Origin of the sequence: Paraburkholderia sp. Tr-20389 (genome assembly GCF_017104565.1) — a bacterium.
In the GTDB taxonomy this organism is placed as follows: Bacteria; Pseudomonadota; Gammaproteobacteria; order Burkholderiales; family Burkholderiaceae; genus Paraburkholderia.
Map to the genome: position 1 here is coordinate 685,022 of NZ_JAAGPD010000001.1, position 115,343 is coordinate 800,364.

Below are 115,343 nucleotides of genomic sequence, written 5' to 3' on the forward strand. Positions count from 1 at the left end.
AGACACGCAGCACTTCGAATGCGCTGCCGGTGCGCGTCTCGCGACGCGACGTGCTTTCACTTTCCATAAGGATGGTCGACGGGCGTAAGGTCCGATGCGCTTCAGGCGAAGCGCATCACTCTAACGCAAATGACTTGCGGCGCGATGGTTCGACATTCGCAGCAGCGCGCTGCCGTTGCCCGACGCATGCAGACGTAGGCGGGGCGATGCCCGCCTCGTCGCAACATGCTTACTTGAGATCGACGGACACGAAGCTGCGCGCGTGATTGCGCTGGATCAGCAACGCCGCCTTCTTGCCCGCCTTCGCCGCGAGCGATGCGAGTTCGTCCTGCGACGCGACCAGCGTCCCGTTCAGCGACAGCACCACATCGCCCGGCTTGATGCCGGCATTGCCTCCCGTTCCCGATACGTCGTCGACCATCAGGCCTTGCGGGAGTCCCGTCGTGCGCCGTTCGTCGTCCGTCAGCGGGTGCATGCTGAGACCGAGATGATCGAGTGCGCCGTCATCCGTTGCGGCCGCTGTCTCGGACTTCGCGGAAGCCGTCGCGCCGATCATCACCGTGATCTGCTTGCGATTGCGAATCAGCTTGACGGGAACCTTGGCCCCCTCCTGCACGTCGAGATCCTGATCGGCGAGATCGGCGGCGTGTTCGATCGGCTTGTCCGCGACCTGCATGATCACGTCGCCCGCTTTCAGTTTGCCCGCCGCTGCGGGACTGCCGGGATCGACGGCAATCACCAGCGCGCCCGCCGCACGCGGCAGCCCGAACGCGCCCGCGAGACCGGGATCGACGTCCTGCACCTGCATGCCGAACGCGCCGCGCGCTTCCTTGTCTTGCGTCTGCAACTGTGCACGCACCTTGTTCGCCATGTTGATCGGGATAGCGAAGGTCAGGCTCTGAAAGCGATCGCCGTCGGCATAGACCTGCACGTGAATGCCGACCACTTCGCCCGCCCGGTTGAACACCGGTCCGCCCGAATTGTCCGGGTTCAATGCGCCGTTGGTCTGGAAGAACGGGAACTTCGTGCCGTCGGCCAGCGTGCGCGACGTCGCGCTGACGATACCCGCTGTCACCGTGTTCTGATAGCTGTCCGGCGAGCCGATGGTCAGCACCTGCTCGCCGACGCGCACACGCGTCGAATCGCCGAGCTTGACGACAGGCAGCTTCGTCGCCTCGATCTGGATCACCGCGACGTCGCTTTGCGCATCGACGGCCACCACTTTCGCCTTGAACTCGCGCCGGTCCGTCAGGCGTACGGTCACGTCGTCCGATCCGTCGACGACATGCGCCGTCGTCAGTATCAGGCCATTCGGGCTGACGATGAAACCCGAGCCCACACCCGAGATCGCGCGCGGCGCACTGGCCTGGCCGTCTTGCGCTTGCGGCATCGCCTGCCGGAAGAACGCGAACAGCGGGTCATCGCCGTCGATGGTTTCGGAACTCGTGCCCGACGCGGGCGCCGGTGCAGCCGGCACCGCGGAGGCCGCCAGCGGCTTCTCCGGCAAGATCGCGCGGATGTTCACGACGGCCGGTCCATAGCGCTCGACGATCGACGGGAAGTCCATCGTCGCGTTCGCATTCTCAGACGCCGCGTGCTTTTCTTTCGCCGGTGCGGATGCGGATGTTGGCGCGGATGCAGCGCCGGCACTCGCCGCGTTCGTGGTGGAGTAAGCGGCGAGACATGCCGCTGTCACGGCAGTGCAAAGCCAGATGTGGGATATGGACGAGTGAAGCACAGCGCACCTCCGTGGCGTTCGTGATGCCAAGCACTGTGAGGAAATTATTTCGCGCGCTGCCACCGGCGACTGTGACGTAGCACACCGAAGAATTCGAAAAGAAAGGGAACCCGGACAGCCGGCGCGAAACACGAAGCCACACACTCCTTCCGCACGCGCGGATGAAGCGATCGACCCTTTATGCTTGTCGGATTGGATCGAAGTCGAGGTGTGTTTCGGCAGCATGTTTGCCCGCGATGGACAATCAGGGACGCGAACGGTTCGCTCGCACGCGGGCCGCGCGACGGCCTGGCCGACGCGATCAACACTGTGCTCTCCCTTGCTTCATTTATAGAGAGCCTGCGAAGAAATTGCAGCGAGTACAAATCCTGGCATGTGCCGTTCTTATGTGTCAGTTTCAGGTCGATGCGTCCCGCGTTGTCGCGATGCAATATGCGCCGTGGCGCTTTTCGAGCCGCGTCACAACAGATTCCCCCGGACGCGGCACAATAAGATCTATTCGCCGCGCCCGCGGCGCCAACCGTCATTGCGAGGTCGAGCATGGAGACGAAACTGACCGCCCACCTGCCCACCGTCGACGTCGAAATCACGCGCCGCAAACTGCCTGAAAGGCATGCGGAAAGCGTGACGATCCACATTACGGCGGTGCCTTCCCTCGAGGCCGCCGCGCGATGGTTCGTGCAACCGGATCTGTTTGCGCTGGCGTCGCCGCTGTCGATGTTCTCGATGTGGTCGATGTGGCTGCGCGCGTGGCAACCGTGGCTGCCGTCCGCCGTTGCAGCCGTTCACGCTGCTCAGGAACCGGAGAAGCGGCTGACGGAAAACAGGGATGCCGCATCGCATGACTGAATGACGCTTTAGTCGCGGCTTCCGCATGAGGAGGATCGAACATGCGCGCAATGGTTTTCGACGGTTCGGGCCCGGTGCTCGCCGAGCGCGAGTTGACGCTGCGCACGCCGGCGCCGGGCGAAGTGCTGATCGACGTGCTGGCGTGCGGCGTGTGCCGGACCGACCTGCATGTAGTGGATGGCGAGTTGACCGAGCCCAAGCGCCCGGTGATTCCCGGGCACGAGATCGTCGGACGGGTCGCGGCGCGTGCGGCGGATGTGACGGCGTTCGATATCGGCGAGCGCGTGGGCGTACCGTGGCTCGGTCACACCTGTGGCGTCTGCGCGTACTGCGCGAGCGGCCGCGAGAACCTGTGCGATGCGCCCGGCTTCACGGGCTATACCATCGACGGCGGCTACGCCGAACAGGTGATCGCCGATCATCGCTATTGCCTGCATCTGCCCGAACGTTACGACGACGCCCAAGCCGCGCCGCTGCTGTGCGCGGGTCTCATCGGCTATCGCACGCTGAGCATGGCGGGCGACGCGAAGCGCGTGGGCATCTACGGTTTCGGCGCGGCAGCGCATATCGTCGCGCAGGTCGCGCGTCATCAGGGCCGTGCGGTGTATGCGTTCACGCGTCCCGGCGACGATACCGCGCAACAACTCGCGCGCAGGCTCGGCGCGACGTGGGCAGGCGGCAGCGACGAAGCGCCGCCCGAACCGCTCGATGCCGCGCTGATCTTCGCGCCCGTCGGCGCACTCGTGCCCGCCGCATTGCAGGCCGTCGTCAAGGGCGGCGTGGTGGTGTGCGGCGGCATTCACATGAGCGACATCCCGGCGTTTCCGTATGCGTTTCTGTGGGGCGAGCGCCGCGTGGTCTCGGTCGCCAATCTCACGCGCGCCGACGGCGACGCGTTCATGAAGATCGCCGGCGACATGCAGCTCGATATCGAGGTGACGCGCTATCCGCTCGCCGACGCCAATCGTGCGCTGGATGATTTGCGCTGCGGACGGGTGTCGGGGGCTGCGGTGCTGATGTGCGACAACGAGGGCGCTTCTTAGAAAATCGAGCGGCCCGTTTGGGTGGTCAACCACTCCAGCGCCAGCACGCCAGCCAGCGAATTGCCGTTGCTGTCCAAGCCCGGCGACCACACGCATACAGCCATCTCGCCCGGCAACAGCGCGACGATGCCGCCGCCCACGCCGCTCTTCGCGGGCAAGCCAACGCGATAGACGAAGTCGCCCGCTGCATCGTAGGTGCCGCATGTGAGCATCAGTGCCGACAGACGCTTGGCGGAACTCGAATCGAGAATGCGCTCGCCCGTCGACGGCACGACGCCGCCGTTGCTCAAATACAGCGCGGCTTGTGCAAGCTCGACGCAGCTCATCGAAATCGCGCACTGCCGGCAATAGGCATCGACCACGACTTCGGGCGGCATCTCCATGTTGCCGAAGCTCGCCATGAAATGCGCCATCGCGCGATTGCGATGCGCGTGCTGCAATTCGGATTGCGCGACGCGCATATCGTAGTCGATCGACGGCACGCCGGTGACGCGCCGCATGAATTCGACGAGCGCGGTCTCCGCCTTTACGAAGCGGCGGCTCAGTACATCGGTGACGATGAGCGCGCCTGCATTGATGAACGGATTGCGTGGCTTGCCCTGCTCGGCTTCGAGTTGCACGAGCGAATTGAACGCGTTGCCCGACGGCTCGCGGCCGACGCGTTGCCACAAGTCGTCGCCGAGCAGCTTGAACGCCATCGTGCAGGCGAACAGCTTGGAAATGCTCTGAATCGAAAAACGCGTGTCGGCCTGCCCCACACGAAAGACGTCGCCCGACGTCGTGACCACGGCCATGCCGAAGCTGTTCGCGGGCACTGTCGCGAGTTCGGGGATGTAATCGGCGACGCGCCCCTTGTCGAGCCAGGGCTGCAAGTCGGTGTGAATCTGTTCGAGGATGCGGGAATAGTCCATCGAGGCGTTCGAGCGATGACGGTAGGTGAATGGATACGGTACGCGCTTCGATGGCTCGACAAACGCAAAGCGGATCACGATGTGCGTGATCCGCTTTCACGATGATGCGAGAACAGCGTCGGCCCGGAGCGCGAGCGCTATTCTGCACTGAAAATATTTCAGCTAGTGCGCCGACATCCACTCGTCGGCTTGCGAGCCGCTCGTCGCGTGGCCAGACGCCTTGTCGCCGTGGACTGGATCGCGCTCGTCGAGATAAGCCGAGCGATAACCCGTATGCACGCCCCAATAGTAGAAGATCAGCGAGAACACGATCACGACCAGCATGTCCCAGCCGTACGGCAGCACGCCCATGCCGCCGAACTGCTTGCTGCCGATCAGCGACAGGATCGCCATCACGGGCAGATACGCCACCAGCCACCACGCCGCCTTCAGATCCTGATTGAAGCCCGAGAAGCCCGACTTCGCCTGGAAGTAGAAGAACACCGGCAGCGCGACGATCATCAGCAGGATGATCTCGCCCGTCAGCGGCCACTTCGCCCAGTACAGGATCAGCGACGCGCACACGAACGCGAACGGTGCGATCAGGCTCATGCCCGGAATGTGCAGCGGACGCTCGATGTCGGTCGCCGCGCGGCGCAGTGCCATCAGGCTGATCGGGCCCGTCAGGTACGAGATCACCGTCGCCACCGAAATCACCGCCGCCAGCGAACTCCAGCCGCGGAAGAAGAACAGGAAGATGAACGATACCAGCAGGTTGAACCACATCGCCGGACGCGGCACGCCGTACAGCGGATGCACGCTGCCGAAGATCTTCGGCATCGTGTTGTTGCGCTCCATCGCGTAGATCATGCGCGTGGTCGTCGCCATGTAGGTCGTGCCCGTGCCGCTCGGGCTCACGAACGCATCGACGTACAGCAGGATCGCGAGCCAGTTCAGGTTCAGCGCGATTGCCAGTTCCGCGAACGGCGACTTGAAGTTGAACTGGCTCCAGCCCTTCATCACATCGGCCGGGTTCACTGAGCCGATGTACGCGACCTGCAGCAGCACGTAGATCACCAGCGCCAGCAGGATCGAGCCGATCACCGCGAACGGCACGCTCTTCGCCGGATTGCGCGCTTCGCCCGCGAGGTTGATCGGACTCTGGAAACCGTTGAACGCGAACACGATGCCGCTCGTCGCCACCGCCGTCAGCACCGCCGACCAGCCGTACGGCGCGAACGTCCCCGTGCCGCCAAAGCTGTCGCCGAGGTTTTCCTTGTGAAAGCCGCTCATCATCAGGCCGAGAATCGTCAGGCCGGGAATGATGAACTTGAAGATCGTAATGGCGGTATTGGCGCGCGCGAACACCTTCACGCCCCAGTAGTTCAGCATGAAGTAGATCACCACCAGCACCGCCGACAGCAGCAGACCAGGCGTGGTCAACGAACCATCGATGAACAGGTTATGCGCCCATTCATACGGCCACGTGCTCATGTACTGGATCGACGCTTCGGCTTCGATCGGAATCACCGATACGATCGCGATCCAGTTGGCCCACGCGCTGATGAAGCCCACCAACGCGCCATGAGAGTAACGCGCATAACGCACCATGCCGCCCGACTCGGGGAACATCGCGCCGAGTTCGGCGTACGTCAGCGCGATCGCGAGAATCACCACCGCGCCGATCACCCACGCGCACAGCGCCGCAGGGCCTGCAATCTTGGCCGCCTTCCAGGCGCCGAACAGCCAGCCGGACCCGATGATCGAGCCGAGCCCCGTCAGCATCAGCGCGAACGGGTCGATGTGCCGTTGAATAGAACTTTTCAATTGTCTTCCTCATATCTCAGGTGCACGGCTTCGCGCTGCCACCTTGCGCTGGCATCGGCGAATTCCGGCTTTCCTTGTTATTCGATAGCGAAGTGCGACCGCTGCCGCACGCTACGCCGCGAGAGGTATCGTCGACGGTTCTGGTGCCGTCGAGCGAGTGCGGGATGGTCGCGAAACGGCCCGGCGGCGTCCAATGCCAATTGCGCATGAGGGTCATGCGCAAAAAACATAACGTAGAAAGAACGCTGATGCGACGGGGCGTTAGCGCTAGTGGGCAGTGACACCCGTCAACATCCGGGCACGCCAGGAGAATGCGCACAGCATATTGAGACTGACGACACGCATACAAACGCTATCAAAGGGCTTTCGGCGTAACGCCTCAACCGCCCAGCGCGATGATCGCCATGGTCAGCAGGACACCCAGCGCCGTCATCGACAGCCCCGCTCGCATGCTGCCGACGCCCGAGAAGCGGCCAAGCGCAAAGCCCGCGCCGAACAGCATCACGAGCGTCAGCACGCGCGAAACGATGAGCGCCGTCTTGACATCGCTGAGCACGACGAACGGCAGCGCAACCGGAAAAGTGGAGATCACGACGATGAGGAAAATGCCCAGCGCGCCGATGAAGTCGGCGCGCACGAAACGCACACGGGCATGCAATATCGGAGTCGCTACGATCCGCGCGCGAATCGCTTCGAGCTCCGAATCGGCGACGAGCGTTTTCAGCGCTTTAGGCAAGGCATCGCGCAACGCCTGCACGGCGACGGCGGGATTTTTCTCGCGCTGCACGGTCATCGCGAGCGTCACACGCCGGTCGCGATTCGTCAACGTGCGCACCAGGAACATCACGGCATCGGCGAGTCCCCATGCGAGATTACAGCCCAGCGCGGAATACAGCATCTTGCGGCCCGCGTCTTCGCCTGCCGTGACGGCCGATACTGCGCCGACGAACGTCAACGCCATAAACAGTCCGAAGCACAACTCGGATACACGGTCGACGGTATCCAGCACCGGCTCGCGCGTCGCGCGCTCGTCCCCTGCCGCCTGCGTTGTGGTGTCCATTGCGCCTCCTTCTGCATCGACGGCCCTCGCCCCTTTCGAATGGTAGCGGGAGCAGCCGGGGTGCGATATTGGACCAAAGGCGCACGGCGCTCCCTGCGTCGAGCGGCAATACATCACGCTCAGCGCGATCCGTGAAAGCGTCCGTCGACGTGCGACAGCAGCTTGCGCGACAGGCGTGTCGCGCGTCCCTGGATCAGGCGGTCGGAGAGACGCGATAACCCATACGACGCAACCAACGCGGTCAGCACGGTCATGACGTAAAGCACCAGCGACACGTCGCGATCCGTTTGCCGGAAGGTGCCTTCGAAGAAATGGAACGTCGCGTACACACAAATGAAGTGCCACAGATAGATGCCGTAGCTCTCGCGCCCCAACGCCGACGCGCACTGCCGGACGACAAGCGTCGCGCGCGACTGCATCATGCGGCGCACGGCATCGGTTTGCGAACAGACGAAAAGCAGGAACGCAACGGCCGCACATGCGGCAAAGATCGGCGCAAACGCGTGCGACTTCGCGAGCCACACGCCGAGCGCCGCCGTGGCGAATGCGAACGCGACGGCCAATGCAAAGTACGTCCATGCGCCGCGCTTCGTCACGTTCGATGTACCGAGCAGATGCGAACGGAATCCATACCACGCCCACATGCCGACGATAAAGCACGGTCCCTGCACGGGCGGCCAGAAGTAGCTGAACGAGTTGTTGCGGACCTGACAGTCGAGCGTGCCGTTGCAATCGCCGATCGACAGCGTCGCGACGGAGAGCGCCAGCAGCACCAGCGTCGCCAGCATGAGCCGCACGCGATTCATCGCGGCAAAGAACAGCAGCGGTGCGATCAGATAGAACAGCATCTCCACGCCGATCGACCATCCGCCCGGCACGACGTTGTTGATCGCCGTCGGCGACAGCGCATGCAGGAACAGCACGTTGAGCAGGATGTCGACGGGACCGTGCGCGCCGAGCACCCACGCGCGCTCGAAGCCCGAATGCATGGCGCCGTAGCTGATCGCGCCGTAGACGGCAATCGCCGCGTAATACAGCGGAGCGATGCGAAAGAAGCGTTTGATATAGAAACGCAACGTGACGTGCCGCGCATCCGTACAACGCTCGTGATCGATTTCGAGCGTCATGAAGATCGTGATCGCGCTGATCACGAAGAACAGCTGCACGCCGTATTGGCCCATGCGGGCCATCAGCGTGACAGCATGCGGCAGATTGGGAAACTGAAACGACAGGTGTACTGCGACTACCCCGACGATCGCGAGCGCCCGACCTGCGTCGAGCGCGGCAACGCGTCCTTTATCCATCGACTGTCCTCCTCGCGTTCGTGAGTGCGCCTGGCAAGGCCGCGAGGTCCGTGGACAAATCGTGCTAAGCGGAAGTTCCTGTTTTTTTAGCGCGTGTCGCGTTGTGCGTCGAATACGCCGCTTTATGCCGCTGCCGGTTGTTCCGCGAGATGCAGCGCTTCGCGGCTCGTCTTGTGTTCGTCGATCAGGCGATAGACCGTCTCGCCCGGCACCGTCTCCGATTCGAGCAACTGGTTCGCGATTGCGCGCAGCACGGGCGCGTTATCGTGCAGCAGCGAATAGCACGCGTCGTTCAGATCCTTGAGCAGGATGTTCGCGTGTTCGATCGCCCCTTTCATCTGCAGGCCCGCATATTGCGCGGGCAGCGCCGCGAGACTGAAGAGATTGCCGTCGGCGTTGAAACCGAACTTCGACACCATGTCGAGACTGATGCGCGATGCTTCCTGCAAGTCCTGCGCGGCACCGCTAGACGCTTCCGAGAACATCAGCAGTTCGGCATTGCGCCCGCCCAGCAGCACCTGGATTTCATTGCGCATTTCAGTTTCGCGGTACAGGTGCTTGTCCTGCGTCTTCGTGATCAGCGCGACGCCCAATGCGCCGCCGCGCGGCAGAATCGTTACTTCTTCGAGGATGCCCGTGCCGAGCAAAGCCGCCACGAGTCCGTGCCCTGCTTCGTGAACGGCGATACGTGTGCGCTCGTCTTCGGTGAGCGCGCGTTCCGCGCCATTCACGTCGCCGATGCGCGCGATCTTGATTGCTTCGACGAAATGCCTTGCCGCGACTGTGTTGTCGCCGGCCTTGCGCGCGACGAGCCCCGCCTGGTTCACGACCATCGACAATGTCGCCGGCGACAAGCCCGTGGTCAGCCGCGCGAGCTGAGTGAAGTCGATGTCGTCGGCCTTCGACGTCAGCTTCGCGGCATAGAAGCGGATGATCTCCGCGCGATCTTCGAGATCGGGCAGACGCACTGCCACCGTGCGATCGAAACGGCCCGGACGGCGCAATGCCTCGTCGAGGTTGTCGGGGTGATTCGTCGCCGCCACGATGATCACGCCTTCGTTCGATGCGAAGCCGTCCATCTCCGCGAGCAACTGGTTGATGATGCGGTTGCTCTCGGCTTCGACGGGTCCGCCGCCCGTATCCGTGCGTTTCGCAAGACCGTCGGCTTCGTCGATGAAAATCACGGTGGGCGCATTCTTGCGCGCAAGTTCGAACAGATGCTTGACCTTCTGAATACCGACGCCGTAGTACTTCGCGCTGAAATAGCTGCCCGTGATCGAAATGAAGTTCGCGCCGCATTCGCCGGCGAGTGCCTGCGCGAGACGCGTCTTGCCCACGCCCGGGCCGCCCGTCATCAGGATGCCGCATGGCGCGCGCACGCCCATGCCCGTGAACTGCTTCGGATTGGTCAGATAGGCCTGAATGTCGGACAGTGCGGCTTTCGCTTCGCCTGCGCCGATCACGTCTTCGAACGAAAGCGCCGGCGTCTTTTCGAGCAGCCGCGCGCCGCCCGTCATTTCGCGGCGCATGAACCACACGAGCCCGCCGATCAGCAGCAGCGGCAGCAGCACGCTGATCGCGTCGCGTGCCTTGTCGAACGCGTCGATCCAGCGTGCGGAGCCCGTATGAATATTGGCGTCAGGCAAAAAGACCAGTTGATACGGAGACTTCGCGTCCGCTTTCATCTCGCCCAGCAGCAGCGCATTGGAAAAGGCCGAGTTGTGATCGGTGACGTAGTACTTCGCGCCGTCGCCCGTCGACACGAGAATCGCATTCGGACTCACGCCGATGGCCGTCACGTTGCGCTCGCGAATATCGCGCAGCATCTCCGATGCGTCGCGCTCCTGATGTGTCCACGCCGACGCGTCCTTGCGCATGTCGCTTGCGACGCCCGTCAGAACCGGCGCGCTTTGCACGGTACGCTGCTGATCGTGGCGCAAATGCAGGAAAGTCACGAGCGCCACGAACGCCGTTGCAGTCACGCCAAGCATCACATAGCGGCCGTAACGGGACCAGAACGTATTCTTTGCCGGTTTCATCTGTTGATTCCTAAAACGGGCCGTAACGCGGCCTTTTCGCGTATTCGCGCGAACAATAAAACGGAGTGCACCGCGCACGGTGCGCGTGACGAGACGGAGTGGAAAGTGGCCGGACTACCCGAGGCGCAGCCGCGAGCGAGGAAGGGACCAGCTATTTAGTGCAATGATGTCGGTAAAAAAGACACGCGCATGCGTCCCTCTTTCAACCTCAGAGTACTTAACGCATTATGCCCAGGCTTATCCCATTTCCAAAACAGTAGAAAAGGGCTTATTTAAGGGCTGATTCGCGCGATCGAATCGATCTGCCTGAATAGAAGGGGCTTTGCGGTCGATGTCCCGCATTCGTGTCCAAATGGGAAAACACTTTTTATCTTCGCGAAGGCCGCGAAGGATTTTCGCGCGGACGTTGCATCCGCGCTAACGGCAAGCTATAGCCAACTACGGCCAGCTGCACGAAACGGCGAGGCGGACTGCCCTTCCGCCTCGCCTGCGCGCCGCGTCAGCGCCGCACGACACCCATCAGCAGCGTCACGATGAAGATGACGAGGAACAGGAAGAACAGGATCTTCGCAATGCTGGCCGCGCCTGCTGCGATCCCGCCGAAGCCAAATACAGCAGCTATGAGCGCAATGACAAAGAAAACCAAAGCGTAATAAAGCATGATCTGACCTCCGTTGCTCGAGTTGTGGTCCCGGCTGCACGCGCGGCGACGTTCAACCACCGGAGCAAACACCGTACCTATCGCGAGGCAACGAAGGCGTCCATGTCTGACGATACGACCTGGACGTGTACTCCAAAACCTACGCAATGGCCGCGACGGCAGCGCGCAAACCCAGCAGATAGCTGTTCACGCCAAACCCGCAAATCTGGCCCTTCACGATTTCCGCGAAAACGGATTGGTGACGAAACGGCTCACGCGCATGGATGTTCGACATATGAATCTCCACGACAGGTACGGTCAGAATCGCGAGTGCATCGCGAATCCCGTAGCTGTAATGGGTCCATGCGCCCGCGTTGATCAGCACGGCGTCCGTCTTGTCGGTGAACGCCTGATGAATCCGCAGACACATGTCGCCTTCGTGATTGGTCTGATAGCTCTCGACCTCGACATTCAGTTCGCGCCCGAGCGCCTGCAATTCGCTGTCGATCTCTTCGAGCGTCACCGTGCCGTATTGCACGGGGTCGCGCTTGCCGAACATGTTGTGATTGATCCCGTGAAGCATCAGTACTTTTTTCATGTCACCTCCTCGTTATTTGCAATCAGGCTGCCGCGTGCAGCCTCGTATCGATGATCGCGCCCGTGCGCGCCGATTCCGCGATCGCCTCGGTGATGCGCAGGTTTTGCAAGCCGTCGCGCACGGTGACGAGCGGCTGCGCGCTGCCCGCTATCACATCGCAGAAGTGTTCGAGTTGCCGTTCGAGCGGATCCGCGCGCTCGACGCTCGCCACAGAAGTCTCGAACGGCTTCCACCACGAACGGTCCTCTTTGCGCGCATAGGTTTTCAGGCGCATCGTCGGCACCGACAGCGAACCCATGTCGCCCGCGATCACATAGCAGTCTTCGTCATCATAGGATGCGTAGCTTGTGTTCTCCTGCGACGTCTGCTCCCAGCTGCGCGGCGAGGCAGCCGTATCCGACAGCAGGAACGTGCCGAGCGCACCGCTTTCGAAGCGCAGATTGATCGCGACGGTATCCTCGACGGCGAACTGGCGCGCTGCGTTCGACGCAAACGCCTGCACCGCGACGATCTCGCCGCACAGCGAACGCAGATTGCCGATCTCGTGAATCAGGTTGAGCAGGATCGGACCGCCGCCCGCTTCGCGCCGCCACGGTGCGGCGTCGAAGTAGTCGTCTGGCTTGAAGAAGACGGCGCTGCCCATCACGCCGACGATCCTGCCGATCCGCCCTTGCTGGATGATCTCGCGCGCCGTCGCGAGAATCGGACTGTGCGCGCGATGATGGCCGACCAGCAGCGGCACGCCCGCCGCGTCGGCAGCGGCACACAGGCGCTCGCCTTCGTCGAGCGTATGGGCGACGGGCTTCTCGATCAGCGCGGGCACCCGCGCGTCGATGCATTGCAACGCCTGTTCTGCGTGGAGCTGATTCGGCGTCGCGAGCACCACGCCGTCGGGACGGCCTTTCTCCATCAGCTCGCCGAGCGTGTGAAACAGCGGCACGTCGGCGCTTTGCGCAACCTCTTGCGCGGCTGGGCCGGGATCGACGATCGCACTCAGACGGCAGCGCGGATTCTGCTGGATCAGTTCGATATGGCGCCGGCCGATAAGCCCGGCGCCCGCGACGGCAAGCTGGATTCGTCTCATGATTTCGCGTTGTATGGCCGCCCAGGGATTGGACGGCTTCGTGAATTGAGACTAGATTACTCGTGCCGATCACAAACATAATCCGACCAGATGGAAAATCATAATGCGCTTTTAGCCACGAATGACGGCTTCCTGCGCGACCTGCAGTTGTTCTGCACCGTGGCGCGCCGCGCGAGCTTCGTCACCGCATCGGCGGAAATGGGTATCTCGCCTTCGCATGTCAGCAAGCGCATCGCGCTGCTCGAAAAGAGCCTCGGTGTGAAGCTCTTCATGCGAACCACGCGCCGCGTCAGCGTGACGAGCGACGGCGAAGCCGCCTTCCAGTGGGCGCAAAAGATCCTCGACGACGTACAAGGCATGTCCGACGCTTTCTCCGGCCTGAAGAGCGATCCGCGCGGCATCCTGCGCATCAGCACGAGTCTGCGACTGGGCCGCGAACATGTGTCGCCGATTCTTTCGCTGCTGCGCAAGCGCTACACGGGCCTGGAAATCTGGCTCGAACTGCTCGACCGCCGCGTCGATCTCGTCGGCGAGGGATTCGATATCGACATTCGGGTCGGCAATATTCAGGAGCCGCATCTGATCGCACACAAGATCGTCGACAGCGTGCGGATCCTGTGCGCATCGCCCGAGTATCTGAGGCGCGCAGGCACGCCGCGCACGCTCGCCGATCTCGCGCAGCACGACTGCCTGCTGTTTCGCGAGCGCGACCAGCGCTTCGGCGCGTGGCGCCTGTCGGGACCGGACGGCGAGAAGTCGGTCAAGGTGACGGGCCCCGTCGCGTCGAATCACAGCGACATCGTCCAGCAATGGGCGCTCGATGGTTACGGCATCATCATGGTGTCGGTGTGGGACGTCGCGTCGAGTCTCGAATCGGGCGCGCTCGTGCGCGTGCTGCCGCAACATCACCAGCCCGCCGACGTGTGGGCCGTGACGTCCGCGCGCGCGTCATCGTCCGCGAAGCTTCGTGTATGCGTGGAGTTTCTGAAGGAGCATTTGACGCGCGGGCCGTACGCGTTGAAAACGCGCGGCGTGGGCGGGCTATGAAGCGGACCGGCGCGAACGGGCATCTCCGCCCGTTCGCGCCGTTTGACGTTGCAGCGTCCGCGCTACTCGTGCGCGCCGAGCGGTTTCAATTCACCGACGCTCTCTTCTTCGATCTGCTGGTTCACGCCCGCCTTCATCCGCGCTCGCCGCGACCACATTGCGGTGAGGATCGGCACGAGAATCGCGGTGACGAGACATGCCGTCGCGACCATCGCCGTCGCGGCGGGAACCATCGGCTTGAAGCGCGGAATCATCTCGCCGATGATCGACGGATTGGCGACCGCCGCACCCGCCGTCGACGATGCCGCAAGACCCGCCGCCCCATTGCCGCCCGCGATGAACTTGTCGGCGAGAATCAGCGGAATGCCCGTGATGACGATCACAGCAAGGCCGAGCAGCACGCCCGGAATGCCGCTCTTGACGATCACGTTCAGATCGATGCCGTTGCCGAGCGCGAAGCCGAAGAACGGAATCAGCGGCACCACGCAACGGCCGAACAGTTCGCGCAGCGCGCTATCCAGATTGCCGAGCGTAAAGCCGATCAGGAACGGCAGCACCGCGCCGACGAACAGACGCGGCTCGAAGAACGCAACGCCCGTCGCGCCGAGAATGATCATGCTGACGAGCGGCCCCGATTCGATCGACATCAGCACGAACGCGCCCGCCTCTTCTTTCGTCCCGTATTGCTGCATGACAGCGGCATACAGACCGCCGTTGGTCATGTCCATCGAGGTCGTGATCGCCAGCACGGAAAGCCCTGCGAACAGCCCCGTCTTGATCCCGTCGATGGGCAGCAGCGACGACGCGACGATCGTGGCGAGCCACGCCACCAGCATCTTCGTGACGAGCAGCGTGCCCGACTTGCGCAGCACGGTGCCCGTCGCGCGCAGGTCGATGGTCGCGCCCATGCAGAAGAACCAGACAGCGAGAATCGGCACGGTGCCCGTGATGAGGCCGTTCGTGAATGATCCAAAGTACTTGCCTGCGCCAGGCGCGAACGAATGCACGCAGGCGCCGAGCAACAGCGGTATCAGCATGAGACCGCCCGGTACGCGGTCGATTGCCTTCTTCAGTTTCATGTCTCCTCCATACGACGCCAGGCCGGTGATGGGAACGGCGAACTGTCCGGTATGAGTCCGGCTTCGTCCGCCCGTTCGCGGACTATAGCATCGGTAAAGGAACGTTGTTCCGTTTTTGTTCGCATGGAGATTAATCGTTTACCCTGCTTTTGCAAGCCACCTCCCGCTATGTGGCCATTTGGCGATTTTCCTATTTCGGACCATCGTTCCGATCATGCTAGACTGCGCGCACAGCCAACCCGGACGCCGCATCCAGATGCCGTCCCGCAGCGGAGGAGACATGGAAGTCAGACAGAGCATCAACAGCGAATACGCGAAAACGCTCGACACAGCCGGACTCAGGAAGGAGTTCCTGGTCGAGAAGGTGTTCCAGCCCGACGCGCTCGCGCTCACGTATAGCCATATCGACCGGATCATCGTCGGCGGCGCGTTTCCGCAGACGCGCGCCGTCGAAGTGCCCAGCGCGCTCGGCAAGTCGATCGGCGTCAGCTATCTGCTCGAACGGCGCGAGCTGGGTGCGATCAACATCGGCGGCGACGGTTGGGTCGAAGCGGACGGCAAGCGCTTCGTCGTGCGCAACGAGGAAGCCATCTATGTCGGCAAGGGCACGCAGTCGCTCACATTCGGCAGCGACGATCCCGCGCGGCCCGCGAAGTTCTATCTGAACTGCGCGCCTGCCCAGGCGACGTACCCGACGCGCACCATCACGCTCGCCGAAGCGTCGCCGCAGACGCTCGGCGATCCCGCCACGAGCAATCGCCGCACGATCTACAAGTTCATCGTTCCGGAAGTGCTGCCCACCTGCCAGCTGTCGATGGGCATGACCAAGCTCGAGCCCGGCAGCCTCTGGAACACGATGCCCTGCCACACGCACGAGCGGCGCATGGAGGTGTATTTCTATTTCAACGTCGCCGACGATGCCGCCGTCTTCCACATGCTCGGCGAGCCGCAGGAGACGCGTCACATCCTCGTGCACAACGAACAGGCCGTGATCTCGCCGAGCTGGTCGATCCATTCGGGCGTCGGCACGCGCGCCTATACGTTCATCTGGGGCATGGTCGGCGAGAATCAGGTGTTCGGCGACATGGACCATCTCGCCGTGCGCGAGCTGCGCTGAGGCACTTCATCGAGAGGAATCGCGCATGACTTCGCAACCGACGCATCCCTTCGACCTCACCGGCAAGGTCGCGCTCGTCACGGGCAGCAACACGGGCCTCGGCGCAGGCATGGCGTGCGCGCTGGCCGCCGCGGGCTGCGATATCGTCGGCGTGAGCCGTTCGGACGACAGCGACACGGCGCAGCGCGTGCGGGCGCTCGGCCGCCGCTATGCCGGCGTGAGCGCCGACCTGTCGAACATCGCGCCCGTCGACGACATCGTGCGCGCCACGCTCGAAGCCTGTGGGCGCATCGACGTGCTGGTGAACAACGCCGGCATCATCCGCCGCGCGGATGCGCTGTCGTTCAGCGAAGACGACTGGGACGACGTGATGAACGTGAACCTCAAGAGCGCGTTCTTTCTCGCGCAGGCGGTCGCGCGCCACTTCGTCGAGCATGAGAAGCGCGGCAAGATCATCAACGTCGCGTCGATGCTCTCGTTCCAGGGCGGCATTCGCGTCGCGTCGTACACGTCGTCGAAGAGCGGCATGCTCGGGCTCACGCGCCTGCTCGCGAACGAATGGGCTGCGCGCGGCATCAACGTGAATGCCATCGCGCCGGGCTACATGGCGACCTCGAACACGGCGGCGCTGCGCGAAGACGAGCAGCGCAACGGCGAAATTCTCGCGCGCATTCCGGCGGCACGCTGGGGCACGCCCGACGATCTCGCGGGGCCGGTGGTGTTTCTCGCGTCGTCCGCTTCGGACTATGTGCACGGCCATACGCTCGCCGTCGACGGCGGCTGGCTCGCGCGATGATGTGAATTGCAGGGCGCTCGCGGTATATTTCGCCGATTGGCAACATCGTTGTGGAAAGACGGCGCGGGACAACCGGCGCGAAAACTTTATGGCAGCTATCGACAAACCCAAGACCACGGCATCGCGCAAGCGGGCCGCCTCCCCGCTGATGTCCGACGCGGACGCCGCCGATAAAGGCGAGTCGCTTTCATCCGTCGCGCGCGTGTTCGCGATTCTCGGCGCGATCGGCGACAGCGGGCAGATCGGCATCAGCGAACTGTCGCAGCGACTCTCGCTGTCGAAGACGACCGTGCATCGCATGCTGCAAACGCTCAAGGCGCTCGGCTACGTGACGCAGGAAGTGGAGACCGAGCGCTACCGGCTCACCGTGCGTCTGTTCGAACTCGGTGCGAAGGCACTGGAGAGCGTCGACCTCGTGCGCGAGGCCGACATCGAAATGCGCCGGATCGGCAACGCGACGCGCGAAGCCGTGCACCTCGGCACCTTCGACGAAGACGCGATCATCTACATTCACAAGATCGACGCCGACTACGGGTTGCGGATGCAGTCGCGCATCGGGCGGCGCAATCCGCTGCACAGCACGGCGATCGGCAAGGTGCTGCTCGCGTGGATGGAGCCCGCCGAAGCACGCGAAGTGCTCTCGCATATCGAGTTGCGCAAATCGACGGCGAAAACGCTGTCGTCCGCCGAGGCCGTGATGAGCATCCTGCCGCAAGTCCGCGCGCAGGGTTATGGCGAAGACATCGAAGAACAGGAGGAAGGCTTGCGTTGCCTCGCCGTGCCCGTCTTCGACCGGTTCGGCCGCGTGATCGCCGGCCTCTCCGTGTCTTTCCCGACGATGCGCTGCGGCGCGGACACGAAGCTGCACTACGTCGCGCTGCTCAAGGACGCGGGTGCCGCCCTGTCGGCCAGGCTGGGTTATCGCGCGCCCGCACCGGAAGCCGCCGAAGTCACGCATCCAGGCTGAAGCGCGGTTTGCGGACGGCGCTCGACGCACTGTGGCCGACCGTCATTTTTCTGCCTCAATCCTTACCGAAATGAACTGCGCTCGCCGGCCCGAACCGGCGAGCATGCCGTTCGCATCGACACCGCGTTTTTCCTCATAGGTAATCTCGCGCGCAATGTGCGTTACATCGCATCCGGCGCGGACGAATACTGGCAAGTTCATTCACATCATGTTGATCGTGCGGACGCAGCGGGACGCGTCCGGTGCCTGGGGCCGCCCCTGGTACATGCACGCGTGCAGCATGGGTGTCGGGAGATTCCGGCGGGTGGCTGGTCGTCATGCGACCGGCACCGGGCTTCCGTACAGAGAGTTGTGTTTGCCGTGTATGACCACCTGCGAGGTAACAACCATGAGAATCAGCGCATTGCTCGGGTCTGCGGCGTTGACCGTGACCTTGAGTCCAGCCCTTTCGCCGGCTACGGCGTGGGCTGACGGGCCGCGGTCAGCCTATGACAGCGGCGGCGTCAGCGAGGCTTCGCTCGATCCGGGCGAAGAGCAGATGACCGCCGATGAAGAGAACAAGGCACGCCTGAAGGATTTGAGCGAGGCCTATCACAGTGGCTACACCGCTCGTGCGAAGGAGGATGCCGAAACGTATGCGTCGTTGCGCGACCAGTTGAAGCGCACGAAGACATCGGTACAGCAACCGCCGCCTTTGCCTGCGGGCGAGCCGGGCGACGACGGTGCCCAGGTGCGGCGGGTGAGCCAGCCGCGGGTTGCCCAGCAGCCATTGCAGGCGGCGTATGAAGATGACGATGCGGCGCCTGTGCAGTATGCGCCTGCTCCTGCGGCCAGGCCTCGTTATCGGGCTGCGCCTGCGCCTGCGATGTATACGCAAGCGCCTGTTTATGACGGGCCGTCGCCGGAAGAGATGGAGACCGTTGTGTTTCAGCCTTATCAGGCGCCGCCGCCCATGCCGATGCCCATGCCCGTGCCCGTGCAATACGTGCAGTCGTATCAGCCTGTATATGTCAGCCCTCCGCCTGTCGTGCCCGTTCAATATGCTTCGGCGTATCCGGTTTATCGGCCGTATGGATGGCGGGGATACGGGTGGAGGTAGGGTCGCCGCTCTGCGGGTTTGCCAATTCTTCGCTGGCATCCGCGTGATGTTCTCTTGCTTCATGCGTTGCCCCTGTGCGGGGCGGCAATTTTGCCTGCGGCGCGGCGTTGCCGGTTTGGTTTTTTGCTTTTGCTTTTGCTTTCGCCTTTGCTTTTGCTTTCGCTGGCATCCGCGCTTCGTCTCTGGTCCGCTTGCGTTGCCCCTGTGCGGGGCGGCACCTACTTTTCTTTGCAGCGGCAAAGAAAAGTAGGCAAAAGAAAGCCGCTCACACCGCCAATCCTTCTCCCTGCCTGCGGGCCCCCAACGGGTCCCGCACTCCATACGGCAACACCCGTTTTAACGCGCGTTGCCAGCGCCTCGAACAGGCGCATCACCCACTCCAGTCACCCGTAGCGCAGCCAGCGGCAGCGAACGGTTTGCGCCGCCCAGGTGGCAAACTGTGTGTAGCTTGGCGCGCCGTACGCGTCGGCGCTCTTACGACACCGATCCCGCTTTTCAGTCCGAAGTGGTGCACTTCCGTCGCGATGGCCTACACACAGTTTGCCACCTGGGCGGCCGTGGACGTCTGGTAACGCGGTCCGCGTCGCGGGAGTGTGAAGCGGGTGATGCGTGAGTTAGCACGCTGGCAACGCGCGCAAACAAGCGCGTTGCCGCGTGGAGCGTAAGAACTGTTGGGGGCCCGCAGGCAAGAACTAGCATTCGCGGTGTTAGCCCGCTTTCTTTGCTTACTTTCTTTGCGGCGGCAAAGAAAGTAAGTGCCGCCCCGCACAGGGGCAACACTAGCAAACCAGAAGCAAACCGCGGATGCCGGCGAGAGACCAAACCCAAACCCGAACCCGAACCCGAACCCACCCCCAACTCCAAAACCCAAAAACCCAAAACCCGGCAAAGCCCGCGCCTCGAAGGCAAAACTCAAAACCCAAACTTCGCCTCAACCCCAACATAATCAGCATTCTTCGCGCCGAGAGCGCGAACAGAATCTCCGACTTGAAAGTGCACAGCTTCAACTGCCAGCGCGACATTAGCGCTAACACTCCAATCAGCGCGAACCTGCGCATACATCCCCGTCCACCGCGTGCCCTTCCCCGCCGTGCCGGGCACCACAGCCGATCCCTGCCCATAGATGGCATCAGCCGTGGTCGCACGCCACTGAAACCCAACCGCAGTCAGCAACGAAACCTTCGGCGTCACCTTGAAGGTAATCGACGGCTTGACGTGAATCAGATTGCTATACCCCGTGTAACCCGCCAGAGTGAAATAGTAGCCATTGGGAAACAGCGGATTAAAAGTCCCAACCCGCCCATCGCCAGGATGGCGATCCCCCGACGCGCCATCCACTTGCAGCCCGATGCGCGGCGTGCCCGGCATCGTCGCCAGCGTATAGCCGCCCAGCATGCCAAACGCCCACGCACCGATCGTGTCCTTGCCCACGTGACCGGTCTGCAGCATCGTTTCAGCGTCCCAATCGAAAGGCAAGACCTTGCCCGCATAACGCACGTCGAACACATCGCGATGCTCCGTGCCCGAAGCATCGAGAAAGCGCGCGTTGTCGCGGTTGTAGCGCGACCAGTACGCGGACAGATCGCCCGGCCCTGTGTTCGCGCGCTCCACACGCACGCCGCTGAACGTCAGATGACGGTTGGACACATCGTCAAATGTCGTCGCGTCACGGTACTGCACCGGCTGCGTCATGTAGCCGATGAAACGCCACTTGCCGATTTCATAATCGGCCCACAGCGCATCGAATGCCTGCCGCACGTTCGGGCCGTCGCGAACGGAGACGAAGCGCTGCAAGTCGAACGCCATCTCCTGACGCCCGACGCGCGCCTTGAACGTGCCGCCGCCCACGCCATAGACGAATGCAACGAACGCCTGCTCGATATCGAGCGGATTCTTGTCGACGGGCGACACGGAATCCTTGCCGAACGGTCGCGCATCCTCGAGCTGGAAAAACGCCTGCACGTGCTGGCCAACACGCGCATCGGCATGCACCTCCGCGCGCTGGATCACGTAGCTGTCCGGCCGCGCGCTGCCGAGGCCGAACAGCGGCGTGTTGTTCAACTCGAAGCGCTCGCGCAGATTCGCGCCAAGCGACAGATACGTCGACGGATCGCCGCCGAGCGGAATGTACTTGAGCGCATCGAACGGCTTGCGCGGCACGCACGGCAGCGCGAGCACCGACCAGTCCTCCTGCCATCGGTTGAACGACAGCGGCGACGGCCGCGTCGCCGTACAGGCCGACGCATTCGCGGCAGGTGCGGATGCGGAAGCATCGGCGGCGAGCGCGTTCGCGCCCTCCACCAGGCCGCATGCGGCAAGCGACGCGCAGGCCGCCACCCTCGTTGCGCGCTTCATCGCGCCCTTCCCCGGCCGTCGCATCGTCACTTCTTCACTTCGTGGATCTCGGCGACATAGCCGCCGGGAAACTCGACCATCGCGGTGCGCCCTTCCACCGTGCGGTTCGCGGGCGACAGCACCTTCACGCCGACGCCTTGCGCCTTCGTGAGCGTCGCGTCGAGATCGGCGACCTGATAGCCCGTCGTCTCGCGGCCGAACGGATACGGCAGCTTGCCGTCCGTCACGAACACGAGCATGTTGCCGAAACCGGACGCGATCCGCACGCGCCGGATCGTCTCGCCGGGGCGACCGATTTCCGCGCCATCGGCATGACGGTCGTCGGACGCGACCTTGCCGTGCGAGAAGCGCACGAAGCGCTTGATGAAGTTGTCGGCCGCTTGCGGCGACACGTACACGCGATTGTCCGGCACCGTTTCGAGCGGGCCGTACGACGGCGCCTTCGTGTGCCAGTACAGCTGCATATAAAGACCGCCCGGCCACTGGATGACGGCATCCTTGCCGATCGGGTCGTCGAAGGTATCGACGATCACGTCCGCGCCCGCCGCGCGCGCAGCACGCACTGCCTTGTCGATATCCGTGACGAGATAGCCGGTGCGCTCGCTGCCGAACGGATACGGAACGGGCGTCTGGAACGCGAACACCGACAGCATGCCCACAGGCGTCTGCACGTATTGCGACGCTGTCTTGCTCGGCGTCGGCGTGACCGTGAACACGGCACGCTGCGAAGCCTTGCCGCCGAAGGTCGCGACGAAGCTGTCGACGAATGCGTCGATGTCCTGGCTCGACACATACACGTGCGTCGTGTCGTACTGCGGTCCGACGGACACGACGGGCGAGGTCTTGCCCGCGTTCTGATGGTCGGCTTCAGCGAATGCGGGCGTGCCCGCCAGCGTCACGCCGAGCGCCGCGATCGACACGACCACGGCACGCAACAATCGATACATCTTGACGGTACTCATGAAAACACTCCTTGCAGGTAATGGATGCGGCGCGATCAGGTTCGGGATGAGCTTCCCGATGGTGAAGCGCCCGTGTGTCTCGACAGCACCGCGAGCACGCATAGCGCGGCGAGCGGCAGCAGCAGCGCCCAGAACGACGCGAGCAGATAGCCCGCCGCGCCCGCACCCGCGCCGATCGCGAATCCGGCGACGGGCGGCAACGTGCGCACGAGGCGCGTGCGCGCCGCGTGCCGTGCTTTCGCGTCGCCGGGTGAAAACAGCAGATCGAAGGCGTCGATCACGGCCTGCGTGACGTTGCCCGTCATCACCGTGTTCGCGACGACGGAGCGCGCAGTCAGACGGCCATGCGCGTTCTGCACGCCCATCGCCGCCGCGCCGAGCAGGCCGCAGGCAATCGTCAGCGGCGCGTCGGCGTCGGCGATCGGCACGGCCAGCACGCCCGCCACCATGAAGCCCGCGAGTAACACCGCCTGCATCGCATACAGCGCGCAGGCACGCACGCCATGTCCTCGCGCGAGCAGATGGTTGTCGAGCACGCGGGCCAGCACGATCCCCGCGACGAACGCGGGAAAGGCCAGCCACTTGATCAACAGCCCCTTCCCTGCACCCGCCAGGCCCGAGCCGATCAGGATGAAGTTGCCCGTCACGTGCGCGGTAAACAGGCCGAACAACGCGACGAAGCCCAGCGTATCGACGTAGCCCGCAATCGTCGCGAGCCATGCGTCCTCGCCCGGCACATGATCGGGTTGCGCCGCGACCCGCGCGTCCGCGCCCGCGCTCACTTGTCCTTGCTGCATGACGAAGCTTGCGTGTTGCTGGTGACGGCCGGCGCGCTTTGCGTCTGCGCATCGGGCGTGCGGATCTGCGCCTGCACGAACGGAATCGCATGCTCGCCGATCACGATGCCGAGCAGGCCCGCCAGCGCGATCAGCGGCGGCGCGGGCGACTGCACGCGCACGAGGTAATACAGCAGGCCGACCACGAGGCCCGCGCCCAACGAAATCAGATAGGACATGGCTCACTCCTCGCGCGCCGCATCGATTCGCGAGCGCGCTTTGCTTCGGTTTTCATGGCTTCGCTGTGCGTCCCATTGCTTGCCCGATATCGACGATGCCGCGCTAGTCGCGCCACGGCGAGCCGAGGATCAGTCCGCAAAAGTTCGTCCGGCAGAAGTTGGGATCGACGCGTTCCAGCACATCGGCGCTCATCGTGCCGAACGTCGACATGGGGCGATGCATGACGCCCCGTCCGATCGCTTCGATCATGCGTTCCTTGAATCGGATGCCGCGCGGCCACGCGGCGACGATCTGGTCGCGCTCCGCCTGGGACCACGCGTCGAGGTTGTCGGCGAACAGATCCGCGCGAACAGCCGACGCCAGCACGCGTGTGAGCGGCGACATGTACGCGGGCAGTCCGGGCGTCGTGTGCAGCGCGATCGCGCACCATACGTCGTCGAGCACGCCGGACGACGCGCCATCGCGCTGCATGAACGCACGCGCCGCATCGGCGCCGTCGATCTCGTAGCGCAGATTCGAATGCGCATACGCCGCGCTCAAACCCATGTTCGTGTACATGGCCGCGACGTATAGCGTCTCGGGCTCGCATGCGACGCGTTCCTGCCGCGCCGCCAGCGCGGCGAACACGAATACGCGCGACGCATGCGCAGTCACGACATCGGGTAGCGACGCGTGCGCGGCTTCCGCTGCGGCAATCGCCAGCGGCGTCTGCGGAATGCCGATGCCGGCCACTTCGACGCGTCGTGCCGTGCGCGCGTTCAGCATGATCGTTCCCGCTGCCCGGACGCATGCGGCCGCAGCGCAATGCGGTAACGCCCCGCGCCGCCGATCGCGAGCGTCCCGAACATGATGAGCAGCATCCACGCGAATTGCCCCTGATCGAGCGTCCATTCGCGATGCACGAGGCCCAGCGCGACGATGCTGACCAGCATGATCGGCACCGCGGCGAGCCGCGTCGCGATGCCGGCGATCATCAGCAGCGGACAGACGACCTCCGCGAAGATCGCGAACGCGAGCGTCAGCGTCTTGCCGAGATGCAGCGGATCTTCGATCGCACCGAGCTGGCTCGTGTAATGGAGCGCCTTCGGCAATCCATGCACGAGCAGCACGAGCACGCTTGCAGTCACGCGCAGAAACAGCAGCGCGGCGTCGGGGGCGGAAAAGCGGTTCATCGCGTGCAGATGCCTCAGAACGCGAAGCAGCTGCAACCAAGCGCGCCCCAGAACGAGTTCGCGTCGCTCGCGGGTACGTTGCTGCGCCACGCCCACGCATGCGCATGACGATGCACGCCGCACAGGTTCACGCACGCGTCGTTGCACGACTGCGCGAGCGGCGCGGCGGCGGGACGGTAGCGCGCATAGCCGCCGAATTCCGCAACGGGAGACCAGGTCGGGCTCACGGGCAGCGCGGGCGGAGCGAAGGTTTCAAACTCGTCGACGGCATAGACGATGCGGCCGTTCACCACCGTCATCACCGACGTCAGATGCTTGATCGCTTCTTCGTCGACCGTGAAGAAGTCGTCGGACAGTACGGCGAAATCGGCGAGTTGCCCCGGCACCAGCGCACCCTTGCGCGTGTCGTCGTTCGAGAACCATGCGCTGCCGACGGTATATCGGCGCAGCGCCTCCATGCGATCGAGCCGGTCCTGCGCGGCATACATCGGCGTGCCGCCCACGGTGCGTCCCGACACCAGCCAGTACAGCGACACGAACGGATTGAAGCTCGCCACACGCGTCGCGTCGGTGCCCGCGCCGACGGGCAGTCCCGCCGCGAGCATCTGCCGCACGGGCGGCGTGCGCGCCGCGGCTTCCGCGCCATAACGCGCGATGAAGTATTCGCCCTGATACGCCATCCGGTGCTGGATCGCGATGCCGCCGCCGAGCGCGGCAATGCGCTCGATATTGCGTTGGGAAATGGTTTCGCAATGGTCGAAGAACCAGCGCAGCCCATTGAATGGCGTGTCGATGTCGACGCGCTCGAACACATTGAGAAAGCGTTCGATCGATTCGTCGTAAGTCGCGTGCAGCCGGAACGGCCAGCGGTTTTGCACGAGCAGGCGCACGACGGCTTCGAGTTCGCTTTCCATCGCGTCGGGCAGATCGGGGCGCGGCTCCAGGAAATCTTCGAAGTCCGCTGCGGAGAACACGAGCATTTCGCCCGCGCCGTTCACCTTGAGGAAGTCGTCGCCGTCGCCGGGCTTCGTGACCTTGACCCACTTCGCGAAGTCTTCGATTTCCTTCTTCGCGTTCTGCGTGAACAGGTTGTACGCGATGCGCACCGTCAGTTCATTGCGCTTCGCGAGCTCCATGATGACCGCGTAGTCGTCGGGATACGCCTGATAGCCGCCGCCCGCGTCGATCGCACTCGTCACGCCGAGCCGGTTGAGTTCGCGCATGAACTGACGCGACGAATTCATCTGGTCTTCGAGCGGCAGCTTCGGGCCTTTGGCAAGCGTCGCGTACAGCAGGCCCGCGTTCGGGCGCGCGATCAGCATGCCCGTCGGATTGCCGCGGCGGTCGCGCTGGATTTCGCCGCCCGGCGGATTCGGCGTGTCACGGTCATAGCCGACGGCACGCAGCGCCGCCGCGTTCAGCAGCGCGCTATCGTAAAGATGCAGGATGAAGACGGGCGTGTCGGGCGCGATCGCGTTGATCTCTTCGAGGGTCGGGCCGCGCTTCTCCGCAAACTGGAATTCGTTCCATCCGCCGACCACGCGCACCCATTGCGGCGCCGGCGTGCGCGCGACCTGCGCGCGCAGCATCTCGAGCGCATCGTGCAGCGACGGCACGCCGTCCCAGCGCAGTTCGAGATTGAAGTTGAGACCGCCGCGAATCACGTGAAGATGCGAGTCGTTGAGACCCGGAATGACCGTGCGGCCCTTCAGGTCGATGCGGCGTGTGGCATCGTTCGCCCATTGCATCATGTCGTGATCGTTGCCGCTCGCGACGATCTCGCCTTTGGACACGGCCAGCGCCGTCACGAACGAACGCTTGTCGTCCTGCGTCGCTATCTTGCCGTTGTAGATCACCAGGTCCGCAATGCGGGCGGGCTGAATGGGTGCGGTCATCGTCGCTCTCCGTCAAACGTAGTCAGGCCGGGGTCAAACGTTCCCCGACGCGCGACGCCATGAACGCCGCGCGTGAGGCACTACTGGAAGTGCTAAAGGCTTTCAGCCCCGATCAGCCCGCCTCGCTCGCGTGCTCGCCGAGGATCTGCTTCGCGTAGCGCACGCCGATGCCGTACGCGCTGTGCGCCTTGAAGATGTCCATGCAGCCTTCGTACGTTTCGCCGCGCGCCCAGTCGCGTTGCAGTTCGCACATGAACTGCAGCGAGTTCATCGGCACGGCGCCCGCCTGCACGATGCGCTGCACGGCGCGCTCATGCGCTTCTTCCGTGATATCGCCGCATGCGTCCGTCGGCACGTAGATCTCGAAGCCTTCCTTGAGCATCTGAATGGTCGGGAAGGTCACGCACACTTCCGTCCACAGACCGGCGATCACGATCTTCTTGCGGCCCGTGGCCAGGATCGCTTCGCGGAAGCCCTTGTCTTCCCATGAGTTCATCGACGTGCGGTCGATCGGCTTGAGTTCCGGAAACACCGCCTGCACTTCGGGCAGCAGATGGCCGCTGAACGAGTCGGCGGCGATCGTCGTCAGAACGGTCGGCACCTTGAAGAGCTTCGCGCTCTTCGCGAGGATCTGGACGTTGTGCAGAACGTTGGTACGCTCGTGCGAGTGCGTGCCGAAGAACATCTGCGGCTGATGGTCGATAAGCGCGAGCGCGCACGTGTCGGGCGTCAACAGTTCATAGGCCATGAGTAGCTCCATTTCGCAAAGATGCGAGAGACCCGCACGGTTGCCTGGCAGCAACCGCGCTAGCGTCCGGTTAGTAGTCGGATAAGTCGACGTTGCATCGGCGATGCGGATGCGAACGGCTTCGTCGCGCAGCTCAGGCGCGAGTTTCACAATGCCGCTTGGGCACTACGACCTGGGAGAAGATTAGTGACGGGCGGACTTAAAGTCCTGATGACGGCCTTAATCGTTATTAAAGGCGCTTGATTAAGCCTGTGTGATCAGGCGCGAGACTGAATGGCGACGACGTGCAGCGGTGCACGCGTGTTCGACGCATTGCGCGTCGTTGCTCGCCCGGCGCCATTGCGCTGCCCGCATTCGAGCGAAGCCGCGAACCAGCGTTGCGCCTCGTCATGACGGCCGAGCGCGCGCAGCACGTCGCCCTTGATGCGGCACAACTCGGCGTTGTACCAGCGCTCGCCGTTGTCGTCGGCATGATGCAGCGCCTGTTCGATCGTATCGAGCGCGTCTCTTGCGCGCGCTTCGTTCGTCATCGCGACGGCGAGCTGGCCCAGCAACGGCGAGAGCTGCGCAAGATAAGCCGTTGCGCGCAGCATGTCGATCGATACGGCGAGCCGCTCGACGGCGGCGCTTCCCGTTTCCATCAGCGTCATGAGCCATGCTTCATAGCACGCGCAACACGCACTCCAGATCGTGAAGCCGAAGCGCGTGGACAGTTCATGCAGCACGTCGATGCCATGCCGCGCCGCCGCGCGATCGTTGTTCAGCAGCGCAATCGGCACCAGCGCTTCGACGAGCACATAGCAGGTGACCATTTCATGGTCATACTCGACAGCCGAATCGAAGCAGCGCGCGGCGAGATCGTAGGCATCGTCGCGTTGTCCCTGCACCCAAAGCACGCGCGCGAGCGTCGCCCGCGCGACGATGCCGTGATCGACGCGGAAGCCCGTCATGTGCCAGCGGCTCAGCGGCTTCGCTTCGTAGGCCGAGATCATCCGTTCGAGCAATTCGCGGGCGCGGCACTGGTCGCCCGTATAGTGCAACGCGATGCCTTCGACGCGATCCGCGAGAACGGCGAGCGTCGCATGGCTGCCGCTGCGCGCGAGATCGCCGAAACGGCGCGCCAGCATCAGCGCATCTCGCGCGCGTCCGGCGTATTGATGCCAGTTCCACACGCCCCAGCGCGCGCGTGATGCATAGTCGGGCTGACCGGCCCGCACTGCTTCATTCAGCACGAGCGTCCAGGCTTCGCGCGTTTCCGTCAGCGGACCTTCTGCATAAACGAGGGCCGCCGCCAGCGCCGACACCAGCCTCAGGCGCGTCTCGACACCGACGGTCGTGTCGTCCTCCTCCCGCTCCGCAATGAGCCGCAGTGCAGCGCGCGCACGGCTGCAACACTCGTCGACGAGCGAGAGGTCGTAGAGATAAGGCACGGTGACGGCGGCAAGCGCAATGCCCGTCGCGTGATCGCCGCGTGAGCCGAGCGTCCAGTCGAGCGCCGTGCGCACGTTGCCGAGTTCGCGCGTGAACTCGCCGAGCCATTCGACGACGGGCCGTTCGGCCCAACGCTTCTGGGCCGTTTCGAGCAGTTCGAGAAACAGCGTCGCGTGCGCGGCGGCGGCACGCGTGCGCTCGCCGTTGTCGTCGAGTTGCTGCTGCGCATACGCACGCGTCGTTTCCAGCAAACGATAGCGATAGGACGAGCCCTCGAAGTCCGTCGTCAGCAGCGAACGCGATACGAGGCCGCTCACGGCGTCGAGTGCTTCCATGCGCGCGAGCCCGGCGTGCCCTGCCATCGCACACGCGGCATCGAGCGTGAAGCCGTTGACGAAAGTACCGAGCCAGCGCAGCAGCTTCTGCTCGTCCTGGCCGAGCAGCCGGTAGCTCCAGTCGAGCGTCGCCTTGAGCGTCTGATGGCGCGGCAATGCCGTGCGCCGCCCGCCCGTGAGAATGCGGAAACGGTCGTCGAGATGTTCGGCCAGCAGGCCGATGCCGAGCACGGCGGCGCGCGACGCCGCCAGTTCGAGCGCGAGCGGAATGCCGTCGAGGCGGCGGCACACTTCGCCCGTCAAGTAAATGGTGCTGTCGTCGAGCGAAAACTGCGCGCCGTCTGCCTGCGCGCGTGCCAGAAAGAAGCGCACGGCGTCCGTGCGCAGCACGCCGGCGCCCGGTTCGTTCGCCGTCGGCACGGACAGCGGCGGCACCTGATACACGATCTCGTCGCGTACGCGCAGCGCCTCGCGGCTCGTCGCCAGCACGCGCATGCGGCTGCCCGCGCCCGTCAGCGCCTCGGCCATCGCCGCGACGATCTCCAGCACCTGCTCGCAGTTGTCGAGCACCACCAGCGCGTCGCGCTCGCGCCATTCCGCGGCGATCTGCGCGAGCGCCGTGCGGCTCGCCGACAGACGGCTGCCCATCGCGAAGGCGAGTGCATCGAGCGCCGACTGCGCGTCATACACGGCGGCGAGCGGCACGAACACCACGCCATCGGCGAAATCCTGCTGGACGGCATGCGCGACTTCGACGGCAAGGCGCGTCTTGCCGATGCCGCCCGTGCCCACGAGCGTCACGGTCTGATGTTCGCGCAACGCGCTTTTCACACCGTCGAGCGCGTCCCGGCGGCCGATCAGTTCCGGCACGCGTACAGGCAGCGGCCGGCGCACGGGCCGGGCGGCCGGGCTGTTGACGGGCAGGCCGGCGTCCGCACTTTCAGCCGATGGTTCGCTTGCCGGTGCTGCGTGCGCGCCGGTGTCCGCCTGCAAGATCAGACGGTAGCCGCGTCCCGGTACGGTAGCGATGCGCTCGCGCTCGTCGCCGAACGCACGGCGCAGCGCGGAGATATGAACCTGAAGATTGTTCTTTTCGACGACCGTGGTCGGCCAGACGGCGCGCATGATCTCTTCTTTCGATACGACATCGCCATCGGCGGCAATCAGCAGCGCGAGAATGTCGAATGCGCGGCTGCCGATCGGCACCTTCCGCCCATCGAGACGCACGTCGCGATGATCGAGTGAAACCTCGAGTTGACCGATCCGGATCGTCGTCATCTGATGGGGTGATGTTGAATACTGTGGAGCTTGCAACGGCCGTTGCGCAAACCTGCAAGGCTCACACTATACGATGCCAGGTCGACATGGGCTGTGAAGCGTGACAGCCATGATGGGTGTGAGCGGATAAAGAAACGCGAAACAGTGTACAACGAACAAAAGCCGCCCTGCATGGCGCGCGGGCGGCTTTCGATACAGCGCATCGCAGCTCGCGCCGCAACGCTTCGGGTGCTTAGACCTTCAGGAACGACAGCAGATCGGCGTTGACCTGTTCGACATGCGTGCTGCACATGCCGTGCGGCGCGCCTGCATAGACCTTCAGCGTCGCGTTCTTCACTAGCTTCGAGGCGAGCTTCGCCGAGTCGTCGATCGGCACGATCTGGTCGTCGTCGCCGTGCAGGAACAGCGTCGGCACGTCGATCTTCTTCAGGTCGTCCGTATAGTCGACTTCGGAGAACTGTTTGATGCACTCGTACTGGCCTTTGATCGAGCCTTCCATGCCCTGGCGCCAGAAGTCCTGGATCAGCCCTTGCGAAACCTTGGCGTTCGGGCGGTTGAAGCCATAGAACGGCGTCGCGAGATCCAGATAGAACTGCGAGCGGTTGGCGGCGACGCCTGCCCGGATACCATCGAATACGGACATCGCCAGGCCGCCGGGGTTGGCTTGCGTCTTCAGCATCAGCGGCGGCACCGCGCCGATCAGCACCGCTTTCGCGACGCGCTTCGAACCATGACGGCCGATGTAATGCGCGACTTCGCCGCCACCCGTCGAATGGCCGACCAGCATCGCGTTCTTCACGTCGAGGGCGTCGAGCACGGCGGCCAGGTCGTCCGCATAGGTGTCCATGTCGTTGCCGCCCGACGACTGACCCGAGCGGCCATGTCCGCGGCGATCGTGCGCGATCACGCGATAGCCCTGGTTCACGAGGAACAGCATCTGCGGATCCCACGCATCGGCGCTCAGCGGCCAGCCGTGCGAGAAGACGACGGGCGTGCCCGTGCCCCAGTCCTTGAAGAAAATCTCCGTGCCGTCCTTCGCCTTCACGAAGCTGCCACCTTGGTGATGTACGCGCTGCGCGTGACCGCCCGTGGTCGCGCTGCTGGCCGTGCCCGCTGCATTGGCCGCGAGGCTCGACATGGCCGCCACGGCCCCCGCCATCGTCGCCCCTGCCGACAGCAGCCTGCGCCGCGATTCCGATGGTGCGGCCGTGTAGCTCTGCGTGCTCATATGTTGTTCTCCGTCGTTGCATCGCATCGCGCAGGCTTGCGCGGCGATGGTGTTGTCGATGACCGGACACAGCCGGCAAGCCGGCTTGTCACGAGTGACGGAGCTTAACGATGTGTAACGCCAAAGTCCTTGCGTGCGGCTTAAACGTCCTTAAACGCAGACAGGCGGTCCGCCGGGCACAATGACGTTAAGGAATTTTCAGGCGAGGCTAGACAGTCGAAGCGATCAAACTAGACGCGCTTCACATGTCGCCGGCCATGACGGGCTGTCCGCTATCCGCATCGAGATCGTGCGACTGGCGTGCCGCGCGTGCGTCGTGCAGCAGTTGCGCGAACCGGCGGATATCGGGCGCGTTCGATTGCACGTCGAGACGCGTGCCCATGTCGGCAAGCAACGACGAAGCGCGTGCCGTCTCGCCCCGTTCGAGCAGATGATCCACGAAGTTCAGCACCGCGCGCAGTTCGAGCATCGGCGCATGCTGCTCTCTCGCCGTCTGCATCGCGTCGAGCAGATGGCGCCGCCCGTCCGTTTCGAACTCGTCGGCCATCGACGCGCGGCCGCTCGACTGGATCGCCCGCGCATGCTCCAGTGCCGTCACGCCCTGCACGCGCTGCAACTCCGCGATGAAGAAATGCTCGCCATGCGCGTGGCAGTGCTCCAGCGCCTCGTCGAGCCGGGTCCGCGCCTCGGCGATGCGCCCCGTGCGCGTCAGCGCCTCCGCGCAGATCGCGATCGTCGGCGTCAATACGCGCCGGAAGCCGCACGACATCAAACGTTGCAGCGCCGGTTCGAGCTTCGCGAGACCGGCCTGCGGATGTCCCTGAAGAATATCGAGGTGACCCGCGTGACACTCGGCATACGCTTGCCAGATTTCGAAGCGGTTCAATGCGACCTGCGATTGCAGCACAGCGAGATAGCGCGATGCCGTTTCGAGTTGGCCGCATTGCAGCGCGATGGGCACGGCGGCCACCGCCAGCACGTGACTGAGCGACGGCTCCAGCATGTCGGGCCGAATCGAATTGACGATCTTCTCGACGAGCTGCATCGCCTGCTCGGGATGCCCCTGCATCCACACGATCCGCGCGAGCGTGCCGTTGCCGAAGTTGAACGGATCGACGGGAAGGTCGACGCAATCCGTCGCGGCCGCGCCGAGTTCCGTCAGCCCAGCGATGGCCCGCTCCAGCCGCGCCCGCGCCTGCTCCTGCTCGCCGAAGCAATGCAGCGAGACGGCGATCATCTCGGCGCCGAGTATCTGCTGCCACGGCGTGCCGCAACGCTCCGCAAACGCCTGGAAGCGCGTCGCGAAGCGGAACGACGCGTGTATGTCCGAACACGCGAGCGTCGAATTCCATGCACCCCATAGCGCACGCGCCTCGAAGGCCTCGTCGCGTGCCTCGCGCGCGAGCACCAGCACGCGTTTCCACAATGGGGCCGCCTCGTGTATCGCGCCGCCCGCATGCAACAGCGTCGATGCATACGCGGAACACAAGCGCATTTCGCAGAGCGTGTCCACGGAACCGGGCGGCAGTGCGTCGAGCGCTGCCAGCGCGCGTCCCGAACGCTCATGACATTCGTGCAGCAGCGCGCCCTGCATCAGGGTGCCCACGAGCGAGCCCGCCAGCGCGACGCCAAGCGCCGCATTGCCGCCCGGCGAGAACGCCCATTCGAAAGCGGCACGCGCGTCGTCGAGCGCGAGGCGTGGCTCGGCGGCGGGAAGTCCCTGCGCGGTATCGCCGACAGGCATCTTGCCGTGCTCGATCCGCTCTTGCAGGTACTGCATGTGCCGCGACGCGATGCGCTGCAGTTCGCCTTCGTCGCGCAGCTTTTCCATCGCATAGGCGCGCGTCGATTCCGTCAGCCGGTATTGCGCGATCGCGCCGTAGAACTCGACGGACAACAGCGACTTGGTGGCCAGTTCGCTCAGGCTGGAGATAACGGCCGCGATGGGCATGTCGGGCTCGGTGGCGACGGTGCAGACGGCGTCGAACGTGAACGCGCCCGCGAAGAAGCCGAGCCGCCGGAACAGCATCCGCGAAGTCGCGTCGAGCAACGCGTAGCTCCAGTCGAAGGTCGCGCGCAGCGTCTGATGGCGCGGCAGCGCCGAGCGCAGGCCGCCCGTCAGCAGATTCAGGCGATCGTCGAGGCGCGACGCCACGCCTTCGACGCCGAGCGTCGCCACGCGCGCGGCCGCGAGTTCGATCGCAAGCGGAAGGCCTTCGAGCCGCCGGCAGATTTCGCCGATGAGTCGTATGGCATCTTCGTCTGCCTCGCATTCGGGCGCGACCGACTTCGCCCGGTTCAGAAACAGTTCGACGGCCGAATGCGCGAGGATCGCGCTGATAGAGGCGTGGTTCGCGGAATCGATCGCGGGCACCGCGAGCGGCTCGACGCGAAACACCGACTCTGCCCAGATATGCAAGGGCTCACGGCTCGTCACCAGCACGCGAAGCGCATGGGCGCGCGCGGTGAGCGCTTCGACGAGCGTCGCGATCACGTCGATCACGTGCTCGGCATTGTCGAGTACGAGCACGCACGGCGCCGCAGCAAGCACGTCGGCGAGGCGCTCCTGCGTCAGATATTCGTCGGAGGCGTCGATCCGCAATGCGCCCGCGAGCGTCTTCAGCACGGCCTCGCGCGTCGACGCCCTCGCCAGTTCGACGAAGCACACCGGCTCGCCGAAGCGGTCGCGCATCTCCCGCGCGACATGAACGGCGAGACATGTCTTGCCGATGCCGCCCGCGCCGATCAGCGTGACGACGGAGGCCTGTCCCAAACGGTCGACGATCTGCGCGACTTCTATGTGACGGCCGACCAGCGTCACCGGGCAGGCAGGCAGTCCGCCGCTCGACGGCGTGCCGCTCTGGCGCTCCGCCGCGCGCGCGTGACGGCTCTCCGACACGAGCATATAGCCGCGTCCCGGCACGGTCTTGATGAGTTCGCGGTCCGCGCCGAACAGCTTGCGCAGCGCCGCGATATGCACCTGAAGCCGGTTCTCTTCGACGATGGAACCCGGCCACACGGCATCCATGATCGCGTCCTTCGACACGATGCCGCCGTCCGCGCGATACAGCACTTCGAGAATGTCGAAAGCACGGGCGCCGATCCGCACCGGTCGGCCCTGCTGACGAATCTCTCGCTGTTCGAAGTTGACGAGCAATGTGCCGATCTGAATCATGGCCTCTCCAGCAAACGCTGTTCGCGAATTCGATGGACCGATGGTGTGCACCTGGTTGAAGGTCGGGGATCGGGCGTGCGTGTCGTCGCCGCGAGCGTGTTCATTGGCTGCGCGTATTGCGCCGTCACGCGGCCCACTAATTGGGCTGTGTCGACAGGGCAAATGGGCGGGTTAAAACAGAAATATCTGAAAGAGATTGTAAACAGGCCGTCACCAAGTGTCTTGAATAATAGTGACCTGATTAGACATTGTGAGGACTTTTTTGCCGTTCTGAGGCCGGCTTCACATCTTGCGCATTGCGTCCGGGTAACATCCGCAAGCAGGCAAATTCAGCCAAAATAGCCGCCCGCTCAAAGCACGGGAATCGTCCCGGCATATGGACATATAAGCCGGCAAACACACTTTGATTAATTTGGCCATGTTTTTCTTCAGTGTAAACTGGCGCCGATTATGTTTCACTGGCAATGCATGAATCGAGGAAATGCCCATGTCGACTTGCGCCCATCCTGCAGCAGCCGCGCCGCCCAAGCCAAAGGACACCCTTGGATGCGTGTCGAGCAAATTGCGCAAGGACATCGAACTGGATATCGGCGACATACGCTTCTATCGCAAATGCATGGACGATGCGCATCTGGATCGCGTCGCGATGCCCGCCTGCGATCGGGGTTTTCTGGTCGGCATTTCGCTGAACAGCGGGCATCGACGGAATATCTTTAACGGCGAGCGCACTGTCACTAAACGGTTCGAATCGGATTCGATTTATATCCGCGATTTCTCAGAAGATTATCGCGCGGATCTATATGGGAATTTCGACTTCGTACTGGTCGAATTATCGCGTGCATTCTTCACACGGCTGAGCGACGAAACGGGCGGTCACGGCATCAGCGGGCTCACGTGCGCGCTCGAACAGAAAGATCCCGTGCTCGGCCACCTCGCGCGTGCGCTCGATGGTCACCTCGCCCACTACAGCGCAAACGGCTCGCTGTTCGTCGAGCAGATGAGCGTCGTCGTCGGCACGCACCTCGCGCAGCGCTACGGCAATCTGCGCAAGACGAGTCCGCGCGCGAAAGGCGCGCTGTCGCACGCGCATGAGGCGCGCGCGAAGGAACTGCTGATCGAGCGCTCACGCAACGGCGCATCCATCGCCGACGTCGCGAGCGAATGCAATCTGTCGCGCGGCTATTTCATCCGCGCCTTCACGCGCGCCACGGGGCGCACGCCGCATCAGTGGCTGCTCGAACAACGGGTGATGGAGGCACGGCAACTGATCGGCGCCACCGACATGACGTTGACCGAAATCGCGAGCTTCTGCGGCTTCGCGGATCAAAGCCATCTGAGCCGCGTGTTCCTGAAAGCGGTCGGCATGTCGCCGGGCGCATGGCGGCGCGCGGCGGGACGTTAGACGCGCGCGTCGCGACGGTGTGTTGCTGTTCGAATGCAACGTGACGATGCAGGTCATCCCCGCGTGGGGTGTGCGAAACGGCCTCGCATCGATTGCCGAATCGCACGCTCATGCCTGCGTCCGGCAAACGGCAAACAATGGATTCATGTATTGCGCCAACACGCGCGCGACTGCATGCTATCGGCGACGATCCATTGAACGCTTCACACGACGCCATTCATGAACCTCTCTTTCGAAGTCCTCCAGGCACTCGACGCGATCGATCGCACGGGCACGTTCGCCGCCGCTGCGGAAGAACTGCACAAAGTCCCGTCGTCGTTGACGTATCTCGTGCAGAAGCTGGAGGTCGATCTGGGCGTCAAGCTGTTCGAGCGCAGCGGGCGCCGCGCGAAGCTCACGCATGCGGGCCGTGTGATCGTCGAGGAAGGGCGGCGCCTGCTCGAAGCCGCTCGCGAACTCGAACAGAAAGCGAAGCGCATCGAGCACGGCTGGGAGTCGGAGTTGCGCGTGGCCGTCGACGAGATCATTCCATTCGATCTGATCTGGCCTCACGTCACCGACTTCTACAAGCTCAATCTCGGCACGCGGCTGCTGTTGTCGAAAGAAACGCTCGGCGGAACATGGGATGCGTTGATCACGCGGCGCGCGGATCTTGTCGTGGGCGCAGCGGGCGATCCGCCGCCCATCGCCAATCTCGTCGCGAAGCCGATCGGCTCGCTGAAACATGCGTTCGTGGTCGCACCCGGCCATCCGCTGGCGTCGGCTGCCGAACCATTGACGATCGACACCGTCGCGCGTCATCGCGCGGTCGCGATCAGCGATACGTCGCGCAAGCTCGCGCCGCGCACGATCGCACTCGCCGCCAATCAGGAAGTGCTCACCGTGCCGACGCTCGACGCGAAGCTCGCCGCGCAGATCAAGGGCCTGGGCGTGGGGACGGTGCCCGAGTGTATCGCGGCGGGACCGATCAATCGCGGCCAGTTGGTACGCAAGGAAGTCTGCGGCATGCGCGACGTCACGCAGTTCTTTCTTGCATGGCGCGACGACGAAGCAGGCAAGGCGCTACGCTGGTGGGTCGATCAACTCGACCGGCACGATCTCATCGACGATGTCGCGCAACGTCTCGCGGTCATGGGGTGAGCGCTGCGCTCAACGCTTCATGCGTACTTGCTCGACGGCATGAAGCTCAAAAGCCGCGTCGACGCATCGGCACGCCGGCGCTCGCCTGATGCGCCGACCGGCTTCTGCACCAACCCTTTCGCTTGCAACAGCAATTGCCCTGCGTCCTTGAAGTCGTCGAAGTCGTCGAAGTCGCGGCCTTCGCACACATTCGCACATGCCGAATGCAGCAGTTGCGCAGCGCGCGCCTCGAATGTCTCGTCGCCCGACTCCAGCACCTCTTTCCAGATCGCATGTGTCTCGGCATTGGGCCCGTGTACGAGCACAAGCGACGCGCCGAGCGCCGCAAGTAGACGCACCCGCGCGCGCATGCGCGTCGACGCGCAATCTGAGTCGTGCGTGGCCGGCAACGCAGCGAGCGAGCGCCGCGCCCACACGCAGCACTCGTCGATCAGCGACAGCTCATGGAACAGAAAGACGGCATTGACAGGCAACGTGTCGCGCAACGCCTCGTCGCCATCATCGGACAACACCCACGCAAGCGCAGCGCGCACCTCGTCGAGCAGCGCCGGCATCCGGCTGCGCCAGCTTTCGCCAGCCGTCTTTCCCGCTGAGCCGCCATCAATCAGCCCCGACAGATAGCGCGCGTGATTCAGCGCGACCATGCGCCGTTCGCCGTTGTCGTCGAGCTTTTGCAGCGCGTACATACGCGTCGTCTCCAGCAGGCGGAACGCAGCATGGCCCGGCTCCGTGCTTGCAACCACCAGCGACTTCTCGACCAGCGACGCCATCGCGACGACCACATCGAGTTCGCGCAACACGCTGTCCGCTGCAACGGCAATCGCGGCTTCGAGCGGAAAGCGGTCGGCGAACAGACCGACACGGCGCAGCGTCTTGCGCTCGGCTTCGTCGAGCAGCGCATGACTCCAGTCGAGCGTCGCCTTGAGCGTCTGATGGCGCGGCAGCGCGGTGCGCGTGCCGCCCGTCAACATGCCGAAGCGGTCGTCGAGATGGGCAGCAAGCGTATCGATGCCGAGCACCGCCGCGCGCGCGGCCGCGAGTTCGATCGCAAGCGGAATGCCGTCGAGCCGCCGGCACACCATGCCCGTCACGTGGATGCTCGGCTCGTCGGCGGCGAAGCGCGCGTCGATCGCCCGCGCGCGCATCAGGAACAGGCTGACGGCGCTGCTGCGCAATACCTGCGGCGTGTCGTCGTTCGGCTCGGGCACGTCGAGTGCGGGAACCCAGTACAAGGTCTCGGATGGAATGCGCAACGGTTCACGGCTCGTCGACAGCACGCGCAACTGCGGACACGCGCTCAACAGATGGTGTGAAAGGTGCGCAGCGGCGTCGACCACATGCTCGCAGCTATCGAGCACGATCAGCATGCGCCGGCCGCCGATCGCTTCGACGAGGCGTTCGCGTGTCGAGTCACAGCCATCGGGATGCACGCCGATCACGGATGCGAGCATCGCCAGCACGCCGCACCTGTCCGACGCCGCGCTCAGCGAAACGAAATGAACACCGCCGGGCGCATGATCCATCAGGCGGCGCGCGACCTCGATCGCGACGCGTGTCTTGCCGATGCCGCCCGAGCCGAGCAGCGTCACGTGACTCGCTTTGCCGAGCGCATCGCACACGTGAGCGATCTCTTCATCGCGTCCGACCAGCGCAGAGCTGAATGCAGGCAGGTTGTGCGGCACGGCCGTTCGCCGCTCGACATTCGCGGTCTTTTCGTCGGCACGCTGTACGGTCGCCGCGCCGCGCACGAGCCGGTAACCACGACCCGGAATGGTCTTGATCAGGTCGCGGCTGTCGCCGAGCAGCTTGCGCAGCGCCGACATGTGCACCTGAAGATTGTTGTCGCCGACCACCGTTTCGGGCCACACGCGCTCCAGAATCGCGTCCTTCGACACCAGCCCGCCTTGCGCCTCGATCATCAATTCGAGTATGTCGAAGGCACGATTACCGATGCGCACCGTCTTGCCGTCGACACGCGCTTCACGGCGCGCAAGATCGATGTCGAGCGGTCCAATGCGGATCATGAGCGGATAGCGCAGGCATGCGCGCGCCACGCTTCACGGCGCGCGCCGCTGATTACGATTGGACAGGTACCGCTGGTCGAGCAGGACACGATGCGTAGCATGCGGCATACCGGTTGATGTGCTTGGCAGTCTAGAACGGCTCGGCTCGCGCATGGGTGGAAAAATCCGAACGATCCGTTCGAAAATTTTGAAGTCGGTGCGCGGGCATCCAGCAACACAGCGCGTCTGCGTAAGCGAGCACATCCGTCACGTGCGATCGTCATCGTCGCGGCGCGGCGTCGTAGTTGACGGGCACCCACTGATACGTCGCGCCGTCTTTGCGGATATGCCCGACACCCGGAAACGCGACATGCGCGGCGGCGACGAGATCGCGCCGTCCGGCAACGAGATCCAGCATGTCGCGCCGTGCGCGCTTCGCGTCGGCGGCGTCGCTGTCGTATTCGACGGAGGCCTGCGGGTGCTGCAACTGGATCGCCGCCACGTGCACGATGTCGCCCCACACGACGAGCCGTTGCGACGCGCTCTCGACGACATACGCACTGTGCCCCGGCGTATGACCGGGTACGACGAGCGCGCGTATGCCCGGCTCGATCGTCACATCGTTGCCGCTGAACGGCTTGAAGCGCCCTGCCGCGACATACGGCGCAACCGATGCGCTCGCACTGTCGAAGAAGCTGCCGAGAAAGGCGGGCGCCTTCGACCTGTTCGCGGGATTGAGCCAGTAGTCGGCTTCGGCCTGGCTGGTTCTAACGACGGCGTTCGGAAACGTCATCGCACCATTCGTCACGATGCCGCCCACGTGATCCTTGTGCAGATGCGTGAGCAGCACTTCATCGACGTCTTCGGGACGGTAACCCGACGCGCGCAGATTTGCGATCACCTTGCCGCAGCAATCGCCGTACAGCACGCCTGCGCCGGCATCGATCAACACGAGCTTCGATCCCGTGTTGATCAGGAACGCGTTGATCGACCCCTGCACGGGCGCTTGCAGGAACTCGCGGTCGAGATCGCGCTGGATATCCGCTTTCGACACGCCTTGCACGACGGTATCGATCGGGAACGGATGCGTGCCATCGGAAAGCGCCGTCACTTCCAGATCGCCTGCCGTCATCCGGTAGAAGCCGGGCGCTTGCGTGCCGGCCATCGGCGCGGCAGCGAATGCATCGACTGGCAAAGCCGCCGCACCGCACATGCACGACACGAACAGACACGCGCGCAGCCATGCTGCGCGCCATGCGTGAAGACTCTTCATGGGTTCTCTCTCACTCGCTTCGACATGCGCCGAAGCATAGCGAGTCCCACGCACAGCGGCGGCTAATTGTTCTTAAATGTTCTGTGCCGCCGTGTTGTATTGCGCGAGATACGCATGAATCTGACTGACGACGGCCGCGCCGTCGCCCACCGCGGACGCCACGCGTTTCGTCGATTCGGAGCGCACGTCACCCACCGCGAACATGCCGGGCAGACTCGTTTCGAGCGGATAGTGAATGCCGATATCGACGTGTGTCTGCGTGCGCCGCGCAAAGCCCGTCACGACAAAGCCGCGGCTATCGAGTTCGACGCCGCTCGACGCGAGCCAGTCTGTCTTCGGATCCGCGCCGATGAAGAGAAACAGATGGCGCGTTTCGATGATCTCGTCGTCCTCGCCTTCGCGCCGCACGTGAACGTGTGTCAGCCCGGCTTCATCTCCTTCGAGCGTCTTCAACGTGCAGCGCGTGCACACGGATACGTTGGGCAGCGAGCCGATCCGGTCGATCAGATACTTCGACATGCTCGCGTTCAGGTCCGCGCCGCGAATCAGCACGCGGATGCTGCGCGCGAAGTTGGCGAGAAACACGGTCGCTTGCCCCGCCGAATTACCGCCGCCCATCAGCACGATGTCCTGGCCTTTGACGAGCTTGGCCTCGATGGGCGACGCCCAGTAGTAGGTGCCGCGTCCTTCGTAACGGTCGAAGTCCGCGACGACGGGTTTCCGGTATGCCGCGCCGCTCGCGACGACGAGCGTGCGCGCGCTGACCTGCTGGCCGTCCATCAGCGTCAGCGCATAGGCGCCGTCCTGCGTATCGACGTTCATCACCTTGCCGGGTATCGCCAGATGCGCGCCGAACTTCAGCGCCTGCTGGAACGCGCGCGCCGCGAGCGCCTGGCCCGAGATGCCCGTCGGAAAGCCCAGATAGTTTTCGATGCGCGAACTCGCGCCTGCCTGGCCGCCCGGCGCACGCTGATCGAACACGGCAACCGACAGACCCTCCGTGGCCGCATAGACGGCGGCAGCGAGTCCCGCAGGCCCGGCACCGACGATCGCCACGTCGTAGATGTGCGAGCGTTCGAAGGTCGGCACGAGACCGAGGCATGACGCGAGCTGCGCTTCGTCGGGTGCGCGCAGCACGGAGCCGTTCGGGCAGAACACGAGCGGGAAGTCGTCAGGGCCCGTCGTGATGTCCGACAGCAGCGTCGCGGCTTCGACGTCATGGCGTGCGTCGATCACCATCGCGGGATATGCATTGCGGCGCAGAAAACCCTGCAATCTGACCAGCCGCGCATCGTCGCCGTTGCCGACGATGATCGGCCCCAGTCCCTGTTCGATCAGACCCAGCCGGCGAAGAATCAGCGCGCGCATGATGTGCTCGCCGAGTTGCGCATCGGCGACGATCAACGCACGCAATTTTTCCGGCGAGACCACGAGCGTTTCGCAATCGGTCAACGCAACGCCGTCGATCAGCGCGGGCTTGCCCGACAGTTGCGCCATCTCGGCCATGAAATGCCCGTCGTCGTGTTCTGTCACGAGCGTCGAGCGGCCGAAGCTGTCGCGCGAAAAGATCCGTACGCGCCCATGCAGCAGCACGAACAGCCCCAGCGCAATGCGGCCTGTTTCGAAGATCAGCGCGCCCGCCTTGAACGACATCGGCTGCGCGAAGCGGCGCAGGCTGCCGATTTCCGCAGCGGACAGCCGCGGAAACATCTGATGCTGGCGATACTCCAGCGACGAATAGGGCATCGCCAGGTCCGGCGCGGCCGCATCGGGCGAGGTAGAGAGAAGTGCCGGGGTATTCATCGATCAACCTTGACTGAATGTTCTGATGTGGCGGGCATCCGCCTAGTTCGGCCACTCCGATCCCAGCACCAGCCCGCAGAAATTGAGGCGCCGGTAGTCCGGATCCCATCGGTCGAGCACGTCCGCGTTGACGGTGCCGAAAGTCGTCTCGGGACGATGCTCCATGCCGCGCGCGTACGCTTCGATCAGCTTCGTCTTGAAGCCGCGTTCGCGCGGAAACGCCTGCACGATGGCGTCGCGCTGTTGCGAAGTGAACTCGAAATAGCGTGTGCCTCGTATGTCCATCTGCACGCCCGCGCTGACGAGCAACACGAGCGCGGACATGTGGTCGGGAATGCCCGGCGTGGTATGCAGCGCAATCGCGTTCCAGACATCTTCCGCCGCGAATTCGTCGACGCCACGTCCGAGCAGGAACTCGCGGGCTTCGTTCGCGCTATCGACCTCGAACCGGTTCGGCGAACGGCTGTAGCGCATGTGCAAGCCGACGTTGTGGAATAGCGTGCCGACATAGAGCAGGTCCGGATCGAATTCGAGCGCCTCCCTGACGCCCGTCAGAGCAGCGAACAGAAATGCACGCAGCGCGTGATGCAACAGCAGTTCGGATTCGATGCCGCGAACGTGATCGAATGCGGCCCGGGCCAGCGCGGTCTCGGGTATGTCGACGCCGGCAATATTCCTGTTCATCCAGTCTCCTCCGCGCCGGACGATGCCCCGGCCATATGCTCCCGTGCAGCCGGCTCTTCCGACGCATCGTGCAGCGTAGCAATACGGGGTAGAGAATACTTTGTCGGATCATTAAAAAACCTTAATACGTACGGTGAATTTACGTGCTTCACGTTCAGACGGGGCTCGCTTTTCCGGTTCGACATGCGCTGCCTATGCGCTCGACATCGCGCGGCGCGCGCGACGAAACAGATCGCGCTTTCACTAAACACGTTGCTGCATGCGATGCGCGCGCGGGCACATCGCGCGCGGCTCCCGGCTTTAAATTTTCTGAAACGCGCGCCGTCCGGGCGGTCACGCTTTGCGGCCCCCGTCGACAGGAAAAGATGCAGCGCGTGAACCCATCCACCTATACCAACGTATGAAGTGTTGACTACCTGGATTAAGCGGGCGTCCCAACGTACGATGGTCCATTCGTTCGCCTCGTTCTATCTTTCTCTCAAGCGGTGAAGCGTCATATTCCGCACCAGAGAAAACAGATCGGACAGCACGAGGTGAACGGTTTCATGGACAAGATCTTGAGCATGCGCATCTTCTCGCGCGCCGTATCGTCGCTCGAAGACCATCTGCAGGCGAGACTCCTGCAACGGACGACGCGCAAGATATCGCTGACGGAACCCGGCGAGCGCTACTACCAGAAGTGCAAGAAGATTCTCGCGGACCTCGAAGATGCCGAGGCCGAAGCGGGCGCAGGCGTCGCGGCATTGCCCGTGCACTGCGTGACCGACGACATCCGCGACGGCAGGCCGGTGCAGTTGTTTCCCGAATCGCGCCTTCAAAATACGGGCGTATTTGCCGTTTATTCAAGCAGGCATCACATCGACGCGAAGATCAGGACGTTTATCGAGTTTCTGACTTCGCACCTGAGAGCCGCGCTCGACAGCCGTCTTTTCAACGAGCACTCCAATCAGACCTTCGGTTGTCTCGCGCGCGTAGTGGAGAATGCATGATGCGCACCATCGCCTTTCCCCGTTTCCGGGCTACCTATGTGATCGCAGCGTGCAGCGTCGCGCTGGCAGCGACCGGTGCATACCAGGCGCCGGGACTGATGCAGGCCATTCTCGTGGTCGGTGCGAACGCGCAATTGCCGCTGGAACGGCTCGCCGCGCAGGCCGATGCAAAGGCACCTGTTGCGGACGCCACTGTTTCTTCGACGGCATGGAAAGAACATGTGGCGCCCCAGGCGAGGCCTGCGGTACAAAAGCGCGATGAGTCCGGCCAGTCGATGCGCAACCGCCATGGCCGTCACGAAACGCACGGCTATGAGCGCGGCGTGACGGACTACAAATACTGGACGTAGATCGAACCGCACGCGCCTGCGTGGCGCTCGCCGTATCTTCGCCGATACGCTCCGTTACCTCGCTGGATCCGGCATCTCTGCGCTACGGCCGCGCGCACTCTCACCCGCCGCCGCTTCCCGATCGATCCCGCTTGTCTTTACCCGGTTTTTCGTCATCGGATTCGATGCGCGTCGTGCCGCCTTGCGCCGGTGCGTCACTCGCAGGAAACGAGTCTTCGATTGCCTCGTCCACGCGATGCTCCGGCTTCTCGCTAGTCGGGTTCTGTTCCTTCTTCGTGCTGGACATGTTCGCCTCCACTTCCAATGGTCGAAGTAGTTTCGCCTGAGCAAAGCACGTTCCCCGCTTTGCAGCGCCGCGGAATCCCGTCTAAATGGCGACGCCAGGCTACACGTCCATCAGCACGCGCGGCCCCACGCCGCGCGAAAGCGGCACGCACATTCACAGGATCGCCGCGTCGCGCAGCACGCGAGCGAGGATCATCGCGTCCGCATTGACGGGCGCGGGGCGCGGATTCGGCTTGTACACGGCGTCGCCGGGATGGATAGCCTGCCCGCTCATCGCGCAGAAGCCCGACATGCGAGCACGCGCCATGCGCCAGACCTGGTCGCCGAAACAGCCGCGCGTCGAATCGCGCCACGCGATCGTAGCCGTCGACGGCGTCGGCCGGTCAATCAGCGTCACCGCGGCGCCGAAGCGTCCATCGGCGCAATGTGTCTTGCGACGCGACTGCGCGCGCCCTTCCACGTCAGCCATCAGGCGGGAAGGCGTGTTCAGCAGGCCGATGGTCTGCGTCCACGGATCCATCGCGTTTGCGTTTGCCAGCATGTGGAAACTCCTTTGGAAAGCGATCGGTTCAGGCATTGCTTCTGGATTGTCGGAGGAACGGCGCCGCTCAGCGTGCGCCGCCGGCCTTCTCTTTCCAGCGGTGCGGCGTCTCGCCGACGAACCTCTTGAAGACCGTCGTGAAGTGCGCCTGCGAACGGAATCCGCAACCAAGCGCGACATCCATCACGTTGTGCTTCGACGTCACGAGCAGATGCTGTGCGTGCTCGACACGGCGGCGCAGCAGATATTCATGCGGACGCAGAGCCGTTGCACGGCGGAATTGCGCGGCGAAATGCATGCGCGTGAGACCCGCGCTCGATGCGATCTCGGCAAGGCCGATGGGTTCGGCGAGATGCGCATCGACGAATTCGATCACGCGGTTCATGCGCCACTGCGGCAGCGGCGCGGCTTCGCGCGCACGCCGCGCCGCACCGGCAAAATGACGGGCGACGACGCGCGACACGATGGCGAGGCTCACGCTGTCGGTGAAGATCTTGCCGAGCGCGGCGTCGTTGCTCTGCGAAACGGCCAGCGCCTGACCGAGTCGTTCAAGCACCGGGTCGCGGATCAGTTCGGGATCGTCGAGCACGATGTCGCCGTCGCGCGTGTGCTGGAACAGATCCTCGTAGCACTCGCCGAGCACCTGTTGCGAAACGAACAGATGCAGCACATCGGCGGACGATGCGAACACCGCTTTGGTCGGCACGCCGGGCGCCGTCACCTGCACCGCACCGGCAGTCAGGCGGCCATGCACGAGCCGGCGGCCGGCGTGATCGAATGTGAGCGCCGCGCACTTCAGATTCAGCCCGATGCAGTGATCGGCGACGCTGCCTTCGTTCGCCACCGCGAGAGGTGCGTTGCCCGCGTGTGTCCAGCGCGCGACGACGACGTTGCCGCCACGCGCCGCCATATCGAAAGCCGAGGCGTTCATGCGCCGCCAATGCTCTTCCGCGACGATGGAAGGCGCCGGGCACCGGGAGACGACATCGGCGAGGTGAGCGGGTAGATCGAGCATAGTGGAGGTCATCGCAGGTCCATCCGATTCAGTGATGTGATTGCGGCCCGAAACAGCGGCGCCGCGATGAATCAAAGTTAATCGCACGGAACCGGCGCGCCTAGCCGTACATACGGTTGCTCACACAGTCGAATGGTTGAATCAACCTATATGAAGGTTTAATAGACGTGCAGCCCGACGCATGCGGACGCGGACGCCTTCACGATGCGCGCGAACGCGTGCGTCCTGTCGCCGCACTCGCGCGAGAACCGAACAGAAACAAGGGAGAAAAGAAGCAGGAAGAGACCCGAAACGAACGCTTTGCCGCGTTCGCTACGCACTCGGGAAGGAAGAGACGGGACAGCGATCGCCAGCCCGCCAGGGAGCCTCAGGGACCGCGGTGCGTGCGCGGCGACGTGCCGGAATCGAGCGACTTCACGCCGAGCGCTTCCGCCTTCAGAACGAAATCGGCGAGCGAACGGGACTCCATCTTTTTCATCGCCTGGCCGCGATGGATCTTCACGGTGATCTCGCTGAGGTTCATCTCGGCGGCGATCTGCTTGTTCATCAGGCCGCTTGCGACAAAGGCCATCACCTCGCGCTCGCGCGGCGTCAGCGACTCGTACATGCGCCGCAGCTCCGACACCGAACGTTCGGACTTCCTGCGCGCTTCGTCTTTCGCGAGCGCACTGGCGACGGCGTCGAGCATGTCCTGATCGCGGAACGGCTTGGCGAGGAAGTCCATCGCGCCCGCCTTCATCGCCTTCACGGACATCGCGATGTCGCCGTGCGCCGTCATGAAGATGATGGGCACGCGCACGTCGCCCGCCGCGATCTGCTCCTGCACGGCGAGACCGCTCTGGCCTTTGAGGCGTACGTCGAGAATCAGGCAGCTCGGCATATCGGGCTTGTCGAACGACAGGAACTCCTGCGCGGATGCGAACGTCTCGACCCGCAAGCCCACCGAGCGCAGCAGCATCGAGACGGCCGCGCGCATCGAATCGTCGTCGTCGACGACATAGACGATCGACGGATTCGCGTCGTTCATTTCATCACTGCTCATCGCACGTTCCTTTATCGATCGGCAACACGAATTGCATCGTCGCGCCCCGCCCTTCTTCGGACTCGGCCCAGATACGCCCGCCATGCGCCTCGACGATGGACCGGCAGATGGACAGACCCATGCCCATCCCATCTGCCTTCGTCGTGAAGAACGCGTTGAACAGCCGCCCGACACTCTCCCCGCTGATACCCGTTCCCGAATCTTCGACGGCGACCTGCCCGTAATGCCCGTCCACGCGGCGCGTGCCGATCCGCATATGCCGCGCGCGCCCCGTCACGCCCGCCATTGCCTGCACGCCATTCATCACGAGATTGATGACGACCTGCTGCAACTGCACGCGATCGCCGCACACGAACAGCGGCGGCTCCGCGTAGCTCGCTTCCAGTTCGACCCTTGCGGCATCGAGTTCGCGCCGCACGAGCTCGATCGATTCTCTCACGATACCGTTCAGGTCGAGCACCGCCTGGCTCGGGTCGCGCTTCTGCGCCATCGCGCGAATCTGCCTGATCACGTCGCTCGCGCGCTTCGCGTCGCGCACCATTTGACTGATCGATTGGCCCACTTCGCCGAGATCGGGCTTCGCGCGATTCAGCCAGCGCGTAGCGGCATCGCCCGCCGTGACGATCGCAGCGAGCGGTTGCGTGACTTCGTGCGCGATCGACGCGGCCAGTTCGCCGAGCATCGTCACGCGCGTCACGTGCGCGAGTTCCGCCGTCGAGCGGTCGAGCGCGTCCTGCGCGAGCTGCCGCTCCGTCACGTCCATCAGCGCGCCCACGTATTCGATGTTCGCCGACTGCGGCACGGCCAGATGCGCGACGTAGTGCACGTACTTGATGCGGCCATCGGGCATCTGCAGCCTGTGCTCGACGTCGACATAAGGCGCGCCCGACAGACCCGCAGCGTAGGCATCGCGCACGCGCGCGAGATCGTCGGGATGCGTGCGCGCGAGAATCAGCTGCATGGCGGGCATGTAATCGGGCGAATATTCGAAGATCCGGTAGACCTCGTCGGACCACCACATGTCGCCTGCCGGCAGCCGCGTCGCGATACTGCCCGTGCGGCTCAGACGCTGCGCGTCGGACAGGAAAGCCTCGCTGCGCTCCAGCGCCTGCTCGGCCTGCTTGCGCTCTTCGATGTCGGTATTCACGCCGTACCAGCGCAGGATGCGGCCGTCCTGATCGCGCAGCGGCTCGGCGCCGATATGCATCCATCGGTACGCGCCATTGCTCTGGCGAATCCGCGCCACGTTCTCGAACGGCTTGCCCGTTGCGATCGCGCCGCGCCACGCCGCGTGCATCGCGGACCAGTCGTCGGGATGCACGATCGATGTCCACACTTCGCCGCTATTACCAGCGAGCGTGATGCCGAGTTCGTTCCAGCGCCGGTTGATGTAGCTCAGCTCGCCGTCGCGCGACGAACTCCAGACCATGCCCGGAATCGCGTCGATGGTCGCGCGCAGTTCTTCCTGCTGCCTCAGCAACTCGGCTTCCATGCGCTTGCGCACCGTGATGTCGTTGTTGGTGGCGAGCACCGCGCGCGGCCTGCCCTTGTCGTCGCGCCATAGTGCGAAGCGGCTCGACACGATGACCGAACTGCCGTCGCTGCGCACGCGCTCCAGTTCGCCTTCCCAGCGCCCTTTGCGCACCACTTCGTCGCGCAGTGCGTCGATGGGAATGGACGACGAGGTGCGGGTCAGTTCGTGAATGCGCTGGCCGATCGCCTGGTTCGCAGTCCAGCCGTACAGTTCTTCCGCGCCCTGATTCCAGAACGTGATGCGGTCGCTCATGTCGTAGGCGACGATCGCGTCGTGCGTCAGGTTGAGCAGCTGGATCTGCTCCTGCAGCCGTGCCGTGTTCGCCTGATTGCGCAGCGCGAGAAAGGACGTCGTACCGATTGCGAGCAGACTCACGACGCAGCGCGCGATCGAGCCGCCCGAGTAGTTCACGTCGTGCGACATCATGAACGCGACGAGCGTCAGCACGACGCAGGTGCAGGCAGTGGCGATTGCGGCCTGGCGCGAGCCCGTCGACGCAACCAGCAGCACCACGACCACGTACAGCACGGCAATGGCGATATCGAGCGGTGTCAGCGCGTCGATCACGAAGACGGTCACGCCGACGACGACGGCAAGCGCAAAGAGAATGCGCGCGTCGCGAGGCGACGTCATGCCTGCGCCCTGACGGAACATCATGAGGCTCCGTGCATGCGATGTGTCGCATGGCTGTGGGGCGGACGGCACATCTTCGGCATAGGCATTCCTCGCGAGCGTTTGTCTGCGGGCGGCGCAACCCCGATTCGCGCCGCTGCATGCGCCGCCCGACAGTCGGACATCCAGGAAGCCGGCCCATTTCGATCCGGATTGCAGTGTATCCGAACGCCTCGAAATCCTCTGACATGGGGTCGCGGCGCGGCGACGCGCGCCCGCCTCCGCGTCTGCCTCATTCGCCGCCGGCTCTGCCGGGCCCTATCTTCGCGAGACAGCGCGATACCTCGCCGCCGTCGACGGGCTTGGTCAGCACGCACATCGCGCCCAGGTCGAGCGCCTGGCGGCGCACCGCGTCGGATGCGAAAGCGGAGATGAAAATGATGGGCTGCGTGACGCCCATTTCCAGCAAGTGACGATACATGTCGAGACCGCTCATGCCGGGCATCTGCACATCGGAGATGATGCAGGCCACATTGCTCGCGATGCCGGATGCGAGAAACGCCTCGGCCGATGCATAGAGCCGGACATCCCAATCCAGCGAACGAACGAGGCTCGACATCGCGATACGGACGGATTCGTCGTCGTCGATGACTGAAGCGATCGGGTGGTTGTGCAAGCGTCTTTCCTCGGCCGTTAGTTGACAACGGCACGCTGCTGCGTAATGCCGTTCATGGTGAGTTCATCTTATGGGAACAGGGCCGCCGCGAGAATCATATGTAGGTATAGTTCTGCCAGCCTTGTGGGTTGCGAGCCCCGCCCCGTCTGGCTGTGCGGCCTGCGTTCGGGCTCGCCCGCTTCATTCGCCGTGCATTTCCGGCGCTGCGCGTGCCTTACGTAAACTGATGCGTGGACGGGTAGAGGCGATCGGCCGGAATGGCCGCGCCGTGCAGTCGCGGCGGGGCAAAACATCGACCACTTTCCGTGCGCGCGACGTGAGCGGCATCGCTTCGATTACGACGAAAGTGTGACAGCGCTTAAGCATCTCTTCATGTTTCAGCGCCTATGATCCAAACCGGTTCCCGTGCACCCCCTCGTAACCACGAGAACCCATTTAGCCGACGAGAACGTCGGCTTTTTTTCGTCCCGGCCTGAACGCAGCCGGATCGAAAACCTAAGCGAAGCCGCCGTTGTGCAACGGATTGCGCTCGGCGGGCACGGCCCCCGTCAGCACATCCATCACATAGTCTTTCACCAGTGCGCGCACGTCGCCCGACGTGTTGCCGAACTCGGCGCCCACCAGGGTTTCCCCGCCCTTCGTGCGGCGGTTGCGCGCGATGCAGTTGAGCGGTGCCGTGCGCACGCGGCCCGCACGCGAGAGCGGCAACGACAGCTTGAAATGTTCTCCGGGCGCGAGCGAATTCGAGTTCACGAGCAGGCCGACGCCGGCCGCGCTCAGATCGACAGCACGGACTTCCGTACCCGCCATCGGCCGGTCGTTTCTCGACAGGTGCGCCGTCACGTCGATGCCGATACGCACGTGCCGACGCAGCGCACGCGAGCGGACTTCCGTTGGATAGCGCAGATACAGCACGTCGAACGGCGTCGCATGACGGCCGATGACTTCCGATTCGAACGCATGCCGGTAGCGTCCCGCGATGAATTGGCCTTCGACGGCCTCGCCTGGCGCGAACGCGGGATCGACATCCTTGCCCGCGAGCAGCAGGCTGACATCGTCGAGCACGCCGACGAAGCGCGTGCGCGAAGAGATGGCCGGACCGCTGGCCAGTGTGATCACGAAGTCTTCGGGGGTGCAGCCCGCCTGGGGAAATGGGCCGACGAATGTCTGCTCGTCGTGATCGCGCCGCGTGCGAGCGGCGGGTGCAGCCGCGCCGTCTTCCTGCGCAGGCAGCGTGTCGCTGCGGCGTTCGCCGGGAAGCAGATGCCTGAACGGTCCTAACGCAAAGAGTCGCTCGCATTGCTCCGCGCTCTGAACGATGTGCCCGCGGCCCATCAGCAGCTTGCCGTCCGCCGTATAGACGGAAAACGGCAGCGGAACTCCGATCGTGACTTCCCGTTGCGACAGCGGCACCAACGGCATGACTCGTTCTCTCCTCTCAGTAGCTTCTTTGGCTTTTTTACTGCATCGCGATTGCGCGGATGCATACAACCGGCAAGTATGCACGACGCCGCGCCTATGACCAACTGGCAAACGTTTGTCTGCGTCGATTGTTTCCACAGAAGAAAAAGCGCCGGATCGCACGCGATGCCAGGATCGCAACACTTCCTTTCCCGCCGCTCAAGAATTTTCGCGGCAGGGCGTCCCTATAATGACCACCATCGGCCACGACGGGTGCCCGGCTTTTGCCTCGGCGCGTTTCGCGTGCTATCACTGCGTAGCGCCCCTGCGTCGCGAAAGCCGCGCCCAAAACACTGCACAGGAAGACTCGACATGACTACCCAGGCACTTACCGCCGGCATCGATCACGTTGGACTGAGCGTTCGCGATCTGAACCTGACACGCGATTTCTTCGTGGAATGCCTGCACTGGACCCAGGTCGGCGAAAGGCCGGAGTACCCCGCTGCCTTCGTATCGGATGGGCACGTGATGGTGACGTTGTGGCAAATCACGAATCAGGACAGGCGCGTCGAGTTCGATCGCAAGAGCAACGTCGGCTTGCATCACCTTGCGTTGCGCGTCGGCAGCGAAGCAGCACTCGACGAAATTTTCAGGCGCGTTTCGCAGTGGCCCGGCGTGAAGGTCGAGTTTGCGCCCGAGAATCTGGGCCCGGGACCCAAGCGTCACACGATGATCTATGAACCTGGCGGCATCCGGCTCGAGTTCGATTTCGATCCGCGCTTGCAAGCGGCCGGCTAAGACGACTATTCCATTACCGCCAGACAAGCCCGTGATGACCGGCTATCACCGCGGGTGATACCCCTATCAAAACAAACCGCGCGTTCTCCTCGTGATCTGTTGCTAGAGTGGTGCCAGTGCAGTTCAGCGGCAACGGAGCAGAGGTTGAACATGGACCAGCTTTATATGTTGAAGGCGTTCGTCTCGGCGGCGCAGCATCAGAGTTTCAGCAAGGCGGCTGCCTCGCTGGGCGTGACGACGGGTTCCATTTCAAAGGCGATTGCGAAGCTGGAAGCATCCATCCAGACGCGCGTGCTTCATCGCACCACACGCTCCGTCACGCTGACGGAAGAGGCGCAATCCTACTACCTGAGCTGCTGCCGGCTGCTCGAAGAACTCGAAGAAGCGAATCGCCGCATCATGCGCGAACGTGAGGTGGACAGCGGCAAGCTGCGTCTCGTGATTCATCCGATGCTCGTCAGCGATACGTTCTCGCAGTTTCTGTCGAGCTATCGCGAGGTTGCGCCGAATGTGAACCTCGTCGTGTCCGTGCACGAGGGCGCCGTCAATCTCTACGACGGACAGTTCGACATGGCGATGCTGCCGCCGCATCAGGTCGAACAGTCGGCCGTGATTCGCAGAACCTTGTTCAGGTCGTCGCGTTCGCTCGTCGCGTCCGCCGACTATCTCGCGCAGCGCGGCATACCCCGGCGCGCCGCTGATCTGTCCGAGCACTTCCTGCTGCTGCCGACGCAATCACGCCAGCGCAACACGAACTACGTGCAGATGAGCGAAAACGGCGCACCCGTTCAGGTGATTCCGATGTCGTCGATGGATGGCAATGACGTGTTGCTGCGCGCAGCGGCACTCGCGGGCGCCGGCATCGCGGAGTTACCCGAAGCGATTGCGCGTGAAGATGTGGCGATGGGCAAGCTGGTTCCCGTATTGCCCAACTGTTCGATCTCGGACAGCGAAGTCGAAGTTTGTCTGTTCTATTCGCATCGGGAATTGCTGCCCGCGCGCTTCAGGACATTCGTCGACTTTTGCACAGAGTTCTTTCGCCTCAACGGCGCACGGCGCCGCATGCCGTTTCTCCATGCCGAGCAGCGGGCCGCTTGAGCAGCTAATCTAGGCAGCCGCCATCACGGGGCCAAGCTGCGAACGGGTGACTTCGACGAAAGCCTGCATCGCGCTTGAAACATACGCGTCGTGACGACGGATGAACAGCGTGGCCACCTGCGCCTTCTCGGGCGGCAACCCATGAAGCGCGACGATCCCCTGCTCGGCCGCGTTGGCAACTACACCGCGCGGCAATAACGTCACGCCGATCCCCGCCGCGACGCACGCGATGATCGCATCGAGCGAGCCGAATTCGAGTGGCGTGGCCGTGACGATGCCCTTCTCCGCAAGCAGCGCTTCGAGCCGCTGACGGTACGAACAACCCAGTCTGAACACGATCGTCTTGAGGTCGGGCGACGCGGGCAGCGCATCGATCGAGCGCACGTTGCGCGACGTCACGAGCACCAGTTCTTCCTGGAAGATCATCTCGGCATGCAGATCGGGATGATCGACGGGGCCGGCAACAAATGCACCGTCGAGCCGGCACGCGGCGACGTCTTCCGTGAGACTGCAACTCGTGCCCGTGGTCAGCGACAGGCGCACATCCGGATAGATCCCTGCGAAGTTGCTGAGGATGGGCGACAGGCGCAGCGCCGCCGTCGTTTCGAGCGTGCCCAGCGCGAGCGCGCCTGCGGGCGGGCCATCGTCGAGCGCGGCGAGTCGCGCATCCGCGAGCAGCTTGGCGATACGCGCAGCGTACGGCAGCATCCGTTGACCCGCGGGCGTCAGACTCACGCCGCGCACGTGCCGTTGAAACAGCGCGACACCGATCTCGCGTTCGAGAGAGCGGATTCGTGCTGTCACGTTGGACTGAACGGTGTGAAGTTCGACAGCCGCCCGGTTCATGCTGCCATGACGGGCCACTGCCTCGAAGACCTTGAGGTCGGCGACATCCATGCTGGGTACCTCGATGAATTCCCTAAGGCCTTTGCGCGGCCTACGGGTCGACGCTCATCGTACACCAAAGACGTAGCGCTCACCGGCGCAATGCACACGCATCATGCGCGTGCATTGCGCGCTAGCCGAAGCTTGCTCAAGGACGTGCGTAGACGGAATCCAGTCCAACGACTTCGCGTGCTTTCGCACGCGCGCCCGATGCCGATTTCGCCCCGTCCGCTTCACCATAGGCAGAGTTCGCCGCGAACTTCTGCGCACTGATACGCGCTTCGGCTTCCTGCAGATTCTTCGGATATTGCGTGGCATCGACAGCGGCGTTGTAGCCGGCCTGTTGCAGTTCGACCAGTTGCGCGCGAACCTCGGCGCGAGTCAAAGGCTGGTTCGACTGCGCAAACGAAGCGATGGGAAGCGCGAAAAGTGCAGCGACGATGATCGACTGGAGTTTCATGGTTTCTATCTCACGAGAGTGGGTTGACTCACAGAGATCGCTGCTGCGCAGTGCGCGCGGTCAGCAGCGATCTCCAACGTTGAGATATTTGAACCTGTGAAAGTATCTGGCCTGCTTCCCTATGCATACGTTTTGCAGCTTTATGTATCGGCGTGCATCGCGAATACATCGGGATACAAAGCCAGCGCTATTTCACTGCGCCTTGCGGCGCTTCTGCTGCTCGCTGCTCGCGGTGATCAGCGTGCACTGAAGGGGATGCGCGAGTTCTGCGGCAAATCCGCCCGCAAGAAAGAACAAGATTGCCAATAGACGTTTCATGATGCTCTCCGGCTTCGAATAACGCCTTCGTTATAGCGCACGGCACAGGTTCATTTGTGTCCCAATGTATCGGAGCGCACGCCTGATACAAGACGATTCAAATGCGCGACATGACGACACAGCGCAGATACGCGCGATCGTTTCAATACGTCCATGTCTTCCACCTAAAGGACGCCGACATGTTCTCCCGAATCAAGACCTCGATCACCGTCGCCGCAGTGGCCGCCCTCGCCGCGCTCGGCGCAGTGGTCGCCACCAGCGGCGCCTCGACTGCCGTTCCCATCGAGAAGAATCACGCTGCGCCGGAATTCACGGGCATCGATCAATGGCTCAACTCGCCGCCGTTGACCATGCAGCAGTTGCGCGGCAAGGTCGTGCTGGTGGACTTCTGGACATACACCTGCATCAACTGCGTCCATACGCTGCCGCATGTCGAGAAGCTGTATCAGAAGTACAAGGATCAGGGACTGGTCGTGGTGGGTGTGCACACGCCCGAATATGCGTTCGAACGCGAAACGAAGAAGGTCAGCGCCGCCATTGCCGAATACGGCCTGCATTACCCGGTCGCGCAGGACAACAGCTACGCGACATGGAACGCGTACGGCAATCAATACTGGCCCGCGGTCTATCTCATCGACAAGCAGGGACACGTCGTCTATAGCCACTTCGGCGAAGGCGATTACGACCAGATCGATGCCGCCGTGCGCGAGCAACTCGCGCGCCCCGGTCAGGCGGGTTGACGACAGGCGTGGCCGGTCAGCCGGTTGAGGCACGTCGAGGCTCCAGACGTCGAAGCGCGCCTTCGTCTGCAAGAAAACGCGAGCTTTGCAACACTATGCGGTCTGTGCGTCAAGCGATTGGGCGCGCAGACGGCGTGGCGAAAGCAGGCGCACTGCTTGCGGACTGACCCGGCAGCGGCGGCAAAAGTGTCGGCGTTCGGCACGTCTCGACAGGTAAAAGCTTCCACCACGGCGGCATTCTGACGGACGCCCCATTCCTCAACTACGATCGAGGGGAGCAAGATGCCGATAGTCACTATCAGGTCACGCGCGAAGGCACGACGCCGGGCGCGGACTGCGTGAGCGCCGAAGAAAAAGCGCAGTTGATCAACGGCGTGAGCCAGTTGTTGCTCGACGTGCTGCACAAGCCTCTGGAATCCACCTTCGTCGTGATCGAGGAGGTGCCCACGGAGAATTGGGGTTGGGGCGGTCTGCCCGCCCTGGAGTATCGAAAGCTCAAAGCATCGAAACAGGCCTGACCCGCAGTCTTCCAACAACACGCAGGACTTCATCGAAGGAGTTTGCCATGTCGCTCGAAAAGGCCCTTTACACCGCGCACGCAACCGCAACGGGTGGCCGCGACGGACGCGCCACCGTGCCGGACGCCGGCCTCGATTTCAAGCTCACGACGCCGAAGGAACTCGGCGGAAAAGGCGGAGAAGGCGCCAACCCGGAACAACTGTTCGCGGCCGGTTATAGCGCGTGCTTTATCGGTGCGATGAAATTCGTTGCCGCACGGGACAAGATCGCGATGCCCGCCGATGCGTCGATCGACAGCAGCGTCGGGATCGGAACGATTCCGAATGGCTTCGGCATCGAAGTTGCGATGAAGATTTCATTGCCTGGTATGGACCGTGATGCTGCGCAGGATCTGATCAACAAGGCTCACATCGTGTGCCCGTACTCGAACGCGACACGCAACAACATCGACGTGACACTGACGCTGGTTTGAGCCCGCGCTTTAGCGCATGAATGCCGGCTGCAATGCTGTATTGCGGCCGGCAATATCTTTTTGCCCAATCGATTCAATCGAGCAGGCCATTCACGACAGCGGGACTATGCGAGTCCATCCAGTCGTATGAATCGCTGAAATGCGCCCACGCCCAGTTACGCGGCACAGCGGCCTCTTGTGCTTGCTCGCTCGATACCGCTTCGACGCGGACGCGCACGCCTGCGCCGCTATGGTCGTCGATATTCCGGAAGTTCAAAGATTCGCGCTTCATTGCCTGATCCTCAGTAGAGCCTGCCACGACGTCGAGCCTCAAACGTCGGCCTTTGATGTCAGACTACGCGCACTCACGCGATCGACAAACCGGGCTGCATAGAATTCACAGTTTTCAAATCGGGAATAATCCGGAGATCGAGCCGAATCGATTCGATGCACAAACGCTTGATTTAACTTCGGACCAATCCGCCAAAACACAAAAACGCAGCCCCTGTAAAAGGGCTGCGTTTCTCTCAGTTTATTGCGCGTGACTTACTTCGCAGTGGGCATCGCGAACTCGGCGCCCTTCTCGATGCTCTCCGACCAGCGCTGCATGATCGACTTCTGCTTCGTATAGAAGCGCACGCCCTCTTCGCCGTATGCATGCGTGTCGCCGAACAGGCTGCGCTTCCAGCCGCCGAAACCGTGCCATGCCATCGGCACGGGGATCGGCACGTTGATGCCGACCATGCCGACCTCGATGCGGCGGCCGAACTCGCGTGCGATGTGACCATCGCTCGTGAAGCACGCGACGCCGTTGCCGAACTCATGCGCATTGATCAGTTCGACGGATTCCGTAAAGTCCTTCACACGCACGCACGCGAGCACCGGACCGAAGATTTCTTCCTTGTAGATGCGCATGTCGGGGGTGACGTTGTCGAACAGCGTGCCGCCCGTGAAGAAACCGTCTTCATGACCCGGTACCGTCAGACCGCGACCGTCGACCACCAGCGTCGCGCCTTCCTTCACACCTTCGGCGATATAGCCTTCGATCCGCTCCAGCGCCTGGCGCGTGACGATCGGGCCCATTTCGGCATCGGCCTCCATGCCGTTCTTCACGATCAGCGTGCGGGCACGCTCGGCGAGCATCGGCATGATCTTGTCGGCCACGTCGCCGACCAGCAGCGCGACGGAAATCGCCATGCAGCGCTCGCCGGCCGAGCCGTATGCGGCGCCGATCAGCGCGTCGACGGCCTTGTCGAGATCGGCGTCGGGCATCACCACCATATGGTTCTTCGCGCCGCCCAGCGCTTGCACGCGCTTGCCGTGCTTCGCGCCCGTTTCGTAGATGTAGTTTGCAATCGGCGTCGAGCCGACGAAGCTCACCGCCTTGACGTCCGGGTGCGTGAGCAGTGCATCCACGACGACCTTGTCGCCCTGCACGACGTTGAAGATGCCATCGGGCAGCCCGGCTTCTTTCAACAACCCGGCCATGAACAGCGCGGCCGACGGATCGCGCTCGCTCGGCTTCAGAATGAACGCGTTACCCGTCGCGATTGCAACCGGGAACATCCAGCACGGCACCATGCACGGGAAGTTGAACGGCGTGATACCCGCGACGACGCCCAGCGGCTGACGCATCGTCCAGTTGTCGATACCCGTCGACACCTGTTCCGTGTAATCGCCCTTCAGCAGTTGCGGAATGCCGCATGCAAATTCGATCACGTCGATACCGCGCGACACTTCGCCCTGTGCGTCCGAGAACACCTTGCCATGCTCGGCCGTGATGATGGCGGCCAGTTCGTCGCGATGACGGTTCATCAGTTCGAGGAAGCGCAGCATGACGCGCGCGCGCCGGATGGGCGGCGTATCGGCCCACTTCGGAAACGCAGCCTTCGCGCTGGCGACGGCCGCTTCGACATCGGCGGTTTCGCCGAGCAGCAGCTTGCGGGCTCGCGCGCCCGTGGCGGGGTTGAAAACGGCCTGGCTACGGCTTCCCGTGCCGCTGACGCGCTGGCCGTGAATGAAATGACCCACGTCTGCGCTGTCGGTATAGGCTTGCATGTCGGCTCCTCCTTCGTGATTGGCGTTGATTGAAGTGTAGAAAGGCGCGGACACGCTGGAAAGAGGCTAACATTGAAATCAATGTTTGCCATCGTGAACAATGAGTGTATGGAAACGCAAAATATCGAAGATCTGTGGACGCATCTGCACTGGCTCACGATGCTCGCCGAACAGGGCACCTACACGGCGGCGGCCGCGCGCCTCGGCGTCAGCAAGGCGGCGATGAGCCAGCGCATTTCCGAGCTGGAGCGCGCGGCGGGCATTTCGCTGGTGCAGCGCACCACGCGCAGCGTGCGCCTGACGGAAGCCGGCCAGCAGCTCGTCGACGCCACGCGCGGTCAATATGCGCAGATTGCGGCGAGCTTCGCGCAGGTGCGCGAACTGTCGGGCGTGCCGCGCGGACAGGTGCGCGTGACCGCACCCGTTGCATTCGCGCGGCAGCAACTGGTGCCGAAGCTGCCCGAGTTTCTGTCGGCAAACCCGGCCGTCCGCGTGCAGCTCGAAGTGTCGGACAGGCTCGTGTCGCTCGCCACGGAAGGCTTCGACCTCGCGATACGCCACAGCGCGGAGCCGCCCGATACGCACGTCGCGTGGAAGCTGTGCGACACGCATTCCGTGATCGTCGCGACGCGTGCCTACCTGCGTAAGCGCGGCACGCCGAAGTCGCCGGACGACCTCACCTCGCACGATTGCCTGTTCTATCCGCGCTCGATGGGCGAGCCGATGTGGTCGTTCGAGCGCAAGTCGGCGCGCAAGAACGCCGCGCGGCCCATCACGTTGCCCGTGAAAGGCCCGTTTTGTGCCAACAACAGCGAGACGCTGCGCGACGCCGCACTCGAAAGCCTGGGCATCGCGCTGGTGCCGGACTTCACCGCGCAGGCCGCCGTGCAGGCGGGCAAGCTGGTGGTCGTGTTGCCCGACTGGCGCGTGACGGGTGCGTTCGCCGAGCAGCTGTATATCGTGCGGCCTTACGCGTCACATGTGCCGCGCGCGGTCGGCCTGTTCGTCGGCTATCTGCGCGAGCGTTTCGCGCAAGGTTTCCCCGTCTGAGCTAGACGCCAACGCCATCCGCATAGCGGGAGATCAGCAACTTCACGCGCTCTTCGGCGACCTCCGATGCGGGCGTGTAGACCACGAGGCTGAGATCCGGCCGCCCGTGCACCGCGAACGCCGAATATTCCAGCTCGATCAGCCCAAGCAGCGGATGCACGATCGTCTTCGTGCCTTCGTCGTTGGCGCGCACGTCATTGGCGCGCCACATCGCATCGAATTCGGGGCTCAGCTGACTGAGTTCATCGACGAAAGCCTGAATGGTCTTCGCCGCGCCGCTGCGTGCCGCATCGGCGCGAAACGCCGCGACCACGAAGCGCGCGACGCTCTCCCAATCCGGCTGCGCGGCGCGCACATGAGCATCGAGGAAGATCAGACGCAGGATGTTGCGCTCGCGGGGCGCAAGCGCCGCGTAGTCCGTCAGCACCGCTTGCGCCGCTCGATTCCACGCGACGATATCCCATGTGGAAGTTCTCACCAGCGCGGGACTGAACTCCATCGCATCGAGCACGCGCTGCATGCGCGGCGTCACGCCGTTGGGCGCCTGATAACGAACCTCCGGCGGACGCCCGAGGCCGATCAGAAACAGATGCTCGCGCTCGACGTCCGTCAGCATCAACGCACGCGCGATGCGGTCGAGCACGTTAGCCGACGGCGCACCGCCGCGCCCCTGTTCGAGCCACGTGTACCACGTCGCGCTGACGTTCGCGCGCTGCGCAACCTCTTCGCGCCGCAAACCCGGCGTGCGCCGGCGCGTCACGGGCAGCCCCAGCGCCGCCGGATCGAGCTTCGTGCGGCGGTCTCTGAGGTACATCCCGAGCAGATTGTCGTTTGCGTCCATGCTCATCCTGTTAGTCCGTATACCTGTAAGACGTCACTACTTCACCCCGATAAGCGATGCACCGATAGTAACGCTTCATCGATACAGGAGGATTTCATCATGCGTGTGTTCGTGACGGGTGCAACGGGATTCGTCGGCTCGGCGGTGGTCAACGAACTGGTCGCCGCGGGGCATCAGGTGCTGGGACTCGCCCGCACCGATGCCGGTGCGCAAGCGCTCGCCGCAACGGGCGCGCAGGTGCAGCGCGGTACGCTCGAAGACCTCGACGGCCTCGAGCGCGGCGCAGCGGAAGCGGACGCCGTCGTTCACACCGCGTTCAACCACGACTTCTCGAAGTTCGTCGACAACTGCGAAACCGACCGGCGCGCCATCGAAGCGCTCGGCGCCGTGCTCGCCGGCTCCGGACGTCAGTTGCTCGTAACGTCGGGCCTGGCGCTGAACGCGTCGGGCCCGCTCGCGACCGAGGACGACAATGCCGTGCCCCCATCGGCGGCCTATCCGCGTCTTTCGGAGGCGACGGCCGTTTCACTGGCGCAGCGCGGCGTACGGGTGTCGGTGGTGCGCCTGCCGCCCTCCGTGCATGGCGACGGTGACCATGCATTCGTGCCGCTTCTGATCGCACTCGCACGCGAAAAAGGCGTGTCGGCGTATATCGGCGAAGGGCTCAACCGCTGGCCCGCCGTGCATCGGCTCGATGCAGCGAGCGTCTATCGGCTGGCGCTGGAACGCGGCAACGGTCCCGCGCGCTATCACGCCGTCGCCGATGAAGGCGTGCCGTTCAAGGAGATCGCCGAAGTGATCGGGCGCCGCCTGAATGTGCCCGTGGTCTCGTTGTCCGCCGATGAAGCAGCGGCACACTTCGGCTGGTTCGCGGTCTTTGCGGGGATGGGCGTGCCGTCGTCGAGCGAGAAAACGCGCGCGCTGCTGGACTGGCAACCGAAGCAGGCCGGCCTGATCGCCGATATCGACCATCCGCGCTACTTCCAGGTGTAATTCATTCGCCGACAAAGAAACGATATGGGCCGTCACGGCCCATATCGCCCACTCAATGCATCGTGGGAAAAGTGCCGGCGGTGGAGACGCCTGCAAAAACGAGTTTGCTGAAACGATCGCGGCTTATCGGTACCGTCCCGCCAGCGCCGAAACCTGATCGATGTTCTGCGGCGTGATGAAGCCCGGCCCCGAACTGATGTTGCGCGCTTCGTAGACAGGTTTCAGCCCGTAGTCCTGCAGCCGTTTGATGAACTTCGCGTCCTTCTCCAGTTCGTTGCGGGCCTGCACGACATCCGTGTTGTGATTCCGATGCATGATCGCGAGCATCGCGACGGGGATATAACCCTGCAGATAAGGCTGCTGGTCGGTGCAGAACTTGATCGTGCCGTCCTTGATGCCCTTCGCGACATCCGTGTCGATATCGAACGTCGCGAACCAGATCTTGCCCGCCAGTCCCGCCTTCTTGACGGCGCGTAGGGTCGGGTCGGCAGATGTCGGACCGAGCGTGAGCACGGCCTGCGTGTTCGGATGCGAGCGCAGATACGCGCTGACCTTCGATTCGATATCCGTTGGATCCGTCCCTGCGTCGAGCACCGAAGTCTTCATGTCAGCGCCGATCGCTTCGGCGAAGCCACGGCAACGCTCGAACGACAGCGGGTTGGTCGCGTAATGGTTCACGCACAGAAACGTCCTGATGCCGTCGGCCTTCGCGCGCAACCCCGCTTCCTTGCCCGCCAGATATTCAGGCTGCCCGACGTGCAGCAACGCGCCGAGATCCGCGCTCTGCTTTTCCGTGCCCGTGTTGGCGGTGACGAACGGAATGCTCTTTGCCTTCAGACGCGAGATCGAGCCTTTGAGCAGATCGTAATCGGCGATGGTCGTCACCACGCCGTCGTAGTTGCGCGCCGCAGCCTGATTCACGAGCTGAACCATGTCGGCGATATCGCCGCTCGGCGGATTGCGATAGTCGGTCTGCACGTTGAAATCTTCATCGGCCTGCTTGATGCCGTTTTTCACCGTGTTCCACCAAGCGTCCGAATCGGGCGCATGCGTGATGAAATCGAAGTGCGCGACGGGCCCGGCATGCGCGGCCGCGCACAACCCAATGCCCAGCACCGCTGCGGCGACACAGATCGCTTTCCTTGCCTTGCTGACGGATAATCTCATCGTTGTCTCCATGATGTTGTGATGTGCCGATGCCGCGCGTCGGCGGAATGCTTCGATCAGTCGGCGGCGAGACCGATGAACACGTTGCCGTCTTCCGTCTTCACGGGATGCGTGACGAGGTTCACGCACACGGGCGCGCCCTTCGCTGCACCCGTGGGGATATGAAAGCGCCCCATGTGCATCGGGCATTCGATCACCTCGCCGAACACGAATCCGTCGGCGAGCCGCGCCGTTTCGTGCGTGCAGAGACCCGCTGTCGCGTAGAAGCCGGTGGCCGTGTGATAGACGGCGTACAGCTTGCCTTCGTGCTCGAACTCCATGACGTCCTCTTCGTCGATGTCGTCGCATGCACAGACCTGATGCCATTGCAGAATGTTCATCGTGTGCTCCTGTGTGTTCGTGTGTATTCCGTTCAGGTTCAGCGTGGCTGGGCGACGAGCCGTTCGTCGCCGGATTGGGGCGTATTCGTTTCGAGTGTCTTGCCCGGCACGCGCGGCGTAATCATGAAACCGGGGTCGTGCCGCTGCATGCGCAGGAAGTGCAGAATCTCGCCCCACGCACTGAAGAGTCCGTCGTAAGCAGGCGGCAAATCCGCTTCGATCGCGCGGCGCAACTTCGGCAGCGCATGGAACGGCACGTTCGGAAACATGTGATGCTCGACGTGATAGTTCATGTTCCAGTAGAGCAATTGGAGAACGGGGTTCAGCCGGATGGTGCGCGTCGAGAAGCGATGGTCGAGTTCGTTTTCGCGCAGACCCGTGTGCTGCGTGATGGCCAGCAGCTCATGCAGCCACGCGCCATAAGCACGCGGCAACAGAAGGAACACGACGGGCAGCCAGCTATGCGCGGCGATCGACCACGCAATCACGGCGACATAGAGCGCGAGCACGATCCGCGAGTTTCGGCACATCGCGCGATATTCCGTCGGCGGCACGACGGCCTTCGCACTGCTCGACACGATGCCGAGGCTGTGCAGCACGATATTGCCGAGATGATGAATGCCGTGCGAAACGCGCAGAAAGTCCGTCGCGAGCTTCAGATAGTTCGGCGGCCGCTTGACGGCGATTTCGACATCGGCGGGCACAGTCGCCGTCAGATGCGTGTACGTGTGATGTTGCGCATGCGACCAGCGGCTATAGATCTGCTCGCGCCACGTCATGAAGCAGATCAGCCAGTGCACCGACGCGTTCAGCCACTCGCTGCGAAACGGCGTGCGATGGCGCAGTTCGTGTTCCATCGCCTCGGCGAAGGCATAGATCGTCCCGTACAGCAGGAATGCGGGCACGCACCACCACGTGCCGAGCGACAGCCAGGCCAGCACGCCGCTGCCCGCGACCAGCGCCAGAAAGCCGCCGAGGTAGAGGAGCGCATCGCGGTCGTTGCGCCGCGTGAGCTCCTTGAGCACCTTGCGATCGAGCGGGCATCTGTACCAGTCGTCCATCGTGATCGGCTTCGAGTTGTCTTGCTGGTCGGACATGCGGGGCTCCCAGTGCGCGCCTGGCGTTTGACCGGCTGTCGGTCCGCCGGGGCATTGATCATCGGTGAGTCGATTAAAGACTCATTATGAGCACACGTCAAAGTCATTTTTGCCTCATATTGAGCTACCAAGGGTAATCCATGAACCGCCCCAGCACGTTTCTCCGGTGTCTGCACAAACGCCTCAATATGAGGCAAAATCGAGTCCATGCAACATCTCGACCCGCAGCGCCAGGAGCCACGATGAAAAGCAAGCCGACGCTCAAGCAACTCATGGAGATCACGCAGCTGAGCCGCGCGACGATCGACCGTGCGCTCAACGACCGGCCCGGCGTGCATCCGCGCACGCGCCGCGCGGTCGAAGCCGCGCTGAAGCAACTGGGCACGGGTTCCGCGGCGAAAGCGGCCGGCCGCGCAACGCAGAACGCGTTCGAATTCCGCCTGCTCGCCCAGGCGGGCGACGCCTTCACCGACGAACTGATGCGCACGGCGGATGCGCTCTCAACGGAGTTCGACGCGCGCGGCGTGCGGCTCGAAGTGGTGCGATGCGTGGGCGCATCGGATGACGAAGTCGCGGCCCGTGTCCGCCAGGCGACGGCTGAAGTGGACGGCATCGGCATCATCTGCACGAATACGCCGACGACGTCGTCGGCCTTGCGCGAATGCAAGGCGGCGGGCAAGTCGGTCGTCACGCTGATCACCGACGTCGACGCCGACGCGCGTCACACCTACGTCGGCGTGAACAACCGCGCGGCCGGGCAAGCGGCCGCCTTTCTGATCGGACGTCATCTGCAGGCGCATCCCTCGCCCGATGTCGCGGTGATCGTGGCGACGTTTTCGTACACCTGTCACGAAGATCGCGAGATCGGCTTCCGTTCGCTATTGCGGCAGCGCTTTCCACATGTGAACCTGGTCGAGGTGATCAAGGGCGCGGACTCGGGCGCCGCGACTTACGAAGCGACCACGCATTTCCTGAAGGCGCATGGCAAGCTCGACGGCATCTACAACGTCGCGGGCGGCAATGAAGGGCTGGCGGCCGCGTTGCGCGAGCACGATCTCACGGGGCGCACGCTCTATGTGACGCACGAGGTCAACCGCATCACCGAACCGCTGCTGCGCTCCGACGCGATCGACTATCTGCTGACGCAGGACATGCCTTTGATGCTGCGCACCGTTGTCGATCATCTGAAGGCCGCACGCGAAGGCTCTCCCGTGCCTTCGCAGGCCATCATTCCGATCGAAACGTATTCGCGCTATTCGCTGTATTGAACCTGAACGGCATGCATTTTTTATAACTGCCGCTATCCGATGCACAGCGCGCCCTCCTCGCTGCCGAAGCCAAACTACAGCGCGACGACACGCGATACTTGACTCTGGCAACGACACGCGATGCTCGATCCGAATAGCGCTATATCGCGCGCTTGAGCGCCCGCCGCGCAAGCGTGTATAACCGTTGAAACAGCGCTTCGCATCTCTATGCATGCTGCATGGGAATGCCGCATGCGAGCACTCACGATGTTTCCCACGCACGCGCCACCGACGTCGAACGGAGCTTGCCCCACGATGAATGCCAGCCAGGACAGACAGATCGATACGACCGACACCGCCGCCCTGCTCAATCGCGAGCGCTCGACGAATGCGCGTTTGAGAAAGCTGATTGACGCGCATTCCAGAATCGCCGCCGCGAAGCTGGATCTCGACCGCTTCCTGTCGCTCGTCACCGACGCGCTGCTCGAACTGGTGCCCGCCGCGCATGCGTCCGTGGTCGAATGGGTCGATGGCGAGGACATGGTATATCGCGCGTGCAGCGGCACCATCGCGCATCATGTCGGCTTGCGCCTCAAGCGCGACGGCAGTCTGTCGGGACTGTGCTCGGTTGAAAAGCATCTGCTGTACAGCGTCGATACGGCGAACGATACGCGCGTCGATGCGGCCGCATGCAGGCGCGTGGGCGCGACGTCGATGATCGTCGCCCCGCTGCTCTATCAGTCCGAAGTGGCAGGCGTGGTGAAGCTGATGGCGGGCAGCCCCGGCGCATTTTCGAACGAGGACATCGAGACGCTCGAACGCATCACGTCGCTCGTCGCGTCGGGCATGGCGCATCAGCGCGTGTTCGCGGAGAACCGCGCGCTGATCGAGCAGAACACCATCACCATCGCGCGGCTGCGCACCGAGATCAGCCTGCGCGAAGCTGCGGACAGCAAGCTCGAAGCGTCGCTGCGCCGCCGCCGTCTGGTGCTCGACACGACGCACGATGCGTTCGTGTGCACCGACGCGGACGGCATCATCATCGAATGGAACGATGCCGCGACGCGCACCTTCGGCTACGCGCGCGATGCCGTGATGGGACGGCCGATGCTGGACGTGTTGGTCCCCGCGCGCTGCAAGGCGCGCTATGCCGAACTCGACGTGTTCAGGATCACGCCGGAACCGAACGCCGATGTGCCCTCCAACCGCAGCCGCACGGAACTGATCGCGCAGCGCATCGACGGCAACGAGTTTCCTGCGGAACTGTCCGTGTGCCCCGTGCACTTCGACGGACACATCGAACTCGCCTACTTCATACGCGACGTGACCGAGCGCTTCAGCGCACGAGAACTCGACAAGCGCTTTCGCGTGCTCGTCGACGCGATCAAGGACTATGCGATCACGATGCTCGACCCGCACGGCCACATCACCACGTGGAGCGCGGGATCGACCCAGGTGATGGGCTACGCGCCAGACGAAGTGCTCGGCCAGTCGGCCGCGCTCTTCTACACGCCTGAAGACGTCGCAGTGGGCAGGCCGAAACGCGATCTCGAACTCGCCGCGCGCGAAGGCCGCATCGAAACGGAAGAGTGGCGCGTGCGCAAGAACGGCACGATCTTCTGGGCGAACATCATCACGACCGCGCTGCGCGATCCGAACGGCGCGCTGCAGGGCTTTGCGAAGATCACGCGCGACATGTCGCGGCGCCGGCGTCTCGAAGAACTCGAAGCATCGAGCCAGCGCATGAGCCAGTTCCTCGCGCTGCTCGGACACGAACTGCGCAATCCGCTCGCACCGCTGCGCAACGCCGTCAGCATGCTGCAGCTGAAGTCCGCCGATCACGATACCTTCGTGCCCGAGCATGAGCTGATCGACCGGCAACTGTCGCATCTCACGCGGCTCGTCGACGATCTGCTCGACGCCGGACGCGTGACGCTCGGGCGCGTGCAGATCGAGCCGAAGCCCGTGTCGATGCAGGCCATCGCGCAACTGAGCATCGAAGGCAGCGCGCCGCTTCTGGCGGCGCGCGATCAGACGCTCGACGTGGTGATGCCCGACACGCCGATGTATATCGAAGGCGATCTCACGCGCATGGTGCAGGTCGTGCAGAATCTGCTGAACAACGCGTCGAAATTCAGTCCGCCGGGCGCATCGATCGGCTTGCAGGTGTTTCGTTCAGGGCGGCTGCTGGCGATACGCATCCACGATACAGGGCGCGGCATCGACCCCGATGCGATCGACGCGATCTTCAACCTGTTCGTGCAGGAAACGCCGACGGAAGAACAGGCCGACAAGAGCGGGCTCGGGATCGGGCTGACGCTCGCACGCGCAATCGTCGATCTGCATGGCGGCCACATCGACGCGCATAGCGAAGGACGCGGCAAAGGCAGCGTGTTCACCGTGTGGCTGCCGGAATGCAGCCACGCGATCGCCGACGAAGGCCCGCACGACGAAGCGCCCGCGCCCGCGCAGCCTGTCGATCTGAAAGTGATGGTCGTCGACGACAACATCGATTCCGCCGACAGCATGGCGACGCTCGTGCAGGTGCTCGGCCACGAAGCGCACGCTGTGTACGACGGGGCGGCCGCGATCGAACTCGCTCACACGTTGCAGCCGCATCTCGTGTTGCTCGATCTGTCGATGCCGAAGATGACAGGCTTCGACGCGTTGCCGCATATCCGCAAGGCGCTCGCGGCGCCGGGCGCCGTGATCGCCGCGATGACCGGGCTCGGCACCAGCGAAGACCGCGCGCGGACGGAAGCCGCGGGGTTCGACCTGCACTTGACCAAGCCCGTCGACCTGCCCGATCTGGAAGGCGTGTTGCAGATCGCCGTCGCACACGTGCGCGACTAGCCGTACGCGGGCGCCCTCGCCGCTCGCTTACCGATTCTTCCGAACGCTCAAGAAGCGCACTCCACGGACGTTACCGAAGACAGTACTTTCAAGCGAGGATCGAACGTGGAAACAGTCAACCCTGAACTCATTGCGCGGCTCGTGAGGATCAACCCTGTCGTCATCGTCAACGGCGAGACGTCGCGCTCGCTGCGCTATCACGGCAAGCGCAATGTGCGCGCGCTGATGGGCTTTCTCGGCATGTATCGCGACATGCGCGCGCTCGTCTACAGCCATTCGGCAAGCGGCCGTCAGATGTGGCTCGACGTGCAGACCGGCCGCGAGTCGCAATTGCCCGTGCTGCTGCCTAACTGACTGACGGCGTGACTGACGGCGGCGAAGCTGCCGCCAGTCCCATTGCTGGTTCTGCTCAGCTCGCGGCACCGGGTTCCCGCGCTGAACATCCGCGCAGAGCGCCTGCCGTCTGCATCTGCCCAACCCGCCGTAACGCTATGCTGACGAAGATGAGGGCGCTAGCCGCCATCTCGACCCGCCCGAACCGCTCGCCGGCAACCCAGCCAATCAACAGTGCGACGACAGGCGCAAGATAGTTCGCCGGCGGCAGGAAACGGCGAACGTAGATGTATGAAAGGCCCAGGATCATCGAGCTTGCGACCAGCCAGCAGTCACCGGCCAGATCGATCGTGCCGTCCGCCGCTGCCCACGGGCGAGCAATCAGAACGATTCCGGCGAAGCCGACGGCAACACCCACAATACGTCTAACCAGGGAAGTTACTGAGTTAGACGGCTCGAACGGCGACGAAATCCGGCGCCGGCCAGCCTGCTGGCGACGCATAACTTAATGTAATAGCGCCACGAAAATAAAGCGCATTGACGCTGTTTTCCACGCCACCAATACTCAAGCCACAACACAGGCGGGCGTATCGTGCGAAGGCACTATCAGAAGAACGAGCCAGGCAACGGCGTCCCGACTTCAGGTTGAATCCGCGATTATGACAATGCACGTTGCGCAGTTTCGCGCGGCTTCGCAGCCGGGTAGGCGCAAGGCGTTTCAAGAGATTTGATTCCATGAACTCGGTAGAAAGAATGTTCGACCCTGCGCCGGAAGCCGAAGACAGACTGTCCAACGTCAGCACCTGGGAAAGCGGCGGCCGGCTCTGGCCGAGCAGCGAGCAGCAGAGCTTGACGTGTTGCCGCGTCGTCGACGAAACGCACGACGTCAAGACGTTTGAATTCCGCGTGGGCGACGGCTCGCCAGTCCGCTTCGAACCCGGTCAATTCATGACCGTGCAGGCGGATGTGCAAGGTCAAGCTGTCGAGCGCTGCTACACCATTTCTTCGCCCCCGACGCGCCCGTTTCTGCTGTCCATCACCGTCAAACGTGTGCCGGGCGGCACCATGTCCAACTGGCTTCACGACAACATGAAGGTCGGAGCCGGGTTGCGCGCGTATGGTCCGTCGGGCAGCTTTACAGCGACGGCGGCTCCCGCGAAGAAATCGCTCTACCTGTCCGCGGGTTCAGGCGTGACGCCGCTGATGTCGATGACACGTGCAAGCATCGACCTCGGCCTCGATCGCGACATCGTGTTCGTTCACAGCGCGAGAACGCCCGCCGATATCGTCTTCCGCAAAGAACTGGAGCGGCTCACGCAACTTTCACCGCGCCTTCGCACATTCTTCCTTTGCGAAGGCATCGGCGATGAAGAAGGCTGGCCCGCGCCCACAGGTCGACTCAGTCTCGAACTCCTGTCCGGATGGGTGCCTGACTATATCGAACGCGAAGTATTCACATGCGGCCCCGCCGGCTACATGAGCGCAGTGCGCGCACTGCTTCATCAAGGTGGACATGCGCCCGATCGTTATCACCAGGAAAGCTTCGACTTCGCCGCCGGCTCGGTGCCGGAGGCGCCCGCTGCACCGGAGAACGCCGCCACTCAGGAGACCTTCACCGTGAAGCTCTCGCGCTCTTCGAAGACGTTCACGATGAACGCCTCGGAGACTGTGCTCTCGGCAGCCAGAAAAGCCGGCGTCGCGATCCCGTCGTCTTGCAGCCAGGGCATTTGCGGAACCTGCAAGACCAAAGTGCTTGAAGGCACCGTCGACATGAATCACAAAGGCGGCATCCGGGAGAGAGAGGTTCAGAAGGGACTTCGCCTGCTCTGCTGCAGCCGGCCGACATCGGACCTTGTGCTGGAACTCTGAAACGCAGGCGCGGCTTCCGGTCAACCGGACCGCGATGGAACGCATGCTCCGGCGCCAACTTGCGCCCGAGCATGCCAGCCCGTTTCACTTCGTAGAACCCCACACAACAACGCCCCGGAGCGATAGAAATGGCCGACGTACAGCTGTTTGATGCAGATTGCGCAGTCGAGCTTGGTGGAAGAGAACGGATCGTGCGGGACGTGAGGGCGTATCGACTCGCTTGTGTGCAAGAGCAACTGCGCAAACACAAATGTCCCGCAATTCTGCTGTATGACCCGGTGAACATCCGCTATGCGACCGACACCTCGAACATGCAGGTCTGGGCCGGCCGCAATCCTGCGCGATATGTGATGGTTTTCGCCGACGGTCGTATCGTCGCGTGGGAGTTCCACAGCAGCGAACACGTATGGGACGGATTGAATCTCGACGTCGAACTTCGTGGCGCCGTCAGTTGGACTTTCTTCAATGCCGGCCATGAAGCCGAGCGGCGCGCTGAAACATGGGGCGCGGAGATCGTCGACGTGTTCCGCCAGCATGCGCCCGGCGATCGCCTGCTGGCGGTCGACCGGCTCGACCCGTTCGGTACGGCGTACCTGGAAAAGCACGGCATCGCGTTGCTGGACGGACAGGCCTTGATGGAGACCGCTCGGCTCATCAAGTCGTCCGGTGAACTCGTGTTGATCGGCGAGTCGTTGCGCACGGCCGAAAAAGGCATCGAGCGCATGCGGCGCGAACTGCGTCCTGGCGTGACCGAGAACGACATCTGGGCCAACCTGCATTACGAAAACATCCGCAACGGCGGCGAGTGGATCGAAACGCGGCTGCTCGCGTCTGGAGACCGGACGAATCCGTGGATGCACGAATGCTCTTCACGCGTGCTGCAAGACGGCGACCTGCTGGCATTCGATACCGACATGGTCGGGCCCAACGGCTATTGTTCGGACATCTCGCGCACATGGCTCGTCGGTGACGGCCGCCCGTCGGATGAGCAGCGCAAGCTGTACGAGCTGGCCTACTCGCAGGTCCATTTCAACATGGACCTCCTGCGTCCCGGCATGACGTTCCGCGAGTTCTCGGAAAAGGCATGGAAGATCCCGGAACCGTTCATCAAAAACAGATACTGCTGCCTGGCTCACGGCATCGGCATGGTCGACGAATATCCGTCCATCGCGCACCAGGTCGATTGGGGCAGCGCAGGTTACGACGGCATGTTCGAAGCGGGCATGACCGTGTGCGTCGAAAGCTACATCGGCGCAGAGGGCGGCACGCAGGGCGTCAAGCTCGAGCAACAGGTCGTTCTCACGGAGAGCGGTTGTGTGTCGCTGACAGATTGTAGTTTCGAATCCGACTGGCTGTGAGTGACAGCGCGAAAGATCACCTTCCAGTCTTTGCATAACATCAGGAGACAGCATGTCAGGCAATCGTGGAGTGGTTTATGTGGCCCCCGGGAAAGTCGAAGTGCGCAGCATCGCCTTTCCCGAACTGGTCGACCCGTCGGGTCGCAAAGCGAATCACGGCGTCATCCTTAGAGTGGTCGCGACGAACATTTGCGGCTCCGACCAGCACATGGTGCGCGGCCGAACGACGGCGCCGGCCGGACTCGTCCTCGGTCACGAAATCACCGGCGAAGTAATCGAAGTCGGCTCGGACGTCCTCACGCTGAAGAAAGGCGACCTCGTGTCGGTTCCGTTCAACGTGGCGTGCGGCCGGTGCCCCATGTGCAAGGCGCAAAACACCGGCGTCTGTCTCAACGTGAATCCCGCGCGTGCAGGCGGCGCCTATGGCTATGTCGACATGGGCGGCTGGATCGGCGGTCAGGCCGAGTACGTGATGGTGCCGTACGCGGACTTCAATCTGTTGAAGTTTCCGGATCGCGACCGCGCGATGGAGAAGATACGCGATCTCACCTGTCTGTCGGACATTCTGCCGACCGGCTATCACGGTGCCGTCACTGCGGGAGTCGGGCCCGGTTCGACCGTCTATGTCGCTGGCGCAGGTCCCGTCGGCCTGGCGGCTGCGGCATCCGCGAGACTGCTCGGGGCGGCCGTCACCATTGTCGGCGACCTGAATCCGGTGCGGCTCGAGCATGCTCGTCGGGTCGGATTCGAAACGGTCGATCTCTCAGAAGATGCCTCGCTCGCCGAACAGATTGCCGATCTGCTCGGCGAAGCGGAAGTGGACTGCGCGATCGACTGTGTCGGCTTCGAAGCGCGCGGTCATGGTCACTCCGGTTCGCAGGTCGAGGCCCCGGCCACCGTCCTGAACTCGCTGATGGAAATCACGCGGGCCGCCGGCAAGATCGGCATTCCGGGCCTCTATGTGACCGACGACCCCGGCGCGACCGATGCCGCCGCAAAGCACGGCAGCCTCTCAGTGCGCTTCGGCCTTGGCTGGGCGAAGTCGCACTCGTTCTTCACCGGTCAAACGCCCGTGATGAAATACAACAAGAATCTGATGCAGGCTATTCTGTGGGACCGGCTGAACATCGCCGAAGTCGTCAACGTAACCGTCATCGAACTCAACCAGGCGCCCAGCGGCTACGCGGAATTCGATTCGGGCGTACCCAAGAAGTTTGTCATCGATCCGCACGGCAGTCTGAAAGCGGCGGCCTGACACAAGTTGCCGTAGCGACGAGAAAAGTTGCTTGCGTGTCTCCGAGGTGAGCTTTGCGGCCGGTCGAAAGACCGGCTTCTTTTTAGAGCGCACGACATGACTAATCGCCCCGAACACATTCAGACCTTCATTCGAATCACGGAGAGTCTCTTCCAGTCCGAAAAGCTCCCTTCAACTGGGAGGCAGGTCGCGTCCCGAGTCTTCGAGCGGCTTCGTACCCCGTCGGATGACGGCAAGCGACACAGCGCCCGCTATCCCGCATGCGACTGGATCGACGCGGCGCTGGCACCCGTCCTGGACGAGCCGACTCAAATCGGCGCAGCCGCACGTGCAATCAAATCGCTCGAGCCGGTCTTGGGGTGGTCGCGCCGGACGTCTGGCTTACACGGCAGTGAAAACTATGTCGAGGGACACGTGCACGGCATGATTTGCGGGCCAGGCGGCGCGGAAAGCCGCTACGACGTGCAACTCGGATTCTCGGTGATGGTTCCCAACGTCAGATACCCGGACCATAGCCATCCGCCGGAAGAGGCGTACGTGCTATTCACTGCCGGGGAGTTCCGTCAGAAAGACGGCGACTGGTTCGACCCTGGCATTGGCGGCGGCATACACAATCCGCCCGGCAGCCCGCACGCGATGCGATCCGGCCCGGCGCCTTTCCTCGCCATCTGGTGCCTTCTGGTTTGAGCGAGACGCGCGGCAAACCCGGCGCTAAACCGAAGCGAACACCACAGCGCCCTTGTTGCCGACCTGAGTGAACGTTCGCACGAACCGGTAGGCGCCGCCGTTGACAGTCAGTTCGTTGAATCCGGACTGCGTCGACGCCAGAATGGCATCGGCGAGTTCATTCTGAATCGAGCCACATTTTTTCAGCTCGTCGTCCGACGCGCTGACGTCCCCGAGATACAGAGAACTGGTCCCGCTCTGACTTCTGACCATCACGAGATGTCCGCCTTTATCCAAGGCGAGTTCCAGGTATTCCGACAAAGTCGCCATCGCTTCGATGTTCGACACGGCACGGCGTTCAGACGTTGAGCCCATGTAGCCCCCGATAATTTTTCCCACTGACAGCCATCGTACGCCAGATGGCTGCCCGCCACACCTGTGAGATGTCCGTGCGTTCGAACGAAAACGATTAACTTCATAAACGCAAATCCGACCACCCACGGCACGCATATCCGGCATACATAGGCGAAAACACGTACTAGCCAAGCAGCCTCAAACCTTCTATTCTTAGAAAAACGTTTTCCAAACGTGACGGAAACATGCAAGCGCGCCGCCAGCCGGGCGCGACGCATCCCCGCCCCGGCGCTCGTCGCCGGCCATGAAAAGACCGCGGCGCGACGAGCGATGCCGCGAACGGAGACTTACATGCAATCTGCCGTCGTCGGCGTCGTACGCGCCGCCAGCCGCTTCCGCTGGACCGTCTGTGCGCTGCTTTTCTTCGCGACCGTCATCAACTACATGGACCGGCAGATCCTCGGTCTGCTCGCGCCGCTGCTCCAGCATGAGATCGGCTGGACGCAGGTGCAGTACGGCCGCATCGTGATCGCGTTCTCCGCGTTCTATGCAATCGGCCTGCTGTGCTTCGGACGCATCGTCGACTGGCTCGGCACGCGGATTTCATACGCGGGCGCGATGCTCATCTGGAGCATCGCCGCGATGCTGCACGCGGCCGTCGGCTCGGTGATGGGCTTCGCGGCCGTGCGCGCGCTGCTCGGCATCGGCGAAGGCGGCAACTTCCCCGCTGCCATCAAGACCACGGCCGAATGGTTCCCGCGCCGCGAGCGCGCGCTCGCGACGGGCATCTTCAACTCCGGCGCCAACATCGGCGCGGTGTTCGCACCCGCGATCATTCCGGCGATTGCCGTGATGTACGGGTGGCGCGCGGCGTTCGTCATCATCGGCGCGATCGGCATCGTGTGGCTGGCCGTGTGGCTCGCGGTCTATCGCCCCGCTGACCGCAGCGCGCAAGACGAAGCGTTCGACGAACCGCGCGACGAAGTCGAAGCGCTCGACGCCCGCCACGCCAACGCCCGCGCGCCGGGCTGGGGCGAACTGATCAAGAAGCGCGAGACGTGGGCGTTCCTGATCGGCAAGTTTCTGACCGACCCGGTCTGGTGGTTCTACCTGTTCTGGCTGCCGAAGTGGCTCAACGAATCGCGCGGCATGGACATGCAGCACATCGGCTTGCCGCTCGTCATCATCTACGCGATCACGACGGTCGGCAGCATCGGCGGCGGCTGGATTTCGTCGACGCTGCTGCGCAAGGGCTGGACCGTGAACGCTGCGCGCAAGACAGCGATGCTGATCTGCGCGTGCTGCGTGCTGCCCATCGCGTTCGTGTCGCAAGCGGAAAACCTGTGGGTCGCCGTCGGCATCGTCGGCCTTGCAGCGGCTGCGCACCAGGGCTGGTCGGCGAATCTGTTCACCACGGCATCCGACCTCTTCCCGCGCCGCGCACTCGGCGCTGTAGTGGGCATCGGCGGGATGGCGGGCTCGATCGGCGGCGTGCTGTTCTCCGAAGTGATCGGCCAGGTGCTGCAACGCACGGGACACTACTGGGTGCTGTTCGCGATCGGCGCACTCGCCTATCTGCTCGCGCTCGCGATCATGCACGTGCTGACGCCGCGCATGGCGCCCGCGAAGCTCGATGCGTAATCAGGCATCGCGCGCCGCCTCGCGCGGCGCGCTCTCCGAAGTACAGAGCATGAGCGAGGCTTCAGCCGCAGGCAGCCGTCGATTCGCGCACGATCAGCCGCGGCTCGAACATCGAATGCTCGGCCTCGCCGTGGCCCGCCAGTGCGTCGATGAGCTTCTGCATCGCCAGTTCGCCCATCTTCTCGCTCTGGATATCGACGGTAGTCAAGGCAGGCGCGGCGTACTCGCCATACGGCACGTTGTCGACGCCCGTCACGGAAACGTCGCGCGGCAGCTTGAAGCCGAGCGATGCCGCTTCTTTCATGAAGCCGAGCGCGATCAGGTCGTTGTAGCAGATCACCGCCTGCGGCCGCTGCGGCCCGAGCATCACGCGCGAACAGGCCTGCTCGCCGGCTTGCGCGGTCGGCGCGTGGGCATCGTGCACGTCGAGCGCGAGGCCCACTTCGTCGAGACATTCGCGCACGCCGCGAATACGCTCGTCGTTGATGCGCGCCTGGCCGAAGCCGAGATAAGCGATATGCCGGTGTCCGAGATTCAGCAGATGACGCGCGAGCATGTACGTCGCGAGCCGGTTGTCGATGCCGACGCTCGGAATCGGCAGGCCCGGACTGCGCCGCAACAGCACGAGCGGCTTGTTGAGGTCGAGCATCCACTGCGATTCTTCGTCGGGCATGCGCGAGCTGATGATGAGGCCGTCGACGCGCTGCGCGAGCGCCTCGATCAGCGAACGCTCGCGCGCCTGGTTCTCTTCCGTATCGACGAGCAGCAGCGTGTAGTCGTGCTGAAGTGCAACGCGATTCGCGCCCTTCACGACGTTCGTGAAGTGCGGATTGCTGATGTCGAGAATCGCCAGCCCGATGGTGCGCGTGCGGCCCGTGATCATCGAGCGCGCGAGCGGGTTCGAACGATAGCCGAGCCGCTCGATCGCCTCCTTGAGCCGCGCTTCGACGGCAGGAGAAAAGCGCTGCGCGCCGTTGATGTATTTGGACACCGTGGCGACGGACACGCCCGCCGCGACGGCCACGTCGCGAATCGTCGGGGAAACTTTTTTCATCCGGAGGGTAACGTTTTCGTTTGCCTTGCACGATTGTCGCAGAAAATGCGTCGAGCGAAAGCATTGCAATAGTACGAGACCGCTTTACCAGTCGAATTGAACCCCGGCAATTGACGCGTTCCCCGCCTCACCTTTATAGTTGGAAAACGTTTTCCTGAATTTATCGAAGGATCATCCATGAACGAGACATCTTCCGTGCCGCGCAAGCCGTTCCGCCGTCTTCTGCTGACGGGCGCGGGCGGCAATCTGGGCCGCCAGCTGCGCGACGCGCTGGCCGCATGGGCCGACATCGTGCGCGTGAGCGACATCGTCGCCGTGAGCGCGGCGGCTGCGCACGAAGAAGCAAGCGTCGTCGATCTGGCGGACCGCGAGGCCGTGATGCACATGGTCGAAGGCGTGGACGCGATCGTGCATCTGGGCGGCATTTCGATCGACGCACCGTTCGACGATCTGATCGAAGCGAACATTCGCGGCACGTACAACCTGTACGAAGCCGCGCGCAAGCATGGCGTGAAGCGCGTCGTGTTCGCCAGCTCGAATCACGCGATCGGCTTTCATCCCGTCACGGAAGTGCTCGACACGGATGCGCCCCAGCGTCCCGACAGCCTGTACGGGGTGACGAAGTGCTTCGGCGAGTCGCTGTCGCGCTACTACTTCGATCGCTTCGGCATCGAGACGGTGTGTCTGCGAATTGGTTCGTCGTTCGAAGAACCGAAGAATCCGCGCATGCTCGTCACGTATCTGAGCTATCGCGACTTCATCGAACTGGTGCGCTGCTCGCTGTTCACGAACCGTGTCGGCCATGCTGTGGTTTATGGCGCGTCGGACAATCCCGTCAAGTGGTGGGACAACACGAAAGCGGGCTTTCTCGGCTTCCGTCCGCGCGACAGCTCGGTGCAGTTCGCGGAACGCTTCCCCGTCACCGCGCCGACGCCCGAATACGATGATCCGGCGCAACGCTTCCAGGGCGGCGCATTCGTGCTCGGCGAACCGATGGAACGCAAGGCCTGAAGCACTTTCGGGCAGATAGAGGGTGCCGCGCAAGGCGGCATTCGGCAGTCAAATGGGCGCGCGGTGCAGGCACGGATCTGCATCGCGCGTCAACCTCGGATCGGCTGGTCTGATTTATTTTTCGCAGCCGCAATGCATTGCAGGTGAAGTTTCGCAGCGTGTACCATGTCACCAGGGCAAAACCCTTGGAGGATGATCATGGACAGGCATGCAGTGCATTACAGGCGCCACGTCATCATCCCACTTGCGTCCGTGGGCGCTCGCGGATACGCGGCCAGCGTGTTCGTCACCGGCCCGAGCGGGCGGCGTAAAGCCTTTGGCATCCTCGGTTACTTTTCTTCCGAGGAAGAGGCGATCGAGTACGCGACGTCATGCGCAAAAGCCCGCATCGAGGGCAATCTGATGCCGGGTTTGCCGCGCAAGCTCAGTGCGATGCGGCACTGGTTCCTGCGCCACGGCATCCGCCGTCAAAACGGGTTGTCCGCAGCCAATCCCTGGGATTGATCGGACAATTTATCGTGCAATTAGCGCGTCATTTTTGACGCGCGTTCTCGACACGCAAACTAAACCGAAGCGTCCGACAATCAGAGAAGCTTCGACACGCCGCGTTGCATATGCATGGCACGCGTGGCGTTCATCGCCGCCCTGGCCCGCGTCGGGGACTCGATTCTCTGGCTGTCGTCCGCCTGTTTTCCACCTTTCAGGCCTGCCAATTGCTGGTTTTTGTCTGAATAAAAGACGCGAGCAATCGCTTAAACTGGCCGGCTCACGTCATTCGAAACACTGTCAGTACGTATGATGACCACCCGAAAGATATTGATGATTCTCGCCGGGCTCGTGCTCGGCGCGGCATTGACCACCTACCTCATGGTGCTTCAGGCGGATCGCCGCGCAACGGCCGAAGCCACAGCAGGCATGGATGAGACCGCGAGCCCTTCCGCCGCCGATTCGCGCGTCAGCGAAAATCATGTGACGGAAGGCAGCATCGGCTCGTCAACGCCGCCGCGCCCGCCCACGAAGAATGCAGCCGTCGCGCCGCAGCCGGTCATGCCTGCGCCCGTTCCGGCACCTGCACCGATGGCTGCCGCACCGGCAGCGCCCGCTCCGGCACCTGCGCCGAGCACCGCTATTACGGAGCAGGCACAACCGCAGCCGCAACCAGCGCCCGCGCCGTCGGCGGCCGTCGCTTCCGTGAACGTACCCAACGCAGCCACTCCGAAGGTCGTGCCGGCGCTGCGCGCGCAGCGTGGCCGCGACAACCTGGATCGCCGCTACTCGTCTCAGGGCGCGACACCGGAAACGGAAGAACTCGTGCGCCAGTCGTCCAAGCTCGATCCCTTGCTTCCGCCGCCCGCTTCGGCCGCGCCACCTAGCCTCAACAGCGCGAACATGGATCAGCACAACACGTATCGCGGTTCGTACCACTCCGGCGCTACGCAGACGGATCAGCTCGTGCACGATTCGGCCAAGCTCGATCCTTCGCTGCCGCCGCCCGATATGGCCGCAGTACGCGCCGCGACGGAGAAGCAGCAACGCAGCACGACGAAGCCCGTTACGAATACGAACACGAATCCCGTTGCCGCCGCGCTGACCGACCAGCTCGTGCGCGACTCGGCCAAGCTCGATCCGTCGCTTCCGCCGCCGAAGTAACCGGCTTCAAAACGGCAGCGCAGAAAGCCGTCGATTTCAAATCACAACAGCGCCGTTGCATTCGCAGCGGCGCTGTTGTTTTTTGTTTCGTCAGATCAATGACGATTCGTCTCCTTCACACCCTCATCAAACCGGAAAGTCAGTGGATTGCGACAACGCTTTCCACGTCTCCGTTTCCGTCGTCACGAACGCGTTCTTTTCGGCAATCGCCTTCAACGTGTCGGTGCCGAGCGGCAAACGCAGCGGCGGCGTTTGCGCATCGACGAGCGTCACCATCGCCGTCGCGAGCTTGTCCGGATCGCCCGGCTGGTTGTGGTTCATGCCGACCGCAAAGCGGCGCACCTTGCCCGACGTATCGTCGTAGTCGTCGATGATTTCCTTGCCGACGACCAGCGACGACGCATCCAGGAAGTCCGTGCGGAAATAGCCCGGTTCGACGACGGTCGCGTGAATGCCGAGCGGCTTCAACTCCGCGTGCAGCGATTCCGTGATGCCTTCGACGGCGAACTTCGTCGAGCTGTACACGCCGAAGCCCGCACCCGCGCGGTAACCGCCGATCGACGACATGTTGATCACATGCCCCGAGCGCTGCTTGCGCATGACGGGCAACACGGCGCGCGTCACATTCAGCAGACCAAAGACGTTGGTGTCGTACATGCGGCGCACGTCGGCATCGCTCGATTCCTCGACGGCCGCCAGCAGACCGAACCCCGCGTTGTTGATCAGCACATCGATCCGGCCGAACTTCTCGACAGCAGCTTCGACGGCCGCTTTCGCTTGCGCCTCGTCGGTCACGTCGAGCGCGACGGGCAACAAAGCAGGCGACTCGCCCAGCCGCTCGACGATCGCGGCTGCGTTGCGGCCCGCGGCGACGACGGCGTTGCCGTCGGCCAGCGCCGCCTTCGCGATCAGCGCGCCCAGACCGCGCGATGCGCCCGTGATGAACCAGACGCGCTTGAACTGCTGTTTCGTGACGTTGCTCATTTGCTGCTCCTACGTTCGTGGTGAAAGTGAAACGAAGAATAGGACGTCCGATTCGCATAAACTAGCCATCTATTACTGGAGTGATAATCAACTTTAATTTGCTAATCGGAGAACGCAGATGAACGAGGTCCGCGCCATCTCGATCTTTGTCCGCGCGGCGACGCTCGGCAATCTGCGCAAGGCCGCCGTCGATCAGGGCATTTCCCCGCAGGCCGCCAGCCATGCGGTGATGCAGCTCGAAAAGTCGCTCGGGGTGCGCCTGTTTCACCGGACCACGCGCAAGCTGAGCCTGACGGAAGAAGGCGAGCGCCTGCTGCAAAGCGTGGAGCCCGCGCTGGCGACGCTGTCGTCGGCTATCGACGACGCTCGTCGCGCGAAAGACGAAGTCGCCGGCCCATTGCGCGTGAGCGCGCCGATGGCGCTCGGACGCGCCGTGCTGTGGCCGGCCGTTCTCGAATTCGCGGCGCTTTATCCCGACGTGCAGCTAGACGTGCGTTTCGACGATCACTTCACAGATCTCGTCAGCGACCGCGCGGACGTGGGTTTTCGCGGCGGTTCACCGCCTTCGGGCGGCGCAATTGCGCGGCGGCTGCTGCCCATTCAATTGATCGTGTGCGCGTCGCCCTCTTATATCGAACGACACGGCAAACCGATGTCCGTCGACGAACTCGACGCGCATCGCTGCACCGGCTATCGACGCGCGAACACAGGCAAGCTGGCGCCGTGGGAATTTCTGATCGGCAATGAAATCGTCTATCGCGACGTGGCGGCGACGCTGTGTGCGAACGATATCGATGCGGAGACGGCGGCCGTGCTGGCGGGTTTGGCGATTGGTCAACTCGGAAGTTTTTCGGCCGTCGAGCACATACGCAGCGGCCGGCTCGTGCCGTTGCTCACGCAACACGTGACGCAGCGCGAATCGATCTACATCTACTACCGACATCGCACCGAGCAGCCGCTGCGTGTGCGGACCTTCATCGACTTCATGATCGAGCGGCTCGCGGATAACCGGAACTACTTTCTCGATTCCGCCGAACTGCGCGCGTAGGGCAAAAACAGTCGCGCGCTTCCACGCAGACGGCGGGAAGCGCGCGACACGTTACGGCTCAGCCCATGCGCCTCACTGCGTCTTGCTACGCGGCTTCAGCTTGCCCTGATAACGCAGGATCGGACGAACCGTCTCGACCTGCGGCGCGACCAGCAACTGACGACGCGCCATTGCACTCACAGGCGGCGTGATCGAGCCGATCGTCGTGGCACGCGACGGATCGGCGAGGCCCGAATTCACGAGCATCTTCGCTTCCATCTGCAGGTTGGTCAGCAGCACGGGATCCGTCAACGCGCTGCTTTGCGCGAGCAACTGACTCCACGCGTTGTCGCCGTAGTTCGTCACGTAGTAGTCGAGTCCGCTCGGGTCCGCGACGACGGCCGAGCAGCCGTTGACCCGCACCTGCGTCTGCGTGTCCGACAGCGCGACCGTCTTGCGCCGCGCGAGACCTTCGCCGTATGCGAGTGTCAACGGAATCGTCCATTGAATGCCCGGATACAGGTTCTGGTTCGGATACGGCGACTGCTTGAGCGTGACGACCGTCTGGTTGCTGGTCAGATCGCACTGCGTATCGAGCGACACGAGCGGCACGCCCGTTTGCCGCACGAAGCTGTCGCCGATCGCGACCATCGGCTCGCCGCTCACTTTCGCGAGTTCGTCCCACAGACGCTTCGGCGTCGAATTGCCGAGCGCGTAGTCGGCCAGATATGACTGCAGACCCTTGCGCATCACGCCGTCGCCGAGATAGTTCTCGAGCATCTTCAGCACGATGCCGCCCTTGTCGTACGTGAACGGGCTGGCGCTCAACACGAAGTCGTTCGACGCCCAGTCGTTGAAGTTCGGCTGCACCGGGAACGAGGTGTTTCGCAGATCGCGCGACATCACCGCGTACTTGGTCTTCACTTCGTCGACCCAGCTGAAGCGATCGGGGAAGAACAGGATCTTCGTTCTGTTCTCGAAGTACGTCGCAAACGATTCGTTCATCCACACGTCGTCCCACCAGTCGAGCGTCACGAGATCGCCGAACCACTGGTGCGCGGCTTCATGCGTGAGCACCGTCACGCCATAGTCGGACATCGACGTGCCGGGCGGCGGAAGGATGTCGTCGGCGAATTCGAGAATGGCGCCCCAGTTCTCCATCCCACCGAAGTTCAGATCCTTCTGCTCCTTGAACGCGTCGTTGGCGGCGATCGTGTCGAACTTCGTCAGCGGCAGCGGGATGCCCGTGTAGCGATAGTAGTAATCGAGCGCCTGCTTGGTCTGCTGCATCGCGGGCACGGCCCAGTCGCGCATGCCGGGCGGCGTGAAGATCCGCAGATGCAGATTCTTGCCGTCCTTCAGCGGACTCACGAAGTCGTCTTCAAGCGTATCGAACATGCCGCCGCCAAAGAACAGCAGATACTGCGGCATCGGCGGCGTCTTCTCGAACGTCACGCGCTTGTAGCCGCTGTCCACGTTGACGGACGGCCCCTCCGCGGCATTCGACACGACGCGCCAGTTCTGCGGCACTTCCGCCGACACTTCATACGTCATGCGGAACGCCGGCTCGTCCCAGCCTGGAAACCATTGGCGCGCGAGATTGGTTTCGCCTTGCGTGAGGATCGCACCGCTCGTCGTGCCGTCGGTTCCCTTCAGGTCGACGCGGAACACGCCTTCCGCTGCCGAGCAGCCGGGATACGGATCATCGCCGCAACTGCCGCCTGTTTTCGTTGCGGGGTCGTCGTAGGTCTTGAAGTTGATGATGCCGGACCATTCCATATGCAGCGAGTAGTTGCCGGGACGAATCTGCCCGCTGATGGGCCGCAGTTGATAGAAGTCGCCGTCGTCCTGCGGCGTGGCGATCAACTGGATGTTGCCCGGCTGCAGCGTCGTCTTGCCGTTGACGAACTTGATGCGGTGCCCCGCAATCACGATCTGATCGACGCTCTTCGTCACCTTGATCTCGACATCCGCGCGGCCGTCGAAGGTCGACAGCGCGGGGTTCGGCCTGAACCACAGCTTGTAGTTGATCGGCTTGACGGTGTCGGGCAGCTCGACGGGCGGCACCGTCTTGTTGACCGACGCATCGGCGACGATGGGCGACGTCGGCGCCGCCAGCGCCGGTTGCGACGCGGGCACGGTCGCGCCCGTCTGCGCCGTTTTGCTCGACGTCATACCTCCATCGTCTCCGCCACCACATGCACCCAATGCCAGCGTGGCAGCCAGCATCACGCACTGCACCTTTAACCGAAAACATGATCGCATGATTCGTCCTTATCGGATAAAGCAGCTCTGGAAATGTGTGGTTATGGCTCTCGCTTTTTAATTAGAAAAAATCGCGAAAAAAGGTCCCCCTCACGCGCTTTAAGGCGAATGAAAGAATTGCAATAAACAGACGAAAAAAGGCCTCGACCTGATTCGTCGATATTTACCGTTTAAAACGTGAGCTAGAGAAAAATTTACGGCGTGACGACGGCGAAGACCGCTTCCGCCGTACGTGTACAGACTCGCATGGCCGACCACGGGCGCATCACGATTGCGATATGCCCGCTTCTAATGACTGTCAGCTTACGATGAGCGGTAGATTAGTTGGCTAAACGTTAGCGTGTCAACTTTCATTACAAAATATTTCCCCATCTTTATTGCTATGCCTTTTGATTATTTTTTATTCCATCTGGATTAACCGTCCGGGTATCGATTTTGCGCGACGGGATTGGTCTATTTCCGGACCCGATTAAATCGGGTTTCTGTTCATTTTCAAATCCGCGCCAATGCGGGTAATCGCGATTAACAAAACGCATTCGACAGCTCATGCACACTCCAATTGATCAGGAATGCCACGCGAATCGGCCGCAGGTTTCGGGTCTCGCACGAAACAGTTTGCGAATGGGTCGCATGCTATATTTATCGGACGAAAGCAGCACTGCTCCCACGCTCCGATACTGCCATCGGGCCCCGATGTGACCACGCTTTTTTCTTTTCGCAAATCGGCCGCAGTGGGTCGCGGCTTTACGCCAACGCTCGCGCTCGTCGTTGCCGTCGTGTGCGGCGCGTGCGTGCTCGTCACTGCCGCGCTGTGGGCGCGTCATGCAGACCAGGCGGCAATTCGCGAACGCGAAAGCCTGATTGCAGGCGACATGGTCGCGTCGATCGATCGCATTCTCGACAGCGTCGTGTCGCGCGCGCATCCCGGCTTGTCGACCTTGCCGGGACGGCCCTGCCCGCTCGTCGAACATCGCCTGTCCGAGCTGGAGACCTACGTGCTGTATGTGCGCAGTGTCAACCTCGTAGCGAATCAGACTATCTATTGTTCTTCGGCGCTGGGCAGTATCGATGTGCCGCTTGCCGCCTATCTGTCGCCCGCGCCTGCGCGCATCACGCTAGACCTGATCGCGGGCACGCCGCAGCAGCCTCGGGCGCCCGTCATGCCGCTGTATGTTCCGACGAGCAAGGACACCGGCCTGCTGTACGTGGTGGAGGCCAGCTATCTCGCCGATACGCTAGCTCACGGCATGCGTTACGAAGCGGGTCAGGTGGTGCTCGTCGTATCGAATGCGCGCGCGCTCGACGCACGCGGCGAAGTGATTTCCGCCGACAGCGCCGCCGCGTGGAAAGGCACGCGCGCATCATCGCCGCGCTGGTCCTTCTCGATCGTCGTGGTCGCTGCGCCGGCGTTCGTTGCGCAAACACACTGGAAATATGGGCTGCTGGCGAGCGCGGCCGCCATACTCGTGAATCTGCTGATCGCCGCGGCATATCTGATCGTGTTCGCGCCGCGCCGTCTGCTGCTGTCCGCCGTGCGCCGCGCATTGAAGCACGGACAATTGCACTTCGCGTATCAGCCCGTCGTCGAGATCGCCACGCGCCGCATCATGGGCGTCGAAGCGCTGATACGCTGGACGCACCCACGCTGGGGCGCCGTGAGTCCCGCCGCGTTCATGACGGAAGTGGAGCGCAGCAGCCTGCTCGCGAGCGTCACGCGCTTCGCACTGGAGCGCACGACCGAAGAAATCATGCAGAAGACCGATATCCGTCCCTTGCGTATCGCCGTCAACGTCGCGCCGATGGATCTCGAACGCAAGGACTTCGTCGCGGACGTGCTGGCCGTCCATGCAAAACTTCCCGCCGACATCACGCTCGTGCTCGAAGTGACGGAGCGCTTCCTGATCGACAAGCATCCGCGCACCGACGTGATCTTCAACACGCTAAAGGCGCATGGCGTGCGCTTCGCGATCGACGACTTCGGCACGCAGCACAGCAACCTCGACCTGCTGGGCCGCTTCCCGTTCGACTACGTGAAGATCGACGGGCAGTTCGTGCGGCAAATCGACAAGCAAGGCGGCGAGCTGATTCGCGCCATCGCCGCCGTGTCGAAGCATTACGGCATGGAAGTCGTGGCCGAAGGCGTCGAAACGGAAGCGCAGCATGAAGCGCTGCGCGGCTTGGGCATTCCGTACGGACAAGGCTATTTTTATCAGCGCCCCGTGCCCGTCTCGCAGCTTTTCGTCGATACGCGCGCAAACGTGGTCGCGACGAGAACACGCGTCACGCCTTGAGCCGCGCGGCGTGAAGCATGCGACGCACCGTCACAGTCCGAGACCGCTCAAGCCCGGATGATCGTCGGGACGGCGACCCAACGGCCAGTGGAACTTGCGCTCCGCTTCGGTGATCGGCATGTCGTTGATACAGGCAAAACGGCGCTGCATCAAACCGTCTTCGCCGAACTCCCAGTTCTCGTTGCCATACGATCGAAACCAGTTGCCCGCATCGTCACGCCACTCATACGCATAACGCACCGCAATGCGGTTGCCGCCGAACGCCCACAACTCCTTGATCAGCCGATACTCGAATTCCTTACGCCATTTGCGCTCGAGAAACGCCTGCGCCTCCGCGCGATTGTTCGCGAACTCCGCGCGGTTGCGCCACTTCGTATCGAGCGAATACGCGAGCGCGACCTTCGCGGCATCGCGTGAATTCCAGCCGTCCTCGGCGAGGCGCACTTTTTCTTTGGCCGATTCCAGCGTGAACGGCGGCAGCGGCGGACGCACTTCCTGCTGTTGTGTTGAGCGTTGCGTAGATTGTTGCGTTGACATGTCGACTCTCCTTGACGAGGTCTACTGCGATGCGTTGATTGCAAGCGGGCTGGCGACTTCAGAACGGCTTCGTCGGCAGATACTTGCCGTCGAGCGTGATGACGGCGCGTTCGCCGCCTTCGGGATCCTTCACCTTCTTGATGTCGAGCTTGAAGTTGATCGCGCTGATGATGCCGTCGCCGAACTGCTCGTGAACGAGTGCCTTTAGCGTCGAACCGTACACCTGCACCATTTCGTAGAAGCGATAGATGGTTGGATCAGTCGGCACGCCGCCGGGAATACTGCCGCGCATAGGAATGGTCTGCAGCAGACGCACTGCGTCGTCATCGAGTCCGAGGCGTTCGGCAACCACCTTGGCGGCGCTCTCCGGCAGCGCGTGCTGGCCGAGCAGCGCAGCCGTCGTGAAGGCGATGCTCAGGCCCGTGCCTTCGTTGATTGCCTCGAACGTCAGGTTCCTGCGAGTCTTCGCGTCGATGATGGTTTCGGTCAGTGCTTCGCGTGCGTGCGGGGTAGTTTGCGATTGGGTCATGATGCTTGCTCCTTGAATGAACGGGATGAATCAATGCGCTGCGACGCATTCGTCGGACGTCGCGGTGACATCCGGATGCGCAGACAGCGAAACGAACTGACGTGTCGAACTGTCGAGCGCGTCGATGGAACCGGATTCGATGTCGTAAACCCAGCCATGCAGCTTCAGGCGTCCTTGTGCAAGCGCCAGTGCAACGGAAGGATGAGTCTTGAGATTGTTGAGTTGCGCGATCACGTTCTCGCGCACCATCGAGTCGATGCGCTCGCGCTCGTTAGCGTGTTCGCGCGCGTCGTTGACGAGCCTCGCCGAATCGGCATAACGCAGCCAGTTGGCGACGGCAGGCATGTGATCGAGACACTTGCACGTCGCGACGGCCGTCATCGCGCCGCAATCCGAGTGGCCGCAAATCACCACGTCCGTGACGCCGAGAGCCGCGACTGCATATTCGACGGTGGCCGACACGCCGCCCGGTTCCGGGCCGAACGAAGGCACGATATTGCCCGCATTGCGGATCACGAACAGGTCGCCCGGTTCGCGCTGCGTGACCAGCTCCGGCACCATGCGGCTGTCCGAGCACGAGATGAACAGCGTGCGCGGCGTCTGGCTTGTCGCGAGCTTGCGGAACAGTTCCTTGCGCGCGGGAAACACGTCACGCTGAAACTTCAGAAAACCGTCGATGATCTCTTGCATGTTGCTCTCCATTCAGGCGCGCAGAGCGCTGCGTTGAATAGAGAATGGACGCGATCTATCATAGTGTCCAAGACCGGTTTATGATGATGTCTATAGGCAGAACCAATAGTTATCTCGTACCTATCACCGCCATGCTGCTACGTCACATCCGTTACTTTCTGGCCGTCGCGGAGCACCGCAACTTCACACGCGCCGCCGAGGCGCTGCACGTGTCGCAGCCCACGCTGTCGCAGCAGATCCGCCAACTGGAAGACACGCTGCGCACGCAGCTGCTCGACCGCTCGGGCCGCGCGGTGCGATTGACCGATGCAGGCGAGGCATGGATGCGGTACGCAAAGCTCGCGCTGCAGGATCTCGACGCGGGGGTGAGAGCCATTCACGACGTCAGCGAGCTGAGCCGCGGCAACCTGCGGCTCGCCGTCACACCGACCTTCACCGCGTATCTGGTCGGGCCTGTGATCGATCGCTTCCATACGGCGCATCCGGGCATCGCAATCGACATCCAGGAGATCACCCAGGATCAGATCGAAGCGCAGCTTGCCGACGACAAGCTCGACGCCGGCATCGCGTTCGAACCCGTGCTTGCGGCCGAGATCGAAAGCCAGCCGCTATTCGAAGAAACGTTGAGTCTGGTGGTGGGCGGCGGCCATGCGCGCGCGACGCGCCGCAAGCCGCTGGGCGCCCAGGACTTCGCGAAAGAAAAACTGGTGTTGTTGAACGAGGCCTTCGCGACGCGACGCTATATCGACGAATACTGCGCGCAACAGCGCATCCGTCCGCAGGTTGTGGTCGAGGTGAGTTCGATCAGCGCGATCGTCGAGATCGTGCGCCGCGGGCAGCTTGCGACCGTGCTGCCCGACGGCATCGCGCGCGAGCATGACGGACTGCGCCCCGTCGCGCTCGATCCGCCGCTGCCCGCGCGCACGGCTGCGCTTCTGCGACGCAAGGACGCCTATCGCACGGCGGCGAGCAAGGCGTTCGTGCAAGTGTTGATGGAAAGCCTCAAACGCTGAAAGCGCATCGCTACGTGTCGACCTCTTCGCCTTGCGCATCGCGCGCGGCAATCTTCAGTAGCCGAAGCTTGTGATAGAGCGTCTTCTTCGGCATGCCGAGCGCCTCGCTCGTATCCGCGACATTGCCGTGATGACGCCGCAGCATGTCTTCGATCAGCATGCGCTCGAAGTACGCCATCTGATCGGCGAGCGAGCCGCCTTTGACCGCCACGCTCGCGCCTTCGGACAGCAGACTGTCGCCCGTGAGACCGAGTACGAAACGGTCCGCGACGTTCTGCAACTCGCGCACGTTGCCGGGCCACGCGTGCGTCATCAGTTCCGAGACCTGCGACGCCGACACCACGGGCGCAGGCTGCCCGAAGCGGCGCGCGGCCGCCAGCACGAAATGCTCGAACAGCAGGGGCACATCTTCGCGCCGCTCGCGCAAAGGCGGCAATTCGATCTGCGCGACGTTCAGCCGGTACAGCAAGTCCGCGCGAAACCGGCCGTCAGCGGAAAGCGCCGCGAGATCGGCCTTCGACGCCGCGACCACGCGGCAATCGACGGGAATCGACTCGTTCGCGCCGAGCCGCTCCAGCGTGCGTTCCTGCAGCACGCGCAGCATCTTGATCTGCAACGCGACGGGCATGGTTTCGATTTCATCGAGAAACAGCGTGCCGCCGTGCGCCCATTCGATCTTGCCGATCCGCTTCTTGATCGCGCCCGTGAACGCGCCCGCTTCGTGGCCGAACAGCTCGCTCTCGAAGATCTGCTCCGGCAGCCCGCCGCAATTGAGCGCGACGAAATGCTTGTCGCGCCGTCCGCCGAAGTCGTGCAGGCTGCGCGCGATCAGTTCCTTGCCCGTGCCCGTCTCGCCCGTGATCAGCACGGACACCGACGTATCGGCGAGACGCAGGATCTTCTTGCGCACCTCGGCTATCGCGGGCGATTTGCCGAGCACCAGCGCCTCGATACCCTGCCAGTTGTCCAACGCGGCCCGCAGGCCTTGCACTTCGAGCGTGAGGCGGCGCTTTTCGACGGCGCGCGCGACGCGGCCCGCAATATGGTCCGATGAAAAAGGCTTTTCGATGAAGTCGTACGCGCCGACCTGCATGGCGCCCACGGCCGTCGAAATGTCGGCGTGTCCGCTGATCAGCACGACGGGAATCTGTGCATCGATCGCCATCACCTTGTCGAGCAGCTGCAATCCGTCGATGCCCGGCATCCGCACATCCGACACGATCACGAGCGGCGCGCCGGGCGCAACTTCAGCGAGCGCCTGCGCCGCCGACGCGAACGCGCTGACGGGAAAGCCCGCCAGGGCCACGGCCTGCTCGACGCCGAAGCGGACATTCTCGTCGTCCTCGACGACGAGCACGCGAATCTCATCTCCCATGAACCACCCTCTGCGACATCGCTGCCGCGAATTCGATCGTGAATTGTGCGCCGTTGCGCTCGCCGCTATCCGTGCCGCTATCCGTGCGATTCGCGGCCGAGATCTTCGCACCGAAGCCCTCGACGATACGCGACGTGATCGCGAGCCCGAGACCCAGTCCCTGCCCGCGCGGCTTCGTCGTCACGAACGGCTCGAACAGATGCGCGAGCACTTCGGGTGCGATGCCCGGACCGCTGTCGGTGATGGTGAACAGCACACGGTCGCGTGCGTCGGGTTCGGCGGCATGAATGCGGATGATGCGCCGATGCTCGTCGTGCACCGCGTCGAGCGCATTGCCGAGCAGATTGACGATCACCTGCTGCAACTGACTCGATTCCGCCCACACTGTCGAGCCCGCCGGAATATCGACATCGAGCTGCACGCCTTCGTCGCGGATACGCGCTTCGTAGATGAGCCTTGCGTGCGCAACCGCCTCGGCCAGCGACACAGCCACGCGCTCGACGTCCGGTTTGCGCGCGAACGCTTTCAGCTCGCCCGTCAGCACAGCCATGCTATCGACCAGTTTGGCCACGCGCTCCAGATTCGCCACCGCTTGCGCGGGCTGATTGCGCTCGAAGAACGTACGGGCGTTGTCGCATAGCGTGCGGATCGCGACGAGCGGCTGGTTCAGCTCGTGCGTGAGGCCTGCTGCCATCTGCCCGAGCACGGCGAGCTTGCCCGCGTGCACGACTTCCTGCTGCGTGTCGCGCAGACGCTGCTCGGTCCGCTTGCGTTCGACGATCTCCTGATGCATCCGCTCGTTGGTCGCCGTGAGCGCCGCCGTGCGCTGCGCGACGGTCATCTCGAGCCGGTCGTTTGCGATGCGCAGCGCGTCCTGCGCCTTGAGCTTTTCGGCGATTGCGCGGCGCCGCTGGGCGGCATACAACGCATACAACCCGGCGATCACGAACGCAGCCGTCACGAACGCGAGCGCAAGCTGCTGCTGGCGGCGCGCGCCCGCCACGTCGAGCAGCACCATCATGGAGTCGCCCGCTTGCGGCGCGGGCCGCGACATCACGAGAAATTGCGTGCTGCGGCCCGCGCGACGCCAGTCGGGAAAGCGCCCGAGCCAGGCCGAGCCGTTCCAGTCGTCGACACGGCGATAAGCGAGCACATCGACGTTGCGGCCCGCGTATTGCCGCGATGCCTGAATATCGCGTTGCTGTTGTGCAGTGATGGGCCGCAACGCGGTGAACTTCCACGCCGGCACCGTCGAGATGACGATCACGCCATTGCTGTCGATCACCATCGCCGCTTCTCCGGGTGCCCGCCATGCCGCTTCGAGCGCATCGACGCTCAGCTTCACGGCCGCCGCACCGATCGGTTTGCCGGCATCGCGCACGGCGCTCGCGAAGTACAGGCCCGGCATGCCCGTGTTGGTGCCGATGCCGAAAAAGCGTCCTGTGCCGTGCGCGAGCGCATCCTTGAAATACGGCCGATAGGACACGTTGGTGCCGACGAAGCTGAGCGACTGGTTCCAGTTGCTCGCGGCGATCACCTCGCCTTGCAGGTCGATCACGTCGACGGCAAGGCTGCCCGCGTCGTTGTTGACGGCTTCGAGATAGGTGTCGACTTCGCGCACGAGGTCCGGCGAAGCACGCGAGCCCGCGCCCAGCATCGCGCGTACGCTATCTTGCCGCGCCACGATGGCGGGCATCATCTCGAAGCGTCCCAGCTCGCTTTTCAGGCTCGCCGCATACAGGTCGAGCCGATGCGCGCCGACTTCCGCGAGCGCGTCGATCGCGCGGTTCCACGCGAACTCGACGGCCGCTGCCGCCACGCCGAAATACAGCGCGGCGGCAGCGGCCCATGCCCACAACGGTATGCCTCTTATTCTCACGCGCACGTTGATCCTTATCGATGCCCGACGCCGGATGCCGCGTTGCGCGTCAGCCCGGCGCTCCGTCGGGCACGGCGCGTCAACCGAAGTGCGCAAGCAGGATCAGCGTCATCGTCACCACGATCGCGCCGCCGATGCGCGTGGCGATCTGCGCGAACGGCATCAGCGTCATGCGGTTGGCCGCCGTCAGGATCGCGACGTCGCCCGTGCCGCCCTGGCCGCTGTGGCAGGCGTTCACGATCGCGGTGTCGATAGGGTACATCTTCAGGAAGCGCCCAACCACAAAGCCCGTGCCCATCAGCGTCGCGACCGTTATGACGATCGTCACGATGTTGGCGAACGTGAACGCGGCGATCAGCTTGTCCCACGGCGTCATTGCCACGCCGATCGCGAACAGCAGCGGATAGGTGACAGCCGTCGAGAAGAACTTGTAGACGACGAACGCGCCTTCCTGCAACTGCGGCGACACTGCGCGCGCGAGCTTTACCAGCACGGCGAGGAACAGCATCGCGACGGGTGCAGGCAGACCGAACAGATTGCGGCACATCAGACCGAGCAGGTACAGCGTGATCGCGGTGATGCCGGCGGCGGCGATATGCGTCACGTCGACATGGCCGGTGATTTCTTCCTTCACGGGGTCCATTTCATCCGTCTCGCCGACTTGCAGGCGACCTTCGCCCGTCAGATGCGGGAAGCGCTTGCCGAGCATGTCGAGCGCGCCGGACAGCACGATTGCCGTCAGGCTGCCGAGCATCACGGGCGGCAGCACCTGGGCGAACAGCTCGCCCTGCGGCAGATGCATGATTTCCGAGTAGCCGATCGACAGCGGAATCGCGCCTTCGCCGACGCCGCCCGCCATGATGGGCACGACGATATACAGCAGCGTGTGCCGCACGCCGAGTCCGAACGCAGCGCCGACAGCCGTGCCGACAATAGCCGCCGCAATCGAGCCCACGGCCAGCGGCACGAAAATCTTCAGAAAGCCCTGGATCAGCACGCGCCTGTCCATGCTCAGAATGCTGCCGACGATGATCGACGCGATGAACAGATACAGGAAGTTCGTCGACTTGGTGAACTCCGTCGTCAGATGGAGGATGGGCTTCGGCAACAGGTGGTAGTACGTGAGCGCGGACGGCACGAAGGTCGCGCAGATCGCGGCGGCGCCGATGTTGCGCAGAATGGGCAAACGCTTGCCGAGTTCGGCGCAGGTGAAGCCGAAGAACGCGAGCACGGCGATCGCCATCGAGATCTCGCCGGGCACCTTGCCCGTCACGGCGAAACCGACGATCAGCGCGAGCAGAACGAAGTAGACGGGCAGCGGAATGATGCCGATCCGGTATTCCATCAGCTTCCACCAGCCTTCCGGCCAGAAACGGGTCTTGCTGTCGGCTTGCTGCGCGGGCGCCGGCTGCGAATGGCCGGAGGCGTGAGGGGTGGTTTGCAAAGCATGTCTCCTTGATTTGCGATGCGCGGGCGGCATCGCTTTTCGATGGCCAGACGGCCAGTGGACGCCTTTATCGCAAGGGGCATGCCAATTCTTCAGCCAAGCATATACCACTGATTTTTAACGATTTTTCGGCGCAAGGATCGCTGCGGCCAGGCTATCCGTTCTGAGACCTCAGAATCGGCGAACGGGCCAGGCTGAGATTTCAGCCATTCGATGGAATCGCCGCGTCGCAAGAGATCGACCCGGCGGCAGGCCAGGGACGCGCTCCAGAGGCGTCTTTATGTTCGGAAGCGCGCCCTGATTGAGACTTTCGAAAACATGTGCAGATGTCCGCTGGATGATGTGAACCCCGAAGGGAATTAGACTCAATATGTCCGTACATATTGGAGATCGAACACATCAATCAAATGCAGATAAGGGTAGCCCCTCACACCTCGGAGCGCTTCAGCCTCATCGACACTGCGAAGCGCTCAGCGGGATGCACACTCACCGACACCTCGAAGGCCACGCCCGTCGAATCGATATAGCGACGCACGATCTCCAGTGCCGCCGAACCGATGGGCATCTGAAGTCGACCAGCCATCTCTTTCGTGACATTCACGGCCTGGACGTTTTGCTGGATTTCATCGACACAGCGGCCGTATCGCGCCTCGATCAACGAACTGATCAGGGTGTGGGGCGCGGTCTTCGCTTCCTCGGCGATTTCCGTGTAGGTCGGATCGATGTAGACGTCCGTCCAGCCAACCGGCGGACGCGAACTGTCGCGCTCGATACGCAGGCTGGACACGCGCAGCCAGTGCGCGCCCTCCTCGCATTGCAGGACCTTGGCGAGCTTGCCGGCAACGGCGACCTCTTCCACCGACTGAATGACCCGCAGATGTTCCGAGCCGAACTGCACCAGATCCTCGACCGAACCGAGCGAAGGACGGAAATCGTTTTTCGGCTGCGCCGACTCGACGCGCGTTCCAGCGTTCTTCCGTCGCGACACGAATCCCAGTTGCTGAAGCTCGTTCAGCGCCGCGCGGATCGTGTGCCGGCTGGTGTTGTACTGGTCGCGCAGTTCCAGTTCGGTGGGCAGATAGGAGCCAACCGGAAAGCGGCCGCTGGCAATGCCCTCGGTCAGATCGCGAGCGATGTCGGCGTAATGGGGTCTGTTCATGCTGTACGAGGAATGGCGACACCGGGATCGATGCTCATCCAGGGTAAATCATAGCTTGAACGATATGTTCGAACATATTATCTTTAATATGTCCGGACATATAAGCCTATTTGTCCGGTTACTGCACACCCACGTTTGCTTGACCCAAGGCACTGACATGACGACCCGCACCACTCCGCTTTCCAGCACCGTCTTCGATTCGATCCTGTTTCGCGACGCCTTCGGCACCACGAAGATGCGCGCCCTGTTTTCCGATCACGCGCTGGTGCAGCGCTACATTGACGTCGAAGTCGCGCTCGCGAAAGCGGAAGCGCGCGTCGGCGTGATTCCAGCCGATGCCGCGGAGGTGATCGCGCGCGAGTCGCAGATCGAGCGCATCGACTTCGAGCCCATGCGCGAAGAGACGGACATCGTCGGCTATCCGATTCTTCCGCTCGTGCACCAGCTTGTCGGCATGTGCGGCGAAGCGGGCCGCTACGTGCACTGGGGCGCCACGACGCAGGACATCATGGATACGGCCGTCGCGCTTCAGGTCCGCGACGCGCTCGATTCGATCGATGTCGATATCCGCGAACTGCGCGGCATCCTCGTGGACCTGTCGAAGAAGCACCGCGACACGCCGATGGCGGGCCGCACGCATCTGCAGCAGGCGCTGCCCGTCACCTTCGGCTACAAGACGGCGATCTGGCTCGCGATGTTCGACCGTCATCAGCAACGCCTCGCGCAACTGCGCCCGCGCGTGGCCGTGGTCGAATTCGCGGGCGCGGCCGGCACGCTCGCCTCGCTGGGCGACAAGGGTTTCGACGTGCAGAAAGCGCTCGCCGCCGAACTGCAACTCGGCGTGCCCGAGACCACGTGGCACGTCGCGCGCGATGGCTTCGCCGAGGCCGTCAACCTGCTCGCGCTCATCACGGGTTCGCTGGGCAAGATTGCAACCGACATCATGATCATGGCGTCCAACGAATTCGGCGAGGTGTACGAGCCGTTCGTCAAGGGGCGCGGCGCGAGCAGCACGATGCCGCAAAAGCGCAACCCCATTTCGAGCGAACTGATGCTTGCCGCCGCGAAGGCCGTGCGGCAGCAGGCCGGGCTGATGGTCGACGCGATGATCCAGGACTTCGAGCGCGCAACGGGCCCTTGGCACGCGGAATGGATTGCGATTCCCGAGAGTTTCATCCTCGCATCGGGCGCGCTCCATCAGGCGAAGTTCGCGCTGGGCGGACTGATCGTCGACACGGACCGCATGAAGCACAACCTGGGCATCAGCAAAGGGCTGATCGTCGCCGAAGCCGTGATGATGCAGATGGCGCCCTATACAGGACGTCAGCAGGCGCACGACATCGTCTACGATGCGTGCCGCACCGTGAACGAAAGCGGCGGCACGCTGGCCGAAGCGCTGGCGGCACTACCCGAAGTCACGCGGCATTTCGATCGTAACGCGATCGACGCGATGACCGATCCCGCCAACTACCTGGGCCTCGCGCCGCAAATGGTCGATCGCGCCATCGCGCTGTCGAGCGAGATCTAACGAACGCGGTGGAGGAGCCACACCATGACGAACGACAACACATCACTTAACGAGTCAGTCGCGCCACCGGCGAAGCGGCCGTGGTATCGCAAGCTGGGCATGCAGGTGCTGATCTCGCTCGTGCTGGGTATTGCCGTCGGGCTGATCTTTCCGAAGTTCGGCGCACAGCTGAAAATTCTCGGCGATATCTTTCTCGCGCTGATCAAGGCAGGCGTCGCACCGCTCGTGTTCCTCACCATCGTGCATGGCATCGCTTCAGCAGGCGACGTGAAGAGCGCGGGACGCGTCGGCTGGCGGTCGATCGTCTACTTCGAAGTCGTGTCGACGATCGCGCTGGCCGTTGGTCTGCTGGCCGGCAACCTGTTGCAGACGGGCAAAGGCATGACGGCGCTCATCCCCGGCGCGGTGCCGGTCATCGCGGCAAAGGCGGCACCGCAAGGCTTCACCGAATTCGTCATGCATCTCGTGCCGGACAACTTCATCGGCGCGTTCGCGAAGGGTGAACTGCTTCAGGTCGTCGTGCTGGCCGTCATGGTCGGTATCGGCATTCTCGCGATTCCCGAAAGCCGCCGCGTGCGCATCAACGAAGGGCTCGATCTCGTTTCGCAGGTGCTGTTCTCGTTCATCAACCTGGTGATGAAGCTCGCGCCGCTCGGCACTTTCGGCGCAGTGGCGTTCGCGGTCGGCAGCAACGGCACGGCCGTGCTGGTCGCGCTCGCGCAACTCGTGCTGAGCTTTTATGCCGTCATCGTGCTGTTCATCGTCGTCGTGATGGGCATCATCGCGAAGCTCGCGGGCTTCAGCATGTGGCGCTTCATGCGCTACATCAAGGATGAAATCCTGATCGTGCTGGGCACGGCATCGTCGGAAAGCGCATTGCCGCGGCTGCTCATCAAGCTCGAACGCCTCGGCTGCGCGAAACAGACGGTGGGCCTCGTGCTGCCGACGGGTTATGCATTCAACCTGGACGGAACGTCGATCTTCATGTCGATGGGCGTGATGTTCATCGCCCATGCGTACAACGTGCCGATTACGATCGAACATCAGATCGGCATTCTGCTGCTCATGCTGCTGACGTCCAAAGGCGCCGCGACCGTTTCAGGCGGCTCGTTCGTCGTGTTCGCGGCGACCGTCACATCGACGGGCATTCTGCCAGTCGAGGGACTGGCAGTTATTTTCGGCGTGTACCGCTTCATGTCGATGGCAATCGCCACGTGCAACACGATCGGCAACAGTCTCGCCACCGTGGTGGTCGCGCGCTGGTCGGGCACATTCGACGCGGAAGTCGCGAAGCGTCATCTCTATCCTGAACTTTATCCGGAGGTCGCGGAAGCGGATGAACGCGCGACGGACGGGAATCTTTCGCCTGAAAACTTCAATCAGGTGAACCCTCATCCGGCGACGCTTCGATAACTGTAATGAGTCGAACACGCGGCACCGACGCATGACGAAAGCGGCTGGAATCAGTTCGATCCAGCCGTTTTTCGCTTTCGAATGCGGAGTCATTCACTGAAGCGCGATGATCTCCACCGGTTCACACCTAACTGGAAATGCCCACCATGAATACGCGAACTGAACCAGATGCGTTCGGCCCCGTGGAGATTCCCGCGCATCGCTACTGGGGTGCGCAAACGCAGCGCGCACTGGGCGTATTCGGCGCAGCGGAAGAGCGCTTTCCCGCAACGCTGATTCATTCGTTCGGTTTGCAAAAACGTGCGGCCGCGCGCGCCAACCGAGCATGCGGCGTCCTTGATCCGCGTCTCGCCGATGCGATCGAGGCTGCCGCCACGGAACTGGGCGAGGGGAAATGGGACGAGCACTTTCCGCTGAGCATCTGGCAGACCGGTTCGGGAACGCAGACCAACATGAATGCGAACGAGGTCATCGCCAACCGCGCCAATGAACTGCTCGGCCAGCCGATGGGGGCGAAGTCGCCAGTACATCCGAACGATCACGTCAACGCGTCACAGTCCTCGAACGACAGTTTCCCGACCGTCATGCACGTAAGCGCAGCGCTTGAACTGACCGGGCGTCTGCGACCTGCGCTCGTATCGTTGCAGGCGTCGCTCGACGAACGCGCACGGGCATTCGCCGATGTGGTGAAGATCGCGCGAACGCATCTCATGGATGCGGTGCCGACGACGGTGGGCCGCACTTTCGCAGCGTTCGCCCATCAAATGACAGCTGCGATTACCCGCATTGATGCAGCGCTGCCGCAACTCATGCTGCTTGCGCAGGGCGGCACGGCCGCAGGGACGGGGCTAAATGCACCGGCGCAGTTCCCTGAGCGCTTCTGCGCAGAACTCGCGGCCAGCACAGGCCTGCCCTTTCGAACGCATCCACACAAGCTGGAGGGCATGGCATCGCACGATGCATTGGTCGACCTCTCGGGTGTGCTCAATACGATTGCGACATCGCTTCTGAAGATTGCCAACGACATTCGCCTGCTCGGTTCGGGACCACGCTGCGGGCTCGGCGAACTGATCGTCCCAGACGACGGCCTCACTTCTTCGATCATGCCAGGAAAGCGCAATCCGACGATCGCCGAAGTGCTGGTGCAAGCCTGCTTCCAGACGATGGGCAATCATCACACGGTGACGCTCGCAGGCGGTTCCGGTCTTTTCGAGTTGAACGTCGCGAAGCCCGTGCTGATCTACAACGTTCTGCAGGCGATACGCGTGCTGAGCGACGCATGTCGAAACTTCGACGAGCGCGTCGTGAAGGGACTTCGGGTCGACACAACGCAACTTGCAGCGAACGTCGAGAATGCACTGTTGTCGGTGACGGCGCTCAACCCCGTGCTCGGCTATGATGCCGTCGCGCGAATAACTGCGCTTGCGCTGCGCGAAGGCGTCACACCGCGTGCCGCAGCGTTGTCGCTCGGCATCGTTGACGCAGAGCTGTATGACAGCGTCGTCGATCCAGCGCGTTTGGCGGGTGCGGAAAAATACTACGGGGATGAAAGCACGAGTTGACGGTCAGTGGCCGCTTGTGGATACGACACATTGGGGACATCCCCGACGTCGGGTTCAGACGAAAAAATACATCCAGGAGCGAGGTCTTGTACTCGATGCCGAGAAGACGAGGTGCCGGCGTATGCGCTGAAAGCGTCCGGCCTCGTAACGACATCGACGCGCGGCGTGACTCGATTGCCCGGGCTAATCGACGGGAGTGTATCGTTGGGATCGGCTCGCGTCCGCAATGTTTGGGCGAACAGGTTGCGCCGCATGTCAAAGCCAGACCGGGTCAAAGCTTAACTTGACCGTGTGCTATTGCTGATCTTTTTTTTCAAGGTACTGGATCGTGACATTAGCCAGATCTATCGCAGGCGGCAGTAGCAGCATAACGTTACGAATCCATTGCAATCGTTCCCGGTCGATATCAATTAGCATGCCAAGGGAATTGATGGCCTTTTCGATCGTACCGTCATCGATCACATCAGCTCTCGACCGGAGCTCCTCCTGCAACGACGGAACGCTATCTACACGTTGCTGGATAGTCTCTTCCGGTTCTAACCCAAGCACAGAACTTCCCTCCAAGGTCGACACCAGAAGCTCTCTTATTTGACCAAGCGATTCCTTAGTAACGGCTAACCCCTCGAGTGGTATCGTGAGCACGTTTGCGACATCCTGGATTCCGGCGCTTGATGCGTTCACCTTTTCCATCGTCGCGAGCAATTGGACAAGCGATTGATGAAAATTCTCGCGGCTCCGCTTAAGCACCGATGGTCTGCCTTCCTGATACGCAAATATTACTTCGAGTTCGATCGAACCCAGATACATCTCTCGCCAGGTCTTTAACAACTCCGATCCGGTGATCGCCGAACTATTGATGTGGGTTGAATCTGCGCGTGTTCGGCCATTCGTGCGTCGGCGACGACCTCCTTCATGCTTTTTCGACACAACCATTATTGACGTAGCAATCGCAATCTGATCCGACATTGTGCCGATATCGTGCAGAAACTCAGCTTCTTTCACACGAAAATTGCTCAAAGTCTCCGCAAGCGCTCGCGCCTGGTTCAATGGGCCATCCTTTAATGGAGACCCTGCGTTGCCTCGTTCCCAACAGAGCCCATACCGCATCATCGGAAACTGTATCCACGGAGTCACGCGCGTGAACGCGTCGATGTCCGCGGGTAAGCTCTTATCCGCTGGCTGCGCTGACGACTCGATCTCCAATTTCTCAAGCACTCTGCATACAAACTGCGAGCAGACTAGGCCCGATCCGTGAGTGAACCGCTCCCGTGCACGGACCAAAGCCCAAAGCGCATATCGTTGTTTCAGATAGAACCGTGCGTGCTGGAAAATTTTACGACGGGTTTCGGCATTTCGTTCGATATCCGGATGTCGCGCCACCCGGCACTCTTCAATGCTGAACTTGTCTGCAATGTCGGCCCAACGCCGGAAACGCACGCCAACGCGAGGCATTGCATCTACAACGTAGGTGTCGTCTACAACGATCGCAACATGTGTGTATCTGGCAACTTTCCGCCGCATCGCCATCTGCGCGAGTCGATTGATAAGACGTGTTTTCCCTTTTCCGGACAGCAGCAACACATCTCCCGGAAGTGGTGAAATTCTTTCGCCAGTCGATCTGGACTCATCTTGCGATACAGGCTCGCGTGTGCCATGTGGCACCGACCGAGTTGATTCCATTTCTTCTCGCCTCAGAAATCCTCAAATCCACATCGAATAACCGTATGAGCGACCATGCACCGTTGAAAGAACGGGATTCGATTTACCCAGCTCACCATACAGACTTCTATAGCACGAGATGTCCCCGGCCTCTTTAGTCAGCAGGCACTTGTGTGGGCGGTGCTATCCACACTTCTATTGTTCTTCGTGCAGGCTTCAGTCTCGCGGACAATGGCTCAACCTTCCAGTCGGGGTGGCTGACGACGCTACCCAATACCTGTGCACATGCAATCGAATCGCTGTCGTGAAATCGCACGGTGGTTCGGGCCACTGGCATGGGACTTGATCGCCCGTCTCGCTGTGCGGTCGCCAGAACGTCTTCGATGGGCGGCACGCTTGCGCCAAGTCCCCGCCACGCGTCTCGGTATGCTCGAACCTCATCGCGTTGCGATCCGCCATAGATTTGCACGTAGACAGTCATCCCTTTGCACACATCCGGTTCTGTTGCAGCTGAGCCTGACTGATTTCCTGAACCTTGAATACGAACTGGCGACGAGGCTTCCTGCGGAGCTGATGTCTGCACAGTCGGTTGGGAAGTCGCAGCACCTGACGATGCATAAGCATTCACGTGAACCTCATGATTGACATAAGCGCTCGCCGGAGATCCGCCTGTCGAAGCCGGTGCCGAGGCTTGCTGACCAGCCCCCGAGGCGGGTTCTGTGAGAGTAGCTGCCGGCTGCCCCGTCGTTCCTGCAGATTGTGCGTTCGAAGTCGGCGGTCCTTCATCTTGTACCAGTCTCTCAGCGACAGGAACGTTGCAGGTACGTACATCCGGGTCACTTCGTCCGGCATAACTCGAACTGCTTTGTGGATCAGTCAAAACCTTGTACGTTAAGACATGCGCTGCCTCGTCGTGCACTAGTTGTGCACGAAGGGGATCACACGGATGCATCGCATCAAATCGTGCATCTCTCGAATAATCGTATGCCCAATAGCGGGGAGGCGGCACGGAGGACATCTTTTTTGCCTCCCACGCCAGGCAGGTAGGCAACGGGCCCTTAAGGTCGGGATTGGCGGCCTCGATGAGCACATGACATGAGTCGGTTCGAAGCGTGTAATCGAGCGCTCGACAGCCGCGCAGCGTGTCGCTGGAAATTCGCGCTGCCAGAGGGGACTTGATGAACCAACCCGCTTCATCTGAGGGACACAGCGTATCCGCAGTCCGCGCTAATGCTGCGGCGAGATTTCCGTACGCCTGCGCGGCTGTTGCATCTAATGGCTTTAACTCATACCTTGGTGGGAGTTTTGTCCAAAGGTCGGTTAGCTCTTTCAACGCGGCTCGTTCGTCTGAAATCTGCTTTGAATGTGACGTACGAACACTGTCGATCGCCTGCCATGCAGAGACCCCTATGGTAGCGACCGCACCAAGACCCAGTGTCGTACCAACAGCAGTTGCGCCTAATCTGGCCGGCAACCGGCGTGTCGTTGCGCTTCCGTTGCTGGAGTCACTGGTGACTGAATCACTTGTGTCAAACGGCGACCGCTCGTCATTCTCAAAATAGGCGCTGGGATCCTGGAGAAGCTCCTCGATGAACTCGCGACGCAGGTAGCCTCCCATGAATTGCCCAAGCAAGAAGTAGCTCTCCCATTGAGCTTCGGAGAAAAATTGGTCGGCGGTAGTCTGCTGTGGAAACTCCGGATTCTCCGCCTTGAAGTTCACGAGGTCGACGGGTAACCCGTCGCACAGGTTAGGTTTGACAACAATCAATATCCCCTTCGCCGGCTTTTCGCCCCGGTACACAATTTTCGCGAGCGCCAAGCAAGCGTTGCTGGCTGAAGACGCGAGATCGTTGAGCGAACCAAAAGCACTAAGCTCCTGTGGAGCTGTCTTCACAACGTGTCGCGCAAGACGATACATTTGCTCTAGTCGGACCGAATGCATCGACTTTGCTTCTTCTATCGGTTTTCTTTTCTGAAAGTAGATGTCGGCCTGAAGGTCGATCCGCGCCTTCCTCACAAGATTCTCCAGATCACCGAAAGAGTAGTCCGGGTCAGCTCCACAGTCTGCAAGCACTATCACCTCGGCACGTTCTGCCAAGAGCGCATAGGCGCCTGTGTTTTCAAAGTGACCACCGTCAGTCAGGAACCAGTCAGGACCATCCGTTCCTTTAAACACGCCGAAGGTTTCACTCAATATGCCTCTACTTTTGGCTAATAGCGGTGACTTGCCTGTCGCGGTCGTATTCGAACGTTCAGCCTGGCTCCACCAATACCCAAGCCGTAACCCGGCAAAACTCGCCAGCGCGGCGATTCCGCCTCGAGTCATGGCCCCAAGCCCCGGCGCCAATGCCGCGCCGGAAATCGCAACCCATGTGCCCAGGCTCAACGAAGCTGCCCCTTTCAGAGGGTGCCAGCCCTCCTGAGCCACCTGCATCATTCCGCCCGACACAACGGACAACGGAAGCCCTCGACGATCCTGGTTGAACAGCCGGCCGCGAGGATCTGTGGTCTGATTCACGCAGACATTGAGAATGTGGATCGGTCCGCCACATTTTTGCGGGGCATATTCGTCCAGCGGAAAATCTTCCCCCGGCCGCACATCGTTGACGGAAGCACTGACAGATCGGGTCGGCAAAGCCACTGATACACTGTTCAACGCGCCTAGCGGTCCCGCTTGTTTGAAACGCTCTTCATTTGCGGCGCCCAGATAGCTACGCGTGAGACGTCCCTTATAGAATGAGTGCAGCGAGGAAGAGTTGAGAAACTGGAAATTGCGTCCGGTTACGAAAATATACGTGATACCTGGAATGGCGATAAGCACCATCACTTTTACCGCATCCATATAATGCAATGACCGCCCGGTGAAGAGCGCACCAAGTACCGCCTTTTGGACCAGCGATACCCACCAGGAGCACAAAACGAACGTTAGCCCATAGCCTAACAAGTGCACGACTATCAAGATCCCATTTAGTCCACGTTTTCGTGGCAGGAAACCTGACAGCGTCGGTAATACCGTGCGCACTACCGCTGCTGCTATCGCCAGTGAAATGCCAGCCTCACCGAGTCCGTTCCACTCAAAGGCAAACAACCAGGCCGCTCGATCTACGACGCCTATTCCGATGATGATGCCACCGACCTGGAAGCATTGCGTCAACCGTTTAGTGAGCTGGTTTCGAGCGACTGTCACTCGTAGTGCCAGCTCGTTGAAGTGCTGAGCCTTCGTGAGGCATTTTTTTGCTAAGGGTACAGCAATGAGCCAAACGACAACCAGTCCACAGATCACCCACCACAGCGCATTACGCAGGTCGCTCCCGACCTCACTCGAATTGTTCCCAAAGGAATAACACAGGCGCATCAAAACGACGATTCCGCACAGCACGGCGCCCCACATGAGTGGCCACTTTGGCGTGCTCGCCACCCATGGCACCGCCCAGTACGCAGCACTGCAAGCGGCTCCGGCAACGGCCACCAAAGGGAACAAGAACCAGACCACAGGAAGCCAAGCCGGAATCCATCGCAAACCGTTGAAAAAGTCCCTCGATGAAAACATGTAGCCAAGACTATCGAGCAGAGCCCAACCAGCAAGATCAACTGCGGAGAGTACTAATCCTAAGGCAATAGCGATAATCGCTAATTCAAAATGTATCCCTGCGAGATTCCGCAGAAAGAGAGCAAACGCATAAGCTCTGTCACGAGGCCCCCGAGGTATCAAATAACGACCATTCGCTCGGAGCCACCAAAGAAACCAGGTCGGATTTCCGTCACCAATGACTTCCTGAATGTGCTCGGCGTCGCCACGCGTTGATGCGCGCTTGAAAAGGCTTCCGATCGCAGCTCCGATGTATCCACCACCGGAAACCGTCGAAATCACATCGAACCTGAGCAGCGTTTTCCGACTGGCGAGAGCGCGGAGCAAGCCGAAGCTGAACGTAGCGCTCCGTATTCCGCCTCCAGATAACGCAAGCCCCCATTTCCGCGTTGCATCAGGAGGCAGGGACGTATCTCCTAAAGCGTTACGCCTGCTCTTCACCTCGTCGTCAAGTGAACGCATGGAGTTGCCCTCGTCAAAAGCAATGAGCCAGAATGTCTTCTGGCCGATCTCTCATGTTGTGATTGGCAGCCATCTGCATACGGAGATGCGCGGACGAAAGCCGGCATCCCCTTGCAATGACATGCCTCATTTATGCTGCCACTTATATTACGGCGAAGATCGGGTTGACCGATTTAAAGCAGATAGAAAGCAAAATTGAAAATACACTAGTAGTCCGATTCTGCTTCCGCAATCCTGAGATGAACCATGCGTGCGGTAGACCTCATACACGCTTGTGCTGATACCTGCCTCATCGACCCAGCGGCAAATCGCACATGCTCGCTCAACAGTGCGAGGACGTTGAGCACCGTTTCTCTACTAGACCGACGCGCGACGCAATGTTCACAGAATCGCATCAATAACGGGAGCATGGATCGAAACTCGCCGGCAAATCTCGCCGATCGGGCGGGACAATCTTCGCCATTGCAGTTCCCCGTGTTACTGCGTTACTTTTCCGACAACGTAGCTTGTCGCATTATGTGACCAGCGCTGACAAGGGAGGGGCAGATGCAGTTACACATGCTGGTGACCCGCCCGATTCGGGCATGCGCGCTATCGGTGCTCCTCGCACTGCTTTGCGCGGACTCGAAGGTCGTTGGGCAGTGGGCTCGCGTCCAGTGGCCGATTCCATCGCAACCGGCGCCAAAGTACGTCCTCGGTATGCATCACGATGTCCGAACCCACGTGAAGCGTGTGGATTTTGTCCTCGATCGGGCGGCCCAGACAGAAGAAGAGGCGAAAAAGAAACGCAAGGCGGAGCAGCGCCACCCCGCAGCGTCTGGAGTCAAACCAGTTACAAAAGCCGCTTCTGCACCTGCGGCCAATTCCGACGCCGCTACACGGACGGAGCCTGCTGCGCAGTCCGCCGCGCCCAAGCCAGCGCCATCCGGAGGCGCTGCGCCCGCGACGTCTGATGCTCTGCTCAAGCCGGCGTCATCTGCTTTAGCCTCGTCTGCCGCTGGCGGTGCCGCGTCAGCCCCCACACGACTGCAAGAGACAAAACCGGGTGCAGCCGCAAACACGACACCGCAATCGGGCGGCCGACCTCCACGGCTTACCAGAGACCAGTTAATGGCGTTGATACCCGGCGCCACCATCCTGAGAGAAAACACTGCGGGTGCGCTGCGACAATGGGTCGACGTCCCTGACGGCACACTGACTGTCTACTGGGCGGGCGGCGGTTTTCTGCAGTCGCAAAGCGCCAGCGGCAAATGGAGCGTGACCGATGATGGCCGCTTCTGCCTTCAGATTGACTGGAAAGACAAGCCTGAAAACTGGTGCCGCTTTTTGGAGCGAACGCCCAAAGGCGCGTATCAACCGGTCCCGGACACGGCGGACGAAAACTGGACTCCACCGAAGGATCAAACAGATTGGCGGCCGCTGACCATTCGCCGCTAGCGTGCGTGCCAGGCCGACTGGCGTCATCGGTACGCCTCGGCGACTTTCCGCTGCAACTTGCCGCGAATCTTCGCAACATCAATCCCGGCCTGACCGGGCACGTCCGCAAATGGGATATATCGAGCAGGCGTATGCAGCAGATATGCCTGCGTCTCATCGATGACGATCGTGTCGCTCGGGTCGTAGCCCATGTTTTCGAGCTGGCGAGTCAGCTCGGCGCGCTCCGCATAGCTGAGCTCGTGCCACCAGAACGAGCGGCACGCGTGCGCGTACGCATCGTTCGAGAAGTATTGCCAGTGACCGAGTTCATGGCTGAGGATCGCCGTCCGCACGGGCGCATCGATCGTCTCGCCGCCAGGCGTCTGGCCGAGCCCCGGAATCGTGACCAGAAAGTCGTGCGGGCTGCGCGGCTCCCATTTGCCGTTACGCTCGACAATCAGCCCCATCTGCACGATCACGCGTTGCAGCGTACGTTCGCCCGGTGTCAGTTCCAGATGCTGCTGGCGTGCCGCGTCGAAGAAGTGCGCGAGTTCGATCGCGCTGAAATTGTTGCCCGCCGTCAGACCCGCCGGATCCGCGCCGAAGCGCCGCGCGTGATTCGCGATCGCCGCCATCGTGACGATACGATCGCGCGGCATATCGCGACGCTCGAACAGCGCGACCACGCGTGAAAACATCGCGCCCTGCTCGGCCAGACCCGGCGCGTGCATCACATACAGGCCGGGACGGTCGGTAATCGCAAAGAGCGCGAGCGACGCATCGCCCGGCAGCGATGCGTCGAGTTGCGCAAGTGGAATGCGCCGCACCTCGACATGCTCGCTCTGAGTTTCGAGCCGCGCCATGCCCGCTTGCGCACGGGCGTCATCTGCGAGGCATCCCGCGAGTAACAACAGCACGCAAGTCGCCGTCAGACCGATGCCGCGTGAGCAGGAATTTTTCATTGCCACCGATACAACGGTTCTTATCTAGTTCGTCACGGTCACGATCGTCACGCGGCGGTTTTCCGGTGCGGTCGGATTGCGCCTGTTCAGCGGCTCCGACGATCCCTTGCCGACCGACGTCAATCGCTCGGGCGCGATCCCGTCCTTCTGCGTCAAATACTGGACGACAGCCGCGGCCCGATCTTCCGACAGCTTCATGTTCGCATCGGCCGCGCCGCGCGGGTCCGCGTGCCCTTCGACACGAAAGCGGTACGCCGCGAGCCGGTCCGATTGCAGCGCGTGAGCCACCTTGTCCAGCGCCGCTTGAGCGCTGTCCGTGAGTGTCGACGAGTTGGTGTTGAACGTGATCAGCATTTGCAGCGATGCCGCTTTCGCCGGGGCTGCGGGCCTCGCCGCCGCGCCGGGCTTGTTCGACAGCACGAAGCCGCGTGTGACGATGTTGTCGCCGTTGTCCTCCGGCGTGAGCGCTTTGGTCACCGAGTTTTCATCGATGTCCTGCTCCTTGACCACCGGGTCTTCCGCACGCGCGACGTTCACGCATGCGATCACACATAGCGCGGCTATCCACGCCCCGCGCGCAGGGCGTCCCGTCAGAAGGGAAACGATTGAGCCAGACATACCCCGACCTCCGATCAATGCCTACACTGTCCACCGCTTTCGACCTTCGAGCGGTTCTCGCACTGCAATTGCGATTGCCGTTTCAGGCACAAAGACATGCGCCATTACAGGCGCTATACCTTGCGCAAGTCGACAACCGACCGCCACCCGCTGCGCGCCGGATCGAGCAGACCGACGAAGCGCTCGCCGTCCGGCAATCCCGGGCCGCCCAGCAGCACGGCGGGCATCGCGTCCGATCCTTCCGTCCACCACGCACCCGATCCCGGCGCCGCGTAGCGGGCGAGCAACGCGGAGAAGCAGTCGGACGCGCCGTCAGCCTGCTCCGCTTCAATCGCTTCAATCGCTTCATTCGCTTCTTGCCCAGGCACCACCTGTTCCGCCGGACGAAGCCGCCACGCAGGCGCAGGTGTTTGCGCCGGCGCCGCTGTCAACGGCCCCCACGCATCGAGCTGCGCATCGAAATGCTCCAGCACGAAATCCGCGTCGAGCGTCGACAGCGCGCGCCGCGTGGCCTCGTCGTACCAGGCTTGCGCTCCGTCGAGCCAGTTCGCGACGTCGTCACGCGCAAGCGGCGCGGCGAGCGTGAACGGAAAATAGCGTCCCACCCGGTCGACACCCGGCATCAGCACACCCGCCCACGCCAACTCGCCGCACACGCCGGCGCCGAGCGCAAAACACCAGACCGGCGCATTCAGATAGACGGGGAGCCACTGTGCGCCGAACCATCGCTGCGCGTACAGCATGCCCTGCTGCAGACACGCATCCCACGGCGTGACGAATCCGGACGGCAAACGCCGCTTCACGAAGTCTCCATGCGTGCGCACCTTGCCGAAAAATCCGGGCGCCTGGGCGACGAACGCACTCATAGCCGGTCAGGACAACGGAACTGTTCGAATACCCCTCTACGGAACGGATTCGTCACGCTGCTCGCGTCCAGCTGCAGCACGAGCGGGTGGCCGTCCGACTCGAAGGTCGCCTTGAACCGGTCCGCCTGTGCGCTCGGCTGCAAGCGCGCGTTGTCCATCAGATGCAGCAGCGCCCACGGTCCATCCGCCCGCGCCGAGTCCCCCGATGGGTCGAAATCGACATGCGCCTGTCCCGTGCCTTTGCCGCTCGGCCACTGAAACACCATCGATTGATCCACGTGGGCGGCAACGAATTGCTGCCCGTCGATATCGATGGTGGCGTGGTCGATCGCAGGATCGATGTCGAGTACCTTGAGCGTGAAGCGAACCGACACATCTCGCCCGCCCGCGCGGAAGAATGCATCCCTGATCTGCGCGGCCCGCTGGAACTGCACAAGCACGTCCGCTGGAATACCCAGCGAATCGGCGCCCTGGCGCCAGCGCCATTGCGGTCCGGACATGTCGACCAGCGTCGCCAGGTTCTTCTGGAAGAAATCGTCGATCAGGCCGCCTGGCGCGAGCACCCGTCCGAAGTCATCGGGCGCCGCATCGCGCGTGGAACTACGTACCAGCGGGTAGCGGCCATCGAGCGCCTGCCGGCACAACTGCGCGACATTGGCCTGCCACAGCGCATTCAGCCGTGCGCGTTCGCCACCGACCATCAGCATCGCGCCGCCACTCGCGATGTCGTTGGCCACATTCGCCAGCGGTGCAGGCGCGCCCTGCGCGACGAGCTTCAGCTTGTTCAGCGCGTCGCCCGGCGGCGCGGGCAGTCCCTGCTTGCGCGCCGCGTCGGATGCTTCGAGATACGACGCCGCGTCCTTGAGCGCCGCGAGCTGCGTATCGAGCGGCACGGGCCCCGTCGCGCCGGGCTTGCCCGCGAGATCGTGCAGCGCCTGGAAGTGCGCATCGACGGGATTGACCTGAGCGGGCGGCGGCGCGGTCTCGTCCGGCTGGCTGCCGAGCGCGCTTTCGAGCCGCTTCTTCACGGCGTCGAGCTTGTTGTTCAACGCACTGACGCCCTGCTCGGCCAGCGAGCCGCCCGTCTTCACCGTGCCGAGCGTGGTCTCCTGGGCGGCCGCGAGCATGAATGCCTTCAACGGCGAATCGGGCGCGCCGAGCACGTTCGCCACGCGCGCGCCCTTCTCCACGCCGTCGAACGGCACCACGGCGACATCCGCCAGCAGCGCGTCCCACTGCCTGATGTACTCGTCGTAGTAAAGCTGCGTCATCGTCGACTTCAGATCGTCGATGGCGTTCGGCGTCAGCACCGACTCCTCGCGCCCGAGCACCCAGTTGTCTCTCGCGACATCGACGACGGCCTCGTCGCGCAACTGGCCGAACTTCTGATAGCCGGCCCGCGTGTATGCGCCGGAGACGCCGCGCGTCAACGGCGCACCGCTCTTTCTGACCAGCACCAGCGACGCGTTGCGGCCGGCCGCGGCCGCAACGCTGAACGGCGGCAACTTCGCCTGTTCGAGATCGCGCGCGACGCGATTGAACATGCGTTGCGCGAGCGGCATCCGCGCGAGCGTCGTGCGCGCCTGCGCGATCAGGTTCTTGTCGAGCGGCAGCGACGCATCGAACTGCGCGGGCTGGAACAGCGCCGCGAGATGGCCGTCGATGTCGTTGCGCTGATCGTCGCTCGCATCGTGCAACGGCCCGCGCCGCCAGTCGATGTCGGCCCACAGCCGCACGGAATCGGCGTCGAAGTGAGCCGGATCGCCGAGCATCAGGTACGCGCGCAGCACCTCGTACTGAAAGTCGGGGTTGTTCGCGTCGCCGCGCCGCAACTCGTCCTCCATCCTGCGCACGACGAGCGGCAGCAACGTCTGCTTCAACAGACGCCGGTAGCTCGCCTGCGCTTCGAGGCCCAGCTTGTCACCCTGATACAGCCCGAGCCGCGACAGCCACGGCACGCGCTTCTCGCGATCGGCGTAGCCGCCGGGCAGGTCGCGCGCCGCGTTGAGCAAGGGCAGCAGCGCGAGCGGATCGTCGCCCGCGCGAGTGTTCTTCGCGAGCTTCTGCAACTCGGTCACACGTTGCTCGACATTGCCGATATAGGCCTGGTTGCGCTGATAGCTGATGAAGAACAGCACCAGCGCAAGCACCGCGGCAATGCCGATCAGCCCGAGCGCGATGCGCTGCAGCCACGTGCGGCGGCGCTCCAGGGTCGGATTGGTGCCCGCCAGTCCGGCCTCCTGAAAGACGACGTCGCGCATCAGCCGCGTGATGAAGTACGCGCGCCCGCTTGCCGGGTCCGGCAACACGACCTGACGCTGCAAGCCGAGCGCCGCCGCAACCGCGCTCATCACGCGGTCGATCGGCCGGCCTTCCTGTGTGCCGCTCGTGAAATAGACGCCGCGCAGCAGCGCCGCCTCATCGAAACGCGAGGTGCTGAAGGTTTCCTGCAGAAACCCCGTCAGCACGCTCTCGAGCCCCGCGAACTGCTGCGGGAAACCGTACACGAGCGCGCGGCGGCGCGTGTCCGTCTCTTGCTGCATGCGCCGCAACACGCGGGCCTGCAACTGCTTTTCCAGCGCGGCGAACTCGCCGGGAAATGACGCCAGTGCCTCGTCCGGTCCGCCTTGCGCCGCATACGGAAACGTCACGCCCCACACCTGTTCGCGCTCGTCGCGGCCGAGGTCGTCGAAGAATTCCGCGAAGCCTGCGAGCAGATCGCACTTGGTCACGACGACGTAGACGGGAAAGCGCATCCCGAGGCGGGTGTACAACTCCTTCAGCCGTTCGCGTACAGCGCCCGCCTGCACCGCGCGCTGCGTGTCGGACAGTTGCAGCAGATCCTGCACCGACAGCGCGACGATCACGCCGTTCAGCGGGCGTCGCGGCCGATATTTGCGCAGCAGTTGCAGGAAGCCGCTCCATGCGGCCTGGTCGGCTTCGGCGAAGCTGTCCTGCGTGGTGAAACGGCCGGCCGTGTCGAGCAGCACGGCGTCGTCCGTGAACCACCAGTCGCAATTGCGCGTTCCGCCGACACCCCCGACTGCCTGCTTGCCGAGCCGGTCGGCGAGCGGAAACTTGAGGCCCGAATGCAGCAGCGCCGTCGTCTTGCCCGTGCCGGGCGCGCCGACGAACATGTACCACGGCAACTGGTAGACGTACTGACTACCGAAGCGCCCTTTCACGCGCGCCTTGCGCAGGATCGCCATCGCCTCGTCGAAGCGCTGCTTCAGCGCGGCGACATCGGCTTCCGATTCCTTCCTGCCGGGTTGCGGTGCGGCCTCGGCAACCACGCGCGTGAATTTCACGTTCGCGAGCCGCACCATCAGCCAGCGCACGCCCCAGTACAGCGCCCAGAGCGCGAACAGCACCGCGATCACGATCCAGCGGTGCGCGGCCGATTCGAGCGGCGCCTTGCCCGCGAACGCGAGCAGCGGCCCTTCGATCCACACGATCAGCGCGAGCGCCAGTACGCCGAGGAACGACAGCACGATCGGCCGCCTGAGCCAGCCAAGCAGTTTCATGGGCATCCACCTTCGAGGTGCGTCGTACGGAGCGCGAGCGGATTCACGATGCCGCCCCCGGCGCGAGTAGGGTGATATCGACGCGGCGGTTCTTCGCGCGGTTCGCGGGCGAGTCGTTCGGCGCGATGGGCTCGGTGTCGCCGCGGCCTTCGGCTTCGAAACGCCCCGGCGTGCCCGTGCGCGCGGCGAGCATGTCCCGTACGACATCGGCACGTGCCTGCGACAGATGCCAGTTCGACGGAAAACGCGCCGACAGCAGCCGCTGGTTATCCGTGTGCCCGGCGACGACCACGTGGCCCGGCACGTCCTTGATCGCATCGCCGATACGCTGGATCAACGGGATATAGCCCGATTCGAGCTCGGCGCTGCCCGACGCGAACAGCCCGTCGCCCTTGATCTCGACGACGGTCCGGTCGGGAAGTTCGGCGACATGCACGAGCCCTTGCGCGATTTCCGGTGCAAGAAACTGCGACAGCTTCGGTGCGAGCGCAGGCGGCGGCGCGGCCTTCGCGGCAGCGAGCGGCGGCGGTGCGACGCGCACGCCGTGCAACGCCGCGAACACGCGGTCGGACTCGTCGTTCAGGCGCAGGCTCAACACCAGATGCACGGCGACGAGCAACACGCATGCGATCGCCGCGGCGACCCACAGCGGCACCAGTTGCAACAGCGGCTTGCGCTCGGTCTTTTCGGGCAGCCAGTGCACCGACAGATCGCGTTCGGCGGCGCCGCGTTGCGAACGGATCATCGTTTCGAGGCGCTCGCGGATCGTGTCCAGCTGCGTGCGGCCACCGTCGATCAACCGGTAGCGGCCTTCGAAGCCCAGCCCGAGAATCACGTAGATCAGTTCGAGTACGTCGACGTTCCCGGTGGGGTTCTGAGCAAGCCGCTGCAGGATCAGAAAAAAGCGCTCGCCGCCCGACGCCTCGTTGTGAAAGGTCACGAGCAGGCTGCGGCTCGCCCACATCCCCGCGCCCCACGGCGTACTCGAAATCGCCTCGTCGAGAAAGGTGCACAGGCAATAGCGCGACGCGCCGAGCTTTTCGTCGTCGATGCCGCTCGCGCGCCCTTGCGTTTCGAACGTGCGCATCATCTGGATCAGCTGGGTGCGCAACTCTTCGACATTCGGATGGGTCGGCAGCTGGCGCAGCGGAACCGCCAGCTCCAGCAGCGGATTGGCCGCGCGCAACAGCGGATTGAGTCCGCCCGTCTGCGCCGGGATCGGCGCCGCCGTCGCCGCGGCCGCGACAAACGCGGCGCGCGCGCCGCCGGGCGTCGGAATCAGGATCGTCGCGCCAGGATCATCGAGCGGGCCGCGTGGTTCGTCTGGAGTCACGATGAGTGTCCTCGATCAATGCGTCAGCGGCGAATGGCCCAAAACTCCATCGCCAGCCCCGGAAAGTCGCCCGCGACGTGCAACGCCATGCCGGCGGACGTCGCGAACTGCTTCCACAAATCGTTGCCGCGATCGAGCTCGAAGTACGTGAAGCCCGCATGAAACGGCAACTGGCGTGGCGCGACAGGCAGCGCGCGCAGCCCGACGCCGGGCAACTGCAGGTTCACCAGATCGCGAATGCGCTCGATCGGCCCAATCTTCACCTGCGGCGCGAAGCCCGTCAGGATGTGCTCGGCCGGCATCTGCGCACGCACGGCCAGCACGAAGGTCGCCGAAGCGAACAGGTTCTTGTCCGGCACGAGCGCGACGCGCAGGCCGTACTTGCGCTCTTCGAGCGGAATCGACACGGCATGGGGGTCCATCACCATGCTGAGCGACGCACGCAAGTCGTCGATTACCGGCGCGAAGGTTTCCCGCAGGCGGTCGTGCCGGTACACGGGATACGTCGGCGGGCGCTTGCCCGGCTGGCTGAACGTCGCGAGTTCTCCCGCAAGCTGCACCGCGATCTGGTACAGCGCTTCCGGATGCAGTCCCGTCATCGTCGACAGATGCGCCGCCAGCGGCTCGTGGCGGTTGATCAGTTGCAGCAGCAGGAAGTCCGACACTTCCGCGACGCCTGTCACGCCAGGCTGCGCAAGACGCGCGGCGAGCACCTCGCCACGCTGATGCAGCAGGCCGACGAGGTCGTCGACGAACGCGGCAAGACGCCGCCCGACCCGGTAGTCGAGACACGGCGGACTGTAGTCGTTTTCGAGCACGACGCGGTTGTCGGGCAACCGTTCGACGACGCGCACGACGCCAAGCACCGCATACGCATTCGCGACGTCCGCTTCCAGCGCGAGCCGCACGCGCAGCTTGCCGATCTGCATCAGCGCCGGTTCGGCGTTCGGATCGTTGCTGTCGGCGACTTCGCGCTCGGCCACGCGATGCCGCGCAAAGTTTTCTCCGCTGTCTTCGTTGCCCGTCTCGGCAACGCCCGGACGGCGCACCGGCAGCGCCAGCGCGACGAGCGTATTGCGTGTGCCTTCCGGAATATCGAGCGGTTCGGGCAGATCGTCGTCGGCGGGCAGATTGAACGGTGTGCCATCGGGCATCACACCCGCGCACGACAGCAGCGCAACCTTGCCGAGCTTGAGCAGTTGCTCGTCGATTTCGAGCGCGGTCAGCCCCCAGCTATACGGACGAAGACATGCGGCCCGCGTCTCCAGCTGGGTCTGCAGATAGCGGTCATGCTGCTGCAGATGCTGCGGCTGCAGGAACATCCCCTCCGACCAGATGACTTTGCTGTTCCAGGACATTTTTTCTCGTGTCTTCTCGTGTCTTTAGCGTGGCCTGTTCCCGCGACGGGAAACGGTCAATGGTGGCTGGTCGGGTCCGTCTTGCCGGTCTTGCGCGCGGTGTGCAGCGCGTCGATCTGCGCCTCGTACGCATCGTTGAACGCCTTGCCGAACAGCCTCTGAAAATCGTCCTGCGCTTCGCGTGCGACG

At 63.0% G+C, this 115,343-nt stretch carries 100 protein-coding genes and 1 pseudogene (2 of these 101 running past the window's edge); 36 read left to right on the top strand and 65 right to left on the bottom strand.

Annotated features, from left to right (window positions below; genetic code table 11):
- Both chrA and G3N95_RS03120 read right to left on the bottom strand, forming a co-directional pair.
- Positions 1 to 67: the 5' end (the start) of a chromate efflux transporter gene (chrA, locus tag G3N95_RS03115; RefSeq protein WP_205968471.1), read on the bottom strand. The gene continues 1,172 nt to the left of window position 1, outside the view; only the first 67 of its 1,239 coding nucleotides appear in the window; its start codon is at positions 65 to 67; the stop codon falls past the left edge of the window.
- 162 nt (positions 68 to 229) lie between these two features.
- Complete coding sequence (locus G3N95_RS03120; protein WP_241018179.1) at positions 230 to 1,567, bottom strand: trypsin-like peptidase domain-containing protein; 1,338 nt, start codon at positions 1,565 to 1,567, stop codon at positions 230 to 232.
- 711 nt (positions 1,568 to 2,278) lie between these two features.
- On the opposite strand from G3N95_RS03120, the gene G3N95_RS03125 reads away from it, so the two are divergent.
- Positions 2,279 to 2,587, top strand: a complete 309-nt coding sequence (locus tag G3N95_RS03125; RefSeq protein WP_205968473.1) for a hypothetical protein — start codon at positions 2,279 to 2,281, stop codon at positions 2,585 to 2,587.
- Positions 2,588 to 2,628: 41 nt separating this feature from the next.
- Positions 2,629 to 3,630 carry a zinc-dependent alcohol dehydrogenase family protein gene (locus G3N95_RS03130; protein WP_205968474.1) on the top strand — a complete coding sequence of 334 codons (1,002 nt, stop codon included), beginning with the start codon at positions 2,629 to 2,631 and terminating at the stop codon, positions 3,628 to 3,630.
- Here G3N95_RS03130 and G3N95_RS03135 read toward each other — a convergent pair.
- The 8 genes from G3N95_RS03135 to G3N95_RS03170 form a co-directional block, all read right to left on the bottom strand.
- Entirely contained in the window at positions 3,627 to 4,541 is a 915-nt protein-coding gene (locus G3N95_RS03135; RefSeq protein ID WP_205968475.1) for a glutaminase, read from the bottom strand. The genes G3N95_RS03130 and G3N95_RS03135 overlap by 4 nt on opposite strands.
- A gap of 162 nt (positions 4,542 to 4,703) precedes the next feature.
- Positions 4,704 to 6,347, bottom strand: coding sequence for an APC family permease (locus tag G3N95_RS03140; protein WP_205968476.1), 1,644 nt, complete (start codon positions 6,345 to 6,347; stop codon positions 4,704 to 4,706).
- Positions 6,348 to 6,726: 379 nt separating this feature from the next.
- On the bottom strand, positions 6,727 to 7,407 hold the full coding sequence (locus G3N95_RS03145) for a hypothetical protein (protein WP_205968477.1): 681 nt from the start codon (positions 7,405 to 7,407) through the stop codon (positions 6,727 to 6,729).
- Positions 7,408 to 7,526: 119 nt separating this feature from the next.
- On the bottom strand, positions 7,527 to 8,711 hold the full coding sequence (locus G3N95_RS03150; RefSeq protein WP_205968478.1) for an acyltransferase: 1,185 nt from the start codon (positions 8,709 to 8,711) through the stop codon (positions 7,527 to 7,529).
- Positions 8,712 to 8,833: 122 nt separating this feature from the next.
- Positions 8,834 to 10,750 carry an AAA family ATPase gene (locus G3N95_RS03155; protein WP_205968479.1) on the bottom strand — a complete coding sequence of 639 codons (1,917 nt, stop codon included), beginning with the start codon at positions 10,748 to 10,750 and terminating at the stop codon, positions 8,834 to 8,836.
- 499 nt (positions 10,751 to 11,249) lie between these two features.
- A complete protein-coding gene (locus tag G3N95_RS03160) occupies positions 11,250 to 11,411 on the bottom strand; it encodes a DUF1328 domain-containing protein (protein ID WP_180734151.1) in 162 nt (53 codons plus the stop codon).
- A gap of 139 nt (positions 11,412 to 11,550) precedes the next feature.
- Positions 11,551 to 11,988 carry a type II 3-dehydroquinate dehydratase gene (aroQ, locus tag G3N95_RS03165; protein WP_205968480.1) on the bottom strand — a complete coding sequence of 146 codons (438 nt, stop codon included), beginning with the start codon at positions 11,986 to 11,988 and terminating at the stop codon, positions 11,551 to 11,553.
- A 22-nt stretch (positions 11,989 to 12,010) separates the two neighbouring features.
- On the bottom strand, positions 12,011 to 13,072 hold the full coding sequence (locus G3N95_RS03170) for a Gfo/Idh/MocA family oxidoreductase (RefSeq protein WP_205968481.1): 1,062 nt from the start codon (positions 13,070 to 13,072) through the stop codon (positions 12,011 to 12,013).
- A gap of 90 nt (positions 13,073 to 13,162) precedes the next feature.
- Here G3N95_RS03170 and G3N95_RS03175 point away from each other — a divergent pair, with 90 nt between their 5' ends.
- The gene (locus G3N95_RS03175) at positions 13,163 to 14,119 is read left to right on the top strand and encodes a LysR family transcriptional regulator (RefSeq protein ID WP_205968482.1); all 957 of its coding nucleotides are present in this window, start codon (positions 13,163 to 13,165) and stop codon (positions 14,117 to 14,119) included.
- 62 nt (positions 14,120 to 14,181) lie between these two features.
- Here G3N95_RS03175 and kdgT read toward each other — a convergent pair whose 3' ends face one another.
- The gene (gene kdgT, locus G3N95_RS03180; RefSeq protein ID WP_205968483.1) at positions 14,182 to 15,198 is read right to left on the bottom strand and encodes a 2-keto-3-deoxygluconate transporter; all 1,017 of its coding nucleotides are present in this window, start codon (positions 15,196 to 15,198) and stop codon (positions 14,182 to 14,184) included.
- A 280-nt stretch (positions 15,199 to 15,478) separates the two neighbouring features.
- Between kdgT and kduI the strand changes: the two genes are divergently transcribed.
- From kduI to kdgR, 3 genes are all read left to right on the top strand, one after another.
- Positions 15,479 to 16,315, top strand: a complete 837-nt coding sequence (kduI, locus tag G3N95_RS03185) for a 5-dehydro-4-deoxy-D-glucuronate isomerase (RefSeq protein WP_205968484.1) — start codon at positions 15,479 to 15,481, stop codon at positions 16,313 to 16,315.
- A 25-nt stretch (positions 16,316 to 16,340) separates the two neighbouring features.
- Positions 16,341 to 17,111 carry a 2-dehydro-3-deoxy-D-gluconate 5-dehydrogenase KduD gene (gene kduD, locus G3N95_RS03190; protein WP_205968485.1) on the top strand — a complete coding sequence of 257 codons (771 nt, stop codon included), beginning with the start codon at positions 16,341 to 16,343 and terminating at the stop codon, positions 17,109 to 17,111.
- Positions 17,112 to 17,199: 88 nt separating this feature from the next.
- Positions 17,200 to 18,078 (top strand): DNA-binding transcriptional regulator KdgR, encoded by an 879-nt coding sequence (gene kdgR / locus G3N95_RS03195; protein ID WP_205968486.1) that lies wholly within the window; start codon positions 17,200 to 17,202, stop codon positions 18,076 to 18,078.
- 42 nt (positions 18,079 to 18,120) lie between these two features.
- Here kdgR and G3N95_RS03200 read toward each other — a convergent pair whose 3' ends face one another.
- Positions 18,121 to 18,279, bottom strand: a complete 159-nt coding sequence (locus tag G3N95_RS03200; protein WP_205968487.1) for a hypothetical protein — start codon at positions 18,277 to 18,279, stop codon at positions 18,121 to 18,123.
- A 187-nt stretch (positions 18,280 to 18,466) separates the two neighbouring features.
- Here G3N95_RS03200 and G3N95_RS03205 point away from each other — a divergent pair, with 187 nt between their 5' ends.
- Positions 18,467 to 19,177 carry a hypothetical protein gene (locus G3N95_RS03205; protein WP_205968488.1) on the top strand — a complete coding sequence of 237 codons (711 nt, stop codon included), beginning with the start codon at positions 18,467 to 18,469 and terminating at the stop codon, positions 19,175 to 19,177.
- Positions 19,178 to 20,089: 912 nt separating this feature from the next.
- On the opposite strand, the gene G3N95_RS03210 is transcribed toward G3N95_RS03205, so the two are convergent.
- The 11 genes from G3N95_RS03210 to G3N95_RS03260 all read right to left on the bottom strand — a co-directional run bounded on the left by G3N95_RS03210 (position 20,090) and on the right by G3N95_RS03260 (position 34,772).
- On the bottom strand, positions 20,090 to 21,532 hold the full coding sequence (locus G3N95_RS03210; RefSeq protein WP_241018180.1) for an alginate export family protein: 1,443 nt from the start codon (positions 21,530 to 21,532) through the stop codon (positions 20,090 to 20,092).
- 26 nt (positions 21,533 to 21,558) lie between these two features.
- Complete coding sequence (locus G3N95_RS03215; RefSeq protein WP_205968490.1) at positions 21,559 to 22,494, bottom strand: glyoxalase; 936 nt, start codon at positions 22,492 to 22,494, stop codon at positions 21,559 to 21,561.
- A 35-nt stretch (positions 22,495 to 22,529) separates the two neighbouring features.
- Positions 22,530 to 23,291 carry a YoaK family protein gene (locus G3N95_RS03220; protein WP_205968491.1) on the bottom strand — a complete coding sequence of 254 codons (762 nt, stop codon included), beginning with the start codon at positions 23,289 to 23,291 and terminating at the stop codon, positions 22,530 to 22,532.
- Positions 23,273 to 23,509 (bottom strand): DUF1427 family protein, encoded by a 237-nt coding sequence (locus G3N95_RS03225; RefSeq protein ID WP_205968492.1) that lies wholly within the window; start codon positions 23,507 to 23,509, stop codon positions 23,273 to 23,275. Before G3N95_RS03225 ends, G3N95_RS03220 begins: the two co-directional genes overlap by 19 nt.
- 103 nt (positions 23,510 to 23,612) lie before the next feature.
- A complete protein-coding gene (locus G3N95_RS03230) occupies positions 23,613 to 24,275 on the bottom strand; it encodes a phosphohydrolase (protein ID WP_205968493.1) in 663 nt (220 codons plus the stop codon).
- Positions 24,269 to 24,682 (bottom strand): DoxX family protein, encoded by a 414-nt coding sequence (locus G3N95_RS03235; RefSeq protein ID WP_205968494.1) that lies wholly within the window; start codon positions 24,680 to 24,682, stop codon positions 24,269 to 24,271. The genes G3N95_RS03230 and G3N95_RS03235 overlap by 7 nt, the downstream gene beginning before the upstream one ends.
- A 14-nt stretch (positions 24,683 to 24,696) precedes the next feature.
- A complete protein-coding gene (locus tag G3N95_RS03240; RefSeq protein ID WP_205968495.1) occupies positions 24,697 to 26,577 on the bottom strand; it encodes an amidohydrolase in 1,881 nt (626 codons plus the stop codon).
- A gap of 112 nt (positions 26,578 to 26,689) precedes the next feature.
- The gene (locus G3N95_RS03245; protein WP_205968496.1) at positions 26,690 to 27,325 is read right to left on the bottom strand and encodes a hydrolase; all 636 of its coding nucleotides are present in this window, start codon (positions 27,323 to 27,325) and stop codon (positions 26,690 to 26,692) included.
- A gap of 257 nt (positions 27,326 to 27,582) precedes the next feature.
- Positions 27,583 to 30,369 (bottom strand): winged helix-turn-helix domain-containing protein, encoded by a 2,787-nt coding sequence (locus G3N95_RS03250; RefSeq protein ID WP_205968497.1) that lies wholly within the window; start codon positions 30,367 to 30,369, stop codon positions 27,583 to 27,585.
- A gap of 232 nt (positions 30,370 to 30,601) precedes the next feature.
- Positions 30,602 to 31,597 (bottom strand): alpha/beta hydrolase, encoded by a 996-nt coding sequence (locus G3N95_RS03255; protein ID WP_205968498.1) that lies wholly within the window; start codon positions 31,595 to 31,597, stop codon positions 30,602 to 30,604.
- Positions 31,598 to 31,838: 241 nt separating this feature from the next.
- Complete coding sequence (locus G3N95_RS03260) at positions 31,839 to 34,772, bottom strand: winged helix-turn-helix domain-containing protein (protein ID WP_205968499.1); 2,934 nt, start codon at positions 34,770 to 34,772, stop codon at positions 31,839 to 31,841.
- Positions 34,773 to 35,259: 487 nt separating this feature from the next.
- Here G3N95_RS03260 and G3N95_RS03265 point away from each other — a divergent pair, with 487 nt between their 5' ends.
- Positions 35,260 to 36,174 (top strand): AraC family transcriptional regulator, encoded by a 915-nt coding sequence (locus G3N95_RS03265; RefSeq protein WP_205968500.1) that lies wholly within the window; start codon positions 35,260 to 35,262, stop codon positions 36,172 to 36,174.
- Between the two features lie 219 nt (positions 36,175 to 36,393).
- The gene (locus G3N95_RS03270) at positions 36,394 to 37,314 is read left to right on the top strand and encodes a LysR family transcriptional regulator (protein WP_205968501.1); all 921 of its coding nucleotides are present in this window, start codon (positions 36,394 to 36,396) and stop codon (positions 37,312 to 37,314) included.
- A 17-nt stretch (positions 37,315 to 37,331) separates the two neighbouring features.
- Here G3N95_RS03270 and G3N95_RS03275 read toward each other — a convergent pair whose 3' ends face one another.
- The 4 genes from G3N95_RS03275 to G3N95_RS03290 all read right to left on the bottom strand — a co-directional run bounded on the left by G3N95_RS03275 (position 37,332) and on the right by G3N95_RS03290 (position 43,077).
- Positions 37,332 to 39,338 carry a winged helix-turn-helix domain-containing protein gene (locus tag G3N95_RS03275; RefSeq protein WP_205968502.1) on the bottom strand — a complete coding sequence of 669 codons (2,007 nt, stop codon included), beginning with the start codon at positions 39,336 to 39,338 and terminating at the stop codon, positions 37,332 to 37,334.
- A gap of 259 nt (positions 39,339 to 39,597) precedes the next feature.
- Positions 39,598 to 40,530 (bottom strand): MBL fold metallo-hydrolase, encoded by a 933-nt coding sequence (locus G3N95_RS03280; protein WP_241018223.1) that lies wholly within the window; start codon positions 40,528 to 40,530, stop codon positions 39,598 to 39,600.
- A 132-nt stretch (positions 40,531 to 40,662) separates the two neighbouring features.
- The gene (locus tag G3N95_RS03285) at positions 40,663 to 42,393 is read right to left on the bottom strand and encodes an FAD-dependent oxidoreductase (RefSeq protein ID WP_205968504.1); all 1,731 of its coding nucleotides are present in this window, start codon (positions 42,391 to 42,393) and stop codon (positions 40,663 to 40,665) included.
- A gap of 42 nt (positions 42,394 to 42,435) precedes the next feature.
- Positions 42,436 to 43,077, bottom strand: coding sequence for an HD domain-containing protein (locus G3N95_RS03290; protein WP_205968505.1), 642 nt, complete (start codon positions 43,075 to 43,077; stop codon positions 42,436 to 42,438).
- A gap of 545 nt (positions 43,078 to 43,622) precedes the next feature.
- Here G3N95_RS03290 and G3N95_RS03295 point away from each other — a divergent pair.
- Positions 43,623 to 44,066 carry a LysR substrate-binding domain-containing protein gene (locus tag G3N95_RS03295; protein WP_241018181.1) on the top strand — a complete coding sequence of 148 codons (444 nt, stop codon included), beginning with the start codon at positions 43,623 to 43,625 and terminating at the stop codon, positions 44,064 to 44,066.
- On the top strand, positions 44,063 to 44,416 hold the full coding sequence (locus G3N95_RS03300) for a hypothetical protein (protein WP_241018182.1): 354 nt from the start codon (positions 44,063 to 44,065) through the stop codon (positions 44,414 to 44,416). Before G3N95_RS03295 ends, G3N95_RS03300 begins: the two co-directional genes overlap by 4 nt.
- A gap of 100 nt (positions 44,417 to 44,516) precedes the next feature.
- Here the strand turns inward: G3N95_RS03300 and G3N95_RS03305 are convergent, their stop codons facing one another.
- The 7 genes from G3N95_RS03305 to G3N95_RS03335 form a co-directional block, all read right to left on the bottom strand.
- A complete protein-coding gene (locus G3N95_RS03305) occupies positions 44,517 to 44,702 on the bottom strand; it encodes a hypothetical protein (protein WP_205968506.1) in 186 nt (61 codons plus the stop codon).
- A 153-nt stretch (positions 44,703 to 44,855) separates the two neighbouring features.
- Positions 44,856 to 45,242: a DUF3331 domain-containing protein gene (locus tag G3N95_RS03310; protein WP_205968507.1), complete on the bottom strand. Its 387-nt coding sequence runs from the start codon at positions 45,240 to 45,242 to the stop codon at positions 44,856 to 44,858.
- Between the two features lie 67 nt (positions 45,243 to 45,309).
- The gene (locus tag G3N95_RS03315; RefSeq protein WP_205968508.1) at positions 45,310 to 46,269 is read right to left on the bottom strand and encodes an AraC family transcriptional regulator; all 960 of its coding nucleotides are present in this window, start codon (positions 46,267 to 46,269) and stop codon (positions 45,310 to 45,312) included.
- A gap of 355 nt (positions 46,270 to 46,624) precedes the next feature.
- On the bottom strand, positions 46,625 to 47,299 hold the full coding sequence (locus G3N95_RS03320) for a response regulator (RefSeq protein ID WP_205968509.1): 675 nt from the start codon (positions 47,297 to 47,299) through the stop codon (positions 46,625 to 46,627).
- The gene (locus G3N95_RS03325; protein WP_205968510.1) at positions 47,289 to 49,490 is read right to left on the bottom strand and encodes a PAS domain S-box protein; all 2,202 of its coding nucleotides are present in this window, start codon (positions 49,488 to 49,490) and stop codon (positions 47,289 to 47,291) included. The genes G3N95_RS03320 and G3N95_RS03325 overlap by 11 nt, the downstream gene beginning before the upstream one ends.
- 247 nt (positions 49,491 to 49,737) lie before the next feature.
- Complete coding sequence (locus tag G3N95_RS03330; protein WP_205968511.1) at positions 49,738 to 50,121, bottom strand: response regulator; 384 nt, start codon at positions 50,119 to 50,121, stop codon at positions 49,738 to 49,740.
- A 495-nt stretch (positions 50,122 to 50,616) separates the two neighbouring features.
- Positions 50,617 to 51,543 (bottom strand): PilZ domain-containing protein, encoded by a 927-nt coding sequence (locus G3N95_RS03335; protein ID WP_205968512.1) that lies wholly within the window; start codon positions 51,541 to 51,543, stop codon positions 50,617 to 50,619.
- 351 nt (positions 51,544 to 51,894) lie between these two features.
- Between G3N95_RS03335 and G3N95_RS03340 the strand changes: the two genes are divergently transcribed.
- Together G3N95_RS03340 and G3N95_RS03345 are read left to right on the top strand one after the other, a co-directional pair.
- A complete protein-coding gene (locus G3N95_RS03340; RefSeq protein WP_205968513.1) occupies positions 51,895 to 52,320 on the top strand; it encodes a VOC family protein in 426 nt (141 codons plus the stop codon).
- Positions 52,321 to 52,470: 150 nt separating this feature from the next.
- On the top strand, positions 52,471 to 53,418 hold the full coding sequence (locus tag G3N95_RS03345; RefSeq protein ID WP_205968514.1) for a LysR family transcriptional regulator: 948 nt from the start codon (positions 52,471 to 52,473) through the stop codon (positions 53,416 to 53,418).
- A gap of 9 nt (positions 53,419 to 53,427) precedes the next feature.
- Here G3N95_RS03345 and G3N95_RS03350 read toward each other — a convergent pair whose 3' ends face one another.
- The 3 genes from G3N95_RS03350 to G3N95_RS40835 form a co-directional block, all read right to left on the bottom strand.
- A complete protein-coding gene (locus G3N95_RS03350; protein WP_205968515.1) occupies positions 53,428 to 54,315 on the bottom strand; it encodes a LysR family transcriptional regulator in 888 nt (295 codons plus the stop codon).
- 136 nt (positions 54,316 to 54,451) lie between these two features.
- Entirely contained in the window at positions 54,452 to 54,763 is a 312-nt protein-coding gene (locus G3N95_RS03355) for a DUF4148 domain-containing protein (protein ID WP_205968516.1), read from the bottom strand.
- A 192-nt stretch (positions 54,764 to 54,955) separates the two neighbouring features.
- On the bottom strand, positions 54,956 to 55,081 hold the full coding sequence (locus G3N95_RS40835; protein WP_277397979.1) for a hypothetical protein: 126 nt from the start codon (positions 55,079 to 55,081) through the stop codon (positions 54,956 to 54,958).
- Positions 55,082 to 55,260: 179 nt separating this feature from the next.
- On the opposite strand from G3N95_RS40835, the gene G3N95_RS03360 reads away from it, so the two are divergent.
- The 3 genes and pseudogenes from G3N95_RS03360 (at position 55,261) to G3N95_RS03370 (ending at position 56,812) form a co-directional block, all read left to right on the top strand.
- Positions 55,261 to 55,821 carry a thioredoxin family protein gene (locus G3N95_RS03360; protein WP_205968517.1) on the top strand — a complete coding sequence of 187 codons (561 nt, stop codon included), beginning with the start codon at positions 55,261 to 55,263 and terminating at the stop codon, positions 55,819 to 55,821.
- A gap of 282 nt (positions 55,822 to 56,103) precedes the next feature.
- A pseudogene (locus G3N95_RS03365) lies at positions 56,104 to 56,339 on the top strand (4-oxalocrotonate tautomerase family protein).
- Positions 56,340 to 56,386: 47 nt separating this feature from the next.
- Positions 56,387 to 56,812 carry an organic hydroperoxide resistance protein gene (locus tag G3N95_RS03370; protein WP_205968518.1) on the top strand — a complete coding sequence of 142 codons (426 nt, stop codon included), beginning with the start codon at positions 56,387 to 56,389 and terminating at the stop codon, positions 56,810 to 56,812.
- A gap of 73 nt (positions 56,813 to 56,885) precedes the next feature.
- Here the strand turns inward: G3N95_RS03370 and G3N95_RS03375 are convergent, their stop codons facing one another.
- Both G3N95_RS03375 and G3N95_RS03380 read right to left on the bottom strand, forming a co-directional pair.
- The gene (locus G3N95_RS03375) at positions 56,886 to 57,083 is read right to left on the bottom strand and encodes a hypothetical protein (protein ID WP_205968519.1); all 198 of its coding nucleotides are present in this window, start codon (positions 57,081 to 57,083) and stop codon (positions 56,886 to 56,888) included.
- A 254-nt stretch (positions 57,084 to 57,337) separates the two neighbouring features.
- A complete protein-coding gene (locus G3N95_RS03380) occupies positions 57,338 to 58,849 on the bottom strand; it encodes a CoA-acylating methylmalonate-semialdehyde dehydrogenase (protein ID WP_205968520.1) in 1,512 nt (503 codons plus the stop codon).
- Positions 58,850 to 58,957: 108 nt separating this feature from the next.
- Between G3N95_RS03380 and G3N95_RS03385 the strand changes: the two genes are divergently transcribed.
- The gene (locus G3N95_RS03385; RefSeq protein ID WP_205968521.1) at positions 58,958 to 59,899 is read left to right on the top strand and encodes a LysR family transcriptional regulator; all 942 of its coding nucleotides are present in this window, start codon (positions 58,958 to 58,960) and stop codon (positions 59,897 to 59,899) included.
- 1 nt (position 59,900) lies between these two features.
- On the opposite strand, the gene G3N95_RS03390 is transcribed toward G3N95_RS03385, so the two are convergent.
- Positions 59,901 to 60,746 carry a helix-turn-helix transcriptional regulator gene (locus G3N95_RS03390; protein WP_205968522.1) on the bottom strand — a complete coding sequence of 282 codons (846 nt, stop codon included), beginning with the start codon at positions 60,744 to 60,746 and terminating at the stop codon, positions 59,901 to 59,903.
- 93 nt (positions 60,747 to 60,839) lie between these two features.
- Between G3N95_RS03390 and G3N95_RS03395 the strand changes: the two genes are divergently transcribed.
- On the top strand, positions 60,840 to 61,733 hold the full coding sequence (locus G3N95_RS03395; RefSeq protein WP_205968523.1) for an SDR family oxidoreductase: 894 nt from the start codon (positions 60,840 to 60,842) through the stop codon (positions 61,731 to 61,733).
- A 123-nt stretch (positions 61,734 to 61,856) separates the two neighbouring features.
- On the opposite strand, the gene G3N95_RS03400 is transcribed toward G3N95_RS03395, so the two are convergent.
- Genes G3N95_RS03400 through G3N95_RS03410 form a run of 3 tightly spaced genes read right to left on the bottom strand, consistent with a single transcriptional unit; the run spans position 61,857 to position 64,377 of the window.
- Entirely contained in the window at positions 61,857 to 62,900 is a 1,044-nt protein-coding gene (locus G3N95_RS03400) for a sugar ABC transporter substrate-binding protein (RefSeq protein WP_205968524.1), read from the bottom strand.
- 56 nt (positions 62,901 to 62,956) lie between these two features.
- Entirely contained in the window at positions 62,957 to 63,280 is a 324-nt protein-coding gene (locus G3N95_RS03405) for a non-heme iron oxygenase ferredoxin subunit (protein ID WP_109483387.1), read from the bottom strand.
- Between the two features lie 38 nt (positions 63,281 to 63,318).
- Entirely contained in the window at positions 63,319 to 64,377 is a 1,059-nt protein-coding gene (locus G3N95_RS03410) for a fatty acid desaturase (RefSeq protein ID WP_205968525.1), read from the bottom strand.
- Positions 64,378 to 64,619: 242 nt separating this feature from the next.
- On the opposite strand from G3N95_RS03410, the gene G3N95_RS03415 reads away from it, so the two are divergent.
- From G3N95_RS03415 to G3N95_RS03425, 3 genes are all read left to right on the top strand, one after another.
- Positions 64,620 to 65,645 carry a LacI family DNA-binding transcriptional regulator gene (locus G3N95_RS03415; protein ID WP_205968526.1) on the top strand — a complete coding sequence of 342 codons (1,026 nt, stop codon included), beginning with the start codon at positions 64,620 to 64,622 and terminating at the stop codon, positions 65,643 to 65,645.
- A gap of 294 nt (positions 65,646 to 65,939) precedes the next feature.
- On the top strand, positions 65,940 to 68,477 hold the full coding sequence (locus tag G3N95_RS03420) for a PAS domain S-box protein (protein WP_205968527.1): 2,538 nt from the start codon (positions 65,940 to 65,942) through the stop codon (positions 68,475 to 68,477).
- 105 nt (positions 68,478 to 68,582) lie between these two features.
- On the top strand, positions 68,583 to 68,831 hold the full coding sequence (locus G3N95_RS03425; protein WP_205968528.1) for a hypothetical protein: 249 nt from the start codon (positions 68,583 to 68,585) through the stop codon (positions 68,829 to 68,831).
- 55 nt (positions 68,832 to 68,886) lie between these two features.
- On the opposite strand, the gene G3N95_RS03430 is transcribed toward G3N95_RS03425, so the two are convergent.
- Both G3N95_RS03430 and G3N95_RS03435 read right to left on the bottom strand, forming a co-directional pair.
- Positions 68,887 to 69,228 carry a hypothetical protein gene (locus G3N95_RS03430; RefSeq protein ID WP_205968529.1) on the bottom strand — a complete coding sequence of 114 codons (342 nt, stop codon included), beginning with the start codon at positions 69,226 to 69,228 and terminating at the stop codon, positions 68,887 to 68,889.
- A gap of 28 nt (positions 69,229 to 69,256) precedes the next feature.
- Positions 69,257 to 69,547: a hypothetical protein gene (locus tag G3N95_RS03435; protein ID WP_205968530.1), complete on the bottom strand. Its 291-nt coding sequence runs from the start codon at positions 69,545 to 69,547 to the stop codon at positions 69,257 to 69,259.
- Between G3N95_RS03435 and G3N95_RS03440 the strand changes: the two genes are divergently transcribed.
- The 4 genes from G3N95_RS03440 (at position 69,546) to G3N95_RS03455 (ending at position 73,979) form a co-directional block, all read left to right on the top strand.
- Positions 69,546 to 70,679: a hybrid-cluster NAD(P)-dependent oxidoreductase gene (locus G3N95_RS03440; protein ID WP_205968531.1), complete on the top strand. Its 1,134-nt coding sequence runs from the start codon at positions 69,546 to 69,548 to the stop codon at positions 70,677 to 70,679. The two genes, G3N95_RS03435 and G3N95_RS03440, sit on opposite strands and share 2 nt — an antisense overlap.
- 128 nt (positions 70,680 to 70,807) lie before the next feature.
- Positions 70,808 to 72,037 (top strand): Xaa-Pro peptidase family protein, encoded by a 1,230-nt coding sequence (locus tag G3N95_RS03445; protein WP_205968532.1) that lies wholly within the window; start codon positions 70,808 to 70,810, stop codon positions 72,035 to 72,037.
- 52 nt (positions 72,038 to 72,089) lie between these two features.
- The gene (gene fdhA, locus G3N95_RS03450; RefSeq protein WP_205968533.1) at positions 72,090 to 73,292 is read left to right on the top strand and encodes a formaldehyde dehydrogenase, glutathione-independent; all 1,203 of its coding nucleotides are present in this window, start codon (positions 72,090 to 72,092) and stop codon (positions 73,290 to 73,292) included.
- A 96-nt stretch (positions 73,293 to 73,388) separates the two neighbouring features.
- Positions 73,389 to 73,979: a dimethylsulfoniopropionate lyase gene (locus G3N95_RS03455; RefSeq protein ID WP_205968534.1), complete on the top strand. Its 591-nt coding sequence runs from the start codon at positions 73,389 to 73,391 to the stop codon at positions 73,977 to 73,979.
- Between the two features lie 24 nt (positions 73,980 to 74,003).
- On the opposite strand, the gene G3N95_RS03460 is transcribed toward G3N95_RS03455, so the two are convergent.
- Positions 74,004 to 74,357 (bottom strand): hypothetical protein, encoded by a 354-nt coding sequence (locus tag G3N95_RS03460; RefSeq protein WP_346778347.1) that lies wholly within the window; start codon positions 74,355 to 74,357, stop codon positions 74,004 to 74,006.
- Between the two features lie 306 nt (positions 74,358 to 74,663).
- On the opposite strand from G3N95_RS03460, the gene G3N95_RS03465 reads away from it, so the two are divergent.
- Positions 74,664 to 75,953, top strand: a complete 1,290-nt coding sequence (locus G3N95_RS03465) for an MFS transporter (protein WP_205968535.1) — start codon at positions 74,664 to 74,666, stop codon at positions 75,951 to 75,953.
- A gap of 61 nt (positions 75,954 to 76,014) precedes the next feature.
- Here the strand turns inward: G3N95_RS03465 and G3N95_RS03470 are convergent, their stop codons facing one another.
- On the bottom strand, positions 76,015 to 77,007 hold the full coding sequence (locus tag G3N95_RS03470) for a LacI family DNA-binding transcriptional regulator (protein ID WP_241018183.1): 993 nt from the start codon (positions 77,005 to 77,007) through the stop codon (positions 76,015 to 76,017).
- Between the two features lie 177 nt (positions 77,008 to 77,184).
- Here G3N95_RS03470 and G3N95_RS03475 point away from each other — a divergent pair, with 177 nt between their 5' ends.
- The 3 genes from G3N95_RS03475 (at position 77,185) to G3N95_RS03485 (ending at position 79,668) form a co-directional block, all read left to right on the top strand.
- Positions 77,185 to 78,018: an NAD(P)-dependent oxidoreductase gene (locus G3N95_RS03475; protein ID WP_205968537.1), complete on the top strand. Its 834-nt coding sequence runs from the start codon at positions 77,185 to 77,187 to the stop codon at positions 78,016 to 78,018.
- A gap of 198 nt (positions 78,019 to 78,216) precedes the next feature.
- Complete coding sequence (locus G3N95_RS03480; protein ID WP_205968538.1) at positions 78,217 to 78,522, top strand: hypothetical protein; 306 nt, start codon at positions 78,217 to 78,219, stop codon at positions 78,520 to 78,522.
- 291 nt (positions 78,523 to 78,813) lie between these two features.
- Positions 78,814 to 79,668 (top strand): hypothetical protein, encoded by an 855-nt coding sequence (locus G3N95_RS03485; protein WP_205968539.1) that lies wholly within the window; start codon positions 78,814 to 78,816, stop codon positions 79,666 to 79,668.
- A 126-nt stretch (positions 79,669 to 79,794) separates the two neighbouring features.
- Here G3N95_RS03485 and G3N95_RS03490 read toward each other — a convergent pair whose 3' ends face one another.
- On the bottom strand, positions 79,795 to 80,652 hold the full coding sequence (locus G3N95_RS03490; RefSeq protein ID WP_205968540.1) for an oxidoreductase: 858 nt from the start codon (positions 80,650 to 80,652) through the stop codon (positions 79,795 to 79,797).
- Positions 80,653 to 80,770: 118 nt separating this feature from the next.
- On the opposite strand from G3N95_RS03490, the gene G3N95_RS03495 reads away from it, so the two are divergent.
- Positions 80,771 to 81,700 (top strand): LysR family transcriptional regulator, encoded by a 930-nt coding sequence (locus G3N95_RS03495; protein ID WP_205968541.1) that lies wholly within the window; start codon positions 80,771 to 80,773, stop codon positions 81,698 to 81,700.
- A gap of 72 nt (positions 81,701 to 81,772) precedes the next feature.
- On the opposite strand, the gene G3N95_RS03500 is transcribed toward G3N95_RS03495, so the two are convergent.
- Positions 81,773 to 83,944: a M1 family metallopeptidase gene (locus G3N95_RS03500; protein ID WP_205968542.1), complete on the bottom strand. Its 2,172-nt coding sequence runs from the start codon at positions 83,942 to 83,944 to the stop codon at positions 81,773 to 81,775.
- 695 nt (positions 83,945 to 84,639) lie between these two features.
- On the opposite strand from G3N95_RS03500, the gene G3N95_RS03505 reads away from it, so the two are divergent.
- Positions 84,640 to 86,235, top strand: coding sequence for an EAL domain-containing protein (locus G3N95_RS03505; RefSeq protein WP_205968543.1), 1,596 nt, complete (start codon positions 84,640 to 84,642; stop codon positions 86,233 to 86,235).
- Between the two features lie 30 nt (positions 86,236 to 86,265).
- On the opposite strand, the gene G3N95_RS03510 is transcribed toward G3N95_RS03505, so the two are convergent.
- From G3N95_RS03510 to G3N95_RS03520, 3 genes are read right to left on the bottom strand one after another with little or no spacing between them, the layout of a single operon-like run.
- On the bottom strand, positions 86,266 to 86,772 hold the full coding sequence (locus G3N95_RS03510) for a DUF1348 family protein (protein WP_205968544.1): 507 nt from the start codon (positions 86,770 to 86,772) through the stop codon (positions 86,266 to 86,268).
- Between the two features lie 58 nt (positions 86,773 to 86,830).
- Positions 86,831 to 87,301 carry a cyanase gene (gene cynS, locus G3N95_RS03515; RefSeq protein ID WP_205968545.1) on the bottom strand — a complete coding sequence of 157 codons (471 nt, stop codon included), beginning with the start codon at positions 87,299 to 87,301 and terminating at the stop codon, positions 86,831 to 86,833.
- 30 nt (positions 87,302 to 87,331) lie between these two features.
- Positions 87,332 to 87,991, bottom strand: a complete 660-nt coding sequence (locus tag G3N95_RS03520; protein ID WP_205968546.1) for a carbonic anhydrase — start codon at positions 87,989 to 87,991, stop codon at positions 87,332 to 87,334.
- A 131-nt stretch (positions 87,992 to 88,122) separates the two neighbouring features.
- Here G3N95_RS03520 and cynR point away from each other — a divergent pair, with 131 nt between their 5' ends.
- Entirely contained in the window at positions 88,123 to 89,004 is an 882-nt protein-coding gene (cynR, locus tag G3N95_RS03525) for a transcriptional regulator CynR (protein WP_205968547.1), read from the top strand.
- A 10-nt stretch (positions 89,005 to 89,014) separates the two neighbouring features.
- On the opposite strand, the gene G3N95_RS03530 is transcribed toward cynR, so the two are convergent.
- The 4 genes from G3N95_RS03530 to G3N95_RS03545 all read right to left on the bottom strand — a co-directional run bounded on the left by G3N95_RS03530 (position 89,015) and on the right by G3N95_RS03545 (position 94,864).
- Positions 89,015 to 90,379, bottom strand: a complete 1,365-nt coding sequence (locus G3N95_RS03530) for a sigma-54 dependent transcriptional regulator (RefSeq protein WP_205968548.1) — start codon at positions 90,377 to 90,379, stop codon at positions 89,015 to 89,017.
- Positions 90,369 to 92,276 (bottom strand): ATP-binding protein, encoded by a 1,908-nt coding sequence (locus G3N95_RS03535; protein ID WP_205968767.1) that lies wholly within the window; start codon positions 92,274 to 92,276, stop codon positions 90,369 to 90,371. The genes G3N95_RS03530 and G3N95_RS03535 overlap by 11 nt, the downstream gene beginning before the upstream one ends.
- Positions 92,277 to 92,337: 61 nt before the next feature.
- Entirely contained in the window at positions 92,338 to 93,702 is a 1,365-nt protein-coding gene (locus tag G3N95_RS03540) for a 2-hydroxycarboxylate transporter family protein (RefSeq protein ID WP_205968549.1), read from the bottom strand.
- A gap of 430 nt (positions 93,703 to 94,132) precedes the next feature.
- The gene (locus G3N95_RS03545; RefSeq protein WP_205968550.1) at positions 94,133 to 94,864 is read right to left on the bottom strand and encodes a GntR family transcriptional regulator; all 732 of its coding nucleotides are present in this window, start codon (positions 94,862 to 94,864) and stop codon (positions 94,133 to 94,135) included.
- A 157-nt stretch (positions 94,865 to 95,021) separates the two neighbouring features.
- Between G3N95_RS03545 and G3N95_RS03550 the strand changes: the two genes are divergently transcribed.
- The 3 genes from G3N95_RS03550 to G3N95_RS03560 all read left to right on the top strand — a co-directional run bounded on the left by G3N95_RS03550 (position 95,022) and on the right by G3N95_RS03560 (position 99,367).
- The gene (locus tag G3N95_RS03550; RefSeq protein ID WP_205968551.1) at positions 95,022 to 96,392 is read left to right on the top strand and encodes an adenylosuccinate lyase family protein; all 1,371 of its coding nucleotides are present in this window, start codon (positions 95,022 to 95,024) and stop codon (positions 96,390 to 96,392) included.
- Between the two features lie 24 nt (positions 96,393 to 96,416).
- Positions 96,417 to 97,805: a cation:dicarboxylase symporter family transporter gene (locus G3N95_RS03555; RefSeq protein WP_205968552.1), complete on the top strand. Its 1,389-nt coding sequence runs from the start codon at positions 96,417 to 96,419 to the stop codon at positions 97,803 to 97,805.
- 146 nt (positions 97,806 to 97,951) lie between these two features.
- A complete protein-coding gene (locus G3N95_RS03560; RefSeq protein ID WP_241018184.1) occupies positions 97,952 to 99,367 on the top strand; it encodes a class II fumarate hydratase in 1,416 nt (471 codons plus the stop codon).
- 294 nt (positions 99,368 to 99,661) lie between these two features.
- On the opposite strand, the gene G3N95_RS03565 is transcribed toward G3N95_RS03560, so the two are convergent.
- A complete protein-coding gene (locus tag G3N95_RS03565; protein WP_205968554.1) occupies positions 99,662 to 100,945 on the bottom strand; it encodes a hypothetical protein in 1,284 nt (427 codons plus the stop codon).
- A gap of 235 nt (positions 100,946 to 101,180) precedes the next feature.
- Positions 101,181 to 105,077: a patatin-like phospholipase family protein gene (locus G3N95_RS03570; RefSeq protein WP_205968555.1), complete on the bottom strand. Its 3,897-nt coding sequence runs from the start codon at positions 105,075 to 105,077 to the stop codon at positions 101,181 to 101,183.
- Positions 105,078 to 106,187: 1,110 nt separating this feature from the next.
- Between G3N95_RS03570 and G3N95_RS03575 the strand changes: the two genes are divergently transcribed.
- Entirely contained in the window at positions 106,188 to 106,514 is a 327-nt protein-coding gene (locus tag G3N95_RS03575) for a DUF995 domain-containing protein (protein WP_205968556.1), read from the top strand.
- 23 nt (positions 106,515 to 106,537) lie between these two features.
- Here G3N95_RS03575 and G3N95_RS03580 read toward each other — a convergent pair whose 3' ends face one another.
- The 7 genes from G3N95_RS03580 to tagH form a co-directional block, all read right to left on the bottom strand.
- The gene (locus tag G3N95_RS03580) at positions 106,538 to 107,410 is read right to left on the bottom strand and encodes a hypothetical protein (RefSeq protein WP_346778348.1); all 873 of its coding nucleotides are present in this window, start codon (positions 107,408 to 107,410) and stop codon (positions 106,538 to 106,540) included.
- Positions 107,411 to 107,479: 69 nt separating this feature from the next.
- On the bottom strand, positions 107,480 to 108,073 hold the full coding sequence (locus G3N95_RS03585) for an OmpA family protein (RefSeq protein ID WP_205968558.1): 594 nt from the start codon (positions 108,071 to 108,073) through the stop codon (positions 107,480 to 107,482).
- 113 nt (positions 108,074 to 108,186) lie between these two features.
- Complete coding sequence (tagF, locus tag G3N95_RS03590) at positions 108,187 to 108,939, bottom strand: type VI secretion system-associated protein TagF (protein ID WP_205968559.1); 753 nt, start codon at positions 108,937 to 108,939, stop codon at positions 108,187 to 108,189.
- Entirely contained in the window at positions 108,936 to 112,463 is a 3,528-nt protein-coding gene (tssM, locus tag G3N95_RS03595; RefSeq protein ID WP_205968560.1) for a type VI secretion system membrane subunit TssM, read from the bottom strand. The genes tagF and tssM overlap by 4 nt, the downstream gene beginning before the upstream one ends.
- Before the next feature lie 43 nt (positions 112,464 to 112,506).
- Positions 112,507 to 113,796, bottom strand: coding sequence for a DotU family type VI secretion system protein (locus tag G3N95_RS03600; RefSeq protein WP_205968561.1), 1,290 nt, complete (start codon positions 113,794 to 113,796; stop codon positions 112,507 to 112,509).
- A 23-nt stretch (positions 113,797 to 113,819) separates the two neighbouring features.
- Positions 113,820 to 115,154, bottom strand: a complete 1,335-nt coding sequence (tssK, locus tag G3N95_RS03605; RefSeq protein ID WP_205968562.1) for a type VI secretion system baseplate subunit TssK — start codon at positions 115,152 to 115,154, stop codon at positions 113,820 to 113,822.
- Between the two features lie 56 nt (positions 115,155 to 115,210).
- Positions 115,211 to 115,343, bottom strand: partial view of a type VI secretion system-associated FHA domain protein TagH gene (gene tagH / locus G3N95_RS03610; protein WP_205968563.1) — the 3' end only. Its footprint extends 1,652 nt past the window's final position; the window shows 133 of its 1,785 coding nt (coding positions 1,653–1,785); its start codon lies beyond the right edge, outside the window — the gene reads right to left on this strand; its stop codon occupies positions 115,211 to 115,213.

Coding starts and splice junctions, on each gene's coding strand:
- G3N95_RS03120 (WP_241018179.1), bottom strand. CDS start 1,567: ATGGACTTCCCGTCGATCGTCGAGCGCTATGGACCGGCCGTCGTGAAC.
- G3N95_RS03125 (WP_205968473.1), top strand. CDS start 2,279: ATGGAGACGAAACTGACCGCCCACCTGCCCACCGTCGACGTCGAAATC.
- G3N95_RS03130 (WP_205968474.1), top strand. CDS start 2,629: ATGCGCGCAATGGTTTTCGACGGTTCGGGCCCGGTGCTCGCCGAGCGC.
- G3N95_RS03135 (WP_205968475.1), bottom strand. CDS start 4,541: ATGGACTATTCCCGCATCCTCGAACAGATTCACACCGACTTGCAGCCC.
- G3N95_RS03145 (WP_205968477.1), bottom strand. CDS start 7,407: ATGGACACCACAACGCAGGCGGCAGGGGACGAGCGCGCGACGCGCGAG.
- G3N95_RS03150 (WP_205968478.1), bottom strand. CDS start 8,711: ATGGATAAAGGACGCGTTGCCGCGCTCGACGCAGGTCGGGCGCTCGCG.
- G3N95_RS03155 (WP_205968479.1), bottom strand. CDS start 10,750: ATGAAACCGGCAAAGAATACGTTCTGGTCCCGTTACGGCCGCTATGTG.
- G3N95_RS03160 (WP_180734151.1), bottom strand. CDS start 11,411: ATGCTTTATTACGCTTTGGTTTTCTTTGTCATTGCGCTCATAGCTGCT.
- aroQ (WP_205968480.1), bottom strand. CDS start 11,988: ATGAAAAAAGTACTGATGCTTCACGGGATCAATCACAACATGTTCGGC.
- G3N95_RS03170 (WP_205968481.1), bottom strand. CDS start 13,072: ATGAGACGAATCCAGCTTGCCGTCGCGGGCGCCGGGCTTATCGGCCGG.
- G3N95_RS03175 (WP_205968482.1), top strand. CDS start 13,163: ATGGAAAATCATAATGCGCTTTTAGCCACGAATGACGGCTTCCTGCGC.
- kdgT (WP_205968483.1), bottom strand. CDS start 15,198: ATGAAACTGAAGAAGGCAATCGACCGCGTACCGGGCGGTCTCATGCTG.
- kduI (WP_205968484.1), top strand. CDS start 15,479: ATGGAAGTCAGACAGAGCATCAACAGCGAATACGCGAAAACGCTCGAC.
- kduD (WP_205968485.1), top strand. CDS start 16,341: ATGACTTCGCAACCGACGCATCCCTTCGACCTCACCGGCAAGGTCGCG.
- kdgR (WP_205968486.1), top strand. CDS start 17,200: ATGGCAGCTATCGACAAACCCAAGACCACGGCATCGCGCAAGCGGGCC.
- G3N95_RS03200 (WP_205968487.1), bottom strand. CDS start 18,279: ATGAACTTGCCAGTATTCGTCCGCGCCGGATGCGATGTAACGCACATT.
- G3N95_RS03205 (WP_205968488.1), top strand. CDS start 18,467: ATGAGAATCAGCGCATTGCTCGGGTCTGCGGCGTTGACCGTGACCTTG.
- G3N95_RS03210 (WP_241018180.1), bottom strand. CDS start 21,532: ATGAAGCGCGCAACGAGGGTGGCGGCCTGCGCGTCGCTTGCCGCATGC.
- G3N95_RS03215 (WP_205968490.1), bottom strand. CDS start 22,494: ATGAGTACCGTCAAGATGTATCGATTGTTGCGTGCCGTGGTCGTGTCG.
- G3N95_RS03220 (WP_205968491.1), bottom strand. CDS start 23,291: ATGCAGCAAGGACAAGTGAGCGCGGGCGCGGACGCGCGGGTCGCGGCG.
- G3N95_RS03225 (WP_205968492.1), bottom strand. CDS start 23,509: ATGTCCTATCTGATTTCGTTGGGCGCGGGCCTCGTGGTCGGCCTGCTG.
- G3N95_RS03230 (WP_205968493.1), bottom strand. CDS start 24,275: ATGCTGAACGCGCGCACGGCACGACGCGTCGAAGTGGCCGGCATCGGC.
- G3N95_RS03235 (WP_205968494.1), bottom strand. CDS start 24,682: ATGAACCGCTTTTCCGCCCCCGACGCCGCGCTGCTGTTTCTGCGCGTG.
- G3N95_RS03240 (WP_205968495.1), bottom strand. CDS start 26,577: ATGACCGCACCCATTCAGCCCGCCCGCATTGCGGACCTGGTGATCTAC.
- G3N95_RS03245 (WP_205968496.1), bottom strand. CDS start 27,325: ATGGCCTATGAACTGTTGACGCCCGACACGTGCGCGCTCGCGCTTATC.
- G3N95_RS03250 (WP_205968497.1), bottom strand. CDS start 30,369: ATGACGACGATCCGGATCGGTCAACTCGAGGTTTCACTCGATCATCGC.
- G3N95_RS03255 (WP_205968498.1), bottom strand. CDS start 31,597: ATGAGCACGCAGAGCTACACGGCCGCACCATCGGAATCGCGGCGCAGG.
- G3N95_RS03260 (WP_205968499.1), bottom strand. CDS start 34,772: ATGATTCAGATCGGCACATTGCTCGTCAACTTCGAACAGCGAGAGATT.
- G3N95_RS03265 (WP_205968500.1), top strand. CDS start 35,260: ATGTCGACTTGCGCCCATCCTGCAGCAGCCGCGCCGCCCAAGCCAAAG.
- G3N95_RS03270 (WP_205968501.1), top strand. CDS start 36,394: ATGAACCTCTCTTTCGAAGTCCTCCAGGCACTCGACGCGATCGATCGC.
- G3N95_RS03275 (WP_205968502.1), bottom strand. CDS start 39,338: ATGATCCGCATTGGACCGCTCGACATCGATCTTGCGCGCCGTGAAGCG.
- G3N95_RS03280 (WP_241018223.1), bottom strand. CDS start 40,530: ATGTGCGGTGCGGCGGCTTTGCCAGTCGATGCATTCGCTGCCGCGCCG.
- G3N95_RS03285 (WP_205968504.1), bottom strand. CDS start 42,393: ATGAATACCCCGGCACTTCTCTCTACCTCGCCCGATGCGGCCGCGCCG.
- G3N95_RS03290 (WP_205968505.1), bottom strand. CDS start 43,077: ATGAACAGGAATATTGCCGGCGTCGACATACCCGAGACCGCGCTGGCC.
- G3N95_RS03295 (WP_241018181.1), top strand. CDS start 43,623: ATGGACAAGATCTTGAGCATGCGCATCTTCTCGCGCGCCGTATCGTCG.
- G3N95_RS03300 (WP_241018182.1), top strand. CDS start 44,063: ATGATGCGCACCATCGCCTTTCCCCGTTTCCGGGCTACCTATGTGATC.
- G3N95_RS03305 (WP_205968506.1), bottom strand. CDS start 44,702: ATGTCCAGCACGAAGAAGGAACAGAACCCGACTAGCGAGAAGCCGGAG.
- G3N95_RS03310 (WP_205968507.1), bottom strand. CDS start 45,242: ATGCTGGCAAACGCAAACGCGATGGATCCGTGGACGCAGACCATCGGC.
- G3N95_RS03315 (WP_205968508.1), bottom strand. CDS start 46,269: ATGACCTCCACTATGCTCGATCTACCCGCTCACCTCGCCGATGTCGTC.
- G3N95_RS03320 (WP_205968509.1), bottom strand. CDS start 47,299: ATGAGCAGTGATGAAATGAACGACGCGAATCCGTCGATCGTCTATGTC.
- G3N95_RS03325 (WP_205968510.1), bottom strand. CDS start 49,490: ATGATGTTCCGTCAGGGCGCAGGCATGACGTCGCCTCGCGACGCGCGC.
- G3N95_RS03335 (WP_205968512.1), bottom strand. CDS start 51,543: ATGCCGTTGGTGCCGCTGTCGCAACGGGAAGTCACGATCGGAGTTCCG.
- G3N95_RS03340 (WP_205968513.1), top strand. CDS start 51,895: ATGACTACCCAGGCACTTACCGCCGGCATCGATCACGTTGGACTGAGC.
- G3N95_RS03345 (WP_205968514.1), top strand. CDS start 52,471: ATGGACCAGCTTTATATGTTGAAGGCGTTCGTCTCGGCGGCGCAGCAT.
- G3N95_RS03350 (WP_205968515.1), bottom strand. CDS start 54,315: ATGGATGTCGCCGACCTCAAGGTCTTCGAGGCAGTGGCCCGTCATGGC.
- G3N95_RS03355 (WP_205968516.1), bottom strand. CDS start 54,763: ATGAAACTCCAGTCGATCATCGTCGCTGCACTTTTCGCGCTTCCCATC.
- G3N95_RS40835 (WP_277397979.1), bottom strand. CDS start 55,081: ATGAAACGTCTATTGGCAATCTTGTTCTTTCTTGCGGGCGGATTTGCC.
- G3N95_RS03360 (WP_205968517.1), top strand. CDS start 55,261: ATGTTCTCCCGAATCAAGACCTCGATCACCGTCGCCGCAGTGGCCGCC.
- G3N95_RS03370 (WP_205968518.1), top strand. CDS start 56,387: ATGTCGCTCGAAAAGGCCCTTTACACCGCGCACGCAACCGCAACGGGT.
- G3N95_RS03375 (WP_205968519.1), bottom strand. CDS start 57,083: ATGAAGCGCGAATCTTTGAACTTCCGGAATATCGACGACCATAGCGGC.
- G3N95_RS03380 (WP_205968520.1), bottom strand. CDS start 58,849: ATGCAAGCCTATACCGACAGCGCAGACGTGGGTCATTTCATTCACGGC.
- G3N95_RS03385 (WP_205968521.1), top strand. CDS start 58,958: ATGGAAACGCAAAATATCGAAGATCTGTGGACGCATCTGCACTGGCTC.
- G3N95_RS03390 (WP_205968522.1), bottom strand. CDS start 60,746: ATGAGCATGGACGCAAACGACAATCTGCTCGGGATGTACCTCAGAGAC.
- G3N95_RS03395 (WP_205968523.1), top strand. CDS start 60,840: ATGCGTGTGTTCGTGACGGGTGCAACGGGATTCGTCGGCTCGGCGGTG.
- G3N95_RS03400 (WP_205968524.1), bottom strand. CDS start 62,900: ATGAGATTATCCGTCAGCAAGGCAAGGAAAGCGATCTGTGTCGCCGCA.
- G3N95_RS03405 (WP_109483387.1), bottom strand. CDS start 63,280: ATGAACATTCTGCAATGGCATCAGGTCTGTGCATGCGACGACATCGAC.
- G3N95_RS03410 (WP_205968525.1), bottom strand. CDS start 64,377: ATGTCCGACCAGCAAGACAACTCGAAGCCGATCACGATGGACGACTGG.
- G3N95_RS03415 (WP_205968526.1), top strand. CDS start 64,620: ATGAAAAGCAAGCCGACGCTCAAGCAACTCATGGAGATCACGCAGCTG.
- G3N95_RS03420 (WP_205968527.1), top strand. CDS start 65,940: ATGAATGCCAGCCAGGACAGACAGATCGATACGACCGACACCGCCGCC.
- G3N95_RS03440 (WP_205968531.1), top strand. CDS start 69,546: ATGAACTCGGTAGAAAGAATGTTCGACCCTGCGCCGGAAGCCGAAGAC.
- G3N95_RS03435 (WP_205968530.1), bottom strand. CDS start 69,547: ATGGAATCAAATCTCTTGAAACGCCTTGCGCCTACCCGGCTGCGAAGC.
- G3N95_RS03445 (WP_205968532.1), top strand. CDS start 70,808: ATGGCCGACGTACAGCTGTTTGATGCAGATTGCGCAGTCGAGCTTGGT.
- fdhA (WP_205968533.1), top strand. CDS start 72,090: ATGTCAGGCAATCGTGGAGTGGTTTATGTGGCCCCCGGGAAAGTCGAA.
- G3N95_RS03455 (WP_205968534.1), top strand. CDS start 73,389: ATGACTAATCGCCCCGAACACATTCAGACCTTCATTCGAATCACGGAG.
- G3N95_RS03465 (WP_205968535.1), top strand. CDS start 74,664: ATGCAATCTGCCGTCGTCGGCGTCGTACGCGCCGCCAGCCGCTTCCGC.
- G3N95_RS03470 (WP_241018183.1), bottom strand. CDS start 77,007: ATGAAAAAAGTTTCCCCGACGATTCGCGACGTGGCCGTCGCGGCGGGC.
- G3N95_RS03475 (WP_205968537.1), top strand. CDS start 77,185: ATGAACGAGACATCTTCCGTGCCGCGCAAGCCGTTCCGCCGTCTTCTG.
- G3N95_RS03480 (WP_205968538.1), top strand. CDS start 78,217: ATGGACAGGCATGCAGTGCATTACAGGCGCCACGTCATCATCCCACTT.
- G3N95_RS03485 (WP_205968539.1), top strand. CDS start 78,814: ATGATGACCACCCGAAAGATATTGATGATTCTCGCCGGGCTCGTGCTC.
- G3N95_RS03490 (WP_205968540.1), bottom strand. CDS start 80,652: ATGAGCAACGTCACGAAACAGCAGTTCAAGCGCGTCTGGTTCATCACG.
- G3N95_RS03495 (WP_205968541.1), top strand. CDS start 80,771: ATGAACGAGGTCCGCGCCATCTCGATCTTTGTCCGCGCGGCGACGCTC.
- G3N95_RS03500 (WP_205968542.1), bottom strand. CDS start 83,944: ATGCGATCATGTTTTCGGTTAAAGGTGCAGTGCGTGATGCTGGCTGCC.
- G3N95_RS03510 (WP_205968544.1), bottom strand. CDS start 86,772: ATGTCAACGCAACAATCTACGCAACGCTCAACACAACAGCAGGAAGTG.
- cynS (WP_205968545.1), bottom strand. CDS start 87,301: ATGACCCAATCGCAAACTACCCCGCACGCACGCGAAGCACTGACCGAA.
- G3N95_RS03520 (WP_205968546.1), bottom strand. CDS start 87,991: ATGCAAGAGATCATCGACGGTTTTCTGAAGTTTCAGCGTGACGTGTTT.
- cynR (WP_205968547.1), top strand. CDS start 88,123: ATGCTGCTACGTCACATCCGTTACTTTCTGGCCGTCGCGGAGCACCGC.
- G3N95_RS03530 (WP_205968548.1), bottom strand. CDS start 90,379: ATGGGAGATGAGATTCGCGTGCTCGTCGTCGAGGACGACGAGAATGTC.
- G3N95_RS03545 (WP_205968550.1), bottom strand. CDS start 94,864: ATGAACAGACCCCATTACGCCGACATCGCTCGCGATCTGACCGAGGGC.
- G3N95_RS03550 (WP_205968551.1), top strand. CDS start 95,022: ATGACGACCCGCACCACTCCGCTTTCCAGCACCGTCTTCGATTCGATC.
- G3N95_RS03555 (WP_205968552.1), top strand. CDS start 96,417: ATGACGAACGACAACACATCACTTAACGAGTCAGTCGCGCCACCGGCG.
- G3N95_RS03560 (WP_241018184.1), top strand. CDS start 97,952: ATGAATACGCGAACTGAACCAGATGCGTTCGGCCCCGTGGAGATTCCC.
- G3N95_RS03570 (WP_205968555.1), bottom strand. CDS start 105,077: ATGCGTTCACTTGACGACGAGGTGAAGAGCAGGCGTAACGCTTTAGGA.
- G3N95_RS03575 (WP_205968556.1), top strand. CDS start 106,188: ATGGCGTTGATACCCGGCGCCACCATCCTGAGAGAAAACACTGCGGGT.
- G3N95_RS03585 (WP_205968558.1), bottom strand. CDS start 108,073: ATGTCTGGCTCAATCGTTTCCCTTCTGACGGGACGCCCTGCGCGCGGG.
- tagF (WP_205968559.1), bottom strand. CDS start 108,939: ATGAGTGCGTTCGTCGCCCAGGCGCCCGGATTTTTCGGCAAGGTGCGC.
- tssM (WP_205968560.1), bottom strand. CDS start 112,463: ATGAAACTGCTTGGCTGGCTCAGGCGGCCGATCGTGCTGTCGTTCCTC.
- tssK (WP_205968562.1), bottom strand. CDS start 115,154: ATGTCCTGGAACAGCAAAGTCATCTGGTCGGAGGGGATGTTCCTGCAG.